This window comes from Rahnella sp. ATs2, assembly GCF_051851855.1.
In the GTDB taxonomy this organism is placed as follows: domain Bacteria; phylum Pseudomonadota; class Gammaproteobacteria; order Enterobacterales; family Enterobacteriaceae; genus Rahnella; species Rahnella variigena.
In genome coordinates this window covers 57672-165404 of record NZ_JBLYPL010000012.1, presented here as the reverse complement: position 1 = coordinate 165404, position 107733 = coordinate 57672, and the positions used below count along the sequence as shown (strand labels likewise).

Here is a 107733-nt window from a genome sequence, read left to right as displayed (position 1 = left end):
CGAAGAGGGCTGTTTGTTACTCCGCTTCCGGAAGTTTTAAGACTTTCACCAGATAGAGTCCGTCTTCTGTGAGACGCGTTCCATGAATATCGGTTTCAAAGCCGGGATAACGCTCGCCTATTGAGCACAACATAATCAGGAAATCGAGCACCGCCCGGCTTTCCTCGGTGATCATCTCTCCCGGCATCACCACCGGCACGCCCGGCGGGTAAGGCAGGATCATGTTGGCGGATACTTTACCGATCAGCTCATCGATATCACATTCATCAATATGGCCGCGAACCTGATGCTGGAACATTTCGTACGGCGTCATTTTCATTTCCGGCAGCACATCAAAGGCTTCCAGCATTAACCGCGGCAAGTCGTGGCGGACGATCAGCTTGTGGATCCCCTGCGCCAGATCCTGAATTCGCATGTTGCGGTAGAAATCAGGATCTTCCGCATAGAGATCTGGCAGCATATTCTTGACCCGCAAATTGAGATCATAACTGCGTTTAAAATCGGTCAGTCCGCGCATCAGGCTCATAGATTTGGTTTTATCAATGCCGATACTGAACAGGAAAAGCAGATTGTAGGGGCCGGTTTTTTCCACCACCACGCCGCGCTCATCCAGGAATTTCGCCACTAACGCAGCCGGGATCCCTTCCTCTTCAAGCTTACCCATTTCATTCATGCCGGGTGTCAGGATGGTCACTTTGATCGGATCCAGATACATATGATCGGTATCGGCGTTGGCAAAACCGTGCCAGTTTTGATCCGGATCCAGCGGCCAGCATTCAGCTTCATCAATATGTTCGGGCTGCCAGATATCGAAGAACCAGCCGTCAGTCTCTTCGCGAAGCCTTTGGATCTCTTTACGAAAATGCAGCGCACGTTCAACTGATCGGTTGATCAGACGTCGGCCGGGGTTCCCGCGCAACATCGCCGCTGCGGTTTCCGCCGAAGCAACAATACCGTAGTTTGGCGAGGTGGTGGTATGCATCATGTAGGCTTCATTAAACGTGCTTTCGTTATAATCGCCCTTAATATGAATCATCGAAGCCTGCGAGAAAGCGGCCAGCAATTTGTGCGTCGACTGCGTTTCATAGATGACTTTTCCCGGGATCCGTTCCCCGCTCATTCCGCTTTTGCCATCATAAATCGGATGGAAGTTGGTATACGGCACCCATGCGGAATCAAAATGAATCGACGGAACATCCAGCGTGTTCTTAATGTAATCGGTGTTGTACAACAAGCCATCGTAGGTGGAATTGGTGATGACGGCATGAACCGGCCAGGTAGCATTCGCGGTCTGCGCAATTTTCTCTTCGATGCTTTCGCGGGTGAATTCACGCTGCGGGATACCACCAAGAATGCCGTAAGCATTGCGGTTCGGCCGCAAATAGACCGGCACGATATTAGTCATCATCATCAAGTGCGCGAGTGATTTATGACAGTTACGGTCAATCAGCACCGTGCTCCCTGCCGGTGCCGCATACATGCCGACAATTTTGTTCGCCGTCGAGGTACCATTGGTAACGATATAACTCTGTTCAGAGCCAAACGTCCGCGCGATATATTCTTCGGCCTCAAGATGCGGGCCGGTATGATCGAGCAAAGAACCCAGCTCAGTTACCGAAATCGACACATCCGCTTTCAGCGTTTTAGCGCCGAAAAAATCATAGAATAGCGTTCCCACCGGACTTTTCAAAAAAGCCGTACCGGCCATATGCCCGGGTGTACAGAAGGTGTATTTCCCTTCTTCCACATAGGTGAATAACGCTTTTGTCAGCGGCGGCGTGATCGTATCGATATATTCATCGGTGTACTGACGGACGCGTTTGGCAATGTCATCGGCGGCACTCAGCGCATATTCAAAGAAATACAGCACCATACGCATTTCATTGACGTCAACGTCCAGCGTCGAATGCGTATTGATGAAAGCATAAAGTGGCAGGTATTCATTTAGTTCGTTTATTTCGGTACACAACTCTTCGCTGTGCTGATCCCAGTCGAAAATCGCGCCGCAGATCCGCGCATTATTTTCGATGAGTTTAAGTAAGTCAGCCCGGTCACGCGGATAAATTATCTGAAACCCAAGAAGCGTCAGTGCGCTATCCAGTTCGCGGATTGGCTCCTCTTTGTAGTAAGCCCCTTCCGGGCGCATGATAGCGATAATATTCATCTGACAAATCCTTCTGTTGTTTTTCTCTCAGGTATTAATAGAAACACGGTTGCCCGCTGCTGTGTACCCTTTGTGGGTGAGTTTAGGGTAAAACGGGAAGACTTTAAGATTACAGGTAAGATTGCAGGAAAAATCGGGCGTGAAATAAGCGGGAAAACAGGCAATAAAAAAGGCCATGCATAAGCATGGCCTTTTCAAAATCACTCGCAAATCAGCAGTAACCGTAAGTCATCAGACGCTGATAACGACGATTGCGCAGTTCTTCAGTGCTGAGAACATCCAGATCGCTGAGATCAGCTTCCAGTTGCGCACGAAGAGAAGCGGCCATGGCTTCCACGTTGCGGTGAGCGCCACCCAAAGGTTCCGGGATCACAGAGTCGATCAGTTTCAGCTCTTTCAGACGCGGCGCAACAATACCCATTGCTTCCGCAGCCAGAGGCGCTTTATCCGCGCTCTTCCACAAGATAGATGCACACCCTTCCGGTGAAATGACCGAATAGGTGCTGTATTGCAGCATGTTAACTTTGTCGCCAACACCGATCGCCAGTGCGCCACCGGAACCACCTTCACCGATAACGGTGCAGATAACCGGAACATTCAGGCGGGACATTTCGCGCAGGTTACGGGCGATAGCTTCAGACTGACCACGTTCTTCAGCGCCAACACCAGGATAAGCACCCGGAGTGTCGATAAAGGTGATGATTGGTAGTTTGAAACGTTCTGCCATTTCCATCAGGCGTAACGCTTTGCGATACCCTTCAGGTGCAGGCATACCGAAGTTACGACGAATCTTCTCTTTGGTTTCACGGCCTTTTTGATGACCAATGATCATCACGGCACGTTCACCTAAACGGGCGATACCGCCAACGATAGCTTTATCGTCTGCAAAGGCACGGTCACCTGCGAGTTCATCAAAATCGGTAAAGATATGTTTGATGTAATCCAGGGTGTAAGGGCGACGAGGATGGCGCGCCAGTTGGGCAATTTGCCAGGCACCCAGATCAGAGAAAATCTTACGGGTCAGTTCAACGCTCTTTTCGCGCAAGCGTGCAACTTCTTCGTCCAGATTAATATCTAATTTTTCGTCTTGACGGCTGACTGCAGTCAGCGAGTCAATTTTCGCTTCCAGTTCCGCAATCGGCTGTTCAAAATCAAGAAAATTCAGACTCATAGCATTCCTATTTTAGTCAAATTCCAGTTCCACCTGCTCACTACCGACCAGGCCTCGCAAATCCAGCAACAGTTTGTCCGTTGGCGTAACACGCCATGACGCCCCGAATCGTAGCCGGGCTCTTGCGTTTTCTCGTTGGTAATACAGATGCACTGGTATCGTCCCCGATCGATGTGGTTCCAACGATTGGCGGAGACGGTTCAAAAGCTGGTCATCAATTTGCCTGTCAGTCAGCGATATAGCAAGACCGCGAGCATATTTTTCCCGTGCTTCACTGATGTCCATTACATCGCGGGCCATCATTTTAAGCCCGCCACTGAAGTCATCAAAGCTGACCTGTCCTGTGGCGATAAGGATACGGTCTTTTTCCAATAAATGCTGAAATTTTTCCAATGCTTCGGTGAACAACATGACTTCCAGACGACCTGAGCGGTCATCCAATGTACAGATCCCAATGCGGTTGCCGCGCTTGGTGACCATAACGCGTGCAGCGAGCACCAGTCCCACTGCGACGGTCATTTTGCCCCGTTCTGTCGGGTGCATATCTTTCAAGCGCTGGCCGCCGCCATAACGCTCGATTTCTTTCAGATACTGAGTGATCGGATGGCCGGTCAGATAGAGTCCGAGCGTCTCGCGCTCGCCATCCAGCACCGTTTGTTCCGGCCACGGCATTACGTTAGCGTAGGATTTTTCGACTTGTTCCGGCGCTTCGGCCAGAACGCCAAACATATCCACCTGACCAATTGCTTCAGCTTTAGCATGCTGATCAGCCGCTTTCAGTGCGTCCGGCAGAGAACTCATCAGTGCGGCACGATGCGGCCCGAGGCGGTCAAAGGCACCGGACATGATCAGTTTTTCGAGAATGCGTTTATTCAGTTTTTTAACGTCAGCGCGGGCGCAGAGATCAAACAGCTCTTTGAAATAACCGCCTTCGTTACGCGCTTCGATAATGGCTTCAATCGGGCCTTCGCCCACGCCTTTGATGGCGCCGATACCGTAGACAATTTCACCTTCGTCGTTCACGTGGAAATGGTACAAACCGCTGTTTATGTCCGGCGGCAGAATCTTCAATCCCATACGCCAGCATTCATCGACCAGCCCGACCACTTTTTCGGTGTTATCCATATCCGCGGTCATTACCGCCGCCATGAATTCTGCCGGATAGTGCGCTTTAAGCCACAGCGTCTGATACGACACTAATGCATAAGCCGCTGAGTGTGATTTGTTAAAACCATAACCGGCGAATTTCTCTACCAGGTCGAAGATTTTAATCGCCAGTTCGCCGTCAATTCCGCGAGATTTGGCACCATCTTCAAAGCCGCCGCGCTGCTTGGCCATTTCAACCGGGTTTTTCTTACCCATCGCACGACGAAGCATGTCTGCACCACCCAGCGAATAACCCGCCAGAACCTGCGCAATCTGCATGACCTGTTCCTGGTAGAGGATAATGCCGTAAGTCGGCTCCAGTACAGGTTTCAGGGATTCATGCTGCCACTGAATATCCGGATAGGAAATCTCTTCGCGCCCGTGTTTACGGTCGATAAAGTTATCTACCATGCCTGACTGCAAAGGCCCCGGACGGAACAGCGCCACCAGTGCGATCATATCTTCGAAACTGTCGGGCTTCAGACGTTTGATCAAATCTTTCATACCGCGCGATTCAAGCTGGAATACCGCTGTGGTTTCCGAGCGTTGCAGCATGTCGAAGCTTTTTTTGTCATCGAGCGGGATGGCCGCAATGTCCAGCGGCGGCTCACCGGCTTTCTCACGGCGGGCGTTAATCATTGCCAGCGCCCAGTCGATGATGGTCAGCGTACGCAGACCGAGGAAGTCAAACTTCACCAGCCCGGCATATTCCACGTCGTTTTTATCGAACTGGGTAACCGGGTGGTTACCTTCAGCATCGCAATATAGCGGCGCGAAGTCGGTAATTTTGGTTGGCGCGATGACCACCCCACCGGCGTGTTTACCGGCGTTACGGGTGACACCTTCAAGCTGACGAGCCATGTCGATGAGCGACTTAACTTCTTCGTCAGCCTCATAAATTTCTGGTAGCTGGGGTTCTGCTGCGAACGCTTTTTCAAGCGTCATACCTGGGTCAGGTGGCACCAGTTTTGAAATACGGTCAACGAAACCGTAAGGGTGACCGAGGACGCGCCCTACATCGCGGATAACCGCTTTGGCAGCCATCGTACCGAAAGTGATGATCTGCGAAACCGCTTCACGACCGTACATTTCGGAGACGTGATCGATAACCCGGTCGCGTTTCTCCATGCAGAAGTCGACGTCGAAGTCGGGCATGGAAACACGTTCAGGGTTGAGGAAACGTTCGAACAGGAGGTCAAACTCGAGCGGATCCAGATCGGTAATTTTCAGCGCATATGCGACCAGAGAACCGGCACCGGAACCACGCCCGGGACCTACCGGCACGCTGTTATCTTTCGACCACTGGATGAATTCCATTACGATCAGGAAGTATCCCGGGAATCCCATCTGGTTGATAACTTTGAGTTCGATATCCAGACGCTCGTCATACTCAGGACGTCGCTGCGCGCGCACTTGCGGATCAGGGAATAAAAACTCGAGGCGCTCTTCCAGCCCGATTTTTGATTTTTCGACCAGGAAGTCTTCTGTGGTCATATCACCGGTCGGGAATTGCGGCAGAAAATATTCGCCCAGACGGATGGTCACGTTACAGCGTTTGGCGATTTCCACGCTGTTTTGCAGCGCTTCTGGGACATCTTCAAACAGCTCACACATTTCGTCTTCACTGCGCATATATTGCTGCGAAGTATAATTGCGCGGGCGTTTAGGATCGTCGAGAGTGAAACCGTCGTGGATAGCAACGCGGATTTCATGGGCATCGAAGTCGGTCGGCACCATAAAACGTACGTCGTTGGTGGCCACGACCGGCAAGCCACGCTCTGTCGCCAGCGCAACGGCAGCATGAAGATAGTTTTCTTCTTCTGCACGTCCGGTACGAATTAATTCGAGGTAATAGCGGTCAGGGAAATATTGCTGGTAGAAATCCAGACACTGATTGACCTGCAAATCATTGCCGCGGGTCAGGAACTTACCTACATCCCCCATTCTTGCACCGGAAAGCAGGATCAGCCCTTCGTTCAGTTCAGCAAGCCATTCGAGGTCGACAATCGGACCGGCAGCGCCATAACCACGCTGGTAAGCTCTGGAGATGAGCAGGGTCAGATTTTGATAGCCCTGATTATTCATCGCCAGCACGGTCAGTTGAGCAAGCTCATCACCGAGGATTTCACTCTGAACATTCAGGTCTGCACCGATAATCGGTTTAATACCGGCGCCATGGGCCGCACCGTAAAATTTCACCAGTCCGCAAAGGTTGGTGAAATCGGTTATGGCCAGAGCGGGCATGCCGAGTGACGCTGCGCATTTCACCAGCGGGCCCACTTTCGCGAGCCCATCCACCATGGAGTAGTCGCTATGTACACGCAGATGAATAAAACGAGGTTCGGCCATATCCAGAGTCCAGAAATGAGTGAATTAAGGGTTGTATACCCCGCAAAACGGGGCAGGAACAAGTGATGCGTTATGCCAGCCCGAGCGCGCGTTTCACCGGAGAGAAACTGCGTCGGTGATGTGCTGTTGCTCCAAGGCGGGCAAGGCTTTCGAGATGCACCGGCGTCGGGTAACCTTTGTGCTTCGCAAAACCATATTCAGGGAACTGAAGATCCAGTTCAACCATTTCGCGATCGCGGGTGACTTTAGCCAGAATTGAAGCCGCGCTGATTTCAGCGACTTTGCTGTCCCCTTTCACGACCGCCTGTGACGCCATCGGAAGTTTAGGGCAGCGGTTGCCATCAATCAGCACCATATCAGGCGTGATACCTAAACCAGCAACCGCTCTTTGCATGGCCAGCATGGTGGCATGCAGAATATTCAGTTCATCGATTTCATGGGGTTCAGCGCGGCCGAGGCTCCAGGCCAGCGCTTTCTCTTTTATTTCGATGTACAACGCCTCACGACGCTTTTCAGACAGTTTTTTAGAATCCGCCAGGCCTTTAATCGGATTGGCCGGATCGAGGATCACAGCAGCTGTCACTACAGCGCCCACTAACGGGCCGCGTCCCACTTCATCCACACCCGCGATACAGACGGCCTGTGGATAGATAAATACATCGCTCATCGGTTTGCCAGCTCCATGACGGCCTGAGCAGCCTGTTCGTCTGCATCACGGCGAATACTTTCATGCAGTTCAAGGAACGTTTCACGCAGCGCGTGGCTTTTCTCTCCGCCAGCCAGTAAAGGCAGCAAGGCAGCAGAAAGCTTTTCAGGCACACATTCGGTTTGCAGTAATTCAGTGACGATTTCGCGTCTTGCCAGCAGGTTGGGCAACGAAACATACGGCGTTTTCACCAGACGCTCAGCCAGCCAGAACGTGAACGGTTTCATGCGATAACCCACCACCATTGGGCATTTCGCCAGCATACATTCGAGTGCAGCCGTCCCTGAAGCCAGCAATGCCGCATCACTGGCAATCATCGCTTCCCGGCCTTTGCCATCGAGCAAGTGAGCAGGCAAATCAGGTGCAATTTCAGCCTTGATACGCTCGAACTGCTCGCGTCGTTTCGCATTCACCAGCGGAACAACGATATGCAAATCAGGATAGGTTTGTCGCAGTTGCAACGCGGTTTTCAGGAAATCTGCGCTGAGCATTTCCACTTCCGCATGACGACTCCCCGGCAATAACGCCAGGCAATGAACATCTTCAGGGATCCCCAACGCCAGACGTGCCGCCTGTTTGTCAGGATGCAACGGCATCGCATCAGCCATGGTATGGCCAATGAAACGGCAGGGAACATTGAATTTGTCATAGAACGCTTTTTCGAAGGGCAGGAATGCCAGAACTAAATCTGTCGCTTTGCCGATTTTGAAAACGCGCTTTTGTCGCCAGGCCCAGACAGACGGGCTGACATAATGAATCGTGCGGATACCACGCTGTTTTAAGCGGCCTTCCAGAGTGATGTTAAAGTCCGGGGCATCGATGCCCACAAACACATCAGGCCGGAGTTCGCTAAAACGTTGGGTCAGATCTTTGCGGATTTTCAACAGGCGTGGCAGCCGTTCAAGCACTTCCACCACGCCCATCACCGCCAGTTCTTCCATTTCGTACCAGGCTTCGCATCCTTCAGCCTGCATCAGCGGGCCTGCGACACCCACAAAACGGGCATCAGGATGATGCTTTTTTAAGGCTCGAATTAACCCGGCGCCAAGAATGTCACCGGACGTTTCACCGGCCACCAGGCCAATTGTCAGAACAGGCTTTTGCATTGTTTTCCGTAGCGCAGATCAGCGGATAATGCCGCGTGTTGAGCGGGCAAAAAAATCACTGAAGGGTTTAGCTTTCGGGAATTCAGCCGCAATTGCAGCGATTTCCGGCTGGGCTTCTTCCAACGTTTTACCGCTGCGATACAGTAATTTATAGGCATTGCGGATAGCATGCAGATCGGCTTTTTCGAAACCACGGCGCTTAAGCCCTTCGATATTGATACCGAAAGGTGTAGCGTGGTTACCCTGCGCAATCACAAACGGAGGAACGTCCTGAGCAACGCCGGAACATCCACCCACCATGACATGCGCGCCGATAATACAGAACTGATGCACCGCCGTCATACCGCCAATGATCGCAAAATCATCAACTTCAACGTGACCACCGAGGGTCGCGTTGTTCGCCAGAATACAGCGATTACCAATGACGCAATCGTGAGCAATATGCGCGTTAACCATTAACAGATTATCGCTGCCCACTTTTGTCAGGCCACCGCCCTGAACGGTACCACGATGAATGGTAACGCTCTCACGAATATTGTTGCGATCGCCGACCTCAACGCGTGTGGGTTCACCGGCATATTTCAGATCCTGGTTAATTTCACCAATGGAAACGAACTGGAATATGCGGTTATCGCAACCAATTTTGGTCACGCCATTAATCACTACGTGTGATTTAAGCTCAGTACCTTCACCAATTTCTACCTGGGATCCCACGTAGCAGAAAGGACCGATATGGACTCCGGCGCCAATCACGGCACCGTCTTCAACAATAGCGCTTGGATGAATAAAGGCGGTTTTATCAATCATGTATTAAGACTCCCGGCGACGGGCGCACATCATTGATGCCTCGCAAGCTATCTCACCATCAACTTTCGCGACACCTTTGAAACGAGCAACGCCACGACGCTCTTTAATGAATTCAACTTCCAGAACCATCTGGTCACCCGGCAAGACCGGACGTTTAAAGCGTGCATCGTCGATTGCTGCAAAGTAATACAATTCGCCCGGCTCCAGTTTTCCTACGCTTTTAAACGCCAGAATACCGGTGGCCTGAGCCATCGCTTCCAGAATCAAAACACCTGGAAAAATAGGTTTACCCGGGAAATGCCCCTGGAAGAACGGTTCGTTAAAAGAAACGTTTTTCACGGCGCGCAAAAATTTCCCTTTTTCAAAGTCCAGCACGCGGTCAACCAGTAAGAACGGGTAACGGTGCGGCAATAAATCCAGTATCTCTTCAATACGCAGAGTATGAGTGTCAGTAGTCAAAATACTCTTCCTGTCTATAAAAACTGATGGCATCAATAACACGGCCTGCCAGACCCCAAAAGAAGGTCATCAGGCAGGCCGCAAATAGGAACGTATGTCGCAGGTTCACTCAACAAAGGGAACACAAAGCAGCATCGTAGGTGGTAATTAGTCTTTTTCGATTTTACGCTCGACAGCTTTCAAGCGCTTATTCATCTCGTCAATATTCATTACCAATGCAGCCGTCTTACGCCAAACTTTATTCGGTTGTAACGGGATACCGGAGGAGTATACCCCAGGTTCAGTGATTGGTCGCATTACCATTCCCATTCCCGTCACGACAGCCTGGTCACAAATCTCCATGTGACCGTTGATAACACTGGCTCCGCCGATTTGACAGTAGCGTCCGATTTTCAGACTGCCGGCCATGATAACACCACCGGCAACCGCCGTATTGTCTCCAATCACGACGTTGTGTGCAATCTGGCATTGGTTATCAATAATAACGCCGTTGCTGATAATGGTGTCATCCAGCGCGCCACGGTCAATTGTGGTACACGCGCCAATTTCAACGCGGTCGCCGATAATCACCGTGCCAAGCTGAGGAATTTTGATCCAGTTACCGCGATCGTTAGCGTAACCAAAGCCATCAGCGCCAATCACTGTTCCAGACTGGATCAGACATTGTTCGCCAATCTCAACGCGATGGTAAATAGAAACGTTAGCCCAAAGGCGGGTTCCGGCCCCTATTTTTGCGTCTTTACCGATAAAGCAGCCTGCACCGATGATGACGTTATCACCCAGTACAACGCCGGATTCGATAACTGCATTTGCGCCAACCGAGACATTCTTACCCAAAGAAGCACTGTCAGAAATCACCGCACTCGCAGCAATATCCTGTGCCGGCGCCGGAGTGGTATCCAGCAACTGCGCCATACGCGCATAGGTCAGGTAAGGGTTTTTAACCACTAATGCCGCTGTAGGGCAAAATGGCAGATCCGCTTCCGTCAACACTACGGCACCTGCATTGCAGGAAGCCAACTGTTCACGGTAACGGCTGTTTGATAAAAACGTGATTTGCTCAGAGTGTGCGGAATGCATTGAAGCAACGCCGGTGATGGCAATTTCGCCATCACCGTGCAATTGTGCATCCAACTGCTGTGCGAGATCAGCCAGTCGAATTGAAGACATGTTTATTTAACCTGTTTCAGCACATCAGCAGTAATATCTTTGTCATTGTTTGCATACGCGATGGCGTTTGCATCGATAACAACATCATAACCTTCTTTGCTCGCTACAGATTTCACAGCATCCTGAATACGGCTCAGGATTTTGTTACGTTCTTCAGCCTGACGACGACGGTTGTCTTGCTCGAACTGCTGCGCTTTAGAAGAGAAAGCTTCACGCTGAGCCATAACGTCTTTTTCAAGTTTAGAACGATCGCTGGCTTTCATAGTAGAGCCATCACGTTGCAGACGTTGCATTTTGGTTTGCAGATCACGTTCCTGAGACTGCAAATCTGTCGCACGGCTTTTGAACTCGTTTTCCAGCTGTTTTGCTACTGCTTCACGAGCAGGCATTTGTTGGAAAATGCTTGCTACGTTAACGATAGCAATTTTATCAGCAGCCTGAACGCTAGCTGAAGAAGCCATAACTAAACCGAGGCCTGCGGCATATAACCACTTTTTCACTATAAACTCCTTCCATCACCCGTTTGTGCCAGATGGCACAGTAAATTACACAAAACACCCGATATGAAAACAATACACGGGCCGAAACCCGTGTATCAAATTCAGCATCTGGCCTTTGCGATTCTGCTGAACAAATTCTGCCCAGGCAGGACGTTACCAGGTTTTACCAATGTTAAACTGGAACTGTTCTGCCTTATCGCCTTCATATTTCTTAATTGGCTGTGCATAGGAGAAGACCAAGGGTCCCAGTGGAGACATCCACTGCAATGCAAGACCTGAAGAAACACGAATGTTGCCTGGTTTACTGTAGTCAGGAACGCCCGCGGCCTGAGACTCTGGGGTATTTTCCCAACCGGTATCCCAGACTGTACCACTGTCCACAAACAGGGAAGTACGCAGTGAGTTCGCGTATTTCTCGCTGACAAACGGAGTAGGAACAATCAGTTCCGCACTCAGCACTGCCATTGCGTTACCACCTACTGCATCGTTCGAGTTATCGATCGGACAGCCGCTGTAAGAGGTATTAGCAGTAGTACATTTGTAATACGCTGCTTTAGGACCGATGGTGTTCGACTGGAAACCACGAACACTGCTCGAACCGCCGGCATAGAAGTTATCGTAGAACGGCACTTCTTTACCGCCCAGACCATCTGCGTAACCTGCACGCGCACGGCCCATCAGCACCCAATCACGATCCTGATTCAGTGGCAAGTAACTGGTTGAATCAAATGTGATTTTGTAATATTCGTTATCAGAACCCGGAACAGTCACTTTACCGTTCAAGCTGGCTTTAGTCCCTGACGTCGGGAAGTAGCCACGGTCAAGGTTGTTATAACCCCAGCCGAGGTTGGCGAAGAAATCATTCGCACTGAAGTCAGCATCAGCATTATCACTGGTGGTCACCGGTGGTTTCAGGCCAACAGAGTTCAGATAACGGAACATAGCAATCTGTGGTTCCATATTGGACAGATCGTTATGGACATAATCCAGACCCAGACGTAATGAGTTGTTCTCATTAATCGGGAAGCCCAGGTTCCCGCCAATACCATAACTTCTGTTGGTATAGCTGGAGAGATCCGCATCATCAGCTTTAAAGTCGTTGTAGAAGATACGACCACCCAAACTTACGCCGTCAACGGTGAAGTATGGGTCAGTGATGGTGAATTCCGCGTACGTCTGGTAATCGTTTTTGGTACCGCTGATGCCGACAGAGTTACCCGTCCCCAGCCAGTTGTCCTGCTGAACACCGACCTGGAAGCTGACACCGCTTTCTGTACCGTAACCCACACCAAAGTTGAAGCTACCGGTGTTACGTTCTTTCACCTTGTAGACCACATCAACCTGATCCGGTGAACCCGGAACACGTTGCGTATCCACATCCACCGTTTCGAAGTAACCCAGACGGTTCAGACGCTCTTTGCCTTTATCGACCAGATCGTTGCCTAACCAGGCACCTTCCATCTGACGCATTTCACGGCGCAGTACGCTGTCTTTGCTGGTGTCATTGCCTTCAAAGCGGATGTGACGCACGTAGAAACGGTTACCCGCATCAACGTTGATGTGCAGCTTAACGGTTTTGTCTGCATCATTAATTTCTGGCTGTGTCGTCACACGTGGATAAGCGTAGCCATAACGCCCCAACATCTGTTTGATGTCGTTTTCCATTTTGGTGACTTTGGCGCCGTTATACAGCTCGCCTTTATCAATTTTAGTCAGGCTTTGAACTTCTGCTGAGTGACCCGCCATGCTGCCAGTCACTTCCACGCCAGAAAGTTTGTATTGCTCACCTTCTGTAATGTTCAGCGTGATGTAGATGCCTTTTTTGTCCGGCGTCAGGCTGACCTGAGTCGAATCAATATTGAAACGGGCATAACCGCGATCCAGATAGAAACTGCGCAGGGTTTCAAGGTCACCCGCGAGTTTTTGTTTCTGGTATTTACGATCACCGACGACGTTCCACCATGGCACTTCATCACGCAGCTGGAAGCGTGAGATCAGCTCATCAGTCGTAAAGGCGTGGTTACCCACGATGTTAATCTGCTGAATTTTGGCAGAAACACCTTCGGTAAAGACCAGTTTCAGGTCAACACGGTTACGCGGTAAAGGGGTCACAACCGCTTTCACCGACGCACTGTATTTACCCACGCTGTAATAGAAGTCTTCGAGACCTTTCTCGATACTGCCGATGGTAGTGCGGTCAAGCGCTTCGCCAACACGGACGCCAGAGGCTTCCAGGTTTTGCTTGAGCATGTCATCTTTTACCGATTTGTTACCGGAGAAAGTGATGCTGGCAATAGTTGGGCGTTCTTTGACCTGAACAATCAGAGAATCACCATCGCGCAGGACGCGGACGTCCTCAAAGTTGCCAGTGGCAAACAATGCACGAATGGTGTTACTGATATCATCGTCAGTAACCGTATCACCGACGCGAACCGGCATATTGAGTAACGCCGCACCGACGGCAACTCGCTGCAGGCCTTCGAAATGAATATCTTTCACTACGAAACCGTCTGCACCGTATACGGTGGCGCTGCCAAACAGCAGCGACGCTATGAGCAACTTTTTGATCGCCATCGTTGTTATGCGTTCTTCCTAACCTAATCTCCGGCCTTAAAGACGGGAGAAATCATTGAAAAGTGCAAGCCCCATCAACAACACCAGCAAAACTGAACCAATGCGGTAACTGAAGTCCTGAACTCGCTCGGAAACTGGCCCACCTTTTAGCTTTTCTATTGCGAGAAAAAGCAGGTGTCCACCATCTAATACCGGTAATGGGAAGAGGTTGATGATCCCCAGATTGACACTAATGAGTGCCAAAAACGTGAGGTAAGACACCAAACCATACTCTGCTGACATTCCTGCGCCCTGTGCGATGGATATTGGGCCACTCAGATTGTTCAGCTTCACATCTCCGGTAATTAACTTACCCAGCATGCTCACAGTGAGTTTCATCAGTTGCCAGGTTTTATCCCCGGCCTCATAAAACGCCACAAACGGACCATACTGACGGATTGTTTTAAATTCGTCAGGCAGCGGTATCACCTTCGGTACCACGCCAGCAAAACCCTGTATTTTGCCTTTACCTGCGGACTTCGTGTCCGGCGTTAATGTTAAAGCAACCGAATCCCCACCCCGCTCGACTTCCAGCGTAATAGGTTTACCCGGATTGTCACGAACCTGTATGACAAATGACTGCCAACTATCCAGAATCTGACCATCGACTTTAACGATCCTGTCCCCGGCTTGCAAACCCGCCTTTTGGGCGGCTGAATCAGGCTGCACTTCCTGCAGTACAGATTCTATCTGCGGACCTCTGGGAATCATACCCAGAGAAACTACCGGATCCTCCTTTTCAGGATCAAAATGCCATTGGCGCAAATCCAGAGTTTTCTCAACGACCTGAGATGAGCCAAACTGCGCAACCCCTACCGTCGTTTGATCATCACCAATTTCGCCCATTAACGCCATACGAACTGATTCCCAATCAGGCGTTTCGATACCCGCAACAGACTTAAGTTCCATACCTGAGGAAATATTCGATTGCGCAGCGATTGAATTAGCAGTGATATTCGCGATGACCGGACGCACGCTGGGCACGCCGATAACGAAGACCAGCCAGTACGCAAAAATGGCAAAAATGAAATTGGCAATCGGTCCGGCACTGATGATAGCTGCACGTTGCCAGACCTTTTTGTTATTGAAAGATTGATGACGAAATTCAGGGGCAACGGCTTCAACTCGCTCGTCGAGCATTTTGACGTAGCCGCCAAGAGGAATAATGGCCAGCACATACTCAGTTCCCTGACGGTCGGTTCTGCGCCAGAGCGCACGGCCAAAACCGACAGAGAAACGTTCTACACGGACACCACAACGACGAGCAACCCAGAAATGGCCGAACTCGTGCACGGTGATAAGCACCCCCAATGCGACGATAAAGGCGGCCAGGCTCCAGAGTATGTTCATCATATGTCTAACTATTCCTTAGAAACATCACCGTCTGCGACGGATTAATACACTAACAGCATCAGGCAGGCGAATACAGGCACCGCAGCCGTCAGGCTGTCGATACGATCGAGTATTCCGCCGTGACCAGGGATCATATGACCACTGTCTTTGATTCCTGCCTCGCGTTTGAACATACTTTCCGTCAGGTCGCCCAGCACAGAAGCCAGCGCTGCGACAACGGAACAAATCAGCAGGATCGAAGGCTGCACAGTTAACGGTGCATAACGGCCAAACAACCAGGCTATCAGGGCTGACATCAGAAGCCCGCCGGCAAACCCTTCCCAGGTTTTTCCTGGCGAAACTTTGGGTGCCAGTTTGTGCTTACCAAATAATTTACCAAACAGGTAAGCGCCGGAGTCTGCTCCCCAGACGAGTAGCATCACATATAACAACCACCATGCGCCAGTGTGATGATTCTCAGCATAACCATATTGACGCAATGCGATCATGCCCCAGAAGAATGGCACAATCGTCAGCACACCAAATATTACCCGCAACACACGGGAATGGCGCCAGAATCCTGCCGACGCGGGATACCCCACGACTAACACAAGCGCCACACACCACCATGCAAGTCCGGCCCATAAAGACCCTCCAACCTGCATCAGATGCACACTTTGCTGATAAGCCGGTATGCTCAGCAACATGGCCGCCAGCAGAAAACCGCAGAGTATGGCAAGCCAGATACGCTGATTACGTGTTGCAAAACCGGCCAGTTGCCCCCACTCCCACGCCGCCAGCATGCACACCACTAAGGTGACAATGGCGAAACCTACCGGTGGTAGCAGAAAGAGTGCTGCAATAACAATCGGTATTAAAATCAAAGCTGTGATAATGCGATACTTCAGCAAATGTTCTCCCTAGGACGCATCAGCGCCGATAGGTGTAGTCCCTCCGAAACGGCGCTCGCGTTGTGCAAAAGCAGTCAGCGCACCTTCGAAGGTATTTTCATCAAAATCAGGCCAGAGGACATCGGTAAAATACAGCTCTGCATAGGCAATTTGCCACAACAGGAAATTACTGATCCTATGTTCCCCACCGGTTCTGATCACCAAATCGACGGGTGCCAGTTCGCTCATACAGATCGCTGAATTCAGCAATTCTTCTGTAATTTGCTCTGCCCGCAGTGTACCGGCTTCAACCTGACCAGCCAGTGTCTTAACGCCTTGAATAATATCCCATCGGCCACCGTAATTCGCAGCGATGTTGAGCGTCAAACCGTCATTATTTTGAGTAAGTGTTTCTGAACGACGAATGCGTTCCTGCAGACGAGCACTAAAGCGACTGACATCGCCGATGATTCGCAGCCTGACATTATGTTTGTGCAGACTTTTCACTTCACTGTCCAGAGCACGAACGAACAGTTCCATGAGTGCGGAAACTTCCTGAGCAGGGCGATTCCAGTTTTCACTACTAAAGGCATAAAGCGTGAGCGCATCGAGGTGATGACTGGCAGCAAAACTCACGGCTTTGCGCACTGACTTCACTCCCGCTTTATGACCAAATACCCTCATTTTACCCTGACGTTTTGCCCAGCGTCCGTTACCGTCCATGATAATGGCAACATGGCGAGGTTGAGAGCAACACATATCAGACATCTGTTGATTTTCGAGGGACATAACGCGTACTCATTTCCTTTTATCAGAACACAACGGCTTTCAGGCTGGCATAACGCTCTTCAGGCTTACACCAGAACAACCGGCTGGCGCTGCACCTGTTTATCGCTAATGCGACTACACGCGCAAAAAAGCCGTGTCTCCCTTTCAGGCACGGCTCAACTGACAGCTCACCGATTCCACCTGTAACATTCAGTCTCTGAAAAGCCAAATCTACTGCCAGTGTGGCGCAGACTATACCATCTCAGTGTGATGCTAACAAACTGCTGCATAAGTACTAAAACAGGCCTAGACCGCAAAAGTACGAAGTTTATCTTTCGCACGCGCCCTCGCCAATCCGTCTATATGCAACACTTCCTCAACAGAATCGGGTTCGGCACTGACAAGTTGCTCCATAACCTCGCGGTTAAGAGAAGCAATATCAGTAAAGCGGAGTTCACCATTGAGGAAAGCGGCGACGGAAATTTCATTGGCGGCATTCAGCGCCGTGGTGGCAGCCTGCCCGGTATTGCTGGCTTCAATAGCCAGTTGCAGGCACGGATAACGCGTATAATCAGGCGCACCGAAGGTCATGGCGCCCATTTTGCAGAAATCCAGCGCTTCGACTTCAGTCTTCACACGTTGCGGATAGGCCATCGCGTGTGCAATGGGTGTACGCATATCCGGTGAGCCCAGCTGAGCCAGCACGCTCCCGTCGCAATACCGGACCATCGAGTGGATCACAGATTGCGGATGAATAATAACTTCCATCTCAGCAGCAGAGGCATTAAACAACCAGCGCGCTTCAATGTACTCAAGGCCTTTATTCATCATGGTGGCCGAATCCACGGAAATCTTGCGGCCCATTGACCAGTTTGGATGAGCACAGGCCTGTTCAGGCGTCACATCGCTAAAATGATTCAAGGGGAGTTCGCGGAACGGGCCGCCGGAGCCGGTCAGGATAATGCGTGAAATGCCATGTTCTTTGAGAGAAGCAAACCCCAGCTGTGTTTGTACAGTCTCAGGCAGGCTCTGGAAAATCGCATTGTGTTCACTGTCGATAGGCAGAAGCTGAGACTGACTTTGACGAACGGCATCCATAAAGATACGTCCGCAGGTGACCAGCGACTCTTTGTTGGCCAGAAGCACCTGTTTACCGGCACGGACCGCAGCGAGTGTCGGTAACAAGCCCGCAGCACCCACGATAGCCGACATCACCTGATCCACATCATCAAGGGCCGCAAGTTCTATGGCAGCATCTTGACCGGAAAGCACTTCGGTACGGCATCCCTGTTCAGCCAGGGTAGCTCTCAGCGCGCGGGCAGAGGCTTCATCCGCCATGGAAGCGTAAGCCGGTTGAAATTCAAGACACTGCTGCGCCATAACGTCAACATTGCGCCCTGCAACCAGTGCTTTAACGGTGAAATCGTCAGGATTAGACCGGACAACGGAAAGCGTGCTGGTGCCGACAGACCCTGTCGAACCAAGAATAGTCATTTGTTTCATGAAAATGCCCGGGATAGCGCTCGTAAATTCGGAAAGTGCACAGTCTGAAACCTCTTATCCGGCTTGTCTATGAGATTGTGCGAACCGGTAAAAGAATTAAAGCCCGTTAAAAACAAAGCGCCGCAATTGCGGCGCTTGGGTGGAAGCTGAAAATTGGATCAGAACTCCATTAACTCGGCTTCTTTCTCAGTCAGAGCAACGTCGATTTTCTTGATGAAAATATCAGTCAGTTTCTGAATGTCGTCCTGAGAACGGCGATCTTCATCTTCGCTGATTTCTTTATCTTTCAACAGAGCTTTGGTTTTATCGTTGGCATCGCGACGCACGTTACGCACAGACACACGGCCCTGCTCTGCTTCGCCACGAACAACCTTGATCAGGTCCTTACGACGTTCTTCGGTCAGTGCTGGCAGTGGAACGCGGATAGTCGCGCCTGCTGAAGAAGGGTTCAGACCCAAATCTGAGGTCATGATCGCTTTTTCTACCGCTGCGCTGATTGAACGGTCAAATACAGAGATTGCCAGAGTACGGGAATCTTCAACAGTCACCTGGGCCAGCTGGCGTAAAGGTGTCGCTGAACCGTAGTATTCCACCATGATGCCATCCAGGATGCCTGGTGAAGCACGGCCGGTGCGGATTTTGCTGATATGCGTTTTGAATGATTCGACGCATTTTTCCATACGAATTTCAGCGTCTTTTTTGATTTCGTTAATCACGTTGTTAACCTTTGAAAGCGGGTTACCTGGCAGACCATAACATCAGTATAGTCCGTGAATACTCATGCCAGCAGAGGCTGGCTGAACGCAATGTTCAATTGTGAAGGATCACTCCGCTTTAGAAATCAGCGTCCCTTCATTTTCACCCATCACCACGCGACGCAGTGCGCCAGGCTTATTCATGTTGAAAACACGAATTGGCAGATTGTGATCGCGGGCCAGCGTAAAGGCCGCCAGATCCATCACTTTCAATTCCTGTTCCAGCACTTCCTGATAGGTCAGTCTTTCATACAGCGTTGCTTCCGGGTTTTTCACCGGGTCAGCGGAATACACGCCGTCAACTTTGGTGGCTTTTAATACCACATCAGCTTCGATTTCGATACCACGCAGACAGGCTGCTGAGTCAGTGGTAAAGAAAGGATTGCCGGTACCGGCGGAGAAAATCACCACACGGTTATGACGCAGCAAGCTGATAGCTTCAGCCCAGCTGTAATTATCACAAACACCGTTCAAAGGGATTGCAGACATCAGGCGCGCGTTTACATAGGCACGGTGTAATGCATCGCGCATTGCCAGGCCGTTCATGACAGTCGCCAGCATACCCATATGGTCGCCTACAACACGATTCATGCCCGCCTGTGCGAGGCCCGCGCCACGGAACAGGTTACCGCCGCCGATCACAACACCTACCTGAATGCCGAGTTCGACCAGCTCTTTTACTTCCTGAGCCATACGATCTAATACACTCGCGTCGATACCAAAACCTTCACTGCCCTGCAGGGCTTCGCCACTGAGTTTGAGCAGGATACGTTGATAAACGGGTTTCGCATTGGTAGCCATGGTGTCTGTCCTAGAAGCAATGTGTCTTAATGGATAGTCGGTCTTTACATCATAGCGCTGCCAGAATGACTTTACGCACAATGTAATAGGAATTTGGGGCTGGATAAAACGGAACCGCCCTTTCGCAGCGGTTCCATTTTAGGGTGTATCAGATACTGATTAAGACTGTTTAGTCATTGCTGCAACTTCAGCAGCAAAGTCAGTCTCAACTTTCTCGATACCTTCGCCCACTTCAAAGCGGATGAAGTTAGTCACATCAGCGTTGTGTTCTTTCAGAACCTGACCAACAGTTTTGCTTGGGTCGATAACGAAAGGCTGACCAGTCAGAGAAACTTCGCCGGTGAATTTCTTCATGCGGCCTTCAACCATTTTCTCTGCAATTTCTTTCGGCTTGCCAGACTGCATCGCGATGTCCAGCTGAACCTGGTACTCTTTTTCTACAACTTCTGCAGACACATCTTCAGGCTTAACGAATTCTGGTTTGCTTGCTGCAACGTGCATTGCAATTTGCTTAACCAGTTCTTCATCAGCGCCAGTAGCTGCGATCAGAACACCGATACGTGCGCCGTGCAGGTAGCTGCCCAGCACATCGCCTTCAAGGATCTGAACGCGACGGATGTTGATGTTCTCACCGATTTTAGCAACCAGCTGAATACGCTCTTCTTCGAACTGAGCTTTCAGAACGTCAACATCAGTCACTTTGCCTGCAACAGCAGCGTCCAGCACTTTGTCAGCGAAAGCCTGGAAACCAGCATCTTTAGCGACGAAGTCAGTCTGGCAGTTAACTTCCAGAATCACGCCGAAGTTGCCTTCGATTTTGGTTTTGATCACGCCGTCAGCAGCTACGTTGCCTGCTTTTTTCGCAGCTTTGATCGCGCCAGATTTACGCATGTTTTCGATTGCCAGCTCGATGTCGCCATTCGCTTCAACCAGAGCTTTCTTACAATCCATCATGCCAGCGCCAGTACGTTCGCGCAGTTCTTTTACCAGGGCAGCGGTAATATCAGCCATTGTATTTTCCTCGATTATCTCAGTGCAAAAAGGGTTTTTGCGGTGAGATATTTCTCGCATTTAAGATAAGCAAAGGGGGCCAATAAAGGCCCCCTAACCAACATATTTCAATACCTGGTTAATAAGGGCTCTGCTGAGCTTGCCTTATTATTCAGCTTCTACGAAGCTTTCTTCTGCCTGAACAGCCAGATCTTGCGAACGGCCTTCACGAACAGTGGCAGCAACAGCGCTCAGGTACAGATTTACTGCACGGATTGCGTCATCGTTACCAGGGATAACAAAGTCAACGCCATCCGGATCGGAGTTGGTATCAACAATGGAGAATACCGGGATACCCAGGTTGTTAGCTTCTTTGATTGCAATGTGTTCGTGATCAGCATCGATTACGAACAGAGCATCAGGAAGACCACCCATATCCTTGATACCACCCAGGCTGTTTTCCAGCTTAGCCAGTTCACGAGTACGCATCAGCGCCTCTTTCTTGGTCAGCTTCTCGAAAGTACCGTCCTGAGACTGAACTTCCAGATCTTTCAAACGTTTGATGGACTGACGAACAGTTTTCCAGTTAGTCAGCATGCCGCCCAACCAGCGATGGTTCACGAAGAACTGGTCGCAGTTGTGTGCAGCTTCTTTTACCGCTTCGCTTGCTGCGCGTTTAGTACCAACGAACAGGATCTTACCTTTACGGGAGGAGATCTTCTGCAACTCAGCCAGAGCTTCGTTGAACATTGGAACAGTTTTCTCAAGGTTGATGATGTGAACCTTGTTACGAGCGCCGAAGATGAATGGCTTCATTTTCGGGTTCCAGTAACGGGTTTGGTGACCGAAGTGAACACCGGCCTTGAGCATGTCGCGCATGGAAACAGTTGCCATGATAAAACCTCTATTAAGTAGTTGGGGTTATGCCTCCACGTATCCCATACAACCGACCCCGAAGAACGAATTCCCAAGGCACCCCGGCGTATGTGTCGATACGTGTGTGTTATTACTTACGTGAATAAGCACACAATGAGTGATTTTGGCTTTAATCCCTCAGCGTCGTAAGACCCAGAGCGGATTGCCGGCGCGCTTTATATCATAAATAACGGCCGGACAGCAACTTTTGTTCACCGAATTGCTTAGCGGGAAATGATAGTTTGGCAGCAAATATCAGGGCTGATACCATAAGCCACAGCTAATTATTGACGACATCGGTGAAGAAATAAAGCACACCTGATGCACAGAACCTGCAGGACAACACATGGCTATTTCAATCAAAACCCCTGAAGACATCGAAAAAATGCGCGTTGCTGGCCGTCTGGCCGCGGAAGTGCTGGAAATCATTGAGCCTTTCGTCAAACCTGGCGTGAGTACCGGTGAGCTTGATCGCATTTGTGCCGATCACATCGTGAACAAACAAAAAGCGGTTTCTGCTTGTCTGGATTACCACGGTTTCCCGAAATCTGTCTGCATTTCCATTAACGAAGTGGTATGTCACGGTATTCCGAGCGACGACAAAATCCTTAAAGATGGCGATATCGTCAATATCGATGTCACCGTGATTAAAGACGGTTTTCATGGCGACACCTCCAAGATGTTCATCGCGGGCAAACCGACTATTCTGGGTGAGCGTCTTTGCCGCATCACGCAGGAAAGCCTGTATATCGCGCTGCGCATGATCAAACCGGGTATCCGTCTGCGCACACTGGGTAAAGAGATCCAGAAATTCGTCGAAGCTGAGAAATTCTCTGTGGTTCGCGAATATTGCGGTCACGGTATCGGTGAAGGTTTCCACGAAGAACCTCAGGTTCTGCATTACGATGCAGATGACGGCGGTGTGGTATTACAGGCTGGCATGGCTTTCACGGTTGAACCGATGGTCAACGCCGGTGATTTCCGTATCCGCACCATGAAAGATGGCTGGACGGTAAAAACTAAAGATCGCAGCTTGTCGGCTCAGTACGAGCATACTATTGTGGTGACAGATAACGGTTGTGAAATTATGACGCTGCGTAAGGATGACACCATCCCGGCTATTCTGACGCACGACTAACAGTCGCCCGCTCTGCGGAGAGGGTATAAATCTGTGAATCAAACCGGCGAAAGCCGGTTTTTTTATCTTTCACGTTTATTGGTCTCTCACGTGTAGGGCTGCGCACCCATGATTGAAAATTTTCCGGCTGAAAAGAGCCTGCAACCACAAACCACGCAGGATCTTATCCACACATTCCCGCCACAACCTGCCTCCCCTTCTGTCTATCCGGATGACGATTTAAACCGTCAGAGCCTGAAACAGCATATGGAACAGTTTCAGGTATGGCTGGCGGATGCCTTCAATGCCGGGCAACGGGCGGAAGAGCTGGTGGATGCGCGAACACATTACATCGACCAGCTGCTGCAACGTCTGTGGACGTTCTACGGGTTCGACAATATCCCTGAAACCGCGATGGTGGCCGTCGGCGGTTACGGCCGTGGTGAACTGCATCCTTTATCCGATATCGACGTGCTGGTACTGAGCCAGAAACGCCTCAACGACGAACAGGCGCTGCGGATTGGCGAGCTGATCACTTTGCTGTGGGATCTCAAACTTGAAGTCGGCCACAGCGTCCGCACGCTGGAAGAGTGCCTGTTAGAAGGTCTGGCCGATTTAACCGTCGCGACTAACCTTATCGAATCACGCCTGATTTGCGGCGACGTGGCGCTGTTTCTCAGTATGCAGAAACACATTTTCAGCGACGGATTCTGGCCTTCACCGAACTTTTTCCGCGCTAAAATTGCAGAGCAGAATGAGCGCCATCAGCGCTATCACGGCACCAGCTATAACCTTGAGCCGGACATTAAGAGCAGTCCGGGCGGCTTGCGTGATATCCACACCATTCTGTGGGTGGCCCGCCGCCATTTTGGCGCCACATCGCTCGATGAAATGGTGGCGTTTGGCTTCCTCACCAAAGCTGAGCGCAACGAGCTGCTGGAGTGTCAGAGCTTCCTGTGGCGTATCCGTTTCGCCCTGCATCTGGTCTTGCCAAGATATGACAATCGCCTGCTGTTCGACCGTCAGCAAAGCGTGGCGCAGCTGTTGCAGTATCAGGGCGAAGGCAACCAGCCGGTCGAACGCATGATGAAAGATTTCTATCGCATGACCCGCCGGGTCGGCGAGCTGAATCAGATGTTATTGCAGTTGTTCGATGAAGCGATTCTGGCGATTGGCCCGAATGAAAAACCACGCCCGCTGGATGAACATTTTCAGTTACGCGGCGACCTTATCGATCTGCGCGACGAATCCCTGTTCGATACCCACCCGGAAACCATCATCGGCATGTTCCACCTGATGGTGCGTCACCGTGAAATCAAAGGGATTTACTCGACGACCGTGCGTTTACTGCGCCATGCGCGCCGTCATCTGAAAGAGCCGCTGTGTATGATCCCGCAGGCACGCGAAATGTTTATGGCGATTCTGCGCCATCCGGGTGCCGTGTCGCGTGCGCTGGTGCCGATGCACCGCCACAGCGTGTTGTGGGCGTATATGCCGCAATGGGGACAAATCGTCGGGCAGATGCAATTCGACCTGTTCCACGCCTATACGGTCGATGAACACACCATCCGCGTGCTGCAAAAACTGGAAAGTTTTGCCCATGAAGAGACGCGACCAAAGCATCCTTTGTGCGTGGAATTGTACCCGCGCCTGCCGCAGCCTGAACTGCTGCTGATGGCCGCGCTGTTCCACGATATCGCCAAAGGCCGCGGTGGCGATCACTCGATTCTTGGCGCGCAGGATGTGCTGGAGTTTGCCGAACTGCACGGGTTGAATTCCCGTGAAACTCAGCTGGTCGCCTGGCTGGTTCGTTGTCACTTACTGATGTCAGTAACAGCGCAACGCCGCGATATTCAGGATCCTAATGAAATTCAGCAATTCGCTGCGGAAATGCAGACCGAAGTCCGTCTGCGCTATCTGGTCAGCCTGACCGTAGCCGATATTTGTGCCACCAACGAAACTCTGTGGAACAGCTGGAAGCAGAGCCTGATACGTGAGCTGTATTTCGCCACCGAGAAACAGCTGCGCCGCGGTATGCAAAATACGCCGGATCTGCGTGAGCGCGTACGTCATCACCGCCTGCAGGCGCTGGCCTTGCTGCGCATGGATAATATTGATGAGGAAGCGTTGCACCGCATCTGGAGCCGCTGCCGGGCGGATTACTTCCTGCGTCACTCACCGAATCAGCTGGCGTGGCACGCAAGACATTTGCTGGAGCACGACTCCACCAAACCGCTGGTGCTGGTCAGCCGTCAGGCAACGCGCGGCGGTACGGAGATATTTATCTGGAGTCCTGACCGCCCGTATCTGTTTGCCACCGTTGCCGGTGAGCTGGACAGACGTAACCTGAGCATTCATGACGCGCAAATTTTCACCAATCGCGACGGCATGGCGATGGATACCTTTATCGTGCTCGAACCGGACGGCAGCCCGCTGGCACAGGATCGCCATGAAGCAATCCGTTATGCGCTGGAACAGTCGATGACGCAGGCTTATCAGCCGCCGCGCGCCCGACGTCCTTCGCCGAAACTGCGTCATTTCAGCGTACAGACCGAAGTCAGTTTCCTGCCAACGCATACCGACCGCCGCACGTACATGGAACTGGTGGCGCTGGATCAGCCCGGTCTGCTGGCACGCGTCGGGGAAGTGTTCTCTGACCTGGGACTGTCGCTGCACGGTGCGCGCATCTCAACCATCGGCGAACGCGTAGAAGACTTATTTATTCTTGCCAACAGTGAGCGCCGTGCGCTGGATAAGCAAACTCGTCAGGAAATCACTCGCCGATTAACTGAGGCACTCAACCCTGGCGATAAAATGTGATACAAGTACCACTATCTTTTAAAACCAATTCAGGAAAGAGAACAGGATGCAGCAACTACAAACCGTTATTGAACAAGCCTTCGAGCGCCGTGCAGACATTACTCCGGCTAACGTTGACAGCGTAACGCGCGACGCCATCACTCAGGTTATCAACAAAATCGACAGCGGCGAATTGCGCGTGGCTGAGAAGATTGATGGCGAATGGGTGACGCATCAGTGGCTGAAGAAAGCGGTACTGCTCTCGTTCAGAATCAATGACAATCAGGTGATGGAAGGCGGAGAAAGCCGTTACTTCGATAAAGTGCCAATGAAATTCGCGGACTACGATGAAGCGCGTTTCCAGCGTGAAGGTTTCCGCGTGGTGCCACCTGCTGCCGTACGTAAAGGCGCATTCATTGCACGCAACACCGTACTGATGCCTTCTTACGTCAACATCGGCGCATACGTTGATGAAGGCACCATGGTTGATACCTGGGCGACGGTAGGTTCTTGCGCGCAGATCGGTAAAAACGTACACCTGTCCGGCGGCGTAGGCATCGGCGGCGTTCTGGAGCCTTTGCAGGCTAACCCGACCATCATCGAAGACAACTGCTTCATCGGCGCGCGTTCTGAAATCGTTGAAGGCGTGATTGTCGAAGAAGGCTCTGTGATTTCCATGGGCGTTTACATCGGCCAGAGCACCAAAATTTATGACCGCGAAACGGGCGAAGTGCATTACGGCCGCGTCCCTGCCGGCTCCGTTGTCGTTTCCGGCAACCTGCCTTCTAAAGACGGTAAATACAGCCTGTATTGTGCTGTCATCGTCAAGAAAGTAGATGCGAAAACTCTGGGCAAAACCGGCCTGAATGAGTTATTGCGAACCATCGACTAAGATTAAAAATAGCGGGTCATCAGTTACCCGCTATTTTTTTATCTTGTTGATAGCAAATTGTGTCATTAATCAACGATTCGAATTCTTCTTCGGTTCATCATGACCGTTAAATATTCTCCTAAACGAAGGTAGCGCTATGTATGACAATCTGAAAAGCCTGGGCATTAATAATCCCGACGATATTGATCGTTACAGCCTGCGTCAGGAGGCCAATAACGACATTCTGAAGATCTACTTCCGCAGAGATAAAGGTGAGTTTTTTGCTAAAAGCGTGAAATTTAAATATCCACGCCAGCGCAAAACCATCGTTGCCGATAACGCAGGGCAAGGTTATAAAGAAATTCATGAAATCAGCCCTAACCTGCGCTATGTAATTGATGAACTGGACCAAATCTGCCAGCGCGATCAGGTTGAAGTGGATCTGAAGCGTAAAATTCTTGATGACCTGCGTCATCTGGAATCCGTTGTAGCGAATAAGATTACTGAAATTGAATCCGATCTGGAAAAACTGACCAGCGGTCGCTGATTATTCGCAGCCAGAAGATTGAGAAAGTAAAAAGGTCAGGCATTTGCCTGACCTTTTTTATTGTGCGCAGAAAAGACTGCTGCGAAATTATTTAAGCAACTGGCCCCATTTTTCCACCCAGGGAACAGCGACCGTTTCCGGCTCGGCGGTTTCCATTGCATCAATTTCCAGCAATTCGCCGATACGCGACGCGCCCTGCTCCTGCAATAAATCATCCAGCTTATGGCCGCCACCACAGAAATGATCGTAGCTGATATCGCCCAGCGCAATCATACCGTAGCGCAGTTCCGGCTGATAACCGACGGTGTCACGGATCGCGGCATACAAAGGCGCGATGCTGTCCGGCAAATCGCCCTGACCGGTGGTTGAAGTCACAATCAGGACAAAATGATGACGGTAATACTGCCAGGCTTCCAGCGTGCCTTCTTCGAACAATTTGACGTCATGGCCCTGGCCTTTCAGCACGGTTTCCGCTTCTTCTGCTACCAGTAACGCATTGCCGTACACCGTACCGACGAAAATTCCGACTTCTGCCATGGGTTTCACTCCTGTGTGATGCCAATATTTCAATCAAAGGACTTAAATTTGTGGACTATCCTGACCGCAAGTTTCTGCAAACTCAACCCTTTCAAGCTCAGGGATTTTTCCCTGCCAGCCAAACTGCGTCACCACATTCTGCCAGCGAGGATCCCAGCGCGCCTGAATCGACAGCGGTTCACCGGTTACCGGATGTGGCAATTGCATATGGCTGGCGTGGAGCATCAGCCCCGAACAGCCAAAATGCTGCGTCATGCCGCGGTTTTGCTTTAAATCGCCGTGCGCGCTGTCACCAATAATCGGGTGACGCAAATGCGACATATGACGGCGCAACTGATGCTTACGGCCGGTTTCTGGTTTCAGTTCCATCAGACTGTAGCGCGCGGTGTCGTAACGTCCTACCGCCACTGGCATTTCGACCTGTGCGACGACGCGATAATGCGTCACCGCAGGCTGTGGCGCTTTATCCGGATCCGCAAACTTATCAGCGATTTTATCCAGCTCTTCGGTCAGCGCGTAATCCAGGGTGCCGTCTTGTGGCACATACCCGCGAACTACGGCGTGATAGGTTTTGCTCATCTGATTATTTTCGAACTGCTGCGACAGCAAACGAGCCACTTCGCTGGACAGCGCCAGCAGCAAAACGCCTGACGTCGGTTTATCCAGCCGGTGAACCGTAAACACATGCTGACCAATCTGATCACGCAATGTTTGCATCACAAACACCGTTTCATGGCGGTCCAGCCAGCTGCGATGAACCAGCATGCCCGCAGGTTTATTCACTGCGACCAGATGTTCGTCCTGATACAAAATTTCCAGCATGTCAGTCTTCTATATTCAGCAAATCGTCGAGGCGTTGCAGCTGTGTCAGCAAACGGAGTGCTTCCGGCATCGCCACTTCAAAATAGGGGGTGATTGCAAAACGGGTTGGCAGTGGCGCCTGAGCTTCCAGCAACGCGTACATACGGGGAACCAGCACCCATTGCAGCCATTGCTCAGCAGACATAGTATCCACAGAAAACGGCTCTTTGCTTTCAAAGGCTTCCGCTTCCGGCGGTGTGGCGTGCCACAACTTGTCATCACGCATGACCTGCTCGATATCTTCTAAAATCTGGCGAACCTGGTTTTCTGTATTCATCAATGACTCTCTTCGTTCATGGCCCCGGGCAGCCTCCGCCGGGGGCGCAAAGCATAACATTGAAGGACTGATGCCCCAACTTTCTGCATCGTATCCAATTAATCAATCCAGCCATAAGTTTTTCGTGGTGGCGATAAACGCCCGTTACGGGCAAACTACCGCCACTTTTTTCTTCACAGATGTGTAAAAATGTCCGCACAACATACTCAAAAAGCACACGCAACACCGGCAAAAGCTATGCTGGCCTCCGTCACCGGCTACGCCATGGACGGCTTTGATTTACTGATCCTCGGCTTCATGCTTCCCGCTATCACCAGCGAATTTGGTTTATCATCCTCACAAAGTGGCTCTCTGGTCACCTGGACTCTGATTGGTGCCGTAATGGGCGGCGTGATTTTCGGCCCCATCAGCGATCGCTTCGGCCGCATCCGTGTACTGACCTTCACCATTCTGATGTTCTCCCTGTTCACTGGTTTATGTGCTTTCGCACAAGGCTACTGGGATTTACTGATTTACCGCACGCTGGCAGGCGTCGGGCTCGGTGGCGAGTTCGGTATCGGCATGGCGCTGATTGCAGAAGCGTGGCCGGCGGAAAAACGTAACCGCGCCTCAGCGTATGTCGGCATGGGCTGGCAGCTCGGCGTGTTAATGGCAGCCTTCCTGACGCCAATGCTGCTCGGCATTATCGGCTGGCGCGGCATGTTTCTGGTCGGCCTGTTACCGGCGCTGGCTTCTTTCCTTATCCGCCGCACCATGGGCGAACCGGAAGCTTTCGTTAAACACACTGCCAGCAACAATGATGGCTCACTGTTCAGCCGCATTAAGTTACTGTTTCGCGATAAAGTCACGACGAAAGCCAGTATCGGCATTCTGATCCTGTGTTCTGTGCAGAACTTTGGCTATTACGGTCTGATGATCTGGATGCCAAGCTATCTGTCGAAAAACTTCGGCTTCTCGCTGACTAAATCCGGCCTGTGGACGGCGGTCACGGTTGTAGGGATGACGTTTGGGATCTGGCTGTTCGGCATGCTTTCTGACCGTTTCCCGCGCTGGAAAATCTTCCTGATTTATCAGGTCGGTGCGGTCATTATGGTGGTGTGTTATGCGCAGCTTACCGATCCGACGCTGATGTTGTTCGCGGGTGCGCTGATGGGCATGTTTGTGAATGGCATGATTGGCGGTTACGGCGGACTGATTTCCGATCTCTATCCGGTACACGTCAGGGCGACGGCGCAGAATCTGTTATTTAATCTCGGACGTGGTGTGGGCGGTTTTGGTCCGCTGGTGATCGGGATACTGGTCGCGCAGGTGTCGTTTACCGCAGCGATTACGTTACTGGCTGCGATTTACCTGCTGGATATCTTCGCCACGTTATTCCTGCTGCCGAAAAAACAGGGGCAGGATGATGTCTTAGGGGCAATTGGCTAATAACTGAGAGGCGCTTCGGATATCGCGGAACGCCTTCTGTTATCAGAATGTTCAGGCGTGCGAGAAAAGATTCAGACAAAAAGTTGGGGGCACTGTTTACACAGTGCCCCCGGTTCGTTTTATAGCAATCCAGCTACCTAAGTGCTCCCTGCTCAATCCCTGAAAACTTTTCCTGCGGTTATCCTAACCGGCTGTCCTTCGCATCGTCCAACTTTCATCCTGACGTTCTATCCTAAGTCATCCTGACTGATATCCCTTGGTCATCTGTGACCCGCTCAGCTTCCTTTGTGAGCTCTCTTCTCCGTCCTGGAGGTGTCCCTGGTTTCATCCTGAAACATCCTGGCATAATCCGATGCCGTCCTGACTCTTCCTGAGCCGTCCCCTTCTTTAATGATTCAGCCATCATCCTGATGTTCTGTCTCATGCTTCCTTGGTGCACGACTAGAATCGTTGATTTTGCCCTTCCGGACAAGACAGGCTGTAAGCCAAAATCAGGGAATGTAAGCCGCCTCACGAAGAATAAGTGAGTTAACTTATTGATATTGATTGTTATATGAGTTTTTATCGTGAAGTAATTAAGTCAAATTAGCGAGATCTCTTACAGTCTTTGTGAGAGATCTCTCACACGCTTGTGAGCCATTTGTGCTCTGCGGAATGGGGTACATCGACAATAAAATCAGGCGGGGTAAACAGCGGTCAGCATTGTAAGGAATTCTGACAACGATGGCGAGAGTATAGTTCGTTTTTTACTGCCGAACTGTTCCAGCACAACATTCCCGGTCACATTACACAGCGAAACCAGATCCAGCTCGGAATCTGTGGTCGCCAGAAAAGTCGTTGGCGTCAGCTTCAGACGCTTTTGCGTCACCAGATGACCAATCAGATTCTCCTGCAAACGGGTGAAATCTTCCGGGCTCCAGACCTGCAACAGTGTCAGCGCATTGCCTTGCCAGCTGGCGGTCATGTCTCCGGCAAACTGCGTGGTATAAAACGCATGCGCCTCCGGGCGCAGTTGTAATTCCATCGCGCGTTCAACATTTTCCAGGGTCGCCTGCGGGCTGAACGTCTGAGTCAGCCAGTAGACTTTGTCTTCTTCCGTCTTCACCACGCACGGCGAAGCCACCCCAAACAGGGCTTCACTGGCAGGCGGCATGCCGGTTTCCTGTTGCCAGAGATCGACAAAACGCTGAGTAAATTCACGCAATGCTACTGAAACTTCAGACTCCATAATTCTCTCATCTTCCGCTAAGGCTGGGTTAAACTGGTGACTATTCTCTATTGTACCGATCTCTAAGCAAGGTGACAGCATGTCCTCATATCAGGATAACCCCGCTCTGGCGCAACTGACGCTGGGCAAAAGTACGGCTTACGTTGACCATTACGATGCGTCTTTATTACAGGCCGTTCCGCGCAGCATGAACCGTGAGCCGCTGGGCTTGTATCCGGATAACTTACCGTTTCATGGCGCAGATATCTGGACGCTGTATGAACTGTCCTGGCTCAACGCGAAGGGATTGCCACAGGTTGCTGTGGGCGAAATCAGCCTGAATGCTAATAGTCAGAACCTGATTGAATCCAAAAGTTTCAAACTCTATCTGAACAGTTTTAATCAGACCGTCTTCCCCGACTGGGAAACAGTACAGGAAACCTTAACCCGTGACCTGAGCGCCTGTGCGCAAGGTGACGTGACCGTAACGGTCAGCCGTCTGTCTGAAATTGAAGGCACGCGGGTAGGACGTTTCGACGGTATCTGTATTGATGAGCAGGATATTGAAATCGACAGCTATGAATTCAGCACTGATTATCTGGCCAGTGCCAGAGGTGAGGAAATCGTTGAAGAGTCACTGGTGAGTCATCTGCTGAAATCAAACTGTCTGATTACCCATCAGCCTGACTGGGGTTCCGTGCAAATCCAATACCGTGGCCCGAAAATCGACCGTGAAGCCCTGCTGCGCTATCTGGTGTCTTTCCGTCATCACAACGAATTCCACGAACAATGCGTCGAACGGATCTTCAACGATATGCTGCGTTTCTGCCAGCCGGAAAAACTCGCCGTGTACGCCCGCTACACTCGTCGCGGCGGGCTGGATATCAATCCGTGGAGATCCAACTTCCCGTTTGAACCTGCAACAGCGAGACTTGTCAGACAATAATGCGAGACGTTGCTCAAGAACTGAGCTAACGCTCTGTGAGCATTGGTAAAAGCCTGATGACAGGGTTACTGTTAAATTGTATACGGCGCAAAAAACATGATCCGAAAAATCATGCGCCGCAATCAGGTAGCAGAAAGAATCACTGCACCCGTTGGTGTCAAGGAGCAACTTTGATTACACATATCAGCCCGTTAGGCTCAATGGATTTGTTGTCGCAGCTGGAAGTCGACATGCTCAAACGCACGGCGAGCAGCGACCTCTATCGCCTTTTCCGAAATTGTTCACTGGCCGTCCTTAACAGCGGCAGTCAGACTGACAGCAGTAAAGAACTTCTCGATCGTTACGAAAGCTTTGATATCAACGTGCTGCGCAGAGAGCGCGGTGTGAAACTGGAACTGGTGAACCCGCCGGAAGACGCGTTTGTGGATGGCCGGATTATCCGTTCATTACAGGCCAACCTGTTTGCCGTGCTGCGCGATATTCTCTTCGTCAGCGGGCAAATTGATAACGCTGGTCGTTTTCAGCATCTGAATACCGAAAATTCAGCGCATCTGACCAACCTGGTGTTTTCTATCTTACGCAACGCCCGCGCCCTGCATCTGGATGAAGATCCAAACATGGTCGTGTGCTGGGGCGGCCACTCTATTAATGAAATCGAATACCAGTACGCCCGTAACGTCGGCAGCCAGCTGGGTTTGCGCGAACTGAACATTTGCACCGGCTGTGGCCCGGGTGCGATGGAAGCGCCAATGAAAGGTGCCGCCGTCGGTCACGCACAACAGCGTTACAAATCAGGCCGCTTTATCGGCATGACAGAACCTTCAATTATTGCCGCTGAGCCGCCTAATCCGCTGGTCAACGAACTGATCATCATGCCTGATATTGAAAAACGGCTTGAGGCATTTGTTCGCATTGCCCACGGGATCATTATTTTCCCTGGCGGCGTCGGTACCGCAGAAGAATTGCTGTATCTGCTGGGGATCCTGATGGATCCGGAAAACAGCGATCAGGTTCTCCCGCTGATCCTGACCGGTCCGAAAGAAAGTGCCGATTACTTCCACGTGCTCGATGCTTTCATTAAAGAAACGCTGGGCGAAGAAGCCTGTAAGTTCTACACCATCATTATCGACGATCCGACAGAAGTGGCCCGTCAGATGAAACGCGCGATGCCGCTGGTGAAAGAAAACCGCCGGAACAGCGGCGATGCTTACAGCTTTAACTGGTCGATTCGTATTGCGCCTGATCTACAGCATCCGTTCGAACCAAACCATGAAAACATGGCGAACCTGAACCTTTATCCAAACCAGCCGCCGCAGGAACTGGCCGCCGCATTGCGCCGCGCCTTCTCCGGTATTGTGGCCGGTAACGTGAAAGAGTTTGGGATCCACGCCATCGAGCAACATGGTCGCTTCAAACTGCATGGTGATCCGGCATTAATGAAAAAAATGGACAGCCTGCTGCAAGGGTTCGTCGCACAGCACCGCATGAAATTGCCGGGCAGCGCGTACATTCCTTGTTATGAGATTTGTGCCTGACCGACCGATCACACGGCAAGCACACTTCTAAAGCAGATCTAAGGGCGACGTAAGTCGCCTTTATTATGGAGATTATTATGGCAATACATCTGCTTATTATCGACGCCCTGAACCTGATCCGCCGTATTCATGCAGTTCAGGGCTCGCCTTGTCTTGTTACCTGCCAGAATGCCATCGGCCAGCTGATTCAGCATACTCAGCCCACGCACGCCGTTGCCGTATTTGACGAAGATGACCGCGCCGACAGCTGGCGTCATCAGAGCCTGCCTGATTACAAAGCCGGACGCACACCGATGCCGGACAATCTGTTTGCAGAAATGCCCAGCCTGAAAGCCGGTTTCGAAGCGCAGGGCATCGCCTGCTGGCATTCTGCGGGCAATGAAGCGGATGACCTGGCAGCCACGCTGGCGGCAAAAGTATCGTCTGGCGGTCATCAGGTCACTATCGTTTCAACCGATAAAGGTTATTGCCAGCTTCTGGCACCGAATGTTCAGATCCGCGATTACTTCCAGAAACGCTGGCTGGATATGCCTTTTGTGCAGGAAACTTTTGGTGTTCTGCCGCAACAGCTGACCGATTACTGGGGTCTGGCGGGGATCAGCAGCAGTAAAATTCCAGGCGTGCCGGGCATTGGCCCGAAGACAGCGGTGACATTATTGACGCAAACCGGCTCGCTGGATGAACTTTACGATAATCTGGAAGGCGTGCCGGAAAAGTGGCGTAAGAAGCTGGAGGAACACCGTGAACAGGCTTATATCTGCAAACGGGTTTCAACGCTGCAAACCGACGTCGCGCTGGATGGCAACTTACAGCAACTGCGCCTGCCATAAAATGGGTGTAAAAAAGGCGCTTCTTAATTAAGAAACGCCATAATCAGGATACTCAAAATAATTCGAGTTGCAGGAAGGCGGCAAGTAAGTGAATCCCGATGAGCTTACCTGAGTAAGTGATTCGGGTGAGTGCATGCAGCCAACGCATCAGCAACTCGAAGTATGAAGAGTATCAGCGATCACGCTCGTCGCGACGCCCGCCAATCGCCGACCAGAAACGGCGGATATGCACGGTGACTTCTTCGCGGTCATGATAAAGCTGTTTCGCGAAGATCTCCGCGTTCACGCCATTTTCTTTCAGACGTTCATCGATGCGCTCAAGAATATTAGACACTTCTTCGTAACGCTTTTTCATCGGTAACTTCAGATTGAAAATCGCCTCGCGACACCAGCCGTTGACCAGCCAGTCACACATCAGTGCAGCCACTTTCGCCGGTTTCTCTACCATGTCACAGACCAGCCAGTAGTTTTTGGTACTGGTGGATTTATAGCGGAAGCCGTCTTCGCGCAGATGAATAACCTGGCCAGTTTCCATCAGGCTTGGCGCCATCGGACCGTTGTCGATAGCCGTGACCATCATGCTGCGTTGTGTCAGCTGATACGTCCAGCCGCCCGGACACGCGCCTAAATCGACCGCGTACATGCCACTCGCCAGACGTTCATCCCACTCATCCGCCGGAATAAAGACGTGGAAAGCTTCTTCCAGTTTCAGCGTCGAACGGCTTGGCGCTTCAGACGGGAACTTGAGGCGTGGAATACCCATATAGAAGGGTGAATTGTTGTTGCTGTAGGAATACCCGACGTAGCAGCAGCCAGGCGCAATAAAGAACACATGCACTACAGGGCGCAGCGCATTCTCTTTCTTACCCAGCACTTTGCGTTCACGCATCGCTGAACGCAGCGGCACCGTCAGTTTGCGACAGAACTTGGTAAGCTCTTTGCTTTCATTGGTGTCCGGCACTTCGACGCGAAGCTCACCGCCGTTGGTGATCACGTTCTGTACCATGCCGACGATCGGAGAAACACGGTCTTCCGGCGGCAAATCTTTCAGCAATTCGCCGACCACGATTAACTGACGGGCAAAAATCAGTTCGCGGAACGGCAAATTCTTCGCAATCTTGTCAGCATCATCTGGCTGATAGCATTCAAACAACACATATCCGCTGTTTTCTTTAACGCGGGCAAAACCGAAGATTTCCATCTTTGCGGCTTTGTCGGTAATTTCTGCTGCGCATTCTTTTTCAAAACCCTGACGGCAGTAGAGAGCAACTTTATTCATGGCGTTCGGCCTTTTTCTTCAGGCGCAGTGCGCCGATCAACATCAAAATCCAACCGACCAGGAACAAGGTACCGCCAATCGGAGTTACAAAAACGAATAAACGGAGATGCGACAGCGCCAGACAATAAAGGCTGCCGCTGAACAACACGGTTCCCAGCGCTAAAAAAGCGCTGCTCCAGTAGAACCACACATTACGCTGGCGCTGCATCGCAACACCTAAAATCATCACCGCCAGCGTATGAATACTTTGATACGTTAATCCGGTGTGGATCCACGCCATTTCTGCTTCGCCGAGCGACTGACTCAACACGTGTGCGCCAAAGGCACCGAAAGCGACGTAGATAAGGCCGCTGATTGCGGCGAAGATCAACATTGAACGACTGGTCATTGTGCGTTACCTGTTATCGTTATTAGCCGATGAAAATCCCAAGTAATCAGTCTGATAAGCAGACCCTGGACTTTCTCTCCCAGGCGATCCGGCTTCATGCCTGATCGAAACGAAAGCGCAGTTTTTCCTGCTCGCTGGCTGCACGCGCGAGGATCCACTGACGAAAGGCGGCTATTTTACCCAGTTCTGCCTGACTGTCATGACAAACCAGATAAAAAGCATTTTTACTGATCAAAACTTCGCTGAACGGGCAGACCAGACGTCCGGCCTCAATTTCAGTCTGCGCCATGACATTATTCACCAGCGCAATACCTTGCCCGTGGACGGCGGCCTGAACCACCATCGCGCTATGGCTGAAAATAGGCCCCTGCTGGACATTGATTTGTTGTAACCCGAGCTGTTTGGTGTAGGCCAGCCAGTCGCGGCGGGAAGCATCATGCAGCAAAGTGTGGTGGCTTAAATCTGCCGGTTCCTTCAGCGGATTATCGCTCATCAGTAAAGAAGGAGAACAAACCGGAAGTAAATACTCAGCATATAAACGCTCGGCCCGCAGCCCCGGCCAGTTGCCCCGGCCGTGGAAAATCGCCACGTCGACATCGTCGGATAATTTGTCTTCTTCGCGATCCACAGCCTGGATGCGCACATCGATGCCCGGATAAGCTGAGTTAAAGCCAGACAATCTTGGCACCAGCCACTGAATCGCAAAGCTCGGCGGCAAACTCACCGTCAGAGCGCCTTTCGCGCTGCGTGCCTGGAGTTTTCTCGTCGCCTCATTCAGGGATGAGAATATCTCCTTAATATCCAGATAATAGCTCTGCCCTTCTTCGGTCAGTAACAATGAGCGATTGCGCCGGCGAAACAGTTTTAACCCTAAAAAGTCCTCAAGTGACTTAATCTGGTGGCTAACGGCGGCCTGCGTGACGAACAATTCCTCGGCAGCCTTAGTAAAACTAAGGTGGCGCGCTGCGGCATCAAATACCCGCAGAGAATTCAAAGGCGGTAAACGTTTTGACATAGAATGGGTACTTCTTATTCGCCGGTAAGCGGAGCACCTGTCCGCGGATTTAGATATTAGTTTTTTTAATCCGAGACATTATAATTTGTCCGTTGAGGATGTACAGGCAAAAACCTATAGTGGCGCCACTTCCTGAGCCGGAACGAAAAGTAGATTGGTATGAGGATGCTGAAATACTTTTGGCTTGTGGTTGTGATGTTGTGTTTGCAATTGTCTGGCAATCCAGACACGTAGCTTGAATGCTACAAACTTTTCACTTCCTGTACATTACCCTGTCTGTCCAAAGTGATTTTTCAGCACCGCTATTTGCGGTGCTTTTTTTTTGCCTGTGTTTGGGGCAAAAAATATGGAGCAAAAAGTTTGGGGCAAAGAGACAGGAATGCGGGCGCATAATGTGACAAAACCGGCCTCATCGCAAGAAGAGCCGGTTTTGTCATAGAGCAGAACGTGAGGTTACCCCGGATTCATACACTCGGGGGGGCACCTGAGGGATTAGTTCCCTTCTGCCATTTCTTTGATTTCAGATTTATTGATCTGCTGCTTGTTGCCATACGCATCGGTATAACTGATCATACCGGTATCATTGTCCGTGCTAGGTTTGCCATCAGCAACAATGGTACGGCCATCGTTGGTATGCATCACGTAGTTGCTTGAACAGGCGGCAAGTGTTGTGGTCAGCAGTGCAGCTGAAATTACGGCGGCGATCTTCTTCATCATAGACTCCTTGCAGATTAAAATGCTTAAAAATCCTGGTTAAACTTCCAGGCTAATGTATTTAGTTAACGTAATTCAGCATAACAAACTTCTGATAAATTTCCAGGTAACCATTCCTAAAATGAATAAGCGGCTTGTGTTACAAAAAACCTACATTTTTGAACTCAGGCTGAAGGATCTGAATTGGTATGAAAGACTTTAACCCCGCCGTTTTCCGTCAGCACTTTCCTGCACTGTCCCAGGGACAATGCTATCTCGACAGTGCAGCCACCGCGCTGAAGCCGCAGGCAGTGATCGACGCCACCGTGAATTTCTACTCTCAGGAAGGCGCTACCGTTCACCGCAGCCAGCATCGTGCGGCGCAAACCCTGACGGAACATTACGAGCAGGCCAGAGTAAAGATGGCGCAATGGATTAATGCGCCACGTAGCGAAAATATCGTCTGGACGCGGGGAACCACGGAATCTATCAATCTGGTGGCACAAAGCTGGCTGCGCCCACGACTGCAACCGGGTGATGAGATTATCGTCAGTCAGGCAGAACATCACGCGAACCTTATTCCGTGGCTGATGGTGGCGCAGCAATGTCAGGCGCACGTTGTTACGCTGCCGGTGGATAAACAGGGCATACCCGAGATCGACGCCCTTCCCCGCCTGCTGAGCAATAAGACACGCCTGCTGGCGCTGACGCAAATGTCGAACGTGACGGGCGCAATGCCTGATATTGCCCGCGCCGTTGAACTGGCACACGCAAACGGCGCGCCCGTGCTTATCGATGGCGCACAAGGTGTGGTGCATTGTCCGTCAGATGTACAACGTCTCGATATCGACTTTTATGCTTTCTCAGGTCATAAGCTTTACGGCCCGACCGGCATCGGCGTGCTGTATGGCAAAACAGCATTACTCGACAGTATGTCGCCATGGCAGGGCGGCGGGAAAATGCTGACGCAAGCTTCCATGACAGATTTCACGCCGCAGGCTGTTCCGCACCGCTTCGAAGCGGGAACGCCAAATATTGCCGGTGTGGTCGGCATGTCTGCTGCGCTGGAATGGTTAAAAACTGTCGATCTGCCCGCAGCAGAGAAATATGCACAACAGCTGGCGGCACTGGCTGAAGAACAACTTGCGCAGATTGAAGGCTTCCGCAGTTTCCGCTGTCACCATTCGTCCGTTCTGGCATTCGATATTGCCGGTGTACATCACAGTGATTTGGTAGCTTTGCTGGCCGAACAGGCGATCGCCTTGCGCGCCGGACAGCATTGCGCTCAGCCACTGATGAATGCTCTGGGCATCAGCGGAACATTACGGGCCTCATTTGCGCCGTATAATAATGAACAGGACGTCACGCGGCTGGTCGGTGCGGTAAAATACGCTCTCGACCTGTTAGCCGATTAATTCATTGTTTGGGGAATACCATGTCAGCGCCACATCCTTTCGGCCATGAGATCACTGAAGCCTCACTTACCAAAAAATTTGCGTCATTTCGTCAGTGGGAAGACCGCTACCGCCAGTTAATCCTGCTCGCAAAATCCCTACCACCGCTGGATACGGCGCTGAAAACACCTGAAAATGAGCTATCTGGATGTGAAAATCGGGTCTGGCTTGGCGCGGAAAAATCAGAGAACGGGACGATGCATTTTTATGGCGACAGTGAAGGTCGGATCGTGAAAGGTTTGCTGGCCGTATTACTGACTGCCGTAGAAGGCAAAACGCCAGACGAGATCTTAAAGCGGGATCCGCTGGCGTTATTTGATGTATTAGGATTGCGTGAGCAGCTCAGCACCAGCCGCGCAAGCGGACTTAACGCGCTGGCAGCCGGCGTAATCGCTCTTGCCCGTCAGGCGGCCTGAGCCTGACGCTGTGCTTTCGCCATCATTTTCTTCAGCACATGAGATACCGCGACAAAGCCAAACGTCGCGGTAACCATCGTCGCCGCCCCAAAACCGGAAGCGCAGTCCATCCGTTTCGGCCCTTCTGCCGTTGCCCTTGAGGCACACACAGAACCATCTGCCTGCGGGTACATCAGCGGTTCGCTGGAAAATACACAGTCAATTCCGAGCTTACCTTTGCTGTTTTTCACCACGTTGAAATCACTTTTCAGACGCTCACGCAGTTTTGCCGCCAGCGGATCCTGAATAGTTTTCGCCAGATCCACGACCGCGATTTGTGTCGGATCGATCTGCCCGCCCGCACCGCCTGTCGTTACCACCGGGATCTTATAACGACGGCAATAAGCCAGCAGAGCAGCTTTTGGCCGCACGCTGTCAATAGCATCAATCACGTAGCTGAAACCCTGGTCGAGCATCTCAGCGACGTTATCAGGCGTAATAAAATCGTCTATACACGTCACCTTGCACTCGGGATTAATCGCCAGAATACGCTGCGCCATGATTTCTGTTTTCGCCTGCCCGACATTTTCACGCAAGGCATGAATCTGACGGTTGGTGTTGGTCACGCAGACGTCATCCATATCAATCAGCGTTATCGCGCCAATGCCGGTTCGCGCCAGCGCTTCCGCCGCCCATGAGCCCACTCCGCCGATACCAATAACGCAGACATGCGCCTGCGAGAACAACTCCAGCGATTGCTGACCATAAAGCCGGGCAGTTCCGCCAAAACGTTGCTGATAAGCGTCGGAATAGGTAGCTGTCATGAAAAGATAAACCTCAGTGCGTTGTGTCGAAATCTAGTTAGAGGGCGCGTAGGCCGTGAACAGCGGTTTGCCGTTCTGCGCTGATTTTAACACCCAGACGCGTCCATAGTGATTATAAAATCCGGCAGAATGTCCGGCGTCAGGGCCAATACCCTGATACATATCGAAATGTTGTCCTTTAATCGCTCCGCCGACATCCAGTGCTACCATCAGGCGCATGTGATATTTACCGGTAAACTTGCCTTTATCATTCAGCTCAGGCACTTCTGCCAGCAATGTTGTCCCCGCCGGGATCAGCGAACGGTCAGACGCTACCGAGGCTTTGGCAATCAGCGGAACGCCGCTGGCACCGCGAACTGGCGCGAAAGGCTCAGGCTTGAAGAACACGAATGACGGGTTTTGCTCCAGCAGTTCACGGACTTCTGCCGCGCTGTGTGTATCGGCCCACTGACGGATAGCCTGCATCGACATGTTTTCGCGCGCCACTTCACCACGGTCGATCAGCACTTTGCCGATACTGCGGTAAGCATGGCCATTCTTGCCGGCATAACCAAAGAACATGAACGGGCGACCATCGCCGTAATCGACATACCCGCTGCCCTGCACTTCCATCATGAAGTTATCCATCAGGGAATTGGTCCAGGCGACGACGTAATTATCGCTCAGGGCTCCGGAATAAATCGAGGCACGGTCAGGCAGACGACCCCGTTTTGGCGGCATACGGTACAGCGGATACTGGAATTCACCCTGACGCGTATAACGCGCCTGTACCACTGGCGTGTAATAGCCGGTCAGCTGAACGTTACCGAAATTGTCAGCACCTTCCATCTGATAAGCGCTGATGCCGTACTGGCTCAGATTGCGGGTATCCGCGCCGGACCGTAACCATTGTTCGACAGCCTGAAATGTCGTGTTGTTACGACCGTATAAAGAAGAAGAGGCAATCTGAACTGCGGCAACCTGATTGGAGTAATCCAGCGCATTAACCGGTTTGCCCGTCGCATTCGGCTCATTCACGTATTCAAGCGCATTATCGAGGCGACCATCTTTATACTGCTGGCCACGGTCGGTGGGTCGCGAGGAACATCCCGCCAGTACCGCTATCACCAGACCACCCAGCAGATATTTACTCCAACGTCCTTTCATTATTGCCGCGCTCTCTTACATTCAGGGAAATGACTGGCGAAACGATAACAAACGGCCTGTCAGAAAGGAATTGTCACAGTCGAAAAAAGTGTACTGACCCAAATTGTGCTTCGAACGGCCATTTTGTGGATAAAAAGCCAGCAACTAAGTGCTTTATTTGAATAAATTCAAAAAAGGGTTGCACGAAATCTCATGGGGAGTATAGTTCGCCTCCATCGGACGCGGGGTGGAGCAGCCTGGTAGCTCGTCGGGCTCATAACCCGAAGGTCGTCGGTTCAAATCCGGCCCCCGCAACCAATTCGATTTCGATGTATGAAATGCTCAGTTGAATTGTACGATGAAGTAAAGCAGTATACGGACGCGGGGTGGAGCAGCCTGGTAGCTCGTCGGGCTCATAACCCGAAGGTCGTCGGTTCAAATCCGGCCCCCGCAACCAATTCGAGACTGAAGTATGAAGATGCTCAGTTCGGATAATGTGATGAAGTAAAGCAGTGCTAAGTAGTGACGGACGCGGGGTGGAGCAGCCTGGTAGCTCGTCGGGCTCATAACCCGAAGGTCGTCGGTTCAAATCCGGCCCCCGCAACCAACTACTAAAAATCAGTATCATTAAGCAGTAAAACATCAGGCACCTTAACGGGTGTTTTTTTGTATCTGAATTCCGGTAAACAGCGGGAACGCACTTCCCGCGTCACATCGAACTCATCCCCTCGCAGACATCCCGCCCTGAGCAAAGTACGCTTTGATCCCCGCAAGAATGGACTCCGCCACCTGCTGCTGAAAATGCGCAGTCCGAAGTTTTTTCTCTTCATTGATGTTACTGATAAACGCCGTCTCGACCAGAATCGAAGGAATATCCGGCGCTTTCAGCACAGCGAATCCCGCCTGATCGACTTTGTTTTTGTGCAGATGATTAATCTTGCCCATCCGCGTCAGCACTTCTTTACCGAATTTCAGGCTGTCACTGATGGTCGCCGTCTGAACCAGATCAAACATCGTATGATCGAGATAGCGGTCACCGCTTTTGCTGACGCCGCCTATCAGGTCGGATTCATTCTGCGTTTGTGCCAGAAAACGTGCCGCTGAACTGGTTGCGCCTTTCGTTGATAACGCAAACACCGACGATCCTTTGGCAGCCCGGCTGGTAAACGCATCCGCATGGATAGAGATAAACAGATCTGCCCGCAGCTTTCTCGCCTTTGCCACGCGGACTTTCAGCGGGATAAATACGTCTTCGTTGCGGGTCATATGCGCTTTCATATTGGGTTCACGCGCGATCAGCTTCTGTAACCTTCGGCCAATCTGCAATACGACATCTTTCTCGCGGGTTTTGTATTTTCCGATAGCGCCCGGGTCTTCTCCACCATGGCCGGGATCAAGCATGATCACCAGCGGCCTGCTGCGCCCTGCCTGACCGTCTTTCCTGGTTTCCGGCGGCAGCGTTCTTGCGACATCCCCGCGATTGTAATCTTCCAGTAACGCCAGCAGAGGATCATCCTGAACACTGACGTCCCCTTCTTGCGGATAAAGGTCGACAACCAGACGGTTATGAAACTCCGCCACTGGTTTAAGCGTAAAGACATGCGGACTGATGGCCCGCTTGAGTTCCAGCACCATACGAACCGTTTTGGTATCGAACTGCCCTACCCGCGCCTGACGGATATAAGGATCGCTTTGCTGAACTTTCTCGCCCAGACCTTTAAGCACGCTGTTCAGGTGGACGCCCTCAATATCAATGACCACTCGCGGCGGATCATTAAGCAGAAACTGCTTATATTTTAAGGGAGTGCTGGATTCAAGAGTAATGCGGGTATACGTCGAGGATGGCCAGATGCGTACCGCGATAACCTGTGAGCTGGCGGCAAAACCTACTTTACTGACACTAAGCATCCAGGAGGCAGCTACGGTTTGAAGAAGGCGTCGTCGTCCGGGATTGTGATTATCGTCAGTCATGCAGTCTCAAAAGTATCTAAAAGTAAAAAACAGGTGATAAAAAAATCAGTTTGCGAATTCTAGCGAATCGAATCCCGCATGTCATTCCCTAACATTTATTCGATTTATCAATTTGTTGCCTGTTTGTAATCAGTGTTAATTCAAAAACAGAGATTTCTTACTTGCCACACGGCCCCAAAAGAATAAAAATACAAAAATTACGAATAAAAATTCAAACGAGGTTTTGCCGTGAAGGAACGTAGTACTGAACTGGTTCAGGGATTTCGCCACTCAGTTCCCTATATCAATGCTCACCGTGGCAAAACATTCGTTGTCATGCTCGGTGGTGAAGCCATTGAACATGAGAACTTCAGTAATATTGTCAATGATATCGGTCTGTTACACAGCTTAGGTATTCGTCTGGTGGTCGTTTATGGTGCCCGTCCGCAGATTGACGCGAACCTTTCTGAGCACAATTACGAACCGATTTACCATAAAAATATCCGCGTCACTGACGCCCGTTCACTGGAACTGGTTAAGCAGGCTGCCGGCCTTTTACAGCTTGATATCACCGCCAGGCTTTCAATGAGCCTGAATAATACGCCACTGCAGGGCGCTCACATCAACGTGGTCAGCGGCAACTTTATTATCGCGCAGCCGCTGGGTGTGGATGACGGTATCGATTACTGCCACAGCGGCCGTATCCGCCGTATTGATGAAGAAGCCATTCATCGTCAGCTCGACAGCAATGCCATTGTATTGCTTGGTCCGGTTGCAGTTTCCGTTACGGGTGAAAGCTTCAACCTGACATCAGAAGAAGTGGCAACGCAGCTGGCGATTAAGCTTAAAGCCGAGAAAATGATCGGCTTCTGTTCTTCGCAGGGGGTTATTAATGAGGAAGGTAATATCATTTCCGAATTATTCCCGAATGACGCGCAGGAACGGATTGATCAGATGGAATCCAGTGGCGATTATCTTTCCGGCACAGTGCGCTTCCTGCGTGGTGCGGTGAAAGCCTGTCGCAGCGGCGTTCGTCGCAGCCACCTGATCAGTTATCAGGAAGACGGTGCGCTGGTTCAGGAATTGTTCTCCCGCGATGGCATCGGTACGCAAATCGTCATGGAGAGCGCTGAACAGGTTCGCCGCGCCACCATTAACGACATCGGCGGTATCCTTGAACTGATCCGCCCTCTGGAGCAACAGGGCATTCTGGTGCGCCGTTCCCGTGAACAGCTGGAAATGGAAATCGATAAATTCACGATTATCGAACGGGATAATCTGACCATCGCCTGCGCCGCGCTCTATCCGTTCCATGACGAAGGCATTGGCGAAATGGCCTGCGTTGCCGTTCATCCGGATTACCGCAGTTCTTCACGAGGTGAGATGCTGCTACAGCGTGTTGCCAGCCAGGCAAAAATGATGGGGCTAAACCGTTTATTTGTCCTGACGACGCGCAGCATTCACTGGTTCCAGGAGCGCGGTTTTAAACCGGCAGAGGTAGATGTATTGCCGATCCAGAAACAGGAAATGTACAACTATCAGCGCCGTTCAAAAATCCTGATATCTGAGCTGTAACTTTCCGTACTGAACGGTGACTTATAGAAAACAAAAAGGACGCAAAAGCGTCCTTTTTTAGTTTTCTGCTGGTTCCTGCAAAATTATTCAGCAGAATTGGGTTCCAGCGTTTTCTGCAATGTCGACGTATCTGGCCAGGTTTTAAAACCTTCCGGTGCGGCATATTGCGGTGTTTTGCTGTCATTGCCCGAAACCTGAGACAACATCGCCAGCCCTTCCTGTTTAATCACCGCTTTCTGGAAGTAATCCGCCAGCTGGGTTTGTGTCAGACCGGCAATCACGCGGATGACATTCGCTCTGGTATCAAATTGCGCATTTCCGCGACTGAAATCATTACCGAATCTGTCGGCTTCCTCGTCCAGGGTTTGCGGATTCTGCTGCATTTCGTTGACCAGACCCTGCTTGTACTGCAGGAACTCAGCATCTTTCATTTCACGCAGGCGTTTTTCGGCTTGTGGATAAAATGCCAGATAGCGCTGATACAGATAGTCAGGTTGTTTGCTGTTACTTTGCAGCAGGAAACCAATCCCCCACTGTTTTCCGACAGGAATAGGGAAAGCAAAGACAGCGTATCCCAGTTGCTCCTGAGTACGCAGCTGGCTGTAGAACCAGGGCTGAATAATCTGCCCGAGCAGTGCGCTGTATCCCATACTCTGGACTTCATCGTAACCTGTTGGCACATAAACGGCAGCCAGCGCGGAGTCCGAACTGGTCCCGACACGCTGAATATTGGCTTTTACCGGCTCAGTCACCTGCGCCTGCTCGCCACGCCACCATTTGTCTCCGTGTGCGCCAAGCTTTTGCATGATCTGTTGCGACATGGCTTTAACCTGAGCGGCAGTCATATTACCGACAACCATCACTTCTACGGCGGCATGATGTACCAGTTGTTCACGGTAAGCGTTCACGTCTTCAAGGGTGATGGCGGAAACCAGTTTTTCTCGTTCGCTGCGCTCGGTATAAGGCACGCGGGAAAGCAGCTGAACAGGTTGCAGCGCAAGTTCAAACGCTTTTCCTTTATCTGCCGAAGCCAGTCGTTCGAGATACCACGATTTCGCCTGATCCAGCTGTTCCTGAGTCGGTTTGAAGTCAGGATAATTGTCTACCAGCGCTGCCAGCAAATCAGGCAGGCACTCGGTAAAACCTGTAGCTGTAAATTGCAGGCCATTGTCCGGCGATGTGCCGAAAGTAATCCCACCGATGGACGCCTGATAGCTCAGTTGATCGAACGCTACGCCAGTCAGATAATCCGTAAGACCGTACAGCACCTGATTTTTAGCCGTGCTGAGCGCCTGATCGTTGCGGAAAGAAACGGTCACATTGGCTTTTGGCTCGTCAGCAAAGTATCTGCTGGGCATGTAGAACACCCGTAAACCTTTTTCGTCCACCAGCAGTTCAGGTTTTGTCGCTTTAGAGTCTTTGGTCACCAGCGCGAGTGACTCAGGGATATAGGGATTCAGTGCCGGCAGTGATAACGCGATAGTTTGCCCGATGGTTTTCCATTGCTCATAAGTCTGAGGCGGCACTTTATCGACCTGATAAGGCGCATTCACAAAGTAAGCCATTTTATTGTGCGGCTCATTTGGGCTGATTATCCAATAGCGCGCATTTTGCGGCGTCATTTCATCCAGACGGGACCCAATGGCTTTGGGGTCGTATTGATCTGTCAGATAAGGCGAATCGAGAACGTGCTCAACCGGTACGCGCAGCATGGTATCCACCAGCCATTCGACGTAATCCATATCCCGCGTTAATGCCGGATACCGGAAGTCGAGCGCCATCACGTGCGCAATTTCATCAAAATAGGGCTTCTCAATACCCCTGGCGCGCATCTCGTTGAGATAACTGAATACAGCAGCAATCACGGTGTCACGCTGTGCGAGACCCTTATCCGTCAGGGAAACCGAGATATTGAAGACGCCCATATTACGGTTCACCATCGGATCAGCACCGGCGCTTATCCCGTCAGCATAACCCTGTTTCTGTAACCAGTCAGAGAGTGTATTCGGGCTGCGGTTGCCAATCAGATAGCTTATATAGGTGTCAGTTTTACTGCGAAAATCTGCGCTGTTGTTATCGATGGCAAATTCAATGCGTAATTCTTTGCGGGGTTGTGCAGGAACAAAATGGATGAATTCCCCTTTCTGTTCAGCGGTTAACGTGGGCACCGTGATTGACGGAACCACCGCGTGATGATTGGCTATCTGACCAAAGGTCGTTGAGGCCAGTTCTGCCAGTTCCGGCAAAGACTTATTACTGTAAATCACGCCGACCATCAGGTTAGCGGAATAATAGCGGTGATAAAAAGCCGTCAGTTCATCATGCAGCTTGCTGCCGGGTTTGTCTTTCAGGGTATCCAGATTCCCCCCGGCGAAACGGGCTGCCGGATGCTCAGGGTTCAATGTCTCTGCGCGAACCTGCGCCATGCGCATTCCGTCGCGGGAGCGTGCCATCGTCAGCTCAGCGTTGACCGCGTTACGCTCGCGGTCGCCATTAGCGGGATCCAGTAAAGGCTCGCCAATGGCATCGGAAAGGCGATCAACGGCCTCAGGCAGAGCGTCATTTTCCACTTCCAGATAAAAGGCCGTGCGGTAAGACGCCGTGCTGCCGTTATGACTACCGCCGTGTTTCTTAAGGAATTCAGAAAGGCTTTCAGGCTGAGGATATTTCTTAGAACCCATCAGCAACATGTGTTCGGTATAGTGAGCCAGGCCTAATTGGGAACCGGGATCTTCCAGTGATCCGACAGGAATAGCCAGTGCAGCGAGAGACTTGGGGGCTTGAGGATCAGATACCAGCAAAACGGTCATATCATTCGCCAGTTTGATGGCCTGATACTGACGCGGGTCGTTCTGACTTTTATTGATAGCTTGTGGATAAGGCTGCCAGTCGGCTGCACTTGAAACAACAGGGGCCCAAAAGGTCAATAACAACAGTAACCCGGAAATACGGGTAACCTGTTTTAACATTGCCACACTCCCTAAATCGAATAAACGTGCCACACGGGCAATAAATACAGGGTTCAACAACAGATGAACCTCAACAAGCTGTTTTGAGCAGATGAGTCTGTTCAGACCCCGCAGAAACAGGATAGTTGTGAAAAAAATCGCATTGGGATTTTCTTCCTGTGTTCCGTCACGTTTTAGCCATAAAGCCAAATGTTCCAACAGGGGAAAATAACCCTGTTAAACCACTCTAAGCTGTTAGCTCACCATTGCAAGTGGCTTGAGCGTATTTTTGTCCTTCGTTATGCCGCTGACGGACACCGTTTCAGGGGCTGAAATTACATATCAGGCGCTGCAACATTGCATGATATTTTGCCGGCGTTTGAATCTTAGCACTGACTAACTTGCAGGATTGTGCATCTGAAATGCCAGTAAGCAGAAATTCCCAACCAGCGACAAAAGGCTCAGTGCCCTTTCCTGTCACTGAATAGGCTTCAAGCTGAGAATGCGCTTCTGCCCACGCCTGCTGAACCTGCCACTGCCGCATAAACCCGTATGTCAGCGACTGGTAGTAGTTCAGGAGTCCAAGTATCGACACTGACAGCAACAACATCGCAATCAGAGCCTCTGTCAGACTAAAGCCTTGTTGTTCTTTCTGGATTTCATTCATTGCAGACCTGCTCATCAGCCTCAGGGCAAAAATCCAGCCATCCCTGTTTTAGGGGTGAAAAAATCACCTCTCCGCTGGCCTGTTTTTTCACACTGACCTGCTGATATTGCATAACAGATTCATTGCCTTCTGCCATTCTTCCTTCGCCACGAAACAGGAAAATATCCTGGCGCAATGAAGGCCGGACACACACTCTGCCGGTGCCTGAAGCGATGATGCCTGCTGCCACATTCCGGCACTGCCAGAAAGGTTCGCTGCTGTCTTTCCATGACTGGCGTATACCCCACGCTAACGCTGATGCTGCATTTTCCCAGGCAATAACATAACGATGCTGATTCGATGTCAGCGCCAGTCCCGCGGAAAGTTGCTGTTGCAGTGAGTTTAGGGCAATCAACCCCAACCCCATCATCACAATAATACTCAGGATCATCGTACTACCCCGCTGTCTGACCGAATTGCGCATTTCAGCTGCTGTCATAAAACATGGCCTGCAATCATCTCGGTCACCTGCCGGTGGATAAAAGGATTTTTGCTCCAGCTGCCGTCAAGTTGCAGAGAATACAGGCGGCCGGAACCACTTGCTGCTACCTCGGTTACCACAAACCGGGTCACGTTGACTTCAGCAGGGTCAAGAAATTTTTCCCACCCTGAACTGCTGCAATCCGCTGCTCCGCGCTGGATTTCAATACCGCCCTGACGTAAACGATAACCAAAATATTCAGACTCCGCCGTTCCAGGCTTATCCCATTTTCCGTTATGGTTGAGGTCATAGATAACAAGGATGCAGGAATTGGCCGCTTCACCCGCAGCATTGCCGATGATGACAGATTTACCCTCACAGGTTCCGTTACAGAAACCGGCCCGACGAATATCTTTGCCAATAGCAAAAGTAGTCTGGCGTAAAAGTTGCTCGAGCTGATAATGCCGGCCCAGGCTCTGGCTTCTCTGACGCATCAGCGGATAGATTTGTGCGGCACTGAGCATCAGCATGCTGCCAATCCCCATCGCTATCATGACTTCTGGTAACGTGAACCCCTGACAGCGGGGTATGCTCACTGGCATAAGCCGATGCCCAACAATGGCTGCGCTTCACTGCACGTACGCAACCGTCCTCTGACAGAAAGTACGATCCGCAAACTTCCCGCTGAATTTTTCAGTGTGATATGCCCGGCCAGCGCAGCATTACGCAGCCCGTAAAAGCCCATGCTTTTATCACTGACAGCAAGTAACTCCACGCCGGATCCACGGGTGGCGAATATTTTTCCCACAGCATTATGACAACCTGAAGGAGGGGTTCCGGTTCCCACGCATCCATCAGTGCCGGCAATGCCCCATAAGACAGCAGAGCGATTGTAATTATTGGCTTCTGCCTGCACCCCGAACAGATACAAACGCAGCTGCTGAGCAGATTGCTCAAGCTTTAATGCCTGCTGGTAATTGCGCCAGCTGTGGATCCCCCACAATGTACACATGGCGACCAGAGCCACGACAACCATCATTTCAATCAGCGACATTCCCTCTTCCCCTGCCCGCTCAAATGTTTTCATGCGGCCAAAATAGGCATTTAGATTTTTTCTGCCACTGGCAGAGTCATTTTTTCCAGGATGTCGTGAGAACTTTCGATGCAACGAAATCCCCGCGACAAAAAAGTTGCGTGATGTCTCGCAGGGATAGCACCGGGATATAAATCGGGATAGAAATTGTTAGGAAAAGGCGTAAAAAGTGGGGCAGCAGGAAAGCAGGATAAGGGGGGAATGACCGCCTGACGCAAGTGTCAGGCGGCATACAACGAAGGATCAGATAGCGACAGGTGCCTTGATTGCAGGGTGCGGATCGTACCCTTCAATCTCGAAATCTTCGAAGTTGTAATCAAACAAGGACGCCGGTTTGCGCTTAATGACAAGTTTTGGCAACGCACGAGGTTCACGGCTCAGTTGCAGATGCGTCTGTTCCATGTGGTTGCTGTACAGGTGCGTATCGCCACCCGTCCAGACAAAATCACCCACTTCGAGGTCGCATTGTTGCGCCATCATATGCACCAGCAGTGCGTAGCTGGCGATATTGAACGGCAAGCCGAGGAAGATATCGCATGAGCGCTGGTACAGCTGGCAGGACAATTTACCGTCGGCCACATAGAACTGGAAGAAAGCGTGGCAAGGTGCCAGCGCCATCTGATCCAGTTCGCCCACGTTCCATGCAGACACGATAATACGACGCGAGTCAGGGTCTTTCTTCAGCTGTTCAACCACATTTGCCAGCTGGTCGATTTGCTTGCCGTCAGCCGCGCCCCAGGCACGCCATTGCTTGCCGTAAACCGGTCCGAGGTCGCCGTTTTCATCAGCCCACTCGTCCCAGATGCTGACATTGTTTTCACGCAGATAAGCGATGTTAGTTTCGCCTTTCAGGAACCACAGGAGTTCATGAATAATGGAGCGTAAATGGCAGCGTTTGGTCGTGACCAGCGGGAAACCTTCCTGCAAGTTGAAACGCATCTGATGACCAAAAATCGACAACGTGCCCGTACCGGTACGGTCGGCTTTAGGGGTGCCCTCATCGAGCACTTTCTGCATTAAATCCAGATACTGTTTCATGTTACCTCACGACAATTGTTTCTGCGGACGGCGATATGCCCAGACCATCATAATCAGACCAATGACGACCATTGGAATGGACAGCACCTGCCCCATACTGATGATCCCGTCGAACAGGCCGAGCTGTGCATCTGGCTGGCGGAAGTGTTCAACGATGATGCGGAATAAGCCATAACCGATCAGGAACAAGCCTGATACCGCCCCCATCGGGCGAGATTTACGGATAAATACGTTCAGGATGATGAACAGTACGATACCTTCGAGCAGCAGTTCATACAGCTGTGAAGGGTGGCGCGGCAATACGCCGTACTGGTTCAGCAGCGGCTGCCATTTCGGGTCAGCGGCGGCAATCGCAATATCTTCCTGACGGGAACCCGGGAACAGCATTGCCCATGGCACATCCGTGGTCACGCGGCCCCAGAGCTCACCATTGATAAAGTTGCCGAGACGGCCAGCACCCAGACCAAACGGGATCAGCGGAGCGATGAAATCGGCAACCTGGAAGAAGTTGCGTTTAGTGCGACGGGCAAAAATCAGCATGACCACGATTACGCCAATCAGGCCGCCGTGGAAGGACATGCCACCGTCCCACACTTTGAAAAGATACAGTGGGTTTTCGAGGAACAAAGGCAGATTGTAGAAGAATACGTAACCGATACGACCACCGAGGAAGACACCGAGGAAACCCGCGTACAACAGGTTTTCAACTTCGTCTTTGGTCCAGCCGCTGCCTGGCTTGTTAGCACGGCGTACCGCCAGCCACATTGCGAAGACAAAACCGACCAGATACATCAGTCCGTACCAGTGAAGAGATACCGGTCCGATTGAGAAAATCACCGGATCAAACTGGGGAAACGCCAGATAGCTGTTGCTCATCTATCACCACAAATTGTTTATCATTATTGCCCGGTCAGGGGCCAGCAGGGAGCGAATAGTAGCATAGCCGGAAGGTTTTCCGGGGCTAAGCCGCTGGAAAAGTTCTGTAAAAAATCATCTCATCCCGCGCCAGAGTGCGATCAGGATGAGAATACTGCAGCGCAAAACCTGGCGTCCGGCGCTTATTTACCGCCGCGGATCAGGCCGCCCAGTCCGCGTCTTTCCATAAATGCGGCGGTCATTTGACGCACGTCCGTGGTGAAATGCGCCTGTAACACCCGTCCGGCCAGCTCTTCTGCATCGGCTAAATCAATGCGTCGCAGCAGGTATTTCACGCGGGCGACGCTGCGTCCGTTCATGCTGAGATTACGGAACCCCATGCCGGTAAGCAGCAATGCGCCCATCGGGTCACCCGCCATTTCGCCACACAAACTGACGTCCAGTCCGGCGACTTCTGCACCGGTGATAATCTGCCTGAGCACGCGCAGCATCGCCGGATGCAGGCTGTCATAGAGACCGGCCACGCGGGTGTTGTTGCGATCCACCGCCAGCAGATACTGCGTTAAATCGTTGGTACCGACGGAGATAAACTCAACCCTTCCGACCAGCGCTGGCAGCATAAAGACCATGGAAGGGACTTCGATCATCACGCCAAGACGTGTCCGTGGAAGCTCGTAACCGAGTTGTTCCTCAACTTCACGTCCGGCACGATCGATTAAACGACGTGCCTCGTCAATCTCTTCAAGACTGGTCACCATGGGCAGAAGAATGCCGAGATTACCGGTCGCCGCATTAGCACGCAGCATCGCGCGTACCTGAATAAGGAAAATTTCAGGCTGATCGAGAGTAATACGGATACCACGCCAGCCCAGACAAGGGTTCTCCTCGCTAATCGGCATATACGGTAGTTGTTTATCAGAACCGATATCCAGCGTGCGCAGGGTGACCGGTTTTTGCGGAAACAGCTGCAACATGCCCTGATACTGCGCGACCTGTTCTTCTTCAGAAGGGAAGCCGCTTTGCAGCATGAACGGTATTTCCGTGCGATACAGCCCGACACCATCGACGCGGCTGCCGAACAGCTTTTCGTGATCGGCACTCAGACCGGCATTGAGCATCACTTTCACCCGTTCGCCACTTTTCAGCGCGGCGGGTTGCTCAACGTCGTCTTCAGCTTTCTGACTCAGCTCCATTTCTTCGCTGATCAGACGCTTATATTCCGTGACCAGCACGGGTTCGGGGTCAATCAGTAACTCGCCACGATAGCCATCAACAATCAGTTGTCGCTGGCTCAATAGTGCAGGCTGAATATCAGCGCCCATAATGGTCGGCACGCCCATTGCGCGCACCAGAATCGCCGCATGGGAGTTGGCGGCGCCGTCGCGAACCACGACACCGGCCAGCCGGTCTTGCGGCACTTCGGCCAGCAAAGTAGCCGTCAGCTCATCGGCAACCAGAATAAACCGCTCAGGCCACTGGGTATTGCCCTGGATCGTGTCATCGAGATGGAAAACCAGTCGCTGACCCAGCGCACGTAAATCGCTGCCGCGCTCACGCAGGTAAGTATCCTGCAAACTGGCAAACTGAGCGGCAAACTCCTCAACCACCTTTTTGACCGCCCACTCCGCCACCGCGCCCTGATCAATCTGCGCGAACAGCTCGCGCTTGAGGCGCGCATCGTTAAGCAGGTGGGAATAGAGATCGAAAATCGCGGCGCTTTCTTTCTGCGCACTGGCAGTAAAACGCTTACTGAAACGGCGGAATTCAGCACCGGCATCTTCCAGTGCGCGGGTCAGACGTTCGCGTTCACGCACCGTATCAAGCGTGGACGCCATATACACATGCTCGAGCGAAGGCTGCGAGCTATCCTGCCAGCCGATACCGATAGCCACACCAGGCGAAGCCGCAAGCGCGCGGACACGGGTCTGACGAAAGCGTCCGTAAAGCACATTAAGCTGTGCCTGAGAAAGGATCGCGGCCAGCTGCGTCGCCAGCGTGACCAAAAATGACTCTTCACTTTCATCGAACTGGCGGTGTTCGCGTTGCTGGATAACCAGCACGCCAAGCAACTGACGACGGTGAATGATCGGTACGCCTAAAAAGGATCGGAACAGATCTTCTTTTACGGCAGGAATATATTTAAAGCTGGGATGGCTCTGCGCATCAGCAAGGTTAATAGGCTCGGCAAGACGCCCTACCAGACCGACAATCCCCTGATCAAACGCCAGAGTAATAGTCCGCCCGCGAGGTTTTTTCAAACCTCGCGTCGCCATCAGGTAATAACAACGGCGGTCATTGTCAGCGAGATAGACGGAACACACTTCTGTGTCCATCGCCAGGCAGGTTTCATTGACCAGTACATCCAGCGCATCATTGAGGCTGGACGCCATTGCTACCTTTTCAACAATTTCTCGCAAACGCGTGAGCATCTCTTCGTGACTTAGCCTCTTTTACGACGATAAGCGGGCGATGTCCTGGGAAGGGAGACTTCCTGCATCGGCATAATCGTGGTGGAAAACTCTTTCATCACACGACGGTAAACATCGCGTTTAAAAGAAACCACCTGACGAACCGGATACCAGAAACTCACCCAACGCCAGCCATCAAATTCAGGCGTACTGCTGCGCTGCATATTGATATCAGCATCGTTACACATCAGTTGCAGCAAGAACCATTTTTGCTTTTGGCCGATACAAACCGGCTTTGTGTCCCAACGCACCAAACGTTTTGGTAATTTATAACGTAACCAGTTACGGGTTGAAGCCAGAATACGTACATCTTTACGGCCAAGCCCCACTTCCTCAAACAGCTCGCGGTACATGGCCTGCTCAGCAGTTTCACCGGGGTTTATGCCCCCCTGCGGAAACTGCCAGGAGTGCTGACCGTATCGTCTGGCCCACAATACCTGACCCTGCTTGTCACAGATTACGATACCAACATTCGGGCGGTAGCCATCATCATCGATCACCGGACTACCTCAATAGCTTAAAATCATAGATGTTCTGATTGTTTCATACTACCAACAGGCGGTAAACCACTGGTTAATGCCGATGAGCATGAATAAAAATGGGATAACTCTCCGTTAACTTCGAAGTTATAAACAGATTTTGAAAATCACCCGCGATTTTATTCACTTTTTCTGTGGATAGATATGTGAAGAACTTAAGAGTAAGCGGGGTAAAACTCTGCTGAACTTATTTTTGCCAGCAAAATGAATTTCCATAAAATCATTATAAACCATAACATTACTGACAATAACTGAAGTTATCCCACTGTCAAAAATGAGAGTTATCTCACACTGCACCGGGAGCTGGTGAAAGATCCACCAATGTCGTTTTTATCCACAGCGATCGTTTAAAAGTTGACGTCATCAGGGCAAAAATTGCATAAAACCCCTTCCGTCAAGCCTGTAAATCGAACCAGTGATCGGTAAAAGGCAGGGTTATCCAAGAAATCTGTGGATAAGTAGGTGGAAGATCCTGTTCATTGTCGCCTTCAACAGGTGATCAACCTAATCAAATGTGAATAAAAGAGACCAGAAAGCGGAAAAAAACCTAAGGCAAATCATGCTATTATTTCATTACTCCACAGGGATAACTTTTTATTCATTGTGCCGGCACAAAGCAGTACAAAAATTAATCATTTAATTGAGCGTTGTTTTTTATGTCTATTCCTTTACCCGCGACCTCACCGCCCCACCACGAACAGGAACTGCTGCAACGCGCGCAGTCGCTGGCGGGTCACACGTTGGGCGAACTGGCAGCGCATGCGGGACTCCCTATTCCGGAAAATCTTAAACGGGAGAAAGGCTGGGTCGGCATGTTGCTGGAAGTTTATCTTGGTGCGATAGCCGGCAGTAAACCTGAGCAGGATTTTGCTGACATTGGCATTGAGCTGAAAACCATTCCGGTGGATTCCCGTGGCAAGCCGCTGGAAACCACCTTTGTGTGTGTCGCACCTTTAACCGGCAACAGCGGTGTGACGTGGGAAAGCAGCCATGTTCGCCACAAACTGGCACGTGTGCTGTGGATACCGGTCGAAGGCGAACGGCAGATCCCGCTGGCTGACCGTCATATTGGTGCGCCTTTGCTGTGGCAGCCTTCTCCTGAAGAAGATGAACAACTGCGTCAGGACTGGGAAGAACTGATGGATTTGATTGTGCTGGGCAAAGTAGAAAGCATCACTGCCCGTCATGGCGAGTTTTTACAAATCAGGCCAAAGGCCGCGAACAGCAAGGCGCTGACCGAAGCCATCGGCGAATTCGGGCAACCGATCCTGACGTTGCCTCGCGGCTTCTATCTTAAGAAGCGTTTTACCTCGGCATTGCTCGCCCGGCATTTTTTGCTGTGATCGCCGCATTTAGAAAATTTTAATCACCTTTTCTGCCACTTTTGAAACCTTTTGCTACGCTAGAATCTGACTCTCTTGTTGTACACAAAAGGAATGATAATAATGATGAAAAAAACATTGATGATGACCGGTGCCGCAATGCTGGTTTTTACCCTGGCAGGTTGCGCCAGCGATTACGTCATCTCGACCAAAGACGGCAGCATGATCCTGACCGATGGCAAACCAAAGCTGGATAAATCCACCGGTCTGCTGAGCTACACCGATGAACAAGGCAATGAACGCCAGATCAACAACGATAACGTCAGTCAGGTCATGAAGCGTTAAGTAAAGGCTAAGTCCTGCCTGAAAAGAGCCGGTTTTTACCGGCTCTTTTACTCATACCCCGCCCTGCTCTGATGACCGGCACTCTCTGCCACTTCCCCCTGATGATTCCCTTGTATATAGTCAGTTGAGGCGCTTTTTCATTAGCCTGACATTCTCAGATATAAAGGAAGACCGGCAATGCAATATCACCGTATACCCCACAGTTCTTTAGAAGTGAGCTTACTGGGACTTGGCACCATGACTTTTGGTGAACAAAACAGCGAAGCCGACGCCCATCAGCAGCTCGATTACGCCGTTTCAGCAGGCATCAATCTGATTGATACCGCCGAAATGTATCCCGTTCCTCCGCGTCCAGAGACGCAAGGACTGACAGAAAGTTATATTGGCAGCTGGATCAAAGCCCGCGGCAACCGTGAGAAGATTGTTCTGGCGAGCAAAGTCTCGGGACCTTCCCGTGGTAGTGACAACGCTATCCGCCCGGCTCAGATGCTGGATCGCAAAAATATCCGTGCCGCGCTGGATGCCAGCCTCAAGCGTCTGAATACAGATTATCTGGATTTGTACCAGTTGCACTGGCCGCAGCGTCAGACCAACTTCTTTGGCAAACTGAGTTATCAGTACACCGAAGAACAGTCTCCGGTGACCTTGCTGGAAACACTGGAAGCGCTGAATGAACAGGTACGTGCCGGTAAAATCCGCTACATCGGTGTTTCTAACGAAACCCCGTGGGGCGTGATGCGTTATCTGCAACTGGCGGAGAAACACGATCTGCCACGCATCGTGTCGATTCAAAACCCGTACAGCCTGCTGAACCGCAGCTTTGAAATCGGTTTGTCAGAAATCAGCCAGCACGAAGGCGTTGAACTGCTGGCGTATTCCAGCCTGGCGTTCGGCACGTTAAGCGGCAAATACCTGAACGGTGCGAAACCGGCGGGTGCGCGTAATACGCTGTTCAGCCGCTTCACCCGTTATTCTTCACCGCAGGCAGAAGCGGCGATTGGCGAATATGTGGCTCTGGCGAAGAAACGCAATCTGGATCCTTCACAAATGGCGCTGGCCTTTGTACGTCAGCAACCTTTCGTGGCCAGCACGCTGCTCGGCGCGACGACCATGGAACAGCTGAAGATCAACATCGACAGCCAGAACCTGATACTTGACGAAGAAATCCTCGCTGACCTGGAAAATATCCACAAACGCTTCACTATTCCTGCACCGTAATTCCTGCATAGTTAATGCGGATCGCAGGCCACAAAAAAGGGCGCTCAGCGCCCTTTTCTTTTGTGCTAAAACAACCTTACGCCAGACGGCGTTTCTGCATGTTCTTCCAGATCCACAGCCCGGCAATCGCCAGCGCGAATACCACACCAAATCCGATACCAATCGCCACGACCGGCGCACCCGCCATGACCACCAGCGAATAGAGCCCCAGCATCAAAAGCATGGCGGTGTTTTCACCCAGATTCTGTACGGCAATCGCATTACCGGCACCGACAGAAATTTTACCGCGATGCTGCAACAGGGCGTTCAGCGGCACCACGAAGAAACCACCCAAAATCCCCACGACAACCAGAACGATGTAAGAACTCAGCATGCTGGTTTGCAGCGCAAACACCACGACAGCGATACCAATGGCGACACCGGCGGGCAGACAACGTTTAACGGTGTCCAGACGGATTAATTTAGCCGCGGCTCCCGCACCAAACACAATCCCGATCGCCACCATCGCGTTGAGCAGCGTCGGCGTTTTGTTATCGGTGATACCCAGCGCCACCGGCACCCAAAGAACCAGCAGGAAACGCAGCGTCACGCCCGCGCCCCAGAACAAGCTGGTGCCGACCAGCGAGAAGCGCGTTTCGCCATCCTGCCACAAGGTTTTACAGGCAGAGAAAAATGTCCGGCTCATTTTTGCCGGATTCCACGACTGCCCCGGACGCGCCGGATCCAGCTTAGGAATAAACCAGTTTGCCGCCACTGCCGCGCCGTACGCCAGCACGCAGATCCCGAGCGCCGCCAGAATGCTCCAGTCAGCCAGTGCGCCACCGGCAACAGAACCCAGCAGGATCGCGGCAATGGTGGATGCTTCCATCAGCCCGTTGGCTTTCACTAACTGCTCACCGCTGGCGATCTCCCCGAGAATGCCGTATTTCGCCGGTGAATACGCCGCAGCGCCAATACCAACCAGCGTATAGCCGAGGAACGGATTCATACCGGCGCAAATCACCGCTGCGCCCGCCAGTTTCAGCAGGTTAGCCACCATCATCACGCGGCCTTTCGAGAAACTGTCCGCGAACTGCCCGACAAACGGTGCGAGGATAATGTACGTCGCCACAAACGCCATTTGTAAAACGGGCTGGCTCCAGTCGGGATAAAGCTGCTGTTTGATCAGCGCCAGCGCGGCAAACAACAGCGCGTTGTCACCGAAAGCGGACAGGAACTGCGCCACGATCACCGCACTCATACTTTTTGACATCAGCGGCGATGCCGCCTTGACTGGCTGGATCATGCCTCAGTCTCCGGGTTTTCTGCCATCTGGCGCAGGGTGACAAAATCGGGTTTACCGCTGCCGAGCAACGGTAACGCTTTAACGACACGAATATCACGCGGTACCGCCAGTTCCGGCAGCCCGAGTTCACGGGCAGCTTTGCTCAGCGCATCACGACGTAATTCAGTATCAGTGGTAAACAGCACCAATGCCTCGCCTTTGCTGGCGTCACTGCGCGATGTTGCCGCATGCTGTTTATCCGGTGAAGCCTTGATCGCCAGTTGCTCGACGCTTTCCAGCGACACCATTTCTCCCGCCAGTTTGGCAAAACGCTTCACGCGACCACGGATGGCGCAGAAACCTTTTTCATCCAGCGTGACGATATCACCGGTGTCATACCAGCCAGCCTGCATTTCACCTGCGGCATTCTCAGCCTGCGGAGTTTCCAGCACACCCGGATTTTCCACGCGCAGATAGCCTTTCATAATATTCGGGCCACGCAGTTGCAGACGACCGCCCTCTTCAATCCCCGGCACGGTAATCAGGCGCGATTCCATCCCCGGCAGAATTTTACCGACGGTATTCACTTTGGTGGCCATCGGTACGTTGATGGCCACCACCGGCGCACATTCGGTCACGCCGTAGCCTTCGAGAATGCGGATACCGAATTTGTTTTGCCAGATTTCCTTGGTGCTTTCAGCCAGTTTCTCAGCGCCAGCCACCACATAACGCAAACGGGCAAAATCATACGGATGGGCAAAGCGGGCGTAATTGCCCAGGAAGGTGGAAGTCCCAAACAGCACGGTACAGTTCTGGTCATACACCAGTTCCGGCACGATGCGGTAATGCAGCGGGCTTGGGTATAAAAATACGCGTGCGCCGGTGATCAGCGGCGTCAGTAATCCGACGGTCAGGCCAAAGGCGTGGAACAGCGGCAGTGACGACATAAAGCGGTCACGCGGCGTAAAGTCTGCAACAGTCCGGATTTGCTCAACGTTCGCCAGCAGGCTGGCATGGGAATGCACCACACCTTTCGGATTGCCTTCCGAACCGGAAGTAAACAGCACCAGCGCTGCATCATCAGGCTTTTGCGGCAGCATCGCACGACGCGGGAAAATCAAATGGAACAGGATCCACAGCTTATCCTGCGTGGTCACCGTGTCTTTCAGATCTTCCAGATAGACCCAGTTCGCTTCTGGGACATTCTCCGGCAGATGCGTCAGTTTGCCTTTCTCAAGGAACTGGCGGGAGGTAATGATGGTTTTGATCTGCGCAGCTTTCATCGCGCTTTGCAGCCCTTTCGCCCCGGAGGTGTAGTTGAGCAGCGCCGGAATACGGTTGCGCATCGATGCGCCAAACAGTGCCGCCGCCATGATGGTGGCATTCGGTAACAGCATGCCGACGTGTTCACCTTCACGGGTGAAACGTTGCAGGATACGGCTCACACCCAGGCATTTTTTCAGCAGGCCCTGATAGGAATCTTCTTTGAACGCGATATCGGCGATGCAAGGTTTGCGGCGGCCATAACGGGTTTGCGCGGATAACAACGCCTGATACAGCGTTTCCGGCTCGCGGGTATCCATGCGCGCCTGCATCATGATTTTATGCAGTTGCTCACCGGCCAGCACACGGCGGTCGCGGGAACGTGGCGCATCCGGCATCGGGATGGTGGTCGGCGGCAAAAGATTGATAGTGACTTTCGGGAACCAGCGGATTTTAAAGCTGCCGAACAAACGGCCAAAGGGTGTGTATTCCGGCCCGTCGATACGCACCGGGATCACTGTCGCCTGTGACTTCGCCGCCACAAAGGCCGCGCCGTCGTAAATCTTCATCAGTGAACCGGTCACCGTGATACGGCCTTCCGGGAAGACAATCACCGGACGTCCTTTTTCCACTTCGCGGATCAGATGCTTGATCGCCATCGGTTTGGTCGGATCCAGCGGCATGAAGTCCACATACGGTTTCAGCCAGCGCATAAACCAACTGTCCGTGATGTTGGAATACACTGCAAATACCGGTTTGATCGGCAGGAAAAGCACCAGCAGCATGCCGTCAATAAACGAGACATGGTTCGGCGTGAGAATTAATCGCGGGTAATTAAAGTCGTTTTTCACCGGGGTCACAGTGACCCGGAACATCAGACGAAAAAGCCACCTGAATGCGGCGAAAAGAAAGTTATACATGTTTGCCATCTCCTTATGTGTCATCCCTGATCTTGAAAGAAAAAGGTTGGGGAAACAGCATACTATAAGCCGTTGTAAAAGACGCCAGTCAGAGAGAGTTTAGGAGGTTGCTTAGCGACATGCCGGAATTGAGGCAAAAAAAAACCTACGCATCCGCGTAGGTTGGTGCAAATTTAATCGGTATCAACATGCAGAGCACGTTGATGATTCACCAATCAATACCTCTGGGACGTTCAATTTAGCTGTTTTGTACGAACCACAGCCAGCAGGCAATCGAAACATAATTCCGCAAAGTGTAACGAGTGGTGAAAATGAGTCCGATTTCTCTTAAATCGGGCTAACCATTGAAAACTACCTTAAATAATTTCAACTTCAACCAGGCAACTCATGGCATTTGGCCCCTGCGTCAGACGCGATGTGCCGATATCCAGCGTCAGCACATTCGGGTTACCCGCCTGCTCGGTTTCCTGCCATTTGCCACCAAAGCCCGGATCAAACCAGGCGCCGGTGGACATCAGTACTACGCCACGCGTGATCCCGTCGTTAAGCGAAACACCCGCCAGACAGCTGCCACGCGCATTATGCACTTTTACCCGGTCGCCATTTTTCAGCTGACGGCTGCCCGCATCTTCCGGATGCATAAACAGCGTTTCCTTCCCGGCGGTTTTGTTCGACTGAGCCAGCGGCGACTGATCGAGCTGACTGTGCAGGCGATCTTTCGGCTGAATGGAAATCAGGTGCAAAGGCCATTCTTTGGCGCTTTCAGCACCCAGCCATTCAACCGGCGGCTGCCATTCGGGATGCGGCGCGAAATCTTTATAACCGTAACCGGCGATGGTTTCAGAGAACAGTTCGATTTTGCCACTGTGCGTGCCGAGCGGATTAGCGCGCGGGCTTTTGCGGAATTCCTCGAAGAACACGTAATCTTTTTCCGGCATCGGCAGTTCAACAAAACCGCGCTGCCAGAACGTTTCGAAGTCCGGCCATTCCACGCCGGTGCCTTTCTGCGCTTCACCGCACTGACGGTAAATATGGCGCAGCCACTGATCTTCATTGCGCCCTTGCGTGAACTGCTCGCGATAACCGAGACGATCCGCAATATCCGCGAAAATATCAAAATCGTTACGCGCCTGATGCTGAGGCGCAATCGCCTGATGCATCGCCAGCACGTAGCGGTCACGCGATGAGCCGCCGATATCGTTACGTTCCAGCGAAGTCGTCGCAGGCAGCACGATATCCGCCATCTGCGCCGCTGGCGTCCAGACGTTATCCTGCACAATCACGGTATCCGGCTTCTGCCAGCCTTCCACCAGACGGTTAAGCTGCTGATGATGATGGAACGGATTGCCGCCCGCCCAGTGGACCAGATGGATATCCGGGTAAGTCAGCGTCTCGCCCTGGAATTCATACGGCTGACCGGGATTGAGCAGCATGTCGCTGATGCGTGCCACCGGAATCGACAGTCCAGACGGATTCGGTCCGGCGCTGACCGCCGGGCCCGGGGTGTCATAACGCGGATTGCCGACGCTGTTCATCGAGCCATGACCAAACGAGAAGCCGCCGCCCGGCAAACCGACCTGCCCGAGCATGGCGGAAATGGCGATCATCATCCAGTAAGGCTGCTCGCCGCGATGGGCGCGCTGCACCGAATAAGAACAGGTAATAAAGCTGCGCACGCCGATCAGATCGTCTGCCAGACGGGCAATACGTTGTGCCGGAACGCCGGTAATGTGGCTCGCCCAGTCAGGCGTTTTCGGGATGCCGTCGGTTTCGCCGCGCAGATAGGCGGCAAGTTGCGGATAACCGACGCAATGGGTGCCAAGAAACGCGTTGTCCTGCGCTTCCTGGCGCTGAATCTCATATGCCACCGCCATCATCAGCGCCGCGTCCGTGTTCGGGCGGATCGGGATCCACTCCGCATTCACAAACTCCGGGCAGTCGTCACGCATCGGGCTGATATTTATGACACGCGTGCCTTTCTTCGCCAGCTGCTCCAGCGCCGGTTTCAGGGTATGTTCCACTGCACCGCCGGAAGCGACCTGCGCGTTTTTCAGCGCCAGACCACCGAACGCCACCAGAATGTCAGCATGTTCGACCACGCTCGGCCACGACGTCACTCGTCCGGTCAGCGGGGTAAACGTGCCGATAACATAAGGCAGAAAGAACTGCGCCGAACCCCAGCTGTAGTTGCCCTGCTGATCCACACCACCGCCGCCGGTGAAATAAAAACGACGCACCAGAGAACGGGCATGATGCAGGCGACCGGCCGATGACCAGCCGTAAGAACCGTTAAAAATGCCGGAAGCGCCGTAACGGTCACGCACGCGTTTGTTCTCTTCCGCCACCAGATCCAGCGCCAGATCCCAGTCCACTTCGACAAAATCTTCACGCCCGCGTAGCGAGCGATCGCTGTTCTCACGGTTTTTCAGCCACGACCGGCGCACGGCAGGTTTACGGATACGTTTATCGGAATAGACCAGAGGCGCAATGGAATCGAGTAAAGGGGAAGGATCGGCATCCGCTTTATAAGGTTCGCAGCGGATCAACCGGCCATCTTCCACCACGGCGGTATACGCGCCCCAGTGGGCCAGTTGCGGATAGCGTTTAATAGACATTATTTCTGTTTTTCTCAGCGCAGATAAATGACTTTAAAAATACCATTCACTGCGCTGATAACTCAAAGCACAAATGTGGATAAACAGAAAAGGTGACCTGTTCCCCCTTCGTCCTCAATTACTCAGACATGCTCATTCAGGCCTGTGGCTGCGCGATGACCGGCGGTAACCAACTGTTATAGCCAAAAGCACGACGGCCAATGACGATCAACATCAATCCTAATATCAGCGCAAAAACCAGAATGATGGCGATGATTTGCAACGGCATAAAGCTGCCTGCCAGCGCTGTCACCGCCAGGCCGCTGACGGGTACCGAACACATATTCATCAGGCCAATAAGCCCCATGGTTTTTCCCAGATGTTTCTGCGGAATAATCTGGCTGCGTAAGGTGCGCAGGTAGACGCTGAATGCACCGTCAAACGCCATCAGTAATGCGTAACCAGCCAGATACATCGCGTAATCCAGTGAAAGCGACATCAGGGCACCTGACAATATCATGCCGCAAAATGACAGGGTTCCCAGCGTGGAAAGCCCAAAACGTTTGGCAATGCGCGGCACAAAGAAAAACGTAATGATGGTGACCAGCGCTGCCGAGGTCTGTAACACGCCAAAGTAGCTCTCAGGCAGATGAAACTCTTTGAGGATCACCGCCGCACTCACCACCAGCGCCGCACCGTAGACCAGATTGACGACCCAGGTCAGCGCACACAGATGCAGCAGGATTTTATTCTGCTTAAGTACCTGAATCGCCGTAATATTGGATTGCACAATGGAACGCAGACTCATCTTCTCTGCCACTTCCAGGTCATGCGTTTCGAGGAACAAATAGTTGATGGCCGAGACAGCAAACAGCACGGCGGCACAGGCTAAAATCGCCCCTACGCCACCATAAACAGAAATTGCCACGGCCAGCGCCGGGCCGAGAACCTGTGTGGTCTGGTCGACACCCTGCAACATTGAATGCGCTTTCGGCAGAGTCTCTGCGGGGATATGGCGCGGTAACAGCGCCTCAGTGGCGACAAAGTTCAGGACATAGGCCACCGACAGCAGCGCCATCATGACCGCCAGCACCGGGAATGTGGCGCCGGGATGAAAGGTCAGGGTCAGGAAGGCGATCACCATTAACACGCAGCGTCCGGCTTCCACGTTAAAGAAGATAAAACGGGGCTTGATACGGTCAGCCAAAAAACCTGACAGCGGGAAAAACAGAATACGCGGCAGCCATTCAATCACGAATGCCAGCGAGGAAAAGGTAAGAGAACCGGTGGCTTTTAAAATCGCCAGCGGCACGGCAAACAGCAGAAACTGATCGCACAGTGACCCGGCAAAGCGGGAAAAGACGAAACGTTTTAATCCAAAACGATCACTGTTCATATCATTGCTTTCCTTAAAGGAGTTCGGGAGCCACCACAAATGAGGTGGCTCGGGTGTTATCAGATCTGACGGAGGGTAAACAGCGAGCGGGCGTATTGATCGGCAATGGTTAAGTGCTCATCAAAACCCTGTTCTGCGGAACGCTGTGGCCAGAAATACTCCACGGAACCTTCACGGGTTTTCCACGACACCAGCTTTTTCGACAGATCCAGCGGCTTAGCAGTCACCTGCATATTCACCACATGAGCCGGCAGGCTGGCGGGCAAGGTGATTTTCTCAATCACACCCACGTCGGCTTTAATAAAAGCAACGGCGCTCAGGCCGCGAGGTTCGAGCGTATCCGGCAGCGGTTTAAGTTTGTTCAGATGGCTGAGTACGTGCAGTTCATACGGGTTGATACCGTAGGTTCTTTCCACCAAATCCATAATGGTGTCGCCGCCGGTGCGTGCGCCCACTTCGATGATTTTGATTTCACCGGCAGGCGTAATACGGGCTTCAAAGTGCGCCACCCCGTAACGGATCCCCAGTGCATGACAGGCCCGTTCAGCAATGTCACGCAGTTGCTGATTGTCACTGTGCAGCGAGGGCATGCTGTGGCCGACTTCAACAAAATTCGGCTCTTCACCCAGGTATTTGTCGGTAACTGCCATGGCCCGGTGATAGTCGCCCTGATTGATCACCTCAACGCTGACTTCCTGCCAGGCCGGAATATATTCCTCGACCTGGAACAAGTCTTCCGGCGCAAAGGATTCACCATTGAGTGAAATCACATCGGTAACGCAACGGGCGAACACTTCTTCGATTTCCTGTTCGTGAGTGATTTTCAACACGCCCAGACTCCCCGCCAGTTCACGCGGTTTAATCACCACCGGCAGACCGAACTCTGCGATCAGGTTTTTCAGTTCGTTGAGCGTACGGAACGCCGCGAAGCGAGGCACCGGCAGGCCAGCGGCTTGCAGGATTTGCTTCATCACAAACTTGTCACGGCAGTTGGTGATCGTCTGGCAATCATTTCCGTGAAGCTGGTAATGCTCAGTCAGAAGGCTGGCGGCGCGCACGGTAAAATCGTTCATCGGGATAACCGCCGCAGGGGTTTCACCGGTTTCCTGTTGATGAGCCTGTACAGCACGCAGTACAGCCTCTGCATCAGCCACATCCCCCGGAATAAAGCCGTCGAAAAATTTGATGGTCGGCGTGGTGCGGTTTTTTGCCATCGTCAGTACCCGCATTCCGCCTGAGGCACGTAAAGCCCCGGCCAGCACACGCTCACGTAAAGCAAACTCACCGCCAAGGATCAAAATATAGGTGTTGTTCATAATAAAACTCCTGCAAGTCAGTAGTGGCCGTTATGCCGGCCATCGGATTAAAGGTCTTTACCAATCGTCCAGCCGCCATCAATAACCAGCGTGGAACCGGTCACAAATCGCGCATCGGAAGAGGTGAGATACATGGCCGCTTTTGCCACATCCTGCGTTTCGCCGAGCACAGGCAGGAACTGACCTCGCTGGATCTTCTCCATCTGTGCCGGATTGTCGTAGTAAGGTTCGGTCAGCGGTGTGCGGATAACACCGGGCGCAATGGCATTCACCCGGATTTGATGCTTGCCGTATTCCAGCGCCAGCTGTTTTGTCAGGCCGATCACGGCGTGCTTTGATGAGACATAAGCGGTGCGATCAGGCTCGCCCATCAGACCGGAGACCGAGGCGATATTGACGGCATTGCCCGGCAGGTTATGGCTAACCAGTTGCTGACAGAATGCACGTCCGGCAACAAAACTGGCGGTCACGTTGACGGCAAAAACACGTTCCCACAGCGACAGTGATAATTCATCGATACGGCAGATTTCACGCGTACCGGCGCAGTTAATTAAGACATTGTTATCGCTGGCGTATTCTGCAACTTCAAATACGCCATTCAGACGCACTGAATCAGTGATATCCAGCTGGTGGTGAACGTATTCAGGTTCATTGGCGAAAACGGACGGGGAACAGTCGATGCCCTCTACCGCATAGCCGGCGGCCAGATAGGCCGCCACCATCGACTGACCGATACCACTGGAGGCGCCCGTGATAAATGCTTTATGTTTCAGGCTCATGCTGCTTCCTTCATCGTGCGCTGGAACGTCACCAGAATGATGTCACGCAGTGCCGTCTCTCCCGGCTGGCGGCAGCCGATGGGGGTCACAGCATGGTATTTGTCGTGATTGACCACCAGCGTGTCGAATAACGCCTCCAGACGCAGCACCCGCTCAATATTTTTAGGGTTCGGGGCAATCAGATTGTCGCCACCCAGCATGTTGTCGGAGGCATGGATCAGGTGAACAAACACCACATCCTCATCATCTTTATGCAGCCAGACGGGCGAGCTGTACGCCGGCGCATCGCACTGCGCCTCATAGCGGAATAAATGAATGCCGACTGACAGCTCTTCCAGCGGCCCGATACGCTCATAGGCTTCAACAAAAGCGATGTCGTCCTGCAAAATCGCCTGCATCAGGCGGTTTGCAGTAATATTCTCGGGCAGCAAAGGATAATGGCGAACAATACCGCCGGTATCCGGATTGTATTTTTTGGTTTGCTTATATTCCGTAAAATGGCCAAAACTGAGTTCCCCCTGCTCATTACGCCGGCATTGCGCATAACCGCGCCAGCGATTGCCCGCAGAATAAGGATCAAGCGTCAGTTGTTCATACGCCATTTTTAATTTTTCAAGTTCAGAAAGAAAAATATCTTTATTATCGTAATTCACATCAGACAATGTCTGATAATAACCACCGGGAATAAATGCGTACCCCCCGGCGGCAAGATGATTAACATATTCCATATAAGACTCGTTATTAATTCAGGACAAAGAGAGAAAGTATCAACAGGATTAATTCACTCCGGTTATGTCCAATACACCACTTTGCTGTTATTGAGTCTGCCAATAAAGCGCCCGGCCGTAAGACGACTTCCCTGACTGACGCTGCTGACACCGTGCAGATGACAGGCGTTCATGAAATAAATATCCCCGGCATTCAGTCGCACTGACAGTGATTCCACTCCCTGCAACAGGTGCGGGGGATACGGATAACCGGTGTCCGTCACGCCAAAGCGGGCGCGGCAAGGCTCATCCGGATCGAGGTTCCACATCTTCAATTCGCCTCCGCCCTGCGCCGCTTCCAGGCACACATTAAACGCGGTAACCGTCATTGCATCGGCAATTTCAAAATCATCCTGTTGCGCAAACTTAAGCTGGGCGCGGTCTTCATGAGGCATCAGCGACATAACACCGTTATCCAGCCAGCGACGGAACGTGGCAAAACAGGCGTAAGAATTCTTATAACGCGCCGGGCCAAAATGGATGCCTTCATCCAGGAATAAATCTTCCAGCGTGCGGTTGAGGAACAGGGACTCGGTGGCATAACTGTCTGCGACGGACATCAGTTCTGCAACACTGCCGTTGACCCGGTTAACTTCCGCCATATATTGCTCGCCGTTACGGGAAAACTGTGTGGCGCCAATCTGATTGGTCAGAACAAAACCGTCATCGGCGCGGTTTCCGCCACCGTTGCGATCCACCATCTGATTAAACTTTTCTGCTACATCCTGGCAGATTTCTTTATTCGCAAAATTACGGATAATATACAGAACATTACCCTGATGATGACCATGCAGAATAATGTTCTTGATAACACTAAAATCGACATTATCAGGCTCAGTTTCTAAATAACTGAAGCCCTTTTTTACTGAACCGGACAATACCATCTCTTGCTGTTTTTCAGCCAATAATTCACTCATGATGTTCCTGCCAAAGAATATTAAAATGATAATCGCACAAAAATTTTGTTATTAATTAATCTGGGTAAGTAGGATGTCAGATAAATAAAGGCGAATACAGCATCCCACCCTGAGACCATAAATTATTATCCCGACGTTCCTGATTAAGCTCTGAGTATTTACCTAAATTACGCTGGAATATTTCACCGTAATTTCCGACCTGATGAATGATCGCGCGGATAAAATCCGGACGCAGCCCCAGGTTCTTACAATGCTGTTCTGACGGATAAAGGAAAGTGCGCAGGTATCCCGTCGCCTCCTGACTCATTTCCAGAATGTTTTTGCTGGTGATCTGTAAGTTTTCCGCTTCTATCAGCGTACGCATGATCCAGGTCACCGCTTTCAGCCACTGCGTATCATGAGAGGACACTGCCGGTGACATGGCTTCCAGCGAGATGCGGTCCTGCAAGATAATGTGCGCTTCTTTATCTTTCAGCTGAGCACGTTCGCCGGCCAGCAGATAGGAATCGAGACAGTAAATATTGCATTCGCCCAGCTGATAAGCCTGACGAGCCTGCGTCGGCGAATCAAAAAGTCGGATCTCGCAAGAGAGATTTAAATTTCCAAAGTAACGCTTCAGGTTTTCTTCGGTAGTTGATCCCCGCATGGCTGCTATCCGGCGCTCGCGGGTATACTTTGCCTGTTCAACGGGTTCGAGCAAATTACTCGCCGGCGTCATCAGCACTTCACCATCAAACAGCATCGGATGAACAAAACTGACTTCTGACTCTGATTCACGCTGGAAGGTGATGCTGGAATTAAATGACCCCAGGTCAATCACTCCGTCACGCAGCGCCCGAAACCGGTCGCCGGACTGCAACGGCATATAATGAATTTTCCCGACATCACCTAACACCGCCACCGCGACCGCCCGGGCTAAATCAATGTCGAACCCTTCCCAGCAATTGTGTAATGCATTGCGAAACGACAATCCTTTAAAACCCAGACTAACGCCAACATTCAGCACATCGTGCTGGCGTATCCGTTCAATAACCGTTTGGTTCAACATAGCTAACCTATTAATTAAATTGACTATTGTGACTGGTTCTCACCAGAGATTGCCTCTGTTGAACATCATACGGCTTGATGATAATTTGGATAGATATTCCAGAAACAAAAGAGCTATGCGTGAAAAGCACAAATGAGTTAGCCGAACTCCTTCCCAGTTTGTCCGTTTTTATTCAGGTGGTTGAAAAAGGTAGTTTTTCTTCAGCAGGACGGGAAGCTTCGCTGGCTCCCTCTTCTGTAAGCCGGATGATTGACCGGCTGGAGAAACGCCTCAATGTGGTGTTATTTACCCGCTCGACCCGCTCAGTCGCCATCACCGAGATCGGACTGGAAATTTATCAGCAGGCGCTGACGGTACTGTCCGCCACGCAGACACTTTTCTCCCGGGCGGATAGCTTCAGCGATACCCCTCAGGGTGTTTTGCGTATCACCGCGCCAAACACACTGGGTAAGATCCTGCTCACCCCTTTTCTGCCCGCCTTTTTACGCCGCTATCCAGAAATAAACGTCGAACTGTCGCTGACCGATCGCGTCACTAATTTGACGCAGGACGCCTACGATCTGGCACTTCGCGTTACCGAAAGTCCGCCGGAAAATATGGTTGCCCGTGCCCTGATGCCTATCGATTACGTACTGGTTTGTGCTGCGGATTACGACGAAGTGCTGCCCGATTTCCCGGCTGCGCTCACCAAGCACAACATTTTTTTCCCCGATGAACGGCAATTTCGCGGTGCCTGGCGTTTTTGGCACAATGATATAATGGAGACTGTGACGCTGGTTCCACGGCTGATGATCAATAACAGCGACGCCATGATTGATGCCATCCTGCAGGGTGTCGGCATTGCGCTGATCCCCACTTTCATCGCCAACAAATACATCGCGAATGGTAAATTGCATCGCGTGTTGCCTGAATGGCGAGTGGAGAACCCTCTGCCGCGCAACACCTACGCAATCACCCTGCCCAATAAACTGCTGCCGCTTAAAACCCGAGTATTTATCGATGATTTTATGCAGTGGATTAAGGAGGAAGGCAGGGTTTAGCCAGAATGAAACGGGACTGACGTGTACGCCGGAAATCCTTTTCCTGCAAAATCTCCGTCCCTGCCCCGCCTCCTCCTTCGCAGAGGAGGCCCAAACCTTCCGGTATTTTTCCCGTTACATTCCGCTTACATCCCAAAGTTGCGATCAGCATCCTTGCAGCCAGAAGTCTTTTCCGCAAAACTGGTCAGTGTAAACGATTACCCTCACGGAAAACGGAAGTGTTATGGCGACGATTAAGGATGTAGCAAAACTGGCAGGCGTATCGGTTGCGACCGTTTCACGCGTGATAAACCATTCCCCAAAAGCCAGTGACAGCTCGCGGGAAGCCGTACAGAACGCCATGCAACATCTGCAATATCACCCAAATGCCAACGCCCGCGCCCTGGCTCAGCAGGCGACCGAAACGCTGGGGCTGATCGTGGCCGATGTTTCCGATCCGTTTTTCGGTGCGATGGTCAAAGCCGTCGAACAGGTCGCCTACGCCACCGGCAACTTTCTGCTGATTGGTAACGGTTACCATAACGTGGAAAAAGAGCGTCAGGCCATTGAGCAACTGATCCGCCACCGCTGTGCCGCGTTGGTGGTTCACGCCAAAATGCTGCCGGAAGATGAACTGACCAGCCTGATGCAGCAAATCCCCGGCATGGTGCTGATTAACCGCACGTTGCCGGGCTTCGAACAGCGCTGTATCGCCCTCGATGACCGCTACGGCTCCTGGCTGGCGACGCGTCATCTGATCCAGGCCGGACATCAGCGCATCGCGATTTTATGTTCCAACCACGGTATTTCCGATGCCAGCGACCGTTTGCAGGGGTATATCGACGCGCTGACGGAACACAATATTCCGGTCGATGACAAGCTGATTGCTTACGCGGAACCGGATGAAATTGGCGGCGAAAAAGCCATGGCGGATTTACTCGGACTGGGCAAAGGATTCACGGCGGTGACCTGCTATAACGACCCGATGGCCGCCGGTGCATTATCGGTATTAAGCGATAACAGCATTGATGTGCCGGGCGAGATTTCGCTGATTGGCTTTGATGACGTACTGATTTCGCGCTACCTGCGCCCGCGCCTGACCACGGTACGTTATCCGGTGGTGGCGATGGCGAATCAGGCTGCGCAACTGGCGTTAGCCCTGGCAAACGGTCAGCCGCTGCCGGAAACGACCCACATGTTCAGCCCGACGCTGGTGCGCCGTCACTCGGTAAGCAGCCCGTCGAATACCTAAAGCGACTGATGATAGACGCGCACCGGTTTGTCCGGATAATCCAGCGCGTCGCCGATATATTTCCAGCCAAAACGTTCGTAATAGCCGGTAAATTCGGCGTAGAGATACAACTCATGAAAGCCGCTGCGGCGGCTCTGCTCCAGCACAAATTCCTGTAACTGCTGCCCCAGCCCGCACGAACGATACGCTTCATCCACGTATAACGCGGCCAGCCACGGCGTCAGATCCTGACGGCTGATCAAATCGCAGCGCCACAATCCCACCGTTCCCGCTAATGTCTCTCCGTCGAGCGCAATAAAGGTTTGCGGCAAATCTGCGCCGGTCAGACAGCTTTTCACCACACTGGCAAAAAACGCCCGGCTGTTTTCGCTGCCAAACGCCTGCCACAGCCAGTCTGTTACCGCATCGGCAAATTCCGGCATTTCGGTGAGATTAATGATTTTCATCGCGCTCAGACCAGCTTGCCCTGGAAAATCGGCACAGACTCAAACAGATAACCGTCAAACTCCGGTGCATCGACATCCGACAGTTCCATCAGCGTATTTTTGACGTTTTCCATGTGCTGCCACATCGCCTGATACGAGCCCATCACGTCGCGGCGGCGCAGTGCGGCCAAAATATTCTGATGATCAGCCAGCCATTTCAGGCGGTAACCGCGGGTCGCGATATGGCTGTGTAACTGTTTCCACAGCGGGCTGGAATCGCGGTGCATCCAGATATTTTTCACCGAGTCGAGCAGCATCTGGTTTTGCGTCGCACCGGCAATCAGCAGATGAAACAGCCTGTCGTTGTCGCCGCTTTCATCATTGGCGACGATGGCGATTTGTTCCTGCTCCAGCGTGCGGCGCAGGTTTTCGATATCCGCTTTGGTGGCCATTTTGGCGGCAAACGCGGCAATATTGCTTTCGAGCAACTGCCGCGCCTGCAGGATTTCAAAGGGGCCAATCTGCCCCTGATACATCAGTTCGTCTTCGCCTTCTTCCTGAGAAGGAATGCGGATCACGTACACGCCGGAACCCTGACGGATATCCACCGTGCCTTCCAGTTCCAGCATCAGTAAGGCTTCGCGCACGATCGTCCGGCTGACACCGTAGGTTTCCGCCATATTGCGTTCGGGCGGCAGGCGGGATCCCACGGCGAAATGCCCTTGCTTGATTTGCTCACGCAGGTCGTGCCCGATTTCCTGATACTGTTTTCTGTCCTGCGAAACCACACCTTTTTCCACACAATCACCCTGATGCAAAAACAATAAAGACCGGATGTTACTGTATCAGAGATAGCGCCTGATCCAGCACTTTTGCACCGTTTAACGTGCCGTAAGCCACCATGTCGATCACTGCAATCGGGATACCGTGCTCATCAGTCAGCTTTTTATTCTCCGCCAGCTTAAAGCGCACCTGCGGTCCGAGCAGGACGGCGACAATATCACGGCCATAAGCGTCCAGTTCATCGCGCAGGTTATTTTCCGGGATGGCGTAAATCTTAAATTCCAGACCGCGCGCGGCGGCTTCTTTTTCCATTTTGGTGACCACCAGTGACGTGGACATCCCTGCCGAACAGGCTAAAACGAGTCGTTTCATAGTGTTTTCCTTAGGTTATTTTTCCTGGTCATCGAGCGTTAATGACAACACACCACTTTCACTGAGCGATTTAAACCAGTGAGATGATTTCTTCTGACGGCGATCACGGTTGTTATCAAGATCAATCTCAATAAGACCGTAACGGTTTTTAAAGGCGTTCATTGGCGAGACATTATCGGTAAATGCCCAGAGCATATATCCCTGACAATTCGCACCGTCTTCCCGCGCTTTTAATGTCCAGTAAAGATGCTCGGCAACAAATTCAATACGATAGTCGTCCTGAATTTCCCCGCTTTTTGCATCGCGGAACTGACCTTCATTTTCGATACCCATACCGTTCTCAGCAACAAACCACGAAATATTTCCGTATTCCGTTTTAATGCGCATCGCCATGTCATAAACAATTTTTGGATAGATTTCCCACCCGCGCGATTTATTCATCCGGCGTCCGGGCAATTCGAAATGTTCGTAGTAATACGCCGGATGGAACGGCGTATCTTTATTCCACTCGCGGGACGGAGCTTTTACGCGGTGCGGGTAATAAAGATTAATACCCACTTCATCCACGGTGTTATTACGGATAACCGCCAGTTCTGCTTCTGAATAATCGAAATGCACGCCGTGCTTTTCCAGTAATTCCAGCAACTCCTGCGGATATTCCCCTTTAATCATCGGATCCAGAAATACGCGGTTGTAGAATAAATCGTATAAATGCGCCGCCCTTTGGTCATGCGCCGCCGATGAACGGGCATACGTCACTTCCGGATTTAAAATCACCCCGACGGTGCCTGCGGCGTTATATTTTTTGCGATGGAACAGCTCGACCACTTTGGCGGTCGCCAGCACTTTGTGATGATTCCACTGCATCCATTTCGCGGTGTTTTGCTCGAACGGCCAGCGGATCGCATCCAGATACACGCGGGTCTGCACCACCACCGGTTCGTTGAAGGTAAACCAGCGGCTGACTTTTCCGGCATAGCGTTCAAAGACTTTTTCCGCGTAGAGCACAAACAGTTCGACGACTTTTTTTGAGCTCCAGCCATCGTATTTTTCAATCAGAAATGCCGGTAACTCGTAGTGCTCCAGACACAGCATCGGTTCGATGCCGTTGCGTTTCATCTCATCCAGATAGTCGTCAATGTAGGCGGCGTATTCTTCATCAACGGTGCCCCGTTCGTAGTCGGTGAAAAAGCGCGACCAGTTAACCGACGTGCGGTAATGCGTCAGTCCGCTGGCTTTCATCAGCGCCACATCTTCTTTGTAGCGGTTGATGAAATCGGTGGCTTTCGCCGGGCCGTAGCCGTTGTGCCAGACATGGCGGTTGTTTTTGTACCAGAGATCCAGATACGAATCCTGCCCGTCTTTTTTGCCGCTCCAGCCTTCGGTCTGCCACGCAGAAGCCGCAGCACCGAGAATAAATCCGTCAGGAATGGCGATTGAAACCTTACTCATAACGTCCCTCTTTTTCCGAATGGTTTACGCCGTAGCGGCCTGTTTCTGGCTCTGTTGCAGGGCTTCCAGCTGCGCCTGTTCGGCACGGCGTGCAGCCACTTTCACGAACGGCAGATAAATCAGTACCGCCACCACGATGCAGCCAATTTGCGTGACCACCGCGCCCATCGACCCCGCAGTAGAAAGCCAGGCGTTGATAATCGGCGGTGTGGTCCATGGCACCATGACGACGGCGCGTCCGGCGAAACCAAGGCTCGTCGCAAAATAACCGATGGTGCCGGTGATCAGCGGCGTGATGATGAACGGGATCGCCAGAATCGGGTTGAGCATGATCGGCATACCGAAAATTACCGGTTCATTGATGTTGAAGAAGCCTGGCCCGAGAGAAAGCTTGGCGATTTCGCGCATCTCTTTACGCCTTGTAGCGAGCATCACCGCCAGCAGCAAACCGATAGTGCAGCCGGAACCGCCGATGCTCATATACACATCCCAGAACGGCATGGTGATGATGTTCGGCACTTCATGGCCCTGCTCAAACGCTGTCATGTTGACCATGATCGCGCCAAGCAGCAGCGGTTCGCGGATCGGTTTAATCATCTGGTTGCCGTGAATACCGATCACCCAGAACAGCTGCGCGACAAACATCAGCAGCAGGATGCCCGGCAGGCTTTGCATCACCGATTCCAGCGGACGCTGAATCACCTGATACACCGCGTCGTACAAATACATGCCGGTAACGCGATGGAAAACAAAGCCAAAGGTCGCGACGATAACCACGGTAATAATGGCGGGAATTAACGCCGAGAAAGACGCCGACACGTTAGGCGGCACGCTCTCCGGCATTTTTATACGCAGGCCGTTTATCCGCTCGAGACGGGAATAAATTTCAACCGACAGAATGGCAATAAACATGCCAAGGAACAGGCTTTTGGTATCCGAGAATTGTTTTGCCAGTACATCTTTGACTTCCTGCATCTGGCCATTGACCATCATATCGACGGTGGTCGGCGTCACGGCAATAAAACAAATTACCGCCAGCAGCCCCGGAAATAACGAGCGTGAGCCGTTAATTTTCCCGAGTTCAATACCAATTAAAAATACGGCACCGATGGTCAGAAAACTCAGCGTGGCGTAGTTAATACTGCTCATGATCGGCTTAAGCGTTGCCAGCCAGGAGAACATTTCAAAATGGGCTAATCCGTTTTTCGGATCCATCACCATATTAGAAATTAAAACTGAGAATGCCCCCACAATAATAACGGGCATTAACGTGATAAAAGATGCCTTAATAGCCATGATATATCTGAGGCTATTAAAGGTATTGGCGAATCCCCCGAGAGAATCGATAAAACGGTCTTTCAGTGACATGACAGCACCTCATTTTCTTTTTTCTATACTTCACAGGTGTTGGTTTCGTCTTCACCTTTTTATATTGAATGAGGATTAAAGGTGTCGTCCGAAGCTGAGTCAGAATCCGGTTCTGTTAATTATCCTGTCGGCCACTTTCCGGCGAACTTTCCGTAATGTGGCATGCCAAAAAATAGCGGAATACGAATTAATTTCTGTGACAGCGTTCTCACATGTGAATATTGGAATTCCAATATGATGAATTCACACTTTTCTGGTATACCAATTTGGAGTTTTCGATGGAATTCGATCTGGAACAAACGGTGATGGAGTTATTGATGAACGCCGGAGAAGCACGTTCAAACGCGATGATGGCGATTCAGCACGCACGTAAAAAAGAGTGGGAACAGGCTGATGCGATGCTGAAAGCCTCGGACGACGCGGCGCGGGTCGCACACAAAGTACAGACGCAGCTGATTGGTCTGGATGAAGGCGTGGGCAAAATCCCGGTGAATCTGATCATGGTGCACTCGCAGGATCATCTGATGACCGCCATGCTGTGCCGTGATCTGGCAGAAGAGATCGTGTTACTGAGAAAAGAGATGTTTGATAAACAGTAAATTCAACACGAAAGAGTAAAGGTCGCCCGATCAGCTCCCTCCCCTGCGAAGGGGAGGGCTGGGGTGGGGTATTAAGGTCAAAAACAAAATTCAAAGTGTGCTTTGGCCGAGAGTTAGCCTTTAAAACCCCCTCCCGACCTCCCCCTTCGCAGGGGGAGGAGCAGAGCAAATTCCCTCTCACATTCAGGAGCAGGGACTACAATTCCAGAGCAATTAACTCTTCCACCGTCTGCCTGCGACGAATCAACCGCGGCACGCCATTCTCAAACAACACTTCCGGCAGCAGAGGGCGGGTGTTGTAGTTCGATGACATCGATGCGCCGTACGCGCCGGTATCGTGGAACACCAGATAATCGCCGATGTGTACCGGCGGCAGCGGGAAGGTTTCCACTCCGCCGCCTGCCTGCTGGGTAAACACGTCGCCGGATTCACAAAGCGGACCGGCGATCACGGCGTCCGTCAGCGGTTGTCCGCTCACATCGCGGCCATCGGCCGGTAACAGCGAAATATGATGATAGCTGCCGTACATCGCAGGGCGCATCAGGTCGTTAAAACCTGCATCACACAGCACAAAGTGACGGCTGCCCATGTCTTTCACCGCACGGATTTGCGCCACCAGCACGCCGGATTCCGCCACCAGGAAACGTCCCGGCTCGATCTCCAGTTTAATCTCGTGCCCCAGGTGCGCAGCGATTTGCTCACGCGCCCGGTTCCACAGGCCAAAATAGTGGCCGGTATCAATGGATTCTTCTTCGAAATGATACGGGATCGACAACCCGCCACCGGCTGAAATCGCTTCAATATCTTGTCCGGTTTCAATTACCTGACGCACCATCGCATCGCAAACCTGCTCAAGATGACCGTAATCCACGCCGGAACCGATATGCATATGAATACCCACCAGTTTCAGGCCGTAACGTGCGATCTCCGCCAGCGCCTGTGGCAAATCGGCATACCAGATCCCGTGTTTGCTGTTTTCACCGCCGGTGTTAGTTTTCTGGCTGTGCCCGTGACCGAAGCCCGGATTGACGCGCAACCACACCGGATGTCCGGCTTTATGCTGACCAATCTGACTGAGCATGTCGATGGAACCGGCGTTCACCGGAATATCCAGCGCCGTCACGCGTTCCAGCGTCGGCTGATCCAGCACGTCTGCGGTGAACACAATCTCACTGTCTTCACGACCCGGAATAAAACCGGCCACCAGCGCACGTTCAATTTCACCCAGCGAAACAGAATCGACCTTCACGCCCTGCTCGCGCATCAGACGCAGAATATGAATGTTGGAACAGGCTTTTTGTGCAAAACGGACGACGTCAAACTGACGCAACTGCGCGATGCGCGCTTTAATAATCTCCGCGTCATACGCCCACACAGGGCAGCCAAATTGTTGCGGCAGAGCCAGTAAATTCGCGGCATTAAGCGCGGTAGACATATCGTTCAGGGCGCGTGGCATAAGATTTTCCGTCAGGTGAATTCAGTCATATTTCCCTCAGTATGCCGCGTAATAATCTGGCGATAAAATATCTATTTCAGGCCAGTCTATTCATTTATGATATGGATAAATCACGCCGTTTACCGGATAAACCATGCCTGCGATTTCCCTGCGCCATATCGAAATTTTTCATGCGGTAATGACCACTGGCAATCTGACCGAAGCTGCCGCGCTGCTCAATACCTCACAGCCGACAGTCAGCCGCGAACTGGCACGCTGCGAAAAGCTGCTGAATTTGCAATTATTCGAACGCCTGCGCGGGCGTTTATATCCTACCGTTCAGGGTCTGCGGCTGTTTGAGGAAGTGCAGCGCTCGTATTACGGGCTGGACAGGATCATCAGTGCGGCGGAAGGGATCCGCCAGTTCGAGCAGGCACAGCTCTCAATCGCCTGCCTGCCGGTGTTCAGTCAGTCGCTGCTGCCTGCGGTGTGTAAACCGTTCCTCGACCGTTACCCTGACGTCAGTTTCAATATTGTGCCGCAGGAATCGCCGCTGCTTGAAGAATGGCTGTCCGCGCAGCGCCATGATTTAGGGCTGACGGAAAATACCCAGACGCCTGCCGGAACCGAACGCCAGACGCTGCTGACGCTGAATGAAGTCTGCGTACTGCCTGCCGGACATCCTCTGGCTGAGAAATCACGACTCACGCCACAAGATTTCAGCGGCCTGAATTATATCAGCCTGTCGGCGACTGACAGTTACCGGCAACTGCTGGATACTTTATTTACGGAACAACAGGTTACGCGGCGACTGGTGATGGAAACCCACAGTGCGGCGTCGGTGTGCAGCATGGTGCGCGAAGGCGCGGGCGTGTCGATTGTCAATCCGCTGACCGCGCTGGACTATTCTGTTAAAAACAGCGAGAGCGGCTCTGTTAAAAACAGCGAGAACAGCTCTGTTAAAAACAGCGTCAACGGCGTCGTATTACGGGAATTCAGCATTGCCGTACCCTTCACCGTCAGCCTGATCCGCCCGCTGCACCGCCCCGCTTCCGCACTGGTAAACACATTTATCGAACACTGCCATCAGCAGGCGCAGCGCTTTGCCGATCGCCTTAAAGCCGCGCTGACTCGCTGAACAAAAACAAAAAAGGCCACGCCGGATATTTTCCGCGTGGCCTTTTATCTTCTCAATGTACTGATTTACGCGACGGCTTTTTCCGCTTTCTTCGCCGCACGGCGGAAAGTGATCACACACAGCACGAAGCCGATGGCGCCCAGTCCGCCCGCCGCCAGCGGTACGGTGCTCAGCCCCATTCCGCGTTCAATGACCGCACCGCCAACCCACGCGCCCAGCGCGTTGCCGACGTTAAAGGCGGCAATGTTCAGCGTGGAAACCAGATTCGGCGCATTTTTACCGTAAGTCACGACGTTAACCTGGAGCGCCGGCACCGCAGCAAAGTTCACCATCGCCCAGATAAACAGCGTGATTTCGGCGGCCACCAGATGCACGCTGGTGTAGCTGAACAGCACGGAGAATATGGCGATCATCAGGAACGTCATGGTCAGCGAGATGCCCAGACGCCAGTCGGCCAGACGTCCGCCCAGCACGTTACCGATGGTCAGACCGAGGCCAATCAGCAGCAGCGTCCAGCTGACACCGTGCTCAGTTACGCCGGTGATTTGCGTCAGGATCGGCGCGATATAGGTAAACAGCGCAAACATCGCCGCCGCAAAGAAAATGGTGATCGACAGCGACAGCCACAAACCAAGGCTGCCCAGCGCACGGATTTCCTTGCGCAGATCGGTCGGCTCTTCTTCTTTCTTATCCGGCAGTTTTTTATACAGTGCAAACAGCGACGCCACACCAATCACGGCCACTACCCAGAATGTTGAACGCCAGCCGAAAGCCTGCCCGAGCGCGGTACCGAGCGGAACACCCAGCACGTTAGCCAGCGTCAGGCCGGTAAACATCAGCGCAACGGCTGAAGCACGGCGGTTAGGTGCCACCAGACTTGCCGCCACCACCGCGCCAATCCCGAAGAAGGCACCGTGACACAGCGCGGTAATGACACGCGACAGCATCAGGAAACCGTAGCTATAGGAAAGCGCGCACATCACGTTGCCAATAATAAAGATGCTCATCAGCAGCAGCAGGGTTTTCTTGCGCGGCAGTTTTGCCGTCAGCACGGCCATGATCGGCGCGCCGATCGCCACGCCCAGTGCGTATCCGCTGATTAACCAGCCTGCAGAAGGAATACTGACATTCAGATCCCCCGCCACGTTGGGGAGCAGCCCCATAATGACGAATTCGGTGGTACCGATGGCAAACGCGCTTAGCGCCAGTGCCAGGAGTGCGACAGGCATAAAAACTCCGGATATTTTTAGTTATGAGTAAAGGCTCCGGTATGACACCGGACTGGCTTAAATACCACGTTGATCACACTTTTGACCAGACGCAGTCTGTGCCCTTGCTGCCTGAAAAATATCCGTTTTGAGGATTAATCTTTACATAACAATACATTGCGGAAAATGCGCTAAAAGCGGAAAAGGAACCGATTCCAGTGATTTATTTCCCCCGTCAGCTCAGCGCTTTTCTTCTTTCAGCGAAATCCAGCGCGGATTCCCTTTAAACCACTCCACCAGAAAATCGAGCAGCGCACGCAACGCCTTTGGCATTTGCCGTCGTGATGCATAAATCGCATAAATCCCCATTTCCTGCGGCTGCCACTGTTCAAGTAACGGAACCAGTTGCCCGCTGGCAATCAGCGGCGCTGCCGAGTAATAAGGCTGCATGACAATCCCCGCGCCTTCAACCGCGCCGGTCAGCAGTACCAGCGATTCATTGGCGCTCAGATTGCCGCTCACCGGGATCGCCACCTGCTCGCCCTGCCGTTCAAATTGCCACAGGCTTTTGCCGAAGTACGTGTACGTCAGACAATTATGCACCGCCAGATCCTGCGGATGTTGCGGCGTGCCCTGCGCGGCGAGATAAGCCGGAGAAGCGCACACCACGGAAGGACACAGCGCCAGCGGCCGGGCGATCAGATTCGGATCCAGATCGTTAGTAATACGCAGCGCCAGATCGATACGGTCTTCGACCAGATTGATCGCCCGGCTTTCCAGCTGAAGATCGATACTGACCTGCGGGTGTCGCCGCAAAAACTCGGTGACCGCAATCACCACCGCGCCCTGCCCGAATGATTGTGAACAACTCAGACGCAGCAAACCGCGCAGCGCTTCATCGCCCGTATCCGCGACGCTGGCCATTTCCGCCGCCACTGACAACATTTTCCGGCAACGCGCCAGCGTGTTTTCGCCCGCATCCGTCAGGCTGAGTTTGCGGGTAGAACGGTGCAGCAGGCGCGCGCCCGACCACTTTTCCATCTCCGACAAATAACGCGTCACCATCGCCCGCGACATATTCAGCGACTCGGCAGCATTGATCATGCTTCCCCGTTCAACGATGGCAACAAACACTTGTGCAGCGGTAATTCTGTCCATGATTCGTCCGGTTTATGCAACAAACAGTTGCGCATTATCCGGTTTTTCCCGCGGATTATGCAACGTACAGTAGATACTTACTGAATGTGATTATTAATGCCCCTGAGGAAACCCCATGCAACTGAAACATCTGACTCTGATCGCCGCCCTGCTGGGCAGCAGCCTTTCCGCTCACGCCGCCAGCGCGCTGAAAATGGAGGTGTATAACCCGGGTGAAAACAGCATTTTCCCGGTGTCCTCTGAAATCATCACCGGCGAAAAAGAAGCGGTACTGATCGACGCGCAGTTCCAGCGCAATGATGCTGAAAAACTGGTGGAGATGATTAAAGCGACCGGCAAGAAACTGACCACCGTGTACATCAGCCAGTCAGATCCTGATTTCTACTTCGGGCTGGACGTGATCCGCGCCGCATTCCCGGAAGCGAAAGTGATAGCCACGCAGGCAACGGTGAATCAGATTAATGCGACTAAAGACGGCAAAGTCGCATTCTGGGGGCCACAACTAAAGGACAACGCGCCAAAATCCGTCACCACGCCAGAGCCGCTGAAGGGCAATGAATTCACGCTCGAAGGCCATAAATTTGAAATTCAGGGCGTGGATGCAGAACGTACGTTCGTGTGGATCCCTTCATTAAAAGCGGTGGTCGGCGGCGTGCTGGTAAATGGCGACAACATGCACGTCTGGACCGCAGATACGCAGACTGCGACAGCGCGTAAACAGTGGGTGGAAGCACTGGATGAAATTACCGGCCTGAAACCGGACGTCGTGGTGCCGGGACATTTCCTGACGGGTGCGCCAAAAACGCTGGAATCGGTGAAATTCACCCGCCAGTACCTGCTGACACTGGAAAAAGAATTACCAAAAGCGAAAGATTCCGCGGCGCTTATCACTGCGATGAAAAAACATTATCCGCAGCTTAAAGATGATTCGTCATTAGAACTGAGCGCGAAAGTATTGAAGGGCGAAATGAAGTGGCCGCAGTAAATATAGATAACGAATAACGGATTTATTATAACGGCAGAAAATATCCTGCCGTTATTTTATTTTCAGAAACCTTAGAAACAGAGCATCAAGTAAAATCATACAGTTATAAATTAACTTTCTAAAAAAAATTGCCATCACTTTCCCCTTCACTCTCAATGCTTTAATAAATCATTGAATAGTAAAAAACAGCATAATAAAATCCTCCCGCCCCACCAAAAACGGTCAACATCTTCTGCTATTACGTCAGAGGAAGTACCTTATCCAATTAATAAAGGATTATTATGAACTGGTATTTAAAAGCATTAAAAAACTACGCTAATTTTTCTGGTCGCGCCCGGAGAAGAGAATATTGGTGGTTCGTGTTATTTAATATTCTTATATCAATGGGTGTAAGCATTATTGCAAAGATATTTGGCGATGAGTATTTACTGTCTTTGCTCTACTCATTATTCGTGTTTCTTCCCAGCCTGGCATTAGCCGTGCGTCGTAATCACGATGCAGGATACAGCGGCTGGTGGGTGCTGTGCCCGGTCTTCAATCTGATCCTGATGTTCTTCCAAAGCGATCCAGAGGATAACTGCTTCGGCCCTTATGTGGTTGAGCCACAGGCGTAAAAACAGATCCGTTCGGCTCCCTCCCCTGCGAAGGGGAGGGCTGGGGTGGGGTATTGCAGAAAAATCAAAAAGTTGAAAGGGGCATTGACGAGGTGTTAGCCCTCAAAACTTACTGCGTTACCCGTACAAATCCGCCTTCGGCCTGAACGTTGTGGCCGAAACCGCAGTCACCGGTGGTATGCAGTTTCACGTTCTGCGGGTCGAAATTCATGTCTACGCTGCACTCGCCGCCACCGGCAGAGGCATCGTCGGCTTCGTGGTACACCGCGTGATTGTCTTTGATTGCCGTCACCACCGAAAACTCGCCGGTGTTCGGGCCGTAGTACAACGACATCTGTCCCATGTATAAGCCGCTAAAATCGATTTTGAACTGCGCTTCTTCGCCTTTCACTTCCAGGATATTCCAGCTGCCAAAACCGGCATATTGCCAGTAAATGCCCGCCGGACTTTGTGCCTGCGGCATTGCAGCAAGTTCCGGCTGGATCAGACCCAGGTTGTATTGTGATTTTTTGTCAGCAGGCGCCAGCATCAGCCAGGCTTTGGCTTTCAGATAATCGCCCTGCTTAATGTAGGTCAGCGCGATGTTGTTGTAAGCCGTTGCAATCTGATCCTGCGGCTTGTGGCAAAACTCGCTCCACGCGACCTGATTGCGGAAAATTTCCCGCGCTTTGCCCATATCGCCCTGCTGATACGCGACTTTTCCGGCAGCAGCATAAATGCCTGCTTTTACGCAATCAGCATCAATATCAGGTTCATCAATCTGAGCAAACGCCTGAACACTGGCAAAACATCCTGCCACCAGCAGTAAATTCACTGCGACTTTCATCAAACATCCTTCTACTTTTGTGGTCTACAGAGCTTCGTGCTGGAAAAACATCCTTACAAGTGGTTCATTGCCCTATCGCACTGAGACACTCATTCTGGGATGATTGGCTTCACAACATATCGATTACACATGGCTATTATGACTAAAAAACCTGGGAAATCGGCGCAATGGGGCGCCGTCTGGCAGTTAATTAAGCCTTACTGGCGTTCGGAAGAAAAGTGGCGAGCCTGGGGCATGTTGACCACTATCATCATCCTTTCGCTGGCTGGCGTGTACCTCAGCGTGCAGTTTAACGAATGGAACCGCGTTTTCTATGACGCGCTGCAAAACAGAAACTATCCGGTTTTCAAAGCCCAGCTGTGGAAATTTACCTGGCTGGCGCTGCTGTTTATCGTGATTGCCATCTACCGGGTTTATCTGACCCAGGGCCTGCAAATGAGCTGGCGGCGCTGGATGACCGAAGAGTATATGGAGAAGTGGCTGACCAATCACGCCTATTATTACACGGAGTATCAGCACCAGGTGGATAACCCCGATCAGCGTATTTCAGATGACCTGAATGCCCTGACCAGCGGGACACTTTCTCTGGTGCTCGGCCTGCTGTCGAGCGTGGTGACGCTGTTCTCGTTCGTGTTTATTTTGTGGTCGATAAGTGGCCCGCTGAACTTCATGCTGGCAGGGCATCACTTTGAAATTCCGGGCTATATGCTCTGGTTCGCGCTGCTTTACGCCGCTGTGGGTTCCTTCATTATCTGGTATATCGGTAAACCGCTGGTAAAACTCGGGTTTAATCAGGAATGGTTCGAAGCGAACTTCCGTTTTGGCCTGATCCGTATCCGCGAAAACAGCGATGCAATTGCCCTGTATCACGGTGAGAAAAACGAGCACGACCAGCTGACCGGCAAGTTTGAATCCATCAAAACCAACTGGTGGTCAATCATGCGCGTCACCCGTCGTCTGAACGTCGCGACCAACTTTTATGCACAGTTTGCCAATATCTTCCCGATTCTGGTGGCCTCGCCGCGCTATTTCGCCGGTGCCATTCAGATGGGTGCGCTGATGCAAATCGCTTCTGCGTTCGGTCAGGTACAGGGCGCGTTATCCTGGTTTATTGATGCGTTTACCGATCTGGCCAACTGGAAAGCGACGGTTAACCGTCTTGCCGGTTTCAATGCCGCTATCGATCAGGTCAACGCTCAGCCACGCGGGATTAACGTCGGTAAAAGCAGTGAACATGCCCTGCAACTCGACAAGCTGACACTGAATCTGCCGAACGGTAATCCGCTGTTCTGTGACGTTTCCGCTTCAATGAAGCCGGGTGAGCGCGTACTGATTGCCGGTCCTTCAGGCTGTGGTAAATCAACCCTGCTGCGCGCCATCGCCGGTATCTGGCCTTACGGTTCAGGCAATATTGCGCTGGCGGAAGGGAAGCGTTATCTGTTCCTGCCGCAGCGCAGTTATATCCCGATTGGTACCTTACGTGATGCGCTGAGTTATCCTGACGCCAGCCGCGAATATACCGATGAACGCCTGCAACAGGTTCTGGAACAATGCCGCCTGCCGCATCTGGCCTCGGTTGAAATCCTCGATGATTACGCCAACTGGAGCCAGCGCCTGTCGCCGGGTGAACAACAGCGGTTGTCATTCGCCCGCGCCTTGCTGATCCAGCCGGATACGCTGTTCCTCGACGAAGCGACCAGTGCGCTGGATGACGAAACCGAGCAACAGGTTTACTCTCTGCTGCTCAGCGAGTTGCCGCAGACATCGGTTATCAGTGTGGCGCACCGTAATACCGTGGCGAAATACCATCAGCACTGCTGGCGGTTCAAAAATCAGGAAAACGGTCCGTGTGGATTTACCTCCAGCGCACTGCTGCCTGAGTAACGCCTGAGACGCCACTGCGAAGTGGCTGAAAACGAACAAAGGTTGCTGATATCAGCAACCTTTCTTTTTTGTGTGCTGAAACCCATTTTGAACAGAATATCAGCAACGCGGTTAGCTCATTTGTATAGCTAACTATACAATTATTCTTAAGTGAAGAACCGGAGGTCAGGCTTAATGAAAATAGATAAGAATTCATTCACCCCGCTTTACCTGCAAATTGAGCAGCAACTGACCGAAAAAATCAGCGCGGGTGAAATCAAACCGGGCGACTCCATCCCGACCGAAGCGGCGCTCTGCGAAATCTACGGAGTGTCACGCATGACCGCACGAAAAGCCGTCGATTATCTGGTGCGTCAGGGCCGTGTGGCGCGTTTTCGTGGCCGTGGTACCTTTGTGGTCGAACCGGCTGAGCAGCAGAAAATCATCCTCCCGCTCGACCGCCATCTCACCGCCAGTGAAGTCGCCCAGGAAAATAATCAGCGGATTGAAAATCAGGTGCTGGAATTTCGGCGCATGCCAGCAAGTGAAGACATCGCCCGCGAGCTGAATATCCCGGACGGTACCGAGGTTTATTTTATGATCCGCCTGCGCTTATTAGGCGATGAACCCTTCGTCTATGAACAGTGCTGGATGCTGTGCGACCGCTTCCCGGACATCACGCGTGCCGCCATGACATCTTCAAAATATGCCTATATCCGTTCCAAAGGTTTTCAGCCAGCAGGCAGCACCAAACTGATTTCCGCCGAACTGCCCTCTAACGAAATCCGCCTCGCGCTGAATTTGTCACGCGACCAGCCGGTTCTGCATTCTCATGCCATTGTCTCATTCACCGACGACACGCTGTTTGAAGTGTCTGATGTGTACTACAACCAGAAAAACTATGCCTTCAGCGTCCATGCCAAAGTCAAAGCCTAGCCGCCGTCAGGCAATACCCGACAGCTCGGCTTTCACCAGATTTGCCACCTGCTCAACCTGCGGACCATAAATCACATGCACGTCCGTGTCGGTAATGCGTTTGACGCCTGCCGCACCGGTTTTCATTAGCGTCCCGTCCTGCACCTGCGCCATGTCTTTGACCTTCACGCGCAGACGGGTAAAGCAGCAATCGACCGCCGTAATATTCCCCTCGCCGCCCAGTCCGATAATGATATTTTTGGTTTTCTCGCCGGTTCCCTGCGCAGGCTTCGCGCGTTCTTCAGCATCGTTTTCATCCTCGCGTCCCGGCGTTTTGATCTGCATCCGCAAGATAACCCAGCGGAAACTGAAGTAGTAAACCGGCGCGTAGATGATCCCGAGGATCAGCGGATACCACCAGTGCGTTCTGCTGCCACCGAGAACGCCGAAGATCAGGAAGTCGATCGCCCCGCCCTGTACGTTACCGATCATCACATGCAGCATCTGCATCAGCACAAATGACAGGCCGGTCAGCACGGCGTGCAGGATATACAGCACCGGCGAAACGAAGATAAAGCAGAACTCCAGCGGCTCAGTGATCCCGGTGGTAAACGAGGCCAGTCCGCCCGCCAGCATCAGTGCTTTTACACGGCCTTTATGTTCCGGTCTGGCGCAGTGATACATCGCCAGCGCCGCCGCCGGTAAACCAAACATCATCACCGGAATTTTCCCCTGCGCCAGGAAACGCGTCGCCTGCTGCGTCACCGCGTCCGGGATCATGCCGGGATTAGCCAGCGCGGCATTAAAGATATTCAGCGCGCCGACAATGCTCTGATTATCCACCGTCGTCACGCCGCCAATTGGTGTGAAACGTACGGTTTCGTTGATGATGTGATGCAAACCGGTCGGGATCAGCAAACGCTCCGACGTGGCATAAATAAAGGTGCCGATCTCACCGGTGCGCCCGATCAGTTCACCGATCCACTGGATCCCCATGGCAATCGTTGGCCAGATCAGCGACATCAGCACGCCGACAATCGGCAGCACCAGAATGGTGATGATCGGCACGAAACGGCGTCCGCCAAAAAACGCGATCGCCGTCGGCAACACAATCGTATAAAAGCGATTGTGCAACCACATGGTAATTAAGCCGACCAGCACCCCGCCCAGCACGCTCATGTTGTAGGTGAAAATCCCCAGCGTATTGGTGAACTCGGCAGCGTAAATCATCGCATCGCTTTCGGTCATGCCCTTGGCCATGAGTTTGGCGACCGCAATGGTTTCCGGCGTAATCCCCTGCGCCAGCAGGCTGTAGTTAACACCGACGTGCAACCCGACAAAGCCGATCACTGCGGAAAAAGCCGCTGTGGCTTTCTCTGCATTGGCCAGACCCATCGCAGTGGCGACGGCAAAAAATAGCGGAAGGTTGGCAAACAATGCGCCGGATACCTGGCGGATAAACCCAATCACCAGTTGCAGGGTTTTCATCTGCGTGAAGGCTTCACCGGTGACGGCAGGATTCTGCAACGCCGCCGCCAGACCTAAGAAAATCCCGGCGGCGGCAATCACCGAGATAGGCGTCATCAGGGCCTTGCCCAGATCATGCACCTTGCTGCCAAGTTTTATCATCTGTCGTCCCTCAGTTAGCTGGCTAAAAATAAGCCGTTAATTGAGTTAAGTCACAGAATGTATAGTTGTATAGACATAGCAGTCAGGAGTATGAAAGGGATCACAGTTTTGCCGGGGAAAAACGGATTGGCGCAGCAGGCAAAAAAAAGCCCACATCGGACTGTGGGCGCGGGGGTTGCGACTGGCCGTCGTTCAGAACGGCTGGCAACAAGCAAATGTGAGAACTGCTCGCTCTCGGCTCTTAAGGTAACGGCAGTTGCCGCGATCCTTCAGCCTTTTCTGGTAAGCAGCGGGTTAAAATGTATAAATTTGTTTGATCTGCATCACACTTTTCTAACCACCAACAATTCATTCACTTTTAGAATATTTAACTGGTTATCATTCTTAAGAACTATCGATTAGTTTGCTAAGTAACGACTTCCCTGCCATTTACCACTGCACAAAAAGTTTAAAACCCTATAATTTCAATGGATTATATAGCAACATTTTCTTCATACTTAGAAACATCGACTCATGGGTAATGACAATATCCTTACACAGAGAACTCTGGCGCTCTCGTATAGTGGAGGACTTGTTGAGAATGGTTATTCTCAATTCCCCAATAAGAGTGAATTCTATGCGCCTGAAGTTTCTTTCTGTCAGTACAGTCGTACTGCTTTCCGCATGTGATGGTTCCGCCGGTTCTGCATCCCCGGCGGCACAGGTGCCTGCGGTTAATGTCGTCACTTTACACAGTCAGCCCGTCGCCCTGACCACCAGCCTGCCCGGCCGTACCACGGCGGTTCGCAGTGCGGAAGTCCGCCCGCAGGTGAACGGCGTGATCCAAAAACGTCTTTTTGTTGAAGGCAGTGAAGTCAAAGCCGGTCAGCAGCTTTATCAGATTGATCCTTCGACCTATCAGGCCGCATTCGATCGCGCGATGGCAACCTGGAAAAGCGCCGATGCCACCGCCCGCCGCTACAAACCGCTGGTCGATGCGCAGGCCGTCAGCCGTCAGCAATATGACGATGCGGTCGCCGCAGAGCGCGAAGCCGCCGCCGATGTCGAAACCGCCCGCGTAAATCTGCAATACACCAAAGTGTACGCGCCGATTTCCGGCCACATCGGCCGCTCGCTGTATACCGAAGGGGCGCTGGTGACCAGCGGCCAGACCGCGTATCTGACCACTATCGATCAGCTCAATCCTATCTATGTCGACGTCAATGAATCCTCGCAGGATTTACTGAGACTGCGCCGTGCGCTGGCTTCCGGCAAATTGCAAAGTGCCGGTGATAACGCCGCGCAGGCCACGCTGACGCTGGAAGATGGCAGCAAATATGCGCTGCCGGGCAAGCTGGAATTCTCTGAAGTCACCGTGTCGCAAAGCACCGGTTCCGTCACCCTGCGCGCCTCGTTCCCGAACCCGCACGACGAACTGCTGCCGGGCATGTTTGTCCACGCCCAGCTGCAACAAGGCATTGATGACAAAGGTATTCTGGTGCCGCAGGAAGCCATCATGCATGACGTGAAAGGCGCGCCATACGTGTACGTGGTGAAAACCGATAACACGGTTGAGCAGCGTTCCGTCACCACCGGTCAGATGATGAACGGTAACTGGCTGGTGAATCAGGGTCTGAATGACGGCGACAAAGTGATCACTGACGGATTACAGAACGTCAGGCCGGGCGCCAAAGTGAATGCCACCGAGCGCAAAGCCAGTGCCCCTGGCGAACAGGCTAATCTCGCGATGACCGATCCTTCCGCGCAATAGGTGAGCTGAATGTCTACTTTCTTTATTAATCGCCCCATATTCGCCTGGGTTGTTGCCATCGTCATCATGATCGCCGGTGCGCTGTCGATCATGAAACTGCCGATCAACCAGTACCCGAATATCGCGCCTCCGGCGATTTCCGTCAGCGTCACCTATCCGGGTGCCTCGGCGGAAACCGCGCAGAACACCGTGGTTCAGGTTATTGAACAGCAACTGAACGGGCTGGATAACCTGCGCTATATCGAATCGCAAAGTAACAGCGACGGCAGCGCCACCATTATTGCCACCTTCGATCAGGGCACTAACCCGGATATCGCGCAGGTTCAGGTTCAGAACAAAGTGTCTCTGGCCGAATCGCAGCTACCGACGGAAGTGGTCAATCAGGGGATCCGAATTGCCAAATATCAGGCCAACTTCATGCTGCTGGTCAGCCTGATTTCGACCGATGGCAAAATGAGTAACTCGGATCTGAGTAACCTGCTGGTGACCAAACTGGAAGATCCGATCGTGCGTACCAAAGGCGTCGGCGACTTCCTGGTGCTGGGTTCCGAATACGCGATGCGTATCTGGCTCGATCCGGCAAAACTGTATAAATATCAGCTGATCCCAAGTGATGTCAGCGCCGCCATTGAAGCGCAAAACGTGCAGGTGTCCTCCGGTTCACTCGGCGGACTGCCGACGGTCAAAGACAGCAAACTCAGCGCCACCATTATCGGTAAAACCCGTTTCGACAGTATTAATCAGTTCAAAAACGTGCTGCTAAAAGTGAATGCCGACGGTTCTCAGGTGCGCCTGAGTGATGTCGGAAATGTTGACCTGGGGCCGGAAAGTTATTCCATCTCCTCGACCTTTAACGGCAGCCCGTCTACCGCTATCGCCCTGCGTCTGGCGAGCGGCGCAAATGTGCTGGATACCGACAAAGCGGTGAAAGCCACCGTCGCAGGGCTGGAAGATTCCCTGCCGGCTGGCGTGAAAGTCGAGTTCCCGTACCAGACTGCGCCAGTGGTCAGTGCATCGATTGAAGAAGTGGTGAAAACGCTGATCGAAGCCATCGTACTGGTGTTCTGCGTGATGTTGCTGTTCCTGCAAAACCTGCGCGCAACGCTGGTCACCACGCTGGTAGTGCCGGTGGTGCTGCTCGGTACCTTCGGTATTCTGGCGGCTGCGGGGTATTCCATTAACACCCTGACCATGTTCGGGATGGTGCTGGCGATAGGCCTGCTGGTGGATGACGCCATCGTGGTGGTGGAAAACGTCGAACGTGTGATGACGGAAGATAAGTTGTCGCCGAAAGAAGCCACCATCAAATCAATGAAACAGATCCAGGGCGCGCTGTTTGGTATCGCACTGGTGCTCTCCGCCGTGTTAGTGCCGATGGCCTTCTTCGGCGGCTCGACCGGGATCATCTACCGTCAGTTCTCGATCACTATCGTGTCCGCGATGGCGCTCTCCGTGCTGATGGCGCTGATTTTCACTCCCGCGCTGTGTGCCACCATCATCAAACACAATGACGAGGAAAAATCGCAGAAAGGCTTTGCGGGCTGGTTTAACCGTACCTTCGACAAAGGCGCGATGCGCTACACCAGCGCCGTCGGCACGGTGATTTCCCGTCGTCGTCTGTTTATGTGCATCTATCTGCTGATCGTGATTGCCACCGGCTTTATGTTCACCCGCGTGCCGACCACCTTCCTGCCGGATGAAGATCAGGGCGTCATGCTGATTCAGGCCACCCTACCTGCCAACGCCTCGGCGGAACGTACCCAGCAGGTGCTGGATAACGTGCGTGAATACCTGATGAAACAGGAAGGTGGCATCGTTTCTTCGGTGTTCACCGCCAACGGCTTCAGCTTCGCCGGACGTGGTCAGAACGTCGGGATTGCCTTCGTGCAGCTGAAAACCTGGACGAAACGTCCGGACGCCGCGCAGAAAGTTCAGGCGCTGGCCGGTCGTGCGATGGCGCATTTCGCCACTATCAAAGACGCCCGCGTGTTTGCTTTCGTTCCGCCAGCCGTTATGGAACTGGGTAACGCCACCGGCTTCGACTTCTTCCTGCAGGACACCAACGGCAAAGGGCATAACGCCCTGATGGCGGCGCGTAACCAGTTCCTGCAACTGGCCTCGCAGGACAAACGTCTGACTGCGGTGCGTCCGAACGGGATGGAAGATGAGCCGCAATATCAGCTGGAAATTGATGATGAACGCGCGCAGGCGCTGGGGCTGAGCCTCGACGACATCAACAATACCTTGTCAGCGGCATGGGGTTCGGCGTACGTGAATCAGTTCATGTACAACAACCGCGTGAAGCGCGTTTACATCCAGGGCAAGGCGGCTTCACGCGTCACACCGGAAGATCTGAACAACTGGTATTTCCGCAACTCGAGCGGCGATATGGTGCCGTGGAGCGCATTCGGCAGCGGCAAATGGGTGTACGGCTCACCGCGTTACGAGCGTTTCAATGGCGTGTCTTCTGTCGAACTGATGGGCGCACCGGCACCGGGTTACAGCTCGGGCGATGCCAACGACGCGGTGATGGAAATCGCGGCCAAATTGCCACCGGGCTATAAAGTGGCATGGCACGGTCTGAGCTATGAAGAAAAGCTTTCCGGCTCACAAACCCCGGCACTTTATACCCTGTCGATGATCGTGGTGTTCCTGTGTCTGGCGGCACTGTACGAGAGCTGGTCGATCCCGTTCTCGGTCATGCTGGTGGTACCGCTGGGGATCCTCGGGACGATCGGTGCCGTATTGCTGCGCGGCTTGTCGAATGACGTCTTCTTCCAGGTCGGTCTGTTAACCACCGTCGGGCTGGCGGCGAAGAACGCCATATTGATTGTCGAGTTCGCCAAAGAGCTGCATGAGAACGAAGGCATGTCGGTCACGGAAGCGGCGATTGAAGCGGCCAAGCTGCGTATCCGGCCAATTATCATGACCTCGATGGCCTTTATTCTCGGTGTATTCCCGCTGACCATTTCCAGCGGCGCGGGCGCGGGCAGCCAGCATTCCATCGGTACCGCCGTGGTCGGCGGGATGATTACGGCGACCTTCCTGGCGATCTTCTTCGTCCCGATGTTCTACGTGACGATTGTGAATTTGTTCACCCGCAAATCGAAAAAACAAGAGAAGGCGCTTCCGGCGTCTGAGGCAACACACCATGAATAAACCGCATTTCGCGCTGTCGCTTATCGGCGCGTTTTCACTCACCCTGCTGGCGGGCTGTACGATGGAGCCTGATTATCAGCGCCCTGCGCTGCCGGTCGCCAGCAACTGGGACGGTGCCAAAACCGGCGCTGCGCAGGATATCGGCTGGAAAGCCTTCTTCAATCAACCGGCGATGAATAAGCTGATTGGCATGTCTCTCGCTAACAACCGCGACCTTCGGGTCGCGGCGTTAAACGTCGATACCGCGCGCGCGGCCTTCCAGATTGACCGTGCCGCGCTGCTGCCGACGCTTGACGCCAGCGCCGGTGAAACCAACCAGCATCTGCCAGGCGGATTGTATTCGACGCAAAATACCGGACCGGTGACGTATCAGCAATACAGCGCCAATCTCGGTGTGACATCTTATGAAGTTGACCTGTTTGGTCGCGTGCGCAGCCTGCGCGATCAGGGGCTGGAAAGCTTCCTCGCCACCGAAGCGACGCAACGTGCGACGCAAATCTCGCTGGTGTCTGAAGTCGCTTCCGGTTATCTGAGTCTGGCGGCGGATAACGATCTGCTGAAACTGGCAATCAGTACCGCTGACAGCCAGAACAAATCCTACGAGCTGACCAAACGCAGTTACGATTCCGGCATCAGCACTTCGCAGGATCTGGTGCAGGCCGAAACCACGGTTCGCGCAGCGCAGGCTGATATCGCGCAATACACGCGTCAGGTTCGTCAGGATGTGAACGCGCTGACGCTGCTGGTCGGCACCACCATTCCGCAAAATTTGCTGGCGAACGCCACCCTGCAACAGGACTGGAAATTCCCGCAGACGCCGGCCGGTTTACCGTCTGATCTGCTGACCCGTCGCCCGGACATTATTGCCGCGGAACATACGCTGAAAGCGGCTAACGCCAATATCGGCGCAGCGCGTGCGGCGTTCTTCCCGAGCATTACGCTGACCGGCACCGCCGGTTCCGAAAGCGGCAGCCTGAGCAAACTGTTCGACGGCGGCACCGGTGCGTGGTCATTTATGCCATCGATTAATATCCCAATCTTCGACGGCGGCGTGAATCAGGCCAATCTCGACATCGCGAAAGACACCAAGAAAATTGATATCGCCAACTATGAAAAAGCGATTCAGACGGCGTTCAAAGAAGTGTCCGACGGCTTAGCCGGACAGGCGACCTACAAAGACGAATTGCTGGCCCGCCAGCAGGATGCCGACGCCAATCAGCGCAACTATGATCTCTCGCAGATGCGCTTCAAAGGCGGTGTCGATAACTACCTGAGCGTACTGGTCGCGCAGCGCTCGCTGTATTCTGCTCAGCAAACGCTGATCACCACACAACTTGCCCAACTGAATCAGGACATCAGTTTGTATAAAGCGCTGGGTGGGGGATGGAAGGAGTAATTTTTGTGTGAATGGAAACGCCGGCGGAAGTCGGCGTTTTTGTTTTAAAAGCCGGAGACGCCTTATTCCCCCATTATAACATTTTTAATACCCTTTTTTGCATCTTTCCCCCTAAACACTTACACTCCATCTCTACAGTAAAGACACTTTTTTGTCGCTTTTGTGTAGAGATAAAATGACAAAACTTGAAGCCATTCGAAAACTGCAAGCACTGAGTCGTCAGGGACGGACGGTTTTTCTGCTTCGGGATTTGCAAAAAATCTTTCCTGAGGACTCCCCGGTTGCGTTAAAAGCCGGGCTCAAGCGCCTGATCGATGAAGAAATTTTATGCAGGCCGGTTAAGGGGGTTTACGTCAATATTTTCTCCCCTAAAGACAGTTACCTTCTTGAGCGCGTGGTGAAAGCGATGCGGCGCGGAGAGTACAACTACGTCAGTCTGGAATCTGCACTATCGGCATATGGCATCATTTCGCAGATACCGGTCGACCGACTGACCGTCATGACGACCGGACGCGGAGGAGAATACCCGACGCCCTGGGGCACTATCGAACTGACGCATACTAACCGGGGCATTTTGGATATTCTCGACGCAACCATCGAAACGCAATCACCACTGAAGCAAGCGACAACCGCCACGGCAATCAGGGATTTACGCCGTGTTGGCAGGAATACTCATCTGATGGATCTTAAGGAAGAATAATGAGTGAGAAGGTCGATTTTGATTTACTGGTAAACAGAGCACTACAGAACACAGAACTCACAGCGATGCGGCCGGTGGTAGAAAAGGAATTGCTGCACTACGACGTCCTTTTTTGTCTGGATAAAGCCGGTCTGCTGGATGGGTTGGTTTTTCAGGGCGGAACTTCACTACGGCTTTGCTACAACTCAAACAGGTTCAGCGAAGATTTGGATTTTGCCGGAGGCAAAACTTTCTGTTCGGCGCAATTAATGGCAATGAAATCCTGCATCGAGGAATATATCGGGGCGCGTTACGGCTTTGCTATCAATGTGAAAGCCCCTGAAGAACTGCGTCTGATACCGGATTACGATCAAATCAATATCGATCGGTGGCAAATTACTGTCGAGACTTCCCCCCAACAATCCCACATTGCCAGACAGCGGATCAAAATTGAAATCGCCAACATTGAGGCTTATACCCGTAATACCCTGCCACTCGGGCGTAATTATTTTGTCTTACCCGACGGCTATAACGACACGCTGATTTATGTCGAAACGCTCGAAGAAGTTCTGGCCGACAAACTGGTCGCGTTTCCCGCTACTCAGACGCATATCCGGTATCGGGATATGTGGGATTTAGTGTGGCTCTATCAGCAAGGTGCACGAATAAACAGATCGCTGCTGCTCAATAAAATAGCCGACTATCGTGTAGAGAACTACGCCGACAAAACCCGTGAGAAACTGAAGTCATTGGACGAAATCATGCGAAATGGTGTCTTCCACAATGAAATGAGGCGTTTTATCCCTGCAGATATCTTCGAACGAACGCTGAAATCACAAAAATTTAATGGTTATTTTTTGACGACGCTGAGCAGTATTCTGAAAGAAGCACTCAGTAATCTAGAGATTCGGAACAAACAGAACACGGATGAATTTTTAATGTAATCATTCTATTATGCATAAGTCTAATGAGATAACGTACCTAACATCAGCCCGGATAATTCCGGGCTATGAGCGATAATTTTCGGCAGGGTCTATGAGGATTTTCGAGCCTCGTTTGCTTTGATCTCTTCGACCCAAGCTTCCATTATCCAAAAGCAAGTCGCGGCTTGTGGCCCTGCATCTAATAAAGAAAGACGGATGCGATTATATGTTTCCATATCGCTATTCGTTATTTTGTCAAATGGCGGGACGCAGGCTATATCTGTTCCTTGCTGGTATTTATAATGATGCTTATCGAGAATTGACATCACTTTTAACGCTTCTTTAGCATTCGCATCGAGCGCGTAATAGAGAGCACCTGAAAGTTGATTGGATTGTTGTAGATTCACTACAGGCGCTAAATCCGGGACTAACATTAGCCATTCACCGTCACCCGTGGAGATTTTATTTATCGTCTCAGCCCAGTCTTCAGCTGTTATTTTAGATGCAAAACTGTTGCTTCCATATTTCTGGACACTTGTTCTTATATCCTTCGGTGTAGCAGAAGCAAAAGCCATTATTGGAACGAGAAAAAGTAAGGGAAGAATTTTCATCTCACCACCTCTAGAACTTCTGAGGTTCCTCTTATTAAACGGCGGGTAGGATTGCTCATAATGATACAACCAGTTGAAGCAAACCCGGCCGGGCCTTCTCTTCTCTCGCCGTGTATGCGAAATAAGCTTCTACCATATGATTCACCGGAGGTTTGATGCAGTTCAATCGTAAGTGGTCCCTTGGAACTTGTGGCAATACCAACGCGATATGCCCCCTGTGGAAGTGGTCCCATTCCTTTGACATGTTGACGATCTGGGTTATTTTTATTTGTCAGGACGCCCGAATATCCCTTTTCAATGAATACTCCATCATGAAATAATTCACCGGTGCTTTGTTTATATGTCCAGGTCATAAATCTTCCTTATGCAGTTGCACGTTCGTTCCATGAGTCTGAATGAATAATGTTGCCGTCAGTGTAAGTCCAGATTATTTTTTCGTAACGCAGTTCCACACATTCAATGTGTCCTTGCTTTTCAAAATTACGATTTTTCACGTCATACATCATTGCCGATAATGACACCAGTTTCACATTTTCCAGCTTCGTATTAAAATATTCGACTTCCTGCCCAGCATCGTTAATTCGATACAATTTTATCTCAGCTGATTTAAACGTTTGACCCGTAGTAACAGCTTTATAAAGATAGGGACTCGATGAATCTATTTCTTTATCAAATACGAAAGGATGATGAATTCTTGTGCCTGTAATTTTACCTGTATTGGAGTCAGTTGGGATTTCCAGGGCATGAGCTAATCCAATAATCTCGATACTTCCTTCGCGACCATGTACATCAACCGATCCTCTGATGTCCGCGCCACCATCATCTTTAAGCCACAAATATGCCGGGATTGCCATTCTGATAAATTCCTTTTTAAAAAGTGAGGCAATACGTTATGCCCGTATGTTTTCACAAACCATTGGAGAACCTTTAAAAATGGAATTTTCAGAAGTTTGTTACTGGTGAACTCCCCTTGTTTCCTCATTTGCGCCCGCCGTCACGCTCGCTAAGTGTTTCTTTATGTTAAATTTGTTAAAATACTTAGACATTTTTTGAGCGAAACGCTTTTGCCGTGCGGCTTCCGCGCGGGTTGATGATGTAAATTTTAAGGAAACAATATGGGCATCACTCGTCGTGATTTTCTAAACGGCGTGGCTATTACGGTCACTGCCGGAATGACTCCGTTTGAGGCGCTGCGGGCTTCGCCGCAAACAGCCACGCAGTCGTTGTATTACCCGCCTTCCCTTACCGGTTTGCGCGGAAATCATCAGGGTTCTTATGAAGCGGCGCATATCCTCGGGCGCGAAGGCAAAAAGGTCGAATCTTCCGGTTTGCCGGTGGAAGATGAGTTTGATCTGGTGGTGGTCGGAGCCGGGATCAGCGGGCTTGCGGCGGCGTGTTTCTGGCAGGAACAGCACGGTAAAGACCAGCGTATTTTGTTGATCGATAACCATGATGATTTCGGCGGGCATGCCAAACGTAATGAATTTCACGTCGAGGATAAAATGCTGCTGGGCTACGGCGGCAGCGAGTCCTTTCAGTCGCCACGCACCAATTTCAGTCCGGTTGCGATGGGGTTGCTGAAAACCCTCAACGTCGATATCGAGAAGATGGCGAAAGACTTCGATCAGACGTTTTACCCTGATCTGCATCTCAGCCGCGGGGTGTATTTCGACCGTAAAAACTTCGGCGTCGATAAAATTGTCAGTGGCGATCCGGGACGTGCGGTGGCTGATGATATTCCACCGGATCGCCTCAATGGCCGCGATATCAAAGACTTCATCAGTGACTTCCCGCTGCCGGAATCTGACCGTCAGGCGCTGATCGCCCTGCACACTGAATCGAAAGATTATCTGCACGGCATGAGTCAGGAAGAAAAAGTCGCCTGGGTCGACGGGCACAGCTATACCCAGTTCCTGCGAGAAAAAGTCGGGCTGAGCGAGATTGCTATCCGCTATTTCCAGCAGCGGACCAATGATTTTCAGGCGGTTGGAATCGATGCCACCTCATGCAGCGATGCGCGCATTTGCGCCCTGCCAGGTCTGGAAGGTATGGGCCTGCCGCCGCTGGACGCCGAATCGCTGGCCGATCTCGACGAGCCGTATATTTTCCACTTCCCCGATGGCAACGCCGGTTTAGCCCGGCTGATGGTGCGCCATCTGATCCCGCAGGTCGCGCCGGGTAACACGATGGAAGATATCGTGCTGGCGAAATTCGATTACAGCCAGCTCGATAAGGCCGGGCAGCCGGTGCGGCTTCGCCTCAACAGCACCGGGATGCATGTCGCCAACGTCGAACACGAAGGCAAACCGGCGGTAGAAGTGACTTACATGACCGGCAGCACGCTGCACCGCGTCCGCGCCGGTCAGGCGGTGATGGCCGGATACAATATGATGATCCCGTATCTGGTGCCGGAAATCCCTGAAGCGCAGAAAGCCGCGCTGAAAGAAAACGTCAAAGCGCCGCTGGTCTATTCAAAAGTGGTGATCCGCAACTGGCAGCCGTTTATCAAACTTGGCGTCCATGAAATTTACTCTCCGGCAGCGCCTTACAGCCGCGTGAAACTGGATTATCCGGTGGATATGGGCGGTTATCAGCATCCGCGTGACCCGAACCAGCCGATTGGCCTGCATATGGTGTATGTGCCGACGCTGCCGGGCAGCGGCCTCAGCCCGCGCGAGCAGTCACGTAAAGGCCGTGCGTTACTGCTCGGCACCTCGTTTGATGCCCATGAAAAAATGATCCGCGATCAGTTGCAGGGCATGTTCGGCGAAGCCGGTTTTGACCATCAGCGCGACATCATGGCGATCACCGTTAACCGCTGGTCGCACGGCTATTCCTACTTCCTCAGCGGGATGTTCGACGACGAAGACGACGCGCAGAAAACCATTCATCTGGCGCGCACGCCTGTCGGGCGAATCACTATCGCTAACTCAGATTCTGACTGGAGCCCGTACGCCAACTCAGCAGTTGATCAGGCCTGGCGGGCAGTGAATGAACTGACGGCAATGAAAAAGGTGAGCGCATGAAGAAGCTGATGATTTTTGCCACGCTGATGGCAACGGCAGGCTCTGCCATGGCGATGTCCGAAGGTGAGTATGTGGCGAAATCCGCCGACTGCGCCGCCTGCCATACGTCGCCTCAGGGTGCAGATTTATCCGGTGGTGTGCGCTTTGCCACACCGGTAGGCGAGATTTATTCCACCAATATTACGCCGGATATTCAGCACGGAATTGGCGGCTACAGTTTTGAAGAGTTCGACAAGGCGATGCGCGAAGGGATTGCTAAAGACGGCCATGCGCTCTATCCGGCGATGCCCTACACCTCTTACGTAAAAATGAGCGGGAAGGACATGCGCGCGCTGTATGACTATCTGATGAAAGAGGTCAAACCGCAGCCCGTTGCCAACCGTGAAAATGACATCAGCTGGCCGATGTCGGTGCGCTGGCCGCTGCGGGTTTGGAACAGCATTTTTCTTGAAGACGGCGAGTACAGGCCACAGGCGGATCAGAGTGCGCAATGGAATCATGGCGCTTATCTGGTGCAGGGTGCCGGACACTGCGGAGCCTGTCACACCCCGCGTGGCTGGGCGCAACAGGAGAAAGCCCTCGATGAAAAGGACATGGCGTTTCTCAGCGGCGGCGAGCTGGACGGCTGGTCAGCACCTTCCCTGCGCGGGCTGAAAATCAGTCAGCCGGAACTGGTGACGCTGCTGAAATCCGGTCGCAATACTCATGACGCCGTCAGCGGCCCGATGGGGGAAGTGATCACTAACAGCACGCAGTTTATGACCGATGACGATCTCAACAGCATGGCGGTGTATCTGCTCAGTCTGAAAGCGGAGGCACAACCGGCACCGGCCAAAAAGGCCGTCGCGACTGAGGCCGGACAACAGACGTTTATGCGTTACTGTTCGACCTGTCACGGTGTGAAAGGCGACGGAAAAGCGTTTGCCATTCCGGCGCTGGCGGGCAATCTGACCGTCAGTGCAGAGAACCCGCAGACGTTGCTGCGCGTGATCCTCTACGGCGCTCAGACGCCGGTGACGGCAGAACATATGTCCAATACCATGCCTGGCTACGGCTGGACGCTGACTGATCAACAGGCCGCAGACCTCACCAATACCCTGCGCGCCAGCTGGGGAAATCAGGCAGCAGCCGTCACGCCGGGAGATGTGGCGAAAGCGAGGAAAGCAGGGAAATAAGGGCTTGTTTCACCGCAGGTAAAACCTGGCTCGATGAGCTCCTCCCCCTGCGAAGGGGGAGTTGGGAGAGGGGTTTACAGATATTTGATGCACAATCAACTTTAATAAAAACTCCAGTTGAACTTCCTTATATTCATTTAAATAACTTCAACCAATAATTCTCAGTATCAATCTAAAATAATAATTTATACTTAATTATTATCATTATAAAAAACCTTATTGAAATGCAAAAAAATACCCTTGCAGTTATCCTCCTGCGGAGTAGTTTATTTATTACTTTCAATAGGGAGATTTAAAGATGGCGATTCCTGCTTATTTATGGCTTAAAGATGATGGCGGTGCGCATATCAAAGGATCCGTTGATGTGAATGGGCGTGAAAGTAGCATTGAGATTTTGGGTTTCGGGCATGGTTTATTTTTGCCTACTGATAATAATACGGGAAAAATCACCGGTACCCGAGTGCACTCAGCAATGACGTTTGAAAAAGAGTTTGATTCCTCCAGTCCATATTTATACCAAGCTGTAGCAAAAGGACAAACGTTAAAATCTGCTGAAATCCGGTGGTATCGCATCAATGATGCTGGTCAGGAAGTTGAGTATTTCAATATGCTGCTGGAAAATGTGAAAGTTGTTGCGATCTGCCCTTTGATGCATGACTGCAAAAATCCAGCAACAGAAAAGCACAACCACCTCGAATCTATATCTCTGAGATACGAGCGGATCACCTGGAAATATAGTGATGGGAATATCATTTTTTCCGATGCGTGGAATGACAGATGATCAGATGCACATTTCGTTTGAACGGTTCAGGCTTATCCACTCTCAGTTGCCCTGGCTACGGCTTCTTTCCCGCCTATTCTGGTGAGGTAGGTCCACATCGCAACAACCCTGACTCAGCAGATGTGAAAGATATCGGACCTTTGCCACCCGGACAATATTATATAGTGACCCGAGGGACTGGTGGGATAGGCACCCATGTTTCTGATTTTTTTGGATCAGTCGTGAGTGGATCCGACAGGTCAGTGTGGTTTGCACTTTACAGAAACGATAACAGCATAGATGATTTAACTTTCATCGATCAGGTTAAAAGAGGTAATTTCAGACTACACCCGGCGGGTTACAAAGGGGTAAGCCACGGGTGCATAACGTTGCCTTCAAAGGATCATTTTACAATTCTGCGTGAGGCATTATTAAATACACCACAAATAAAAATCAGCTCAACATTAAATGCTTTCGGAACTGTACAGGTATATTAAATGTCCCCTTTGAAATGTGTGATTATTTGGCTCGGAAGTGTTTTCTTGTTTACAATGACGTTTACGACACTTTTCGCTTTATGTTCTGAACAATGGTTCTATTCGAAAATTTCAGCGCATACAGACTTTATTCAGGAAAACACCTGGGATAATATTTATATGAGCATTTTGTTTGGAGGCTCAGCCCTTGTAGATATTTTTTTAATTTTTGTAATCGCAAAGTTTTTCGCATATCGCAAACAGGCAGCCCGGTGACATTGCTCCCCGTCAATTTTATTGCTATGTCTAAAGTGATTGAGGCCACTTACGATGAATGGCAGCATTCGCACTGAAATAAATGATGTTCTCTACACCAAAGACCATTTTAAGTGTCCTTAGTGCAGAGATAATTCAAACTCTTCTATTTACCCACATCCCCGTTCCATCCGCCGCCCAGGGCAGCGATCAGCTTGACGCTGGTGACCATCTGGGTGCTGAGCAGTGACAGGACACTTTGCTGTTGGGTCAGGCTGGTGTTTTCGGTAGTCGCGACGTCGAGATAGTCGATCATCCCGGCTTGATACTGGTTGTAAGTCACGCGGGCAGATTCTTTGGCGGAATCGGCGGCGTTCTGACGGGCGACCAGCTCGCTGTCGAGCGTGTGCAGTTCGACCAGATAATCTTCCACTTCCTGCATTGCGGTTAACACGCTCTGGCGATAGCTGGCGACATCGGCATCATACGCGGCTTCGGCTTGCGCCACTTTGCCGCGGGTAGAACCGAAATCCAGTACCGTCTGGCTGAGTTCAGGGCCTAAAGACCAGACGCGGTTTGGCAGCGAGAACAGGTTGTGGAATGCCGAACTGGCAAAGCCACCGCTGGCGCTCAGGGTCAGATCGGGATAATACGCGGCAGTCGCTACACCGACGGCGGCGTTGGAAGACGCCATGGTGCGTTCGGCGGCAGCGATATCAGGACGACGCTGCAACAACTGCGACGGAATGGCGTCCGGCATCGCAGGCAGGTTAAGTTTGACGTCGCGTGCCGCAAGGCTGAACTGCGCCGGTGGTTTGCCGATCAGTACCGCGATAGCGTGCTCAAGCTGGGCGCGCTGCCATTGCAGATCCAGCGCCGAGGCTTTGGTGCTTTCAAGCTGAGTCTGCGCCTGCGCCAGTGTAGCGCGTGAGGTGTTGCCACCTTCATACTGATTCTGGATCACCGTCAGGTAACGCTGATAAGAATCGATACTTTGCTTATACAGCGCGATTTGCTGATCCATCACCCGCAGCTGGAAATAATCCTGCGCCAGTTCGGACTGTGCGCTGAGCGTTGCATCAGCCAGATCGGCCTTGCTGGCCTGCGCACTGGCGTCCTGCTCTTCTGCCGTACGGCGCAGTTTGCCCCACAAATCCAGTTCCCAGCTGGCACTCAGTTGTGCGGACTGGCTGTTAGTGGTTGAGGTGGATGTGCCACTGCGCGTGCTGCCGACGGTAGCATCCACTGACGGATACAAATCGGAACGTGCCTGTGTCACCAGCGCCTGTGCCTGACGGTATTGCGCAGCATACTGCGCGACGTTCTGGTTGGAGATCTGTACCTGTGTCAGCAGTGATGACAGCTCAGGATCCTGATACACCGCCCACCAGTCGCCTTTGGCCTGATTATCTTTCGGGATCGCCGCTGTCCAGCCTTTGGCTTCTTTAAATGCCGTGGGCATCGCAACATCCGGCCGTTTGTAATCAGGGCCGACGGCACAGGCGCTGACCAGAAGTGCCAGCGCCAGCGGAGCAAGCCGGAACACCATAGAACGTGTTTTTTGCAGAGTCATCAGATTCGCTTCAGGGTGATAAGTTTCAGTGTGCTTAGTTTCATGATCAGTCATGGGTCCGGGCCTCCGGCGGCGGCGTGTGAGGACGCAGGCGGTGCCACAGACGATGCGTCGCGCGGCTGGTGCGATCCATATACAGGTAAACGACCGGCGTGGTGAATAACGTCAGAACCTGACTCAGCGCCAGACCACCGGCGATCGCCAGCCCCAGCGGACTGCGCAGATCCGCATCACCGCCGCTGCCCAGCGCCAGCGGCAATGCACCGAAGAATGCAGCCAGCGTGGTCATCAGGATCGGACGAAATCGCATCAGACAGGCCTGAGTGATCGCCTGTTGCGGCGTCAGACCCAGCCGCCGTTCAGCGTCGAGTGCGAAGTCGATCATCATGATCGCGTTCTTTTTCACGATACCGATCAGCAGCAGGATCCCGATCAGTGCGATCACCGTCAGTTGCGTCCCCGTTACCAGCATCAGCAACAGCGCCCCCAGCCCGGCAGACGGCAGCGTGGAAAGAATGGTCAGCGGGTGAATATAGCTTTCATACAGCACACCCAGCACGATATACACCGCCGCCAGCGCCGCCAGGATCAGCCACGGCATGGAACTGGCCAGCGCTTCAAACGCCTGCGCGGTACCGGCATAACTGCCATGAACGGTATCCGGCAAACCAATCTGCGCCATCGTCGTTTTCAGCGCGGCCTGCGCATCTTCCAGCGCATAGCCATCGGCGAGGTTAAACGCAATGGTGGTGGTCGCCGTCTGTCCCTGATGGGAAACCGACAGCGGCGCATTGGCTCCGCTGAACGTAGCAAACGCCGACAGCGGCACCTGATTACCGGAATCTGTGACGACATACAGCTGATGCAGGACATCAGGATTACTGGTGTAATCGGACGTCAGATTCATCACCACGTGATACTGGTTTAGCGTTTTGTAGATCGTGGCGATCTGCCGCTGGCTGAAGGAGTTATTGAGCAGCGTGTCGATCATCTTCACATTCACACCAAGCTGCGTGGCACGATCCCGGTCGATATTGAGCATGATCTCCTGCCCGCCGGTCTGCGCATCGGAATCCACACCGGTCAGTTGCGGCAGTTTCGCCAGCGCTTTCTGCACCTTCGGCGCCCATTCACGCAGCAAGGACAGATCGTCAGATTGCAGGCTGTACTGATATTGGGCGTTGGCACTGCGTCCACCGATATGCAGATCCTGCGCCGCCATCAGGAACAACTGCGCGCCCGGTTCTTTGCCAGTCGCCATCATCAGACGGTTAGCCACCTGATTGGCCGTCGCGGTGCGTTTGTCGAAATCTTTCAGACGTACAAAGAAAGTCGCGGTGTTACGTGAACCAAAACCGCCGCTGCCCGCTGAACTCATCACCGCTTCTACCGCCGGATCGTCCTGAATGATCTTGCTGTATTTCAGCACCTGCGGCTGGATCGACTGGAACGAGGTGTTCTGATCCGCACGTAACATGCCCATCAGCATGCCGGTGTCCTGATCCGGGAAGAAGCCTTTTTCCACCACGGTATACAGATAGAAATTCAGCAGGATCGTCAGGAACAGGCCGACCAGCGTGATCAGCTGATGGCGCATTACCCAGCCGAGAGCCGCAGAATACGCCGCCAGCAATTTGTTCAGCCCGCGTTCAATCATGCGGTAAATACGCGGCTGACGTTTTTCCACCGGCGGTTTACGTTTGAGGAAACGCGCGCATAGCATCGGCGTCAGGCTCAGCGACACCAGCATCGAGATGATCAGCGAGACACTCAGCGTCACCGCAAACTCGCGGAACAGACGCCCGACGATACTGCCCATCAGCAAGATCGGGATGAAAACGGCGATCAGTGAAAGCGTCATCGACAGCACGGT

At 52.1% G+C, this 107733-nt stretch carries 93 protein-coding genes and 3 tRNA genes (1 of these 96 cut by a window edge); 34 read left to right on the top strand and 62 right to left on the bottom strand.

Annotation, left to right across the window (positions count from 1 at the left end):
* Positions 1-16: 16 nt before the first annotated feature.
* The 18 genes from ACJY2G_RS15130 to rpsB all read right to left on the bottom strand — a co-directional run bounded on the left by ACJY2G_RS15130 (position 17) and on the right by rpsB (position 22124).
* Entirely contained in the window at positions 17-2164 is a 2148-nt protein-coding gene (locus ACJY2G_RS15130) for a lysine decarboxylase LdcC (protein ID WP_439291901.1), read from the bottom strand.
* A 211-nt stretch (positions 2165-2375) separates the two neighbouring features.
* Entirely contained in the window at positions 2376-3335 is a 960-nt protein-coding gene (accA, locus tag ACJY2G_RS15125) for an acetyl-CoA carboxylase carboxyl transferase subunit alpha (RefSeq protein WP_101079205.1), read from the bottom strand.
* Positions 3336-3347: 12 nt separating this feature from the next.
* Positions 3348-6830 (bottom strand): DNA polymerase III subunit alpha, encoded by a 3483-nt coding sequence (gene dnaE, locus ACJY2G_RS15120; RefSeq protein WP_112288337.1) that lies wholly within the window; start codon positions 6828-6830, stop codon positions 3348-3350.
* A 70-nt stretch (positions 6831-6900) separates the two neighbouring features.
* The gene (rnhB, locus tag ACJY2G_RS15115) at positions 6901-7497 is read right to left on the bottom strand and encodes a ribonuclease HII (RefSeq protein WP_113878217.1); all 597 of its coding nucleotides are present in this window, start codon (positions 7495-7497) and stop codon (positions 6901-6903) included.
* Positions 7494-8642: a lipid-A-disaccharide synthase gene (gene lpxB, locus ACJY2G_RS15110; RefSeq protein ID WP_112288335.1), complete on the bottom strand. Its 1149-nt coding sequence runs from the start codon at positions 8640-8642 to the stop codon at positions 7494-7496. Before lpxB ends, rnhB begins: the two co-directional genes overlap by 4 nt.
* 18 nt (positions 8643-8660) lie before the next feature.
* Positions 8661-9449, bottom strand: a complete 789-nt coding sequence (gene lpxA / locus ACJY2G_RS15105; protein ID WP_113878219.1) for an acyl-ACP--UDP-N-acetylglucosamine O-acyltransferase — start codon at positions 9447-9449, stop codon at positions 8661-8663.
* Between the two features lie 3 nt (positions 9450-9452).
* Positions 9453-9941, bottom strand: a complete 489-nt coding sequence (gene fabZ / locus ACJY2G_RS15100; protein WP_120163110.1) for a 3-hydroxyacyl-ACP dehydratase FabZ — start codon at positions 9939-9941, stop codon at positions 9453-9455.
* 114 nt (positions 9942-10055) lie between these two features.
* Positions 10056-11078 (bottom strand): UDP-3-O-(3-hydroxymyristoyl)glucosamine N-acyltransferase, encoded by a 1023-nt coding sequence (lpxD, locus tag ACJY2G_RS15095; RefSeq protein WP_120163109.1) that lies wholly within the window; start codon positions 11076-11078, stop codon positions 10056-10058.
* 2 nt (positions 11079-11080) lie between these two features.
* Positions 11081-11578, bottom strand: coding sequence for a molecular chaperone Skp (gene skp / locus ACJY2G_RS15090; protein WP_112288332.1), 498 nt, complete (start codon positions 11576-11578; stop codon positions 11081-11083).
* 153 nt (positions 11579-11731) lie between these two features.
* Entirely contained in the window at positions 11732-14152 is a 2421-nt protein-coding gene (gene bamA, locus ACJY2G_RS15085) for an outer membrane protein assembly factor BamA (RefSeq protein WP_120163108.1), read from the bottom strand.
* A 36-nt stretch (positions 14153-14188) separates the two neighbouring features.
* Complete coding sequence (gene rseP / locus ACJY2G_RS15080; protein WP_120163107.1) at positions 14189-15544, bottom strand: sigma E protease regulator RseP; 1356 nt, start codon at positions 15542-15544, stop codon at positions 14189-14191.
* A gap of 41 nt (positions 15545-15585) precedes the next feature.
* Positions 15586-16434 carry a phosphatidate cytidylyltransferase gene (gene cdsA / locus ACJY2G_RS15075; protein WP_112288329.1) on the bottom strand — a complete coding sequence of 283 codons (849 nt, stop codon included), beginning with the start codon at positions 16432-16434 and terminating at the stop codon, positions 15586-15588.
* 9 nt (positions 16435-16443) lie between these two features.
* On the bottom strand, positions 16444-17202 hold the full coding sequence (gene ispU, locus ACJY2G_RS15070) for a (2E,6E)-farnesyl-diphosphate-specific ditrans,polycis-undecaprenyl-diphosphate synthase (protein WP_112288328.1): 759 nt from the start codon (positions 17200-17202) through the stop codon (positions 16444-16446).
* Between the two features lie 285 nt (positions 17203-17487).
* Positions 17488-18684, bottom strand: coding sequence for a 1-deoxy-D-xylulose-5-phosphate reductoisomerase (gene ispC / locus ACJY2G_RS15065; protein WP_430320503.1), 1197 nt, complete (start codon positions 18682-18684; stop codon positions 17488-17490).
* A gap of 158 nt (positions 18685-18842) precedes the next feature.
* Positions 18843-19400, bottom strand: coding sequence for a ribosome recycling factor (gene frr / locus ACJY2G_RS15060; protein ID WP_112288326.1), 558 nt, complete (start codon positions 19398-19400; stop codon positions 18843-18845).
* 108 nt (positions 19401-19508) lie between these two features.
* Positions 19509-20240, bottom strand: coding sequence for a UMP kinase (gene pyrH / locus ACJY2G_RS15055; protein ID WP_095923215.1), 732 nt, complete (start codon positions 20238-20240; stop codon positions 19509-19511).
* Positions 20241-20399: 159 nt separating this feature from the next.
* Positions 20400-21251, bottom strand: a complete 852-nt coding sequence (gene tsf, locus ACJY2G_RS15050) for a translation elongation factor Ts (protein ID WP_112288325.1) — start codon at positions 21249-21251, stop codon at positions 20400-20402.
* Between the two features lie 147 nt (positions 21252-21398).
* The gene (gene rpsB / locus ACJY2G_RS15045; protein ID WP_095923217.1) at positions 21399-22124 is read right to left on the bottom strand and encodes a 30S ribosomal protein S2; all 726 of its coding nucleotides are present in this window, start codon (positions 22122-22124) and stop codon (positions 21399-21401) included.
* Positions 22125-22491: 367 nt separating this feature from the next.
* Between rpsB and map the strand changes: the two genes are divergently transcribed.
* The 4 genes from map to ACJY2G_RS15025 all read left to right on the top strand — a co-directional run bounded on the left by map (position 22492) and on the right by ACJY2G_RS15025 (position 27479).
* Entirely contained in the window at positions 22492-23283 is a 792-nt protein-coding gene (map, locus tag ACJY2G_RS15040) for a type I methionyl aminopeptidase (RefSeq protein WP_113878223.1), read from the top strand.
* 108 nt (positions 23284-23391) lie between these two features.
* Entirely contained in the window at positions 23392-26082 is a 2691-nt protein-coding gene (gene glnD, locus ACJY2G_RS15035) for a bifunctional uridylyltransferase/uridylyl-removing protein GlnD (protein ID WP_439291899.1), read from the top strand.
* A gap of 46 nt (positions 26083-26128) precedes the next feature.
* Positions 26129-26953 (top strand): 2,3,4,5-tetrahydropyridine-2,6-dicarboxylate N-succinyltransferase, encoded by an 825-nt coding sequence (dapD, locus tag ACJY2G_RS15030; RefSeq protein ID WP_101079222.1) that lies wholly within the window; start codon positions 26129-26131, stop codon positions 26951-26953.
* Between the two features lie 136 nt (positions 26954-27089).
* Positions 27090-27479, top strand: coding sequence for a DUF3461 family protein (locus ACJY2G_RS15025; RefSeq protein WP_056781756.1), 390 nt, complete (start codon positions 27090-27092; stop codon positions 27477-27479).
* A gap of 87 nt (positions 27480-27566) precedes the next feature.
* Here the strand turns inward: ACJY2G_RS15025 and ACJY2G_RS15020 are convergent, their stop codons facing one another.
* The 3 genes from ACJY2G_RS15020 to ACJY2G_RS15010 are packed head-to-tail and all read right to left on the bottom strand — an operon-like array spanning position 27567 to position 29154.
* The gene (locus ACJY2G_RS15020; RefSeq protein ID WP_112288322.1) at positions 27567-28016 is read right to left on the bottom strand and encodes a flavodoxin; all 450 of its coding nucleotides are present in this window, start codon (positions 28014-28016) and stop codon (positions 27567-27569) included.
* A 42-nt stretch (positions 28017-28058) separates the two neighbouring features.
* On the bottom strand, positions 28059-28838 hold the full coding sequence (gene truC, locus ACJY2G_RS15015; RefSeq protein WP_439291898.1) for a tRNA pseudouridine(65) synthase TruC: 780 nt from the start codon (positions 28836-28838) through the stop codon (positions 28059-28061).
* Between the two features lies 1 nt (position 28839).
* Positions 28840-29154, bottom strand: coding sequence for a YqcC family protein (locus ACJY2G_RS15010; protein WP_112288320.1), 315 nt, complete (start codon positions 29152-29154; stop codon positions 28840-28842).
* 189 nt (positions 29155-29343) lie between these two features.
* Here ACJY2G_RS15010 and ACJY2G_RS15005 point away from each other — a divergent pair, with 189 nt between their 5' ends.
* On the top strand, positions 29344-30582 hold the full coding sequence (locus ACJY2G_RS15005; RefSeq protein WP_430320499.1) for an MFS transporter: 1239 nt from the start codon (positions 29344-29346) through the stop codon (positions 30580-30582).
* 676 nt (positions 30583-31258) lie between these two features.
* Here the strand turns inward: ACJY2G_RS15005 and syd are convergent.
* The gene (gene syd, locus ACJY2G_RS15000) at positions 31259-31810 is read right to left on the bottom strand and encodes a SecY-interacting protein (protein ID WP_120163101.1); all 552 of its coding nucleotides are present in this window, start codon (positions 31808-31810) and stop codon (positions 31259-31261) included.
* A gap of 79 nt (positions 31811-31889) precedes the next feature.
* Here syd and queF point away from each other — a divergent pair, with 79 nt between their 5' ends.
* The 3 genes from queF to xni all read left to right on the top strand — a co-directional run bounded on the left by queF (position 31890) and on the right by xni (position 35100).
* Positions 31890-32735, top strand: coding sequence for an NADPH-dependent 7-cyano-7-deazaguanine reductase QueF (queF, locus tag ACJY2G_RS14995; protein WP_439291896.1), 846 nt, complete (start codon positions 31890-31892; stop codon positions 32733-32735).
* Between the two features lie 170 nt (positions 32736-32905).
* The gene (gene ppnN, locus ACJY2G_RS14990; RefSeq protein WP_112288316.1) at positions 32906-34270 is read left to right on the top strand and encodes a nucleotide 5'-monophosphate nucleosidase PpnN; all 1365 of its coding nucleotides are present in this window, start codon (positions 32906-32908) and stop codon (positions 34268-34270) included.
* Positions 34271-34347: 77 nt separating this feature from the next.
* On the top strand, positions 34348-35100 hold the full coding sequence (xni, locus tag ACJY2G_RS14985; protein WP_112288315.1) for a flap endonuclease Xni: 753 nt from the start codon (positions 34348-34350) through the stop codon (positions 35098-35100).
* Positions 35101-35272: 172 nt separating this feature from the next.
* Here the strand turns inward: xni and rlmM are convergent, their stop codons facing one another.
* The 4 genes from rlmM to ACJY2G_RS14965 all read right to left on the bottom strand — a co-directional run bounded on the left by rlmM (position 35273) and on the right by ACJY2G_RS14965 (position 38496).
* Positions 35273-36379 (bottom strand): 23S rRNA (cytidine(2498)-2'-O)-methyltransferase RlmM, encoded by a 1107-nt coding sequence (gene rlmM / locus ACJY2G_RS14980; protein ID WP_113878228.1) that lies wholly within the window; start codon positions 36377-36379, stop codon positions 35273-35275.
* Positions 36372-36767 (bottom strand): DUF423 domain-containing protein, encoded by a 396-nt coding sequence (locus ACJY2G_RS14975; RefSeq protein ID WP_120163097.1) that lies wholly within the window; start codon positions 36765-36767, stop codon positions 36372-36374. The genes rlmM and ACJY2G_RS14975 overlap by 8 nt, the downstream gene beginning before the upstream one ends.
* Positions 36768-36861: 94 nt before the next feature.
* Positions 36862-37782 (bottom strand): transcriptional regulator GcvA, encoded by a 921-nt coding sequence (locus ACJY2G_RS14970; RefSeq protein ID WP_112288312.1) that lies wholly within the window; start codon positions 37780-37782, stop codon positions 36862-36864.
* Positions 37783-38274: 492 nt separating this feature from the next.
* Positions 38275-38496, bottom strand: coding sequence for a YgdI/YgdR family lipoprotein (locus ACJY2G_RS14965; RefSeq protein WP_112288311.1), 222 nt, complete (start codon positions 38494-38496; stop codon positions 38275-38277).
* Between the two features lie 188 nt (positions 38497-38684).
* On the opposite strand from ACJY2G_RS14965, the gene csdA reads away from it, so the two are divergent.
* On the top strand, positions 38685-39890 hold the full coding sequence (gene csdA / locus ACJY2G_RS14960; RefSeq protein WP_430320494.1) for a cysteine desulfurase CsdA: 1206 nt from the start codon (positions 38685-38687) through the stop codon (positions 39888-39890).
* A 20-nt stretch (positions 39891-39910) separates the two neighbouring features.
* Positions 39911-40345 (top strand): cysteine desulfurase sulfur acceptor subunit CsdE, encoded by a 435-nt coding sequence (csdE, locus tag ACJY2G_RS14955; RefSeq protein ID WP_430320492.1) that lies wholly within the window; start codon positions 39911-39913, stop codon positions 40343-40345.
* On the opposite strand, the gene tcdA is transcribed toward csdE, so the two are convergent.
* Both tcdA and mltA read right to left on the bottom strand, forming a co-directional pair.
* A complete protein-coding gene (gene tcdA, locus ACJY2G_RS14950) occupies positions 40333-41148 on the bottom strand; it encodes a tRNA cyclic N6-threonylcarbamoyladenosine(37) synthase TcdA (RefSeq protein WP_112288308.1) in 816 nt (271 codons plus the stop codon). The two genes, csdE and tcdA, sit on opposite strands and share 13 nt — an antisense overlap.
* A gap of 33 nt (positions 41149-41181) precedes the next feature.
* On the bottom strand, positions 41182-42294 hold the full coding sequence (gene mltA / locus ACJY2G_RS14945) for a murein transglycosylase A (RefSeq protein WP_112288307.1): 1113 nt from the start codon (positions 42292-42294) through the stop codon (positions 41182-41184).
* Positions 42295-42514: 220 nt separating this feature from the next.
* Here mltA and ACJY2G_RS14940 point away from each other — a divergent pair.
* From ACJY2G_RS14940 to ACJY2G_RS14930, 3 genes are all read left to right on the top strand, one after another.
* Positions 42515-42591 (top strand) — tRNA-Met (locus tag ACJY2G_RS14940).
* Positions 42592-42653: 62 nt separating this feature from the next.
* Positions 42654-42730, top strand: a tRNA-Met gene (locus ACJY2G_RS14935).
* Positions 42731-42803: 73 nt separating this feature from the next.
* A tRNA-Met gene (locus ACJY2G_RS14930) sits at positions 42804-42880 on the top strand.
* 113 nt (positions 42881-42993) lie between these two features.
* On the opposite strand, the gene amiC is transcribed toward ACJY2G_RS14930, so the two are convergent.
* On the bottom strand, positions 42994-44244 hold the full coding sequence (amiC, locus tag ACJY2G_RS14925; protein WP_120163094.1) for an N-acetylmuramoyl-L-alanine amidase AmiC: 1251 nt from the start codon (positions 44242-44244) through the stop codon (positions 42994-42996).
* Positions 44245-44472: 228 nt separating this feature from the next.
* Here amiC and argA point away from each other — a divergent pair, with 228 nt between their 5' ends.
* Positions 44473-45798, top strand: a complete 1326-nt coding sequence (gene argA / locus ACJY2G_RS14920; RefSeq protein WP_112288305.1) for an amino-acid N-acetyltransferase — start codon at positions 44473-44475, stop codon at positions 45796-45798.
* Positions 45799-45881: 83 nt separating this feature from the next.
* Here the strand turns inward: argA and ptrA are convergent, their stop codons facing one another.
* The 9 genes from ptrA to rppH all read right to left on the bottom strand — a co-directional run bounded on the left by ptrA (position 45882) and on the right by rppH (position 55848).
* Complete coding sequence (gene ptrA / locus ACJY2G_RS14915) at positions 45882-48767, bottom strand: pitrilysin (RefSeq protein WP_439291894.1); 2886 nt, start codon at positions 48765-48767, stop codon at positions 45882-45884.
* A 301-nt stretch (positions 48768-49068) separates the two neighbouring features.
* The gene (locus ACJY2G_RS14910; RefSeq protein ID WP_430320490.1) at positions 49069-49413 is read right to left on the bottom strand and encodes a prepilin-type N-terminal cleavage/methylation domain-containing protein; all 345 of its coding nucleotides are present in this window, start codon (positions 49411-49413) and stop codon (positions 49069-49071) included.
* Complete coding sequence (locus tag ACJY2G_RS14905) at positions 49406-49891, bottom strand: YgdB family protein (RefSeq protein WP_430320489.1); 486 nt, start codon at positions 49889-49891, stop codon at positions 49406-49408. The genes ACJY2G_RS14910 and ACJY2G_RS14905 overlap by 8 nt, the downstream gene beginning before the upstream one ends.
* A complete protein-coding gene (locus tag ACJY2G_RS14900) occupies positions 49888-50475 on the bottom strand; it encodes a prepilin peptidase-dependent protein (RefSeq protein ID WP_430320488.1) in 588 nt (195 codons plus the stop codon). Before ACJY2G_RS14900 ends, ACJY2G_RS14905 begins: the two co-directional genes overlap by 4 nt.
* The gene (locus ACJY2G_RS14895) at positions 50466-50927 is read right to left on the bottom strand and encodes a prepilin peptidase-dependent protein (RefSeq protein ID WP_430320487.1); all 462 of its coding nucleotides are present in this window, start codon (positions 50925-50927) and stop codon (positions 50466-50468) included. The genes ACJY2G_RS14900 and ACJY2G_RS14895 overlap by 10 nt, the downstream gene beginning before the upstream one ends.
* A 282-nt stretch (positions 50928-51209) precedes the next feature.
* Complete coding sequence (gene thyA / locus ACJY2G_RS14890) at positions 51210-52004, bottom strand: thymidylate synthase (RefSeq protein WP_112288301.1); 795 nt, start codon at positions 52002-52004, stop codon at positions 51210-51212.
* A 6-nt stretch (positions 52005-52010) separates the two neighbouring features.
* Positions 52011-52880, bottom strand: coding sequence for a prolipoprotein diacylglyceryl transferase (gene lgt / locus ACJY2G_RS14885; protein ID WP_112288300.1), 870 nt, complete (start codon positions 52878-52880; stop codon positions 52011-52013).
* Between the two features lie 182 nt (positions 52881-53062).
* Complete coding sequence (gene ptsP, locus ACJY2G_RS14880; RefSeq protein ID WP_430320486.1) at positions 53063-55309, bottom strand: phosphoenolpyruvate--protein phosphotransferase; 2247 nt, start codon at positions 55307-55309, stop codon at positions 53063-53065.
* Between the two features lie 11 nt (positions 55310-55320).
* Positions 55321-55848 carry an RNA pyrophosphohydrolase gene (gene rppH / locus ACJY2G_RS14875; protein ID WP_013574162.1) on the bottom strand — a complete coding sequence of 176 codons (528 nt, stop codon included), beginning with the start codon at positions 55846-55848 and terminating at the stop codon, positions 55321-55323.
* A 695-nt stretch (positions 55849-56543) separates the two neighbouring features.
* Here rppH and mutH point away from each other — a divergent pair.
* The 3 genes from mutH (at position 56544) to ACJY2G_RS14860 (ending at position 58772) form a co-directional block, all read left to right on the top strand.
* Positions 56544-57230: a DNA mismatch repair endonuclease MutH gene (gene mutH, locus ACJY2G_RS14870; RefSeq protein ID WP_430320485.1), complete on the top strand. Its 687-nt coding sequence runs from the start codon at positions 56544-56546 to the stop codon at positions 57228-57230.
* A gap of 105 nt (positions 57231-57335) precedes the next feature.
* The gene (locus tag ACJY2G_RS14865; RefSeq protein WP_430320506.1) at positions 57336-57554 is read left to right on the top strand and encodes a YgdI/YgdR family lipoprotein; all 219 of its coding nucleotides are present in this window, start codon (positions 57336-57338) and stop codon (positions 57552-57554) included.
* 177 nt (positions 57555-57731) lie between these two features.
* A complete protein-coding gene (locus tag ACJY2G_RS14860) occupies positions 57732-58772 on the top strand; it encodes an NADP(H)-dependent aldo-keto reductase (RefSeq protein ID WP_439291893.1) in 1041 nt (346 codons plus the stop codon).
* 76 nt (positions 58773-58848) lie between these two features.
* On the opposite strand, the gene lplT is transcribed toward ACJY2G_RS14860, so the two are convergent.
* From lplT to ACJY2G_RS14815, 9 genes are all read right to left on the bottom strand, one after another.
* Entirely contained in the window at positions 58849-60057 is a 1209-nt protein-coding gene (gene lplT, locus ACJY2G_RS14855) for a lysophospholipid transporter LplT (protein WP_112288295.1), read from the bottom strand.
* Positions 60054-62219 (bottom strand): bifunctional acyl-ACP--phospholipid O-acyltransferase/long-chain-fatty-acid--ACP ligase, encoded by a 2166-nt coding sequence (aas, locus tag ACJY2G_RS14850; RefSeq protein ID WP_439291892.1) that lies wholly within the window; start codon positions 62217-62219, stop codon positions 60054-60056. The genes lplT and aas overlap by 4 nt, the downstream gene beginning before the upstream one ends.
* A gap of 356 nt (positions 62220-62575) precedes the next feature.
* Positions 62576-64834: a molybdopterin guanine dinucleotide-containing S/N-oxide reductase gene (locus ACJY2G_RS14845; RefSeq protein ID WP_439291891.1), complete on the bottom strand. Its 2259-nt coding sequence runs from the start codon at positions 64832-64834 to the stop codon at positions 62576-62578.
* A 136-nt stretch (positions 64835-64970) separates the two neighbouring features.
* A complete protein-coding gene (locus ACJY2G_RS14840; RefSeq protein WP_129638920.1) occupies positions 64971-66209 on the bottom strand; it encodes an MFS transporter in 1239 nt (412 codons plus the stop codon).
* A 59-nt stretch (positions 66210-66268) separates the two neighbouring features.
* The gene (locus ACJY2G_RS14835) at positions 66269-67525 is read right to left on the bottom strand and encodes an ATP-grasp domain-containing protein (RefSeq protein WP_120163090.1); all 1257 of its coding nucleotides are present in this window, start codon (positions 67523-67525) and stop codon (positions 66269-66271) included.
* A gap of 47 nt (positions 67526-67572) precedes the next feature.
* Positions 67573-68304, bottom strand: a complete 732-nt coding sequence (locus tag ACJY2G_RS14830) for an SDR family NAD(P)-dependent oxidoreductase (RefSeq protein WP_439291890.1) — start codon at positions 68302-68304, stop codon at positions 67573-67575.
* Positions 68301-69032 carry a 3(1)-hydroxy-L-isoleucine 4-dioxygenase HilB gene (gene hilB / locus ACJY2G_RS14825; RefSeq protein ID WP_439291889.1) on the bottom strand — a complete coding sequence of 244 codons (732 nt, stop codon included), beginning with the start codon at positions 69030-69032 and terminating at the stop codon, positions 68301-68303. The genes ACJY2G_RS14830 and hilB overlap by 4 nt, the downstream gene beginning before the upstream one ends.
* A gap of 62 nt (positions 69033-69094) precedes the next feature.
* The gene (hilA, locus tag ACJY2G_RS14820) at positions 69095-69988 is read right to left on the bottom strand and encodes an L-isoleucine 3(1)-dioxygenase (protein WP_112288289.1); all 894 of its coding nucleotides are present in this window, start codon (positions 69986-69988) and stop codon (positions 69095-69097) included.
* 76 nt (positions 69989-70064) lie between these two features.
* A complete protein-coding gene (locus tag ACJY2G_RS14815; protein WP_113877588.1) occupies positions 70065-71036 on the bottom strand; it encodes a transporter substrate-binding domain-containing protein in 972 nt (323 codons plus the stop codon).
* Positions 71037-71155: 119 nt separating this feature from the next.
* On the opposite strand from ACJY2G_RS14815, the gene ACJY2G_RS14810 reads away from it, so the two are divergent.
* The gene (locus ACJY2G_RS14810; RefSeq protein ID WP_113877587.1) at positions 71156-72076 is read left to right on the top strand and encodes a LysR family transcriptional regulator; all 921 of its coding nucleotides are present in this window, start codon (positions 71156-71158) and stop codon (positions 72074-72076) included.
* A 223-nt stretch (positions 72077-72299) separates the two neighbouring features.
* Positions 72300-73307 (top strand): HTH-type transcriptional regulator GalR, encoded by a 1008-nt coding sequence (gene galR / locus ACJY2G_RS14805; protein ID WP_112288286.1) that lies wholly within the window; start codon positions 72300-72302, stop codon positions 73305-73307.
* On the opposite strand, the gene ACJY2G_RS14800 is transcribed toward galR, so the two are convergent.
* Genes ACJY2G_RS14800 through ACJY2G_RS14780 form a run of 5 tightly spaced genes read right to left on the bottom strand, consistent with a single transcriptional unit; the run spans position 73304 to position 77707 of the window.
* Complete coding sequence (locus tag ACJY2G_RS14800) at positions 73304-73753, bottom strand: GNAT family N-acetyltransferase (RefSeq protein ID WP_439291887.1); 450 nt, start codon at positions 73751-73753, stop codon at positions 73304-73306. The two genes, galR and ACJY2G_RS14800, sit on opposite strands and share 4 nt — an antisense overlap.
* 5 nt (positions 73754-73758) lie before the next feature.
* Positions 73759-74532, bottom strand: coding sequence for an FCD domain-containing protein (locus tag ACJY2G_RS14795; RefSeq protein WP_095923259.1), 774 nt, complete (start codon positions 74530-74532; stop codon positions 73759-73761).
* Between the two features lie 37 nt (positions 74533-74569).
* Positions 74570-74887: a PTS sugar transporter subunit IIB gene (locus ACJY2G_RS14790; RefSeq protein WP_112288284.1), complete on the bottom strand. Its 318-nt coding sequence runs from the start codon at positions 74885-74887 to the stop codon at positions 74570-74572.
* A gap of 15 nt (positions 74888-74902) precedes the next feature.
* Positions 74903-76339: a glycoside hydrolase family 1 protein gene (locus ACJY2G_RS14785; protein WP_439291885.1), complete on the bottom strand. Its 1437-nt coding sequence runs from the start codon at positions 76337-76339 to the stop codon at positions 74903-74905.
* Between the two features lie 24 nt (positions 76340-76363).
* On the bottom strand, positions 76364-77707 hold the full coding sequence (locus ACJY2G_RS14780) for a PTS sugar transporter subunit IIC (RefSeq protein WP_113877584.1): 1344 nt from the start codon (positions 77705-77707) through the stop codon (positions 76364-76366).
* Positions 77708-77985: 278 nt separating this feature from the next.
* On the opposite strand from ACJY2G_RS14780, the gene ACJY2G_RS14775 reads away from it, so the two are divergent.
* Entirely contained in the window at positions 77986-78306 is a 321-nt protein-coding gene (locus ACJY2G_RS14775; protein WP_439291884.1) for a PTS lactose/cellobiose transporter subunit IIA, read from the top strand.
* Positions 78307-78502: 196 nt separating this feature from the next.
* Here the strand turns inward: ACJY2G_RS14775 and lysA are convergent, their stop codons facing one another.
* The gene (gene lysA, locus ACJY2G_RS14770; protein WP_439291883.1) at positions 78503-79762 is read right to left on the bottom strand and encodes a diaminopimelate decarboxylase; all 1260 of its coding nucleotides are present in this window, start codon (positions 79760-79762) and stop codon (positions 78503-78505) included.
* 133 nt (positions 79763-79895) lie between these two features.
* Between lysA and ACJY2G_RS14765 the strand changes: the two genes are divergently transcribed.
* Positions 79896-80879: a LysR family transcriptional regulator gene (locus ACJY2G_RS14765; protein ID WP_439291882.1), complete on the top strand. Its 984-nt coding sequence runs from the start codon at positions 79896-79898 to the stop codon at positions 80877-80879.
* A 65-nt stretch (positions 80880-80944) separates the two neighbouring features.
* Here ACJY2G_RS14765 and ACJY2G_RS14760 read toward each other — a convergent pair whose 3' ends face one another.
* Both ACJY2G_RS14760 and ACJY2G_RS14755 read right to left on the bottom strand, forming a co-directional pair.
* Entirely contained in the window at positions 80945-82108 is a 1164-nt protein-coding gene (locus tag ACJY2G_RS14760; RefSeq protein ID WP_113877581.1) for an MFS transporter, read from the bottom strand.
* Positions 82109-82327: 219 nt separating this feature from the next.
* Complete coding sequence (locus ACJY2G_RS14755; protein WP_120163080.1) at positions 82328-83245, bottom strand: LysR family transcriptional regulator; 918 nt, start codon at positions 83243-83245, stop codon at positions 82328-82330.
* 115 nt (positions 83246-83360) lie between these two features.
* Here ACJY2G_RS14755 and ACJY2G_RS14750 point away from each other — a divergent pair, with 115 nt between their 5' ends.
* Complete coding sequence (locus tag ACJY2G_RS14750) at positions 83361-84230, top strand: MBL fold metallo-hydrolase (protein WP_439291881.1); 870 nt, start codon at positions 83361-83363, stop codon at positions 84228-84230.
* Positions 84231-84511: 281 nt separating this feature from the next.
* Positions 84512-84844, top strand: coding sequence for a DUF805 domain-containing protein (locus tag ACJY2G_RS14745; protein ID WP_120163078.1), 333 nt, complete (start codon positions 84512-84514; stop codon positions 84842-84844).
* A 109-nt stretch (positions 84845-84953) separates the two neighbouring features.
* On the opposite strand, the gene ACJY2G_RS14740 is transcribed toward ACJY2G_RS14745, so the two are convergent.
* Complete coding sequence (locus ACJY2G_RS14740; RefSeq protein ID WP_430320473.1) at positions 84954-85670, bottom strand: tetratricopeptide repeat protein; 717 nt, start codon at positions 85668-85670, stop codon at positions 84954-84956.
* Between the two features lie 129 nt (positions 85671-85799).
* Between ACJY2G_RS14740 and ACJY2G_RS14735 the strand changes: the two genes are divergently transcribed.
* Both ACJY2G_RS14735 and ACJY2G_RS14730 read left to right on the top strand, forming a co-directional pair.
* Positions 85800-87554, top strand: a complete 1755-nt coding sequence (locus ACJY2G_RS14735) for an ABC transporter ATP-binding protein/permease (RefSeq protein ID WP_430320472.1) — start codon at positions 85800-85802, stop codon at positions 87552-87554.
* Between the two features lie 174 nt (positions 87555-87728).
* Positions 87729-88469, top strand: coding sequence for a GntR family transcriptional regulator (locus ACJY2G_RS14730; RefSeq protein WP_120163075.1), 741 nt, complete (start codon positions 87729-87731; stop codon positions 88467-88469).
* Positions 88470-88475: 6 nt separating this feature from the next.
* Here ACJY2G_RS14730 and ACJY2G_RS14725 read toward each other — a convergent pair whose 3' ends face one another.
* Complete coding sequence (locus tag ACJY2G_RS14725; protein ID WP_430320471.1) at positions 88476-90077, bottom strand: PTS transporter subunit EIIC; 1602 nt, start codon at positions 90075-90077, stop codon at positions 88476-88478.
* A 616-nt stretch (positions 90078-90693) separates the two neighbouring features.
* Here ACJY2G_RS14725 and ACJY2G_RS14720 point away from each other — a divergent pair.
* The 5 genes from ACJY2G_RS14720 to ACJY2G_RS14700 all read left to right on the top strand — a co-directional run bounded on the left by ACJY2G_RS14720 (position 90694) and on the right by ACJY2G_RS14700 (position 98005).
* A complete protein-coding gene (locus ACJY2G_RS14720) occupies positions 90694-91827 on the top strand; it encodes an efflux RND transporter periplasmic adaptor subunit (protein ID WP_439291880.1) in 1134 nt (377 codons plus the stop codon).
* A 9-nt stretch (positions 91828-91836) separates the two neighbouring features.
* Positions 91837-94986 (top strand): efflux RND transporter permease subunit, encoded by a 3150-nt coding sequence (locus tag ACJY2G_RS14715; RefSeq protein ID WP_430320470.1) that lies wholly within the window; start codon positions 91837-91839, stop codon positions 94984-94986.
* Positions 94979-96382 carry an efflux transporter outer membrane subunit gene (locus ACJY2G_RS14710; protein ID WP_430320469.1) on the top strand — a complete coding sequence of 468 codons (1404 nt, stop codon included), beginning with the start codon at positions 94979-94981 and terminating at the stop codon, positions 96380-96382. The genes ACJY2G_RS14715 and ACJY2G_RS14710 overlap by 8 nt, the downstream gene beginning before the upstream one ends.
* 175 nt (positions 96383-96557) lie before the next feature.
* Positions 96558-97082, top strand: coding sequence for a type IV toxin-antitoxin system AbiEi family antitoxin (abiEi, locus tag ACJY2G_RS14705; protein ID WP_430320468.1), 525 nt, complete (start codon positions 96558-96560; stop codon positions 97080-97082).
* Positions 97082-98005, top strand: coding sequence for a nucleotidyl transferase AbiEii/AbiGii toxin family protein (locus ACJY2G_RS14700; RefSeq protein ID WP_430320467.1), 924 nt, complete (start codon positions 97082-97084; stop codon positions 98003-98005). Before abiEi ends, ACJY2G_RS14700 begins: the two co-directional genes overlap by 1 nt.
* 89 nt (positions 98006-98094) lie before the next feature.
* On the opposite strand, the gene ACJY2G_RS14695 is transcribed toward ACJY2G_RS14700, so the two are convergent.
* From ACJY2G_RS14695 to ACJY2G_RS14685, 3 genes are read right to left on the bottom strand one after another with little or no spacing between them, the layout of a single operon-like run.
* A complete protein-coding gene (locus ACJY2G_RS14695) occupies positions 98095-98595 on the bottom strand; it encodes a hypothetical protein (RefSeq protein ID WP_430320466.1) in 501 nt (166 codons plus the stop codon).
* Complete coding sequence (locus tag ACJY2G_RS14690) at positions 98592-98948, bottom strand: tlde1 domain-containing protein (RefSeq protein WP_430320465.1); 357 nt, start codon at positions 98946-98948, stop codon at positions 98592-98594. The genes ACJY2G_RS14695 and ACJY2G_RS14690 overlap by 4 nt, the downstream gene beginning before the upstream one ends.
* Positions 98949-98957: 9 nt before the next feature.
* On the bottom strand, positions 98958-99449 hold the full coding sequence (locus tag ACJY2G_RS14685; protein ID WP_120163067.1) for an Hcp family type VI secretion system effector: 492 nt from the start codon (positions 99447-99449) through the stop codon (positions 98958-98960).
* 261 nt (positions 99450-99710) lie between these two features.
* On the opposite strand from ACJY2G_RS14685, the gene ACJY2G_RS14680 reads away from it, so the two are divergent.
* The 4 genes from ACJY2G_RS14680 (at position 99711) to ACJY2G_RS14665 (ending at position 104053) form a co-directional block, all read left to right on the top strand.
* Complete coding sequence (locus tag ACJY2G_RS14680; RefSeq protein WP_113877564.1) at positions 99711-101621, top strand: NAD(P)-binding protein; 1911 nt, start codon at positions 99711-99713, stop codon at positions 101619-101621.
* The gene (locus tag ACJY2G_RS14675) at positions 101618-102796 is read left to right on the top strand and encodes a c-type cytochrome (protein ID WP_167459655.1); all 1179 of its coding nucleotides are present in this window, start codon (positions 101618-101620) and stop codon (positions 102794-102796) included. Before ACJY2G_RS14680 ends, ACJY2G_RS14675 begins: the two co-directional genes overlap by 4 nt.
* Before the next feature lie 298 nt (positions 102797-103094).
* Entirely contained in the window at positions 103095-103577 is a 483-nt protein-coding gene (locus ACJY2G_RS14670; protein ID WP_112290340.1) for an Hcp family type VI secretion system effector, read from the top strand.
* A complete protein-coding gene (locus ACJY2G_RS14665; RefSeq protein ID WP_112290339.1) occupies positions 103574-104053 on the top strand; it encodes a DUF2778 domain-containing protein in 480 nt (159 codons plus the stop codon). Before ACJY2G_RS14670 ends, ACJY2G_RS14665 begins: the two co-directional genes overlap by 4 nt.
* 400 nt (positions 104054-104453) lie before the next feature.
* On the opposite strand, the gene ACJY2G_RS14660 is transcribed toward ACJY2G_RS14665, so the two are convergent.
* Positions 104454-105860, bottom strand: coding sequence for an efflux transporter outer membrane subunit (locus ACJY2G_RS14660; protein WP_181955603.1), 1407 nt, complete (start codon positions 105858-105860; stop codon positions 104454-104456).
* Positions 105861-105906: 46 nt separating this feature from the next.
* On the bottom strand, positions 105907-107733 hold the 3' portion of the coding sequence (locus ACJY2G_RS14655; RefSeq protein WP_430320464.1) for an efflux RND transporter permease subunit. 1299 nt of this gene lie beyond the right edge of the window; 1827 of the gene's 3126 nt are visible here — the last part of the coding sequence; its start codon lies beyond the right edge, outside the window — the gene reads right to left on this strand; its stop codon occupies positions 105907-105909.

What these genes read in the sequence shown, in the direction of transcription:
- ACJY2G_RS14905 (WP_430320489.1), bottom strand. Translation starts at nt 49,891, where the DNA reads ATGACAGCAGCTGAAATGCGCAATTCGGTCAGACAGCGGGGTAGTACG.
- ACJY2G_RS14815 (WP_113877588.1), bottom strand. Translation starts at nt 71,036, where the DNA reads ATGTTGAACCAAACGGTTATTGAACGGATACGCCAGCACGATGTGCTG.
- lgt (WP_112288300.1), bottom strand. Translation starts at nt 52,880, where the DNA reads ATGAGCAACAGCTATCTGGCGTTTCCCCAGTTTGATCCGGTGATTTTC.
- ACJY2G_RS14765 (WP_439291882.1), top strand. Translation starts at nt 79,896, where the DNA reads ATGCCTGCGATTTCCCTGCGCCATATCGAAATTTTTCATGCGGTAATG.
- ACJY2G_RS14975 (WP_120163097.1), bottom strand. Translation starts at nt 36,767, where the DNA reads ATGACCAGTCGTTCAATGTTGATCTTCGCCGCAATCAGCGGCCTTATC.
- mutH (WP_430320485.1), top strand. Translation starts at nt 56,544, where the DNA reads ATGTCTATTCCTTTACCCGCGACCTCACCGCCCCACCACGAACAGGAA.
- ACJY2G_RS14865 (WP_430320506.1), top strand. Translation starts at nt 57,336, where the DNA reads ATGAAAAAAACATTGATGATGACCGGTGCCGCAATGCTGGTTTTTACC.
- ACJY2G_RS14965 (WP_112288311.1), bottom strand. Translation starts at nt 38,496, where the DNA reads ATGAAGAAGATCGCCGCCGTAATTTCAGCTGCACTGCTGACCACAACA.
- dapD (WP_101079222.1), top strand. Translation starts at nt 26,129, where the DNA reads ATGCAGCAACTACAAACCGTTATTGAACAAGCCTTCGAGCGCCGTGCA.
- tsf (WP_112288325.1), bottom strand. Translation starts at nt 21,251, where the DNA reads ATGGCTGATATTACCGCTGCCCTGGTAAAAGAACTGCGCGAACGTACT.
- ACJY2G_RS14840 (WP_129638920.1), bottom strand. Translation starts at nt 66,209, where the DNA reads ATGAACAGTGATCGTTTTGGATTAAAACGTTTCGTCTTTTCCCGCTTT.
- ispU (WP_112288328.1), bottom strand. Translation starts at nt 17,202, where the DNA reads ATGTCCCTCGAAAATCAACAGATGTCTGATATGTGTTGCTCTCAACCT.
- ACJY2G_RS14680 (WP_113877564.1), top strand. Translation starts at nt 99,711, where the DNA reads ATGGGCATCACTCGTCGTGATTTTCTAAACGGCGTGGCTATTACGGTC.
- ACJY2G_RS14845 (WP_439291891.1), bottom strand. Translation starts at nt 64,834, where the DNA reads ATGTCTATTAAACGCTATCCGCAACTGGCCCACTGGGGCGCGTATACC.
- ACJY2G_RS14735 (WP_430320472.1), top strand. Translation starts at nt 85,800, where the DNA reads ATGGCTATTATGACTAAAAAACCTGGGAAATCGGCGCAATGGGGCGCC.
- ACJY2G_RS14780 (WP_113877584.1), bottom strand. Translation starts at nt 77,707, where the DNA reads ATGTCACTGAAAGACCGTTTTATCGATTCTCTCGGGGGATTCGCCAAT.
- rseP (WP_120163107.1), bottom strand. Translation starts at nt 15,544, where the DNA reads ATGATGAACATACTCTGGAGCCTGGCCGCCTTTATCGTCGCATTGGGG.
- mltA (WP_112288307.1), bottom strand. Translation starts at nt 42,294, where the DNA reads ATGAAAGGACGTTGGAGTAAATATCTGCTGGGTGGTCTGGTGATAGCG.
- thyA (WP_112288301.1), bottom strand. Translation starts at nt 52,004, where the DNA reads ATGAAACAGTATCTGGATTTAATGCAGAAAGTGCTCGATGAGGGCACC.
- map (WP_113878223.1), top strand. Translation starts at nt 22,492, where the DNA reads ATGGCTATTTCAATCAAAACCCCTGAAGACATCGAAAAAATGCGCGTT.
- ACJY2G_RS14835 (WP_120163090.1), bottom strand. Translation starts at nt 67,525, where the DNA reads ATGAACAACACCTATATTTTGATCCTTGGCGGTGAGTTTGCTTTACGT.
- ptrA (WP_439291894.1), bottom strand. Translation starts at nt 48,767, where the DNA reads ATGTTAAAACAGGTTACCCGTATTTCCGGGTTACTGTTGTTATTGACC.
- bamA (WP_120163108.1), bottom strand. Translation starts at nt 14,152, where the DNA reads ATGGCGATCAAAAAGTTGCTCATAGCGTCGCTGCTGTTTGGCAGCGCC.
- ACJY2G_RS14860 (WP_439291893.1), top strand. Translation starts at nt 57,732, where the DNA reads ATGCAATATCACCGTATACCCCACAGTTCTTTAGAAGTGAGCTTACTG.
- lplT (WP_112288295.1), bottom strand. Translation starts at nt 60,057, where the DNA reads ATGATCCAGCCAGTCAAGGCGGCATCGCCGCTGATGTCAAAAAGTATG.
- csdE (WP_430320492.1), top strand. Translation starts at nt 39,911, where the DNA reads ATGTCAGCGCCACATCCTTTCGGCCATGAGATCACTGAAGCCTCACTT.
- lysA (WP_439291883.1), bottom strand. Translation starts at nt 79,762, where the DNA reads ATGCCACGCGCCCTGAACGATATGTCTACCGCGCTTAATGCCGCGAAT.
- ACJY2G_RS14910 (WP_430320490.1), bottom strand. Translation starts at nt 49,413, where the DNA reads ATGAATGAAATCCAGAAAGAACAACAAGGCTTTAGTCTGACAGAGGCT.
- ACJY2G_RS14970 (WP_112288312.1), bottom strand. Translation starts at nt 37,782, where the DNA reads ATGTCAAAACGTTTACCGCCTTTGAATTCTCTGCGGGTATTTGATGCC.
- hilB (WP_439291889.1), bottom strand. Translation starts at nt 69,032, where the DNA reads ATGGAATATGTTAATCATCTTGCCGCCGGGGGGTACGCATTTATTCCC.
- fabZ (WP_120163110.1), bottom strand. Translation starts at nt 9,941, where the DNA reads ATGCCATCAGTTTTTATAGACAGGAAGAGTATTTTGACTACTGACACT.
- lpxA (WP_113878219.1), bottom strand. Translation starts at nt 9,449, where the DNA reads ATGATTGATAAAACCGCCTTTATTCATCCAAGCGCTATTGTTGAAGAC.
- ACJY2G_RS14830 (WP_439291890.1), bottom strand. Translation starts at nt 68,304, where the DNA reads ATGAGCCTGAAACATAAAGCATTTATCACGGGCGCCTCCAGTGGTATC.
- lpxD (WP_120163109.1), bottom strand. Translation starts at nt 11,078, where the DNA reads ATGTCTTCAATTCGACTGGCTGATCTCGCACAGCAGTTGGATGCACAA.
- galR (WP_112288286.1), top strand. Translation starts at nt 72,300, where the DNA reads ATGGCGACGATTAAGGATGTAGCAAAACTGGCAGGCGTATCGGTTGCG.
- ACJY2G_RS14725 (WP_430320471.1), bottom strand. Translation starts at nt 90,077, where the DNA reads ATGATAAAACTTGGCAGCAAGGTGCATGATCTGGGCAAGGCCCTGATG.
- amiC (WP_120163094.1), bottom strand. Translation starts at nt 44,244, where the DNA reads ATGACTGACGATAATCACAATCCCGGACGACGACGCCTTCTTCAAACC.
- ACJY2G_RS14745 (WP_120163078.1), top strand. Translation starts at nt 84,512, where the DNA reads ATGAACTGGTATTTAAAAGCATTAAAAAACTACGCTAATTTTTCTGGT.
- syd (WP_120163101.1), bottom strand. Translation starts at nt 31,810, where the DNA reads ATGGAGTCTGAAGTTTCAGTAGCATTGCGTGAATTTACTCAGCGTTTT.
- truC (WP_439291898.1), bottom strand. Translation starts at nt 28,838, where the DNA reads ATGCTGGAAATTTTGTATCAGGACGAACATCTGGTCGCAGTGAATAAA.
- rlmM (WP_113878228.1), bottom strand. Translation starts at nt 36,379, where the DNA reads ATGAATAAAGTTGCTCTCTACTGCCGTCAGGGTTTTGAAAAAGAATGC.
- ACJY2G_RS15010 (WP_112288320.1), bottom strand. Translation starts at nt 29,154, where the DNA reads ATGAATACAGAAAACCAGGTTCGCCAGATTTTAGAAGATATCGAGCAG.
- ACJY2G_RS14785 (WP_439291885.1), bottom strand. Translation starts at nt 76,339, where the DNA reads ATGAGTAAGGTTTCAATCGCCATTCCTGACGGATTTATTCTCGGTGCT.
- ACJY2G_RS14760 (WP_113877581.1), bottom strand. Translation starts at nt 82,108, where the DNA reads ATGCCTGTCGCACTCCTGGCACTGGCGCTAAGCGCGTTTGCCATCGGT.
- glnD (WP_439291899.1), top strand. Translation starts at nt 23,392, where the DNA reads ATGATTGAAAATTTTCCGGCTGAAAAGAGCCTGCAACCACAAACCACG.
- ACJY2G_RS14740 (WP_430320473.1), bottom strand. Translation starts at nt 85,670, where the DNA reads ATGAAAGTCGCAGTGAATTTACTGCTGGTGGCAGGATGTTTTGCCAGT.
- tcdA (WP_112288308.1), bottom strand. Translation starts at nt 41,148, where the DNA reads ATGACAGCTACCTATTCCGACGCTTATCAGCAACGTTTTGGCGGAACT.
- ACJY2G_RS14750 (WP_439291881.1), top strand. Translation starts at nt 83,361, where the DNA reads ATGCAACTGAAACATCTGACTCTGATCGCCGCCCTGCTGGGCAGCAGC.
- aas (WP_439291892.1), bottom strand. Translation starts at nt 62,219, where the DNA reads ATGTATAACTTTCTTTTCGCCGCATTCAGGTGGCTTTTTCGTCTGATG.
- pyrH (WP_095923215.1), bottom strand. Translation starts at nt 20,240, where the DNA reads ATGGCTACCAATGCGAAACCCGTTTATCAACGTATCCTGCTCAAACTC.
- abiEi (WP_430320468.1), top strand. Translation starts at nt 96,558, where the DNA reads ATGACAAAACTTGAAGCCATTCGAAAACTGCAAGCACTGAGTCGTCAG.
- ACJY2G_RS14800 (WP_439291887.1), bottom strand. Translation starts at nt 73,753, where the DNA reads ATGAAAATCATTAATCTCACCGAAATGCCGGAATTTGCCGATGCGGTA.
- dnaE (WP_112288337.1), bottom strand. Translation starts at nt 6,830, where the DNA reads ATGGCCGAACCTCGTTTTATTCATCTGCGTGTACATAGCGACTACTCC.
- ACJY2G_RS14685 (WP_120163067.1), bottom strand. Translation starts at nt 99,449, where the DNA reads ATGGCAATCCCGGCATATTTGTGGCTTAAAGATGATGGTGGCGCGGAC.
- ACJY2G_RS14715 (WP_430320470.1), top strand. Translation starts at nt 91,837, where the DNA reads ATGTCTACTTTCTTTATTAATCGCCCCATATTCGCCTGGGTTGTTGCC.
- ptsP (WP_430320486.1), bottom strand. Translation starts at nt 55,309, where the DNA reads ATGCTCACGCGTTTGCGAGAAATTGTTGAAAAGGTAGCAATGGCGTCC.
- ACJY2G_RS14790 (WP_112288284.1), bottom strand. Translation starts at nt 74,887, where the DNA reads ATGAAACGACTCGTTTTAGCCTGTTCGGCAGGGATGTCCACGTCACTG.
- ACJY2G_RS14695 (WP_430320466.1), bottom strand. Translation starts at nt 98,595, where the DNA reads ATGAAAATTCTTCCCTTACTTTTTCTCGTTCCAATAATGGCTTTTGCT.
- ACJY2G_RS14670 (WP_112290340.1), top strand. Translation starts at nt 103,095, where the DNA reads ATGGCGATTCCTGCTTATTTATGGCTTAAAGATGATGGCGGTGCGCAT.
- queF (WP_439291896.1), top strand. Translation starts at nt 31,890, where the DNA reads ATGTCCTCATATCAGGATAACCCCGCTCTGGCGCAACTGACGCTGGGC.
- ispC (WP_430320503.1), bottom strand. Translation starts at nt 18,684, where the DNA reads ATGAAACAAATGACTATTCTTGGTTCGACAGGGTCTGTCGGCACCAGC.
- ACJY2G_RS14755 (WP_120163080.1), bottom strand. Translation starts at nt 83,245, where the DNA reads ATGGACAGAATTACCGCTGCACAAGTGTTTGTTGCCATCGTTGAACGG.
- ACJY2G_RS15025 (WP_056781756.1), top strand. Translation starts at nt 27,090, where the DNA reads ATGTATGACAATCTGAAAAGCCTGGGCATTAATAATCCCGACGATATT.
- ACJY2G_RS15020 (WP_112288322.1), bottom strand. Translation starts at nt 28,016, where the DNA reads ATGGCAGAAGTCGGAATTTTCGTCGGTACGGTGTACGGCAATGCGTTA.
- hilA (WP_112288289.1), bottom strand. Translation starts at nt 69,988, where the DNA reads ATGAGTGAATTATTGGCTGAAAAACAGCAAGAGATGGTATTGTCCGGT.
- rpsB (WP_095923217.1), bottom strand. Translation starts at nt 22,124, where the DNA reads ATGGCAACTGTTTCCATGCGCGACATGCTCAAGGCCGGTGTTCACTTC.
- ACJY2G_RS14895 (WP_430320487.1), bottom strand. Translation starts at nt 50,927, where the DNA reads ATGTCGCTGATTGAAATGATGGTTGTCGTGGCTCTGGTCGCCATGTGT.
- ACJY2G_RS14900 (WP_430320488.1), bottom strand. Translation starts at nt 50,475, where the DNA reads ATGCCAGTGAGCATACCCCGCTGTCAGGGGTTCACGTTACCAGAAGTC.
- accA (WP_101079205.1), bottom strand. Translation starts at nt 3,335, where the DNA reads ATGAGTCTGAATTTTCTTGATTTTGAACAGCCGATTGCGGAACTGGAA.
- csdA (WP_430320494.1), top strand. Translation starts at nt 38,685, where the DNA reads ATGAAAGACTTTAACCCCGCCGTTTTCCGTCAGCACTTTCCTGCACTG.
- ACJY2G_RS14730 (WP_120163075.1), top strand. Translation starts at nt 87,729, where the DNA reads ATGAAAATAGATAAGAATTCATTCACCCCGCTTTACCTGCAAATTGAG.
- ACJY2G_RS15130 (WP_439291901.1), bottom strand. Translation starts at nt 2,164, where the DNA reads ATGAATATTATCGCTATCATGCGCCCGGAAGGGGCTTACTACAAAGAG.
- ACJY2G_RS14720 (WP_439291880.1), top strand. Translation starts at nt 90,694, where the DNA reads ATGCGCCTGAAGTTTCTTTCTGTCAGTACAGTCGTACTGCTTTCCGCA.
- ACJY2G_RS14665 (WP_112290339.1), top strand. Translation starts at nt 103,574, where the DNA reads ATGATCAGATGCACATTTCGTTTGAACGGTTCAGGCTTATCCACTCTC.
- ACJY2G_RS14690 (WP_430320465.1), bottom strand. Translation starts at nt 98,948, where the DNA reads ATGACCTGGACATATAAACAAAGCACCGGTGAATTATTTCATGATGGA.
- ACJY2G_RS14775 (WP_439291884.1), top strand. Translation starts at nt 77,986, where the DNA reads ATGGAATTCGATCTGGAACAAACGGTGATGGAGTTATTGATGAACGCC.
- rnhB (WP_113878217.1), bottom strand. Translation starts at nt 7,497, where the DNA reads ATGAGCGATGTATTTATCTATCCACAGGCCGTCTGTATCGCGGGTGTG.
- lpxB (WP_112288335.1), bottom strand. Translation starts at nt 8,642, where the DNA reads ATGCAAAAGCCTGTTCTGACAATTGGCCTGGTGGCCGGTGAAACGTCC.
- xni (WP_112288315.1), top strand. Translation starts at nt 34,348, where the DNA reads ATGGCAATACATCTGCTTATTATCGACGCCCTGAACCTGATCCGCCGT.
- ACJY2G_RS14700 (WP_430320467.1), top strand. Translation starts at nt 97,082, where the DNA reads ATGAGTGAGAAGGTCGATTTTGATTTACTGGTAAACAGAGCACTACAG.
- ACJY2G_RS14710 (WP_430320469.1), top strand. Translation starts at nt 94,979, where the DNA reads ATGAATAAACCGCATTTCGCGCTGTCGCTTATCGGCGCGTTTTCACTC.
- ACJY2G_RS14675 (WP_167459655.1), top strand. Translation starts at nt 101,618, where the DNA reads ATGAAGAAGCTGATGATTTTTGCCACGCTGATGGCAACGGCAGGCTCT.
- ACJY2G_RS15005 (WP_430320499.1), top strand. Translation starts at nt 29,344, where the DNA reads ATGTCCGCACAACATACTCAAAAAGCACACGCAACACCGGCAAAAGCT.
- ACJY2G_RS14660 (WP_181955603.1), bottom strand. Translation starts at nt 105,860, where the DNA reads ATGACTCTGCAAAAAACACGTTCTATGGTGTTCCGGCTTGCTCCGCTG.